Annotated in this window: 83 protein-coding genes, 1 tRNA gene, 1 other RNA gene and 1 pseudogene (2 of these 86 cut by a window edge); 56 read left to right on the top strand and 30 right to left on the bottom strand. The window is 71.9% G+C overall.

What is annotated here, in order from left to right:
* Together AB0E85_RS13120 and AB0E85_RS13115 are read right to left on the bottom strand one after the other, a co-directional pair.
* Window positions 1–686, bottom strand: the 5' portion of a protein-coding gene (locus AB0E85_RS13120; RefSeq protein WP_361925584.1) for a DUF4129 domain-containing protein. It extends 82 nt beyond the left edge of the window; 686 of the gene's 768 nt are visible here — the first part of the coding sequence; its start codon is at window positions 684–686; its stop codon lies beyond the left edge, outside the window.
* A 4-nt stretch (window positions 687–690) separates the two neighbouring features.
* A complete protein-coding gene (locus AB0E85_RS13115; protein ID WP_361925582.1) occupies window positions 691–2,049 on the bottom strand; it encodes a glycerophosphoryl diester phosphodiesterase membrane domain-containing protein in 1,359 nt (452 codons plus the stop codon).
* Window positions 2,050–2,189: 140 nt separating this feature from the next.
* On the opposite strand from AB0E85_RS13115, the gene mtnA reads away from it, so the two are divergent.
* The 7 genes from mtnA to AB0E85_RS13080 all read left to right on the top strand — a co-directional run bounded on the left by mtnA (window position 2,190) and on the right by AB0E85_RS13080 (window position 11,377).
* On the top strand, window positions 2,190–3,338 hold the full coding sequence (mtnA, locus tag AB0E85_RS13110; RefSeq protein ID WP_107455307.1) for an S-methyl-5-thioribose-1-phosphate isomerase: 1,149 nt from the start codon (window positions 2,190–2,192) through the stop codon (window positions 3,336–3,338).
* Window positions 3,339–3,516: 178 nt separating this feature from the next.
* Entirely contained in the window at window positions 3,517–4,206 is a 690-nt protein-coding gene (gene mtrA / locus AB0E85_RS13105) for a two-component system response regulator MtrA (protein WP_009188938.1), read from the top strand.
* A 1-nt stretch (window position 4,207) separates the two neighbouring features.
* Complete coding sequence (gene mtrB / locus AB0E85_RS13100; protein ID WP_361925579.1) at window positions 4,208–6,400, top strand: MtrAB system histidine kinase MtrB; 2,193 nt, start codon at window positions 4,208–4,210, stop codon at window positions 6,398–6,400.
* Complete coding sequence (locus AB0E85_RS13095) at window positions 6,390–8,219, top strand: LpqB family beta-propeller domain-containing protein (protein ID WP_361925577.1); 1,830 nt, start codon at window positions 6,390–6,392, stop codon at window positions 8,217–8,219. Before mtrB ends, AB0E85_RS13095 begins: the two co-directional genes overlap by 11 nt.
* A gap of 275 nt (window positions 8,220–8,494) precedes the next feature.
* Window positions 8,495–9,418, top strand: a complete 924-nt coding sequence (locus AB0E85_RS13090; protein WP_361925575.1) for a ComF family protein — start codon at window positions 8,495–8,497, stop codon at window positions 9,416–9,418.
* 311 nt (window positions 9,419–9,729) lie between these two features.
* Window positions 9,730–10,425 carry a ribosome-associated translation inhibitor RaiA gene (raiA, locus tag AB0E85_RS13085; protein ID WP_030837593.1) on the top strand — a complete coding sequence of 232 codons (696 nt, stop codon included), beginning with the start codon at window positions 9,730–9,732 and terminating at the stop codon, window positions 10,423–10,425.
* 205 nt (window positions 10,426–10,630) lie between these two features.
* Window positions 10,631–11,377 carry a response regulator transcription factor gene (locus AB0E85_RS13080; RefSeq protein ID WP_107455305.1) on the top strand — a complete coding sequence of 249 codons (747 nt, stop codon included), beginning with the start codon at window positions 10,631–10,633 and terminating at the stop codon, window positions 11,375–11,377.
* Between the two features lie 9 nt (window positions 11,378–11,386).
* On the opposite strand, the gene AB0E85_RS13075 is transcribed toward AB0E85_RS13080, so the two are convergent.
* Together AB0E85_RS13075 and AB0E85_RS13070 are read right to left on the bottom strand one after the other, a co-directional pair.
* On the bottom strand, window positions 11,387–12,559 hold the full coding sequence (locus AB0E85_RS13075) for a crosslink repair DNA glycosylase YcaQ family protein (protein WP_361925572.1): 1,173 nt from the start codon (window positions 12,557–12,559) through the stop codon (window positions 11,387–11,389).
* Between the two features lie 69 nt (window positions 12,560–12,628).
* Entirely contained in the window at window positions 12,629–13,195 is a 567-nt protein-coding gene (locus AB0E85_RS13070; RefSeq protein WP_361925570.1) for a GNAT family N-acetyltransferase, read from the bottom strand.
* A gap of 299 nt (window positions 13,196–13,494) precedes the next feature.
* Between AB0E85_RS13070 and secA the strand changes: the two genes are divergently transcribed.
* A complete protein-coding gene (gene secA, locus AB0E85_RS13065) occupies window positions 13,495–16,341 on the top strand; it encodes a preprotein translocase subunit SecA (protein ID WP_361925568.1) in 2,847 nt (948 codons plus the stop codon).
* A 166-nt stretch (window positions 16,342–16,507) separates the two neighbouring features.
* Here secA and AB0E85_RS13060 read toward each other — a convergent pair.
* Window positions 16,508–17,125: pseudogene (locus AB0E85_RS13060) on the bottom strand (Rv3235 family protein); the annotation flags it as partial.
* A 1,113-nt stretch (window positions 17,126–18,238) separates the two neighbouring features.
* Here AB0E85_RS13060 and AB0E85_RS13055 point away from each other — a divergent pair.
* The 3 genes from AB0E85_RS13055 to AB0E85_RS13045 all read left to right on the top strand — a co-directional run bounded on the left by AB0E85_RS13055 (window position 18,239) and on the right by AB0E85_RS13045 (window position 24,912).
* On the top strand, window positions 18,239–18,754 hold the full coding sequence (locus AB0E85_RS13055; RefSeq protein ID WP_361925566.1) for a hypothetical protein: 516 nt from the start codon (window positions 18,239–18,241) through the stop codon (window positions 18,752–18,754).
* 69 nt (window positions 18,755–18,823) lie between these two features.
* Entirely contained in the window at window positions 18,824–19,489 is a 666-nt protein-coding gene (locus tag AB0E85_RS13050) for an HAD family hydrolase (RefSeq protein ID WP_361925564.1), read from the top strand.
* A gap of 470 nt (window positions 19,490–19,959) precedes the next feature.
* The gene (locus AB0E85_RS13045) at window positions 19,960–24,912 is read left to right on the top strand and encodes an NAD-glutamate dehydrogenase (protein ID WP_361925562.1); all 4,953 of its coding nucleotides are present in this window, start codon (window positions 19,960–19,962) and stop codon (window positions 24,910–24,912) included.
* 289 nt (window positions 24,913–25,201) lie between these two features.
* Here the strand turns inward: AB0E85_RS13045 and AB0E85_RS13040 are convergent, their stop codons facing one another.
* The 4 genes from AB0E85_RS13040 to AB0E85_RS13025 all read right to left on the bottom strand — a co-directional run bounded on the left by AB0E85_RS13040 (window position 25,202) and on the right by AB0E85_RS13025 (window position 30,859).
* Window positions 25,202–26,848 (bottom strand): glycosyltransferase family 2 protein, encoded by a 1,647-nt coding sequence (locus AB0E85_RS13040; protein WP_361925560.1) that lies wholly within the window; start codon window positions 26,846–26,848, stop codon window positions 25,202–25,204.
* Window positions 26,845–29,040 carry a CDP-glycerol glycerophosphotransferase family protein gene (locus AB0E85_RS13035; RefSeq protein WP_361925602.1) on the bottom strand — a complete coding sequence of 732 codons (2,196 nt, stop codon included), beginning with the start codon at window positions 29,038–29,040 and terminating at the stop codon, window positions 26,845–26,847. Before AB0E85_RS13035 ends, AB0E85_RS13040 begins: the two co-directional genes overlap by 4 nt.
* A gap of 78 nt (window positions 29,041–29,118) precedes the next feature.
* Complete coding sequence (locus tag AB0E85_RS13030; RefSeq protein WP_361925558.1) at window positions 29,119–29,952, bottom strand: ABC transporter ATP-binding protein; 834 nt, start codon at window positions 29,950–29,952, stop codon at window positions 29,119–29,121.
* Window positions 29,945–30,859, bottom strand: coding sequence for an ABC transporter permease (locus AB0E85_RS13025; RefSeq protein WP_361925556.1), 915 nt, complete (start codon window positions 30,857–30,859; stop codon window positions 29,945–29,947). The genes AB0E85_RS13030 and AB0E85_RS13025 overlap by 8 nt, the downstream gene beginning before the upstream one ends.
* A 179-nt stretch (window positions 30,860–31,038) precedes the next feature.
* Here AB0E85_RS13025 and AB0E85_RS13020 point away from each other — a divergent pair, with 179 nt between their 5' ends.
* On the top strand, window positions 31,039–31,665 hold the full coding sequence (locus AB0E85_RS13020) for a TetR/AcrR family transcriptional regulator (protein WP_361925554.1): 627 nt from the start codon (window positions 31,039–31,041) through the stop codon (window positions 31,663–31,665).
* Between the two features lie 144 nt (window positions 31,666–31,809).
* On the opposite strand, the gene galE is transcribed toward AB0E85_RS13020, so the two are convergent.
* On the bottom strand, window positions 31,810–32,790 hold the full coding sequence (gene galE / locus AB0E85_RS13015; protein ID WP_361925552.1) for a UDP-glucose 4-epimerase GalE: 981 nt from the start codon (window positions 32,788–32,790) through the stop codon (window positions 31,810–31,812).
* A gap of 74 nt (window positions 32,791–32,864) precedes the next feature.
* Complete coding sequence (locus AB0E85_RS13010; protein WP_361925550.1) at window positions 32,865–34,952, bottom strand: glycosyltransferase; 2,088 nt, start codon at window positions 34,950–34,952, stop codon at window positions 32,865–32,867.
* Between the two features lie 157 nt (window positions 34,953–35,109).
* Between AB0E85_RS13010 and AB0E85_RS13005 the strand changes: the two genes are divergently transcribed.
* On the top strand, window positions 35,110–36,753 hold the full coding sequence (locus tag AB0E85_RS13005; protein WP_361925600.1) for a glycosyltransferase family 39 protein: 1,644 nt from the start codon (window positions 35,110–35,112) through the stop codon (window positions 36,751–36,753).
* A gap of 309 nt (window positions 36,754–37,062) precedes the next feature.
* Here AB0E85_RS13005 and AB0E85_RS13000 read toward each other — a convergent pair whose 3' ends face one another.
* Window positions 37,063–37,551 (bottom strand): MarR family transcriptional regulator, encoded by a 489-nt coding sequence (locus tag AB0E85_RS13000; protein ID WP_361925548.1) that lies wholly within the window; start codon window positions 37,549–37,551, stop codon window positions 37,063–37,065.
* Between the two features lie 122 nt (window positions 37,552–37,673).
* On the opposite strand from AB0E85_RS13000, the gene AB0E85_RS12995 reads away from it, so the two are divergent.
* Window positions 37,674–38,087 carry an organic hydroperoxide resistance protein gene (locus AB0E85_RS12995; RefSeq protein WP_184846979.1) on the top strand — a complete coding sequence of 138 codons (414 nt, stop codon included), beginning with the start codon at window positions 37,674–37,676 and terminating at the stop codon, window positions 38,085–38,087.
* Between the two features lie 9 nt (window positions 38,088–38,096).
* Here AB0E85_RS12995 and AB0E85_RS12990 read toward each other — a convergent pair whose 3' ends face one another.
* The 9 genes from AB0E85_RS12990 to AB0E85_RS12950 all read right to left on the bottom strand — a co-directional run bounded on the left by AB0E85_RS12990 (window position 38,097) and on the right by AB0E85_RS12950 (window position 56,989).
* Window positions 38,097–39,653 carry a hypothetical protein gene (locus AB0E85_RS12990; RefSeq protein WP_361925546.1) on the bottom strand — a complete coding sequence of 519 codons (1,557 nt, stop codon included), beginning with the start codon at window positions 39,651–39,653 and terminating at the stop codon, window positions 38,097–38,099.
* 71 nt (window positions 39,654–39,724) lie between these two features.
* Window positions 39,725–41,563: a hypothetical protein gene (locus AB0E85_RS12985; protein ID WP_361925544.1), complete on the bottom strand. Its 1,839-nt coding sequence runs from the start codon at window positions 41,561–41,563 to the stop codon at window positions 39,725–39,727.
* A complete protein-coding gene (locus AB0E85_RS12980; protein WP_361925542.1) occupies window positions 41,560–43,800 on the bottom strand; it encodes a CDP-glycerol glycerophosphotransferase family protein in 2,241 nt (746 codons plus the stop codon). The genes AB0E85_RS12985 and AB0E85_RS12980 overlap by 4 nt, the downstream gene beginning before the upstream one ends.
* An 8-nt stretch (window positions 43,801–43,808) precedes the next feature.
* Window positions 43,809–46,007, bottom strand: a complete 2,199-nt coding sequence (locus AB0E85_RS12975; RefSeq protein ID WP_361925540.1) for a CDP-glycerol glycerophosphotransferase family protein — start codon at window positions 46,005–46,007, stop codon at window positions 43,809–43,811.
* 175 nt (window positions 46,008–46,182) lie between these two features.
* Entirely contained in the window at window positions 46,183–48,444 is a 2,262-nt protein-coding gene (locus AB0E85_RS12970) for a bifunctional glycosyltransferase family 2 protein/CDP-glycerol:glycerophosphate glycerophosphotransferase (RefSeq protein WP_361925538.1), read from the bottom strand.
* Window positions 48,445–48,586: 142 nt separating this feature from the next.
* The gene (locus AB0E85_RS12965) at window positions 48,587–49,447 is read right to left on the bottom strand and encodes a carbohydrate ABC transporter permease (protein ID WP_361925536.1); all 861 of its coding nucleotides are present in this window, start codon (window positions 49,445–49,447) and stop codon (window positions 48,587–48,589) included.
* Window positions 49,444–50,790, bottom strand: coding sequence for a sugar ABC transporter permease (locus AB0E85_RS12960; RefSeq protein ID WP_361925534.1), 1,347 nt, complete (start codon window positions 50,788–50,790; stop codon window positions 49,444–49,446). Before AB0E85_RS12960 ends, AB0E85_RS12965 begins: the two co-directional genes overlap by 4 nt.
* A gap of 4 nt (window positions 50,791–50,794) precedes the next feature.
* Window positions 50,795–52,207 carry an ABC transporter substrate-binding protein gene (locus tag AB0E85_RS12955; RefSeq protein WP_361925532.1) on the bottom strand — a complete coding sequence of 471 codons (1,413 nt, stop codon included), beginning with the start codon at window positions 52,205–52,207 and terminating at the stop codon, window positions 50,795–50,797.
* A gap of 174 nt (window positions 52,208–52,381) precedes the next feature.
* Complete coding sequence (locus tag AB0E85_RS12950; RefSeq protein ID WP_361925530.1) at window positions 52,382–56,989, bottom strand: FHA domain-containing protein; 4,608 nt, start codon at window positions 56,987–56,989, stop codon at window positions 52,382–52,384.
* A gap of 362 nt (window positions 56,990–57,351) precedes the next feature.
* Here AB0E85_RS12950 and AB0E85_RS12945 point away from each other — a divergent pair, with 362 nt between their 5' ends.
* The 4 genes from AB0E85_RS12945 to AB0E85_RS12930 all read left to right on the top strand — a co-directional run bounded on the left by AB0E85_RS12945 (window position 57,352) and on the right by AB0E85_RS12930 (window position 62,832).
* Window positions 57,352–59,046, top strand: coding sequence for a serine/threonine-protein kinase (locus AB0E85_RS12945; protein ID WP_361925528.1), 1,695 nt, complete (start codon window positions 57,352–57,354; stop codon window positions 59,044–59,046).
* Between the two features lie 122 nt (window positions 59,047–59,168).
* The gene (locus AB0E85_RS12940) at window positions 59,169–60,410 is read left to right on the top strand and encodes a serine/threonine-protein kinase (RefSeq protein ID WP_361925526.1); all 1,242 of its coding nucleotides are present in this window, start codon (window positions 59,169–59,171) and stop codon (window positions 60,408–60,410) included.
* Window positions 60,411–60,778: 368 nt separating this feature from the next.
* Window positions 60,779–61,882 carry a peptide chain release factor 2 gene (gene prfB / locus AB0E85_RS12935; RefSeq protein ID WP_361925524.1) on the top strand — a complete coding sequence of 368 codons (1,104 nt, stop codon included), beginning with the start codon at window positions 60,779–60,781 and terminating at the stop codon, window positions 61,880–61,882.
* A 290-nt stretch (window positions 61,883–62,172) separates the two neighbouring features.
* Window positions 62,173–62,832, top strand: a complete 660-nt coding sequence (locus AB0E85_RS12930) for a hypothetical protein (RefSeq protein WP_361925522.1) — start codon at window positions 62,173–62,175, stop codon at window positions 62,830–62,832.
* Window positions 62,833–62,934: 102 nt separating this feature from the next.
* On the opposite strand, the gene AB0E85_RS12925 is transcribed toward AB0E85_RS12930, so the two are convergent.
* Window positions 62,935–63,126 (bottom strand): hypothetical protein, encoded by a 192-nt coding sequence (locus AB0E85_RS12925; RefSeq protein WP_062927170.1) that lies wholly within the window; start codon window positions 63,124–63,126, stop codon window positions 62,935–62,937.
* A 256-nt stretch (window positions 63,127–63,382) separates the two neighbouring features.
* Here AB0E85_RS12925 and ftsE point away from each other — a divergent pair, with 256 nt between their 5' ends.
* The 6 genes from ftsE to AB0E85_RS12895 all read left to right on the top strand — a co-directional run bounded on the left by ftsE (window position 63,383) and on the right by AB0E85_RS12895 (window position 67,777).
* The gene (ftsE, locus tag AB0E85_RS12920) at window positions 63,383–64,072 is read left to right on the top strand and encodes a cell division ATP-binding protein FtsE (protein WP_003990615.1); all 690 of its coding nucleotides are present in this window, start codon (window positions 63,383–63,385) and stop codon (window positions 64,070–64,072) included.
* A 40-nt stretch (window positions 64,073–64,112) separates the two neighbouring features.
* Window positions 64,113–65,030, top strand: a complete 918-nt coding sequence (gene ftsX, locus AB0E85_RS12915) for a permease-like cell division protein FtsX (RefSeq protein ID WP_361925520.1) — start codon at window positions 64,113–64,115, stop codon at window positions 65,028–65,030.
* A gap of 68 nt (window positions 65,031–65,098) precedes the next feature.
* Entirely contained in the window at window positions 65,099–66,268 is a 1,170-nt protein-coding gene (locus AB0E85_RS12910) for a S41 family peptidase (protein ID WP_361925518.1), read from the top strand.
* A 46-nt stretch (window positions 66,269–66,314) separates the two neighbouring features.
* Window positions 66,315–66,797, top strand: coding sequence for an SsrA-binding protein SmpB (smpB, locus tag AB0E85_RS12905; RefSeq protein WP_031139982.1), 483 nt, complete (start codon window positions 66,315–66,317; stop codon window positions 66,795–66,797).
* A 100-nt stretch (window positions 66,798–66,897) separates the two neighbouring features.
* Window positions 66,898–67,286: a transfer-messenger RNA gene (ssrA, locus tag AB0E85_RS12900) on the top strand.
* 71 nt (window positions 67,287–67,357) lie between these two features.
* Window positions 67,358–67,777 carry a hypothetical protein gene (locus AB0E85_RS12895; RefSeq protein WP_361925515.1) on the top strand — a complete coding sequence of 140 codons (420 nt, stop codon included), beginning with the start codon at window positions 67,358–67,360 and terminating at the stop codon, window positions 67,775–67,777.
* On the opposite strand, the gene AB0E85_RS12890 is transcribed toward AB0E85_RS12895, so the two are convergent.
* The 3 genes from AB0E85_RS12890 to AB0E85_RS12880 all read right to left on the bottom strand — a co-directional run bounded on the left by AB0E85_RS12890 (window position 67,757) and on the right by AB0E85_RS12880 (window position 72,301).
* Window positions 67,757–68,767: a LacI family DNA-binding transcriptional regulator gene (locus AB0E85_RS12890; protein ID WP_361925513.1), complete on the bottom strand. Its 1,011-nt coding sequence runs from the start codon at window positions 68,765–68,767 to the stop codon at window positions 67,757–67,759. The genes AB0E85_RS12895 and AB0E85_RS12890 overlap by 21 nt on opposite strands.
* Window positions 68,767–71,016 (bottom strand): alpha-xylosidase, encoded by a 2,250-nt coding sequence (gene yicI, locus AB0E85_RS12885; RefSeq protein ID WP_361925511.1) that lies wholly within the window; start codon window positions 71,014–71,016, stop codon window positions 68,767–68,769. Before yicI ends, AB0E85_RS12890 begins: the two co-directional genes overlap by 1 nt.
* A 76-nt stretch (window positions 71,017–71,092) precedes the next feature.
* Window positions 71,093–72,301 (bottom strand): MFS transporter, encoded by a 1,209-nt coding sequence (locus AB0E85_RS12880; protein WP_361925509.1) that lies wholly within the window; start codon window positions 72,299–72,301, stop codon window positions 71,093–71,095.
* A 272-nt stretch (window positions 72,302–72,573) separates the two neighbouring features.
* Between AB0E85_RS12880 and AB0E85_RS12875 the strand changes: the two genes are divergently transcribed.
* The 15 genes from AB0E85_RS12875 (at window position 72,574) to AB0E85_RS12805 (ending at window position 91,389) form a co-directional block, all read left to right on the top strand.
* Window positions 72,574–72,819 carry a hypothetical protein gene (locus AB0E85_RS12875; protein ID WP_361925507.1) on the top strand — a complete coding sequence of 82 codons (246 nt, stop codon included), beginning with the start codon at window positions 72,574–72,576 and terminating at the stop codon, window positions 72,817–72,819.
* Window positions 72,820–72,831: 12 nt separating this feature from the next.
* Complete coding sequence (locus AB0E85_RS12870) at window positions 72,832–73,671, top strand: hypothetical protein (RefSeq protein ID WP_361925505.1); 840 nt, start codon at window positions 72,832–72,834, stop codon at window positions 73,669–73,671.
* 50 nt (window positions 73,672–73,721) lie between these two features.
* A complete protein-coding gene (locus AB0E85_RS12865) occupies window positions 73,722–74,687 on the top strand; it encodes a LysR family transcriptional regulator (RefSeq protein WP_361925503.1) in 966 nt (321 codons plus the stop codon).
* A 166-nt stretch (window positions 74,688–74,853) separates the two neighbouring features.
* Window positions 74,854–75,882, top strand: coding sequence for a hypothetical protein (locus AB0E85_RS12860; protein ID WP_361925501.1), 1,029 nt, complete (start codon window positions 74,854–74,856; stop codon window positions 75,880–75,882).
* Window positions 75,883–76,202: 320 nt separating this feature from the next.
* The gene (locus AB0E85_RS12855; RefSeq protein ID WP_361925499.1) at window positions 76,203–78,395 is read left to right on the top strand and encodes a bifunctional polysaccharide deacetylase/glycosyltransferase family 2 protein; all 2,193 of its coding nucleotides are present in this window, start codon (window positions 76,203–76,205) and stop codon (window positions 78,393–78,395) included.
* Complete coding sequence (locus tag AB0E85_RS12850) at window positions 78,392–79,603, top strand: acyltransferase family protein (protein ID WP_361925497.1); 1,212 nt, start codon at window positions 78,392–78,394, stop codon at window positions 79,601–79,603. The genes AB0E85_RS12855 and AB0E85_RS12850 overlap by 4 nt, the downstream gene beginning before the upstream one ends.
* Before the next feature lie 70 nt (window positions 79,604–79,673).
* A complete protein-coding gene (locus AB0E85_RS12845; RefSeq protein WP_361925495.1) occupies window positions 79,674–80,672 on the top strand; it encodes a hypothetical protein in 999 nt (332 codons plus the stop codon).
* 165 nt (window positions 80,673–80,837) lie between these two features.
* Window positions 80,838–82,223, top strand: coding sequence for a nitrate/nitrite transporter (locus AB0E85_RS12840; RefSeq protein WP_361925493.1), 1,386 nt, complete (start codon window positions 80,838–80,840; stop codon window positions 82,221–82,223).
* A gap of 117 nt (window positions 82,224–82,340) precedes the next feature.
* Complete coding sequence (locus tag AB0E85_RS12835; RefSeq protein ID WP_361925491.1) at window positions 82,341–83,492, top strand: uroporphyrinogen-III synthase; 1,152 nt, start codon at window positions 82,341–82,343, stop codon at window positions 83,490–83,492.
* A gap of 797 nt (window positions 83,493–84,289) precedes the next feature.
* The gene (locus AB0E85_RS12830; protein WP_361925489.1) at window positions 84,290–84,883 is read left to right on the top strand and encodes an ABATE domain-containing protein; all 594 of its coding nucleotides are present in this window, start codon (window positions 84,290–84,292) and stop codon (window positions 84,881–84,883) included.
* 352 nt (window positions 84,884–85,235) lie between these two features.
* Window positions 85,236–85,757, top strand: coding sequence for a sigma-70 family RNA polymerase sigma factor (locus AB0E85_RS12825; RefSeq protein ID WP_010039908.1), 522 nt, complete (start codon window positions 85,236–85,238; stop codon window positions 85,755–85,757).
* On the top strand, window positions 85,757–86,587 hold the full coding sequence (locus tag AB0E85_RS12820) for a zf-HC2 domain-containing protein (RefSeq protein WP_361925487.1): 831 nt from the start codon (window positions 85,757–85,759) through the stop codon (window positions 86,585–86,587). The genes AB0E85_RS12825 and AB0E85_RS12820 overlap by 1 nt, the downstream gene beginning before the upstream one ends.
* A 128-nt stretch (window positions 86,588–86,715) precedes the next feature.
* A complete protein-coding gene (locus AB0E85_RS12815) occupies window positions 86,716–89,013 on the top strand; it encodes a UvrD-helicase domain-containing protein (RefSeq protein ID WP_361925485.1) in 2,298 nt (765 codons plus the stop codon).
* A 331-nt stretch (window positions 89,014–89,344) separates the two neighbouring features.
* Window positions 89,345–90,778 carry an NAD-dependent malic enzyme gene (locus AB0E85_RS12810; RefSeq protein ID WP_355834172.1) on the top strand — a complete coding sequence of 478 codons (1,434 nt, stop codon included), beginning with the start codon at window positions 89,345–89,347 and terminating at the stop codon, window positions 90,776–90,778.
* Between the two features lie 329 nt (window positions 90,779–91,107).
* Window positions 91,108–91,389 (top strand): HU family DNA-binding protein, encoded by a 282-nt coding sequence (locus AB0E85_RS12805; protein WP_003990598.1) that lies wholly within the window; start codon window positions 91,108–91,110, stop codon window positions 91,387–91,389.
* A 102-nt stretch (window positions 91,390–91,491) separates the two neighbouring features.
* Here AB0E85_RS12805 and murA read toward each other — a convergent pair whose 3' ends face one another.
* Entirely contained in the window at window positions 91,492–92,832 is a 1,341-nt protein-coding gene (gene murA, locus AB0E85_RS12800) for a UDP-N-acetylglucosamine 1-carboxyvinyltransferase (protein ID WP_033308195.1), read from the bottom strand.
* A gap of 252 nt (window positions 92,833–93,084) precedes the next feature.
* Between murA and AB0E85_RS12795 the strand changes: the two genes are divergently transcribed.
* From AB0E85_RS12795 to AB0E85_RS12750, 10 genes are all read left to right on the top strand, one after another.
* Window positions 93,085–93,657 (top strand): YqgE/AlgH family protein, encoded by a 573-nt coding sequence (locus AB0E85_RS12795; protein ID WP_361925598.1) that lies wholly within the window; start codon window positions 93,085–93,087, stop codon window positions 93,655–93,657.
* Between the two features lie 29 nt (window positions 93,658–93,686).
* Window positions 93,687–93,962: a DUF3039 domain-containing protein gene (locus AB0E85_RS12790; RefSeq protein WP_033308193.1), complete on the top strand. Its 276-nt coding sequence runs from the start codon at window positions 93,687–93,689 to the stop codon at window positions 93,960–93,962.
* Between the two features lie 210 nt (window positions 93,963–94,172).
* On the top strand, window positions 94,173–95,471 hold the full coding sequence (locus AB0E85_RS12785; RefSeq protein ID WP_361925481.1) for an extracellular solute-binding protein: 1,299 nt from the start codon (window positions 94,173–94,175) through the stop codon (window positions 95,469–95,471).
* A gap of 233 nt (window positions 95,472–95,704) precedes the next feature.
* Window positions 95,705–96,613: a sugar ABC transporter permease gene (locus tag AB0E85_RS12780; protein WP_361925596.1), complete on the top strand. Its 909-nt coding sequence runs from the start codon at window positions 95,705–95,707 to the stop codon at window positions 96,611–96,613.
* Window positions 96,610–97,455 (top strand): carbohydrate ABC transporter permease, encoded by an 846-nt coding sequence (locus tag AB0E85_RS12775; RefSeq protein WP_107455254.1) that lies wholly within the window; start codon window positions 96,610–96,612, stop codon window positions 97,453–97,455. The genes AB0E85_RS12780 and AB0E85_RS12775 overlap by 4 nt, the downstream gene beginning before the upstream one ends.
* Window position 97,456: 1 nt before the next feature.
* Window positions 97,457–99,079, top strand: coding sequence for a beta-N-acetylhexosaminidase (locus AB0E85_RS12770; protein WP_361925478.1), 1,623 nt, complete (start codon window positions 97,457–97,459; stop codon window positions 99,077–99,079).
* 290 nt (window positions 99,080–99,369) lie between these two features.
* A complete protein-coding gene (locus AB0E85_RS12765) occupies window positions 99,370–100,263 on the top strand; it encodes an FAD binding domain-containing protein (protein WP_361925476.1) in 894 nt (297 codons plus the stop codon).
* Window positions 100,260–102,512: a 2Fe-2S iron-sulfur cluster-binding protein gene (locus AB0E85_RS12760; RefSeq protein WP_361925474.1), complete on the top strand. Its 2,253-nt coding sequence runs from the start codon at window positions 100,260–100,262 to the stop codon at window positions 102,510–102,512. The genes AB0E85_RS12765 and AB0E85_RS12760 overlap by 4 nt, the downstream gene beginning before the upstream one ends.
* Window positions 102,509–104,827, top strand: a complete 2,319-nt coding sequence (locus AB0E85_RS12755; RefSeq protein ID WP_361925472.1) for a molybdopterin cofactor-binding domain-containing protein — start codon at window positions 102,509–102,511, stop codon at window positions 104,825–104,827. Before AB0E85_RS12760 ends, AB0E85_RS12755 begins: the two co-directional genes overlap by 4 nt.
* A gap of 316 nt (window positions 104,828–105,143) precedes the next feature.
* Window positions 105,144–106,310 carry an SUKH-4 family immunity protein gene (locus AB0E85_RS12750; RefSeq protein WP_361925470.1) on the top strand — a complete coding sequence of 389 codons (1,167 nt, stop codon included), beginning with the start codon at window positions 105,144–105,146 and terminating at the stop codon, window positions 106,308–106,310.
* A gap of 19 nt (window positions 106,311–106,329) precedes the next feature.
* Here the strand turns inward: AB0E85_RS12750 and AB0E85_RS12745 are convergent, their stop codons facing one another.
* The 3 genes from AB0E85_RS12745 to AB0E85_RS12735 all read right to left on the bottom strand — a co-directional run bounded on the left by AB0E85_RS12745 (window position 106,330) and on the right by AB0E85_RS12735 (window position 109,285).
* On the bottom strand, window positions 106,330–107,550 hold the full coding sequence (locus AB0E85_RS12745; protein ID WP_361925468.1) for an LAETG motif-containing sortase-dependent surface protein: 1,221 nt from the start codon (window positions 107,548–107,550) through the stop codon (window positions 106,330–106,332).
* 167 nt (window positions 107,551–107,717) lie between these two features.
* On the bottom strand, window positions 107,718–108,518 hold the full coding sequence (locus tag AB0E85_RS12740; RefSeq protein WP_361925466.1) for a MerR family transcriptional regulator: 801 nt from the start codon (window positions 108,516–108,518) through the stop codon (window positions 107,718–107,720).
* Window positions 108,512–109,285 carry an alpha/beta hydrolase family protein gene (locus tag AB0E85_RS12735; RefSeq protein WP_361925464.1) on the bottom strand — a complete coding sequence of 258 codons (774 nt, stop codon included), beginning with the start codon at window positions 109,283–109,285 and terminating at the stop codon, window positions 108,512–108,514. The genes AB0E85_RS12740 and AB0E85_RS12735 overlap by 7 nt, the downstream gene beginning before the upstream one ends.
* 740 nt (window positions 109,286–110,025) lie before the next feature.
* Here AB0E85_RS12735 and AB0E85_RS12730 point away from each other — a divergent pair.
* The 4 genes from AB0E85_RS12730 (at window position 110,026) to AB0E85_RS12715 (ending at window position 113,309) form a co-directional block, all read left to right on the top strand.
* Entirely contained in the window at window positions 110,026–111,360 is a 1,335-nt protein-coding gene (locus AB0E85_RS12730; protein ID WP_361925462.1) for an FAD-dependent oxidoreductase, read from the top strand.
* A gap of 8 nt (window positions 111,361–111,368) precedes the next feature.
* On the top strand, window positions 111,369–112,016 hold the full coding sequence (locus AB0E85_RS12725; protein ID WP_361925460.1) for a HEAT repeat domain-containing protein: 648 nt from the start codon (window positions 111,369–111,371) through the stop codon (window positions 112,014–112,016).
* Window positions 112,017–112,201: 185 nt separating this feature from the next.
* Window positions 112,202–112,663 carry a GntR family transcriptional regulator gene (locus AB0E85_RS12720; protein ID WP_361925458.1) on the top strand — a complete coding sequence of 154 codons (462 nt, stop codon included), beginning with the start codon at window positions 112,202–112,204 and terminating at the stop codon, window positions 112,661–112,663.
* Between the two features lies 1 nt (window position 112,664).
* Window positions 112,665–113,309: an HD domain-containing protein gene (locus AB0E85_RS12715; protein WP_361925456.1), complete on the top strand. Its 645-nt coding sequence runs from the start codon at window positions 112,665–112,667 to the stop codon at window positions 113,307–113,309.
* 24 nt (window positions 113,310–113,333) lie between these two features.
* On the opposite strand, the gene AB0E85_RS12710 is transcribed toward AB0E85_RS12715, so the two are convergent.
* Window positions 113,334–113,405 (bottom strand) — tRNA-Cys (locus AB0E85_RS12710).
* Between the two features lie 194 nt (window positions 113,406–113,599).
* On the opposite strand from AB0E85_RS12710, the gene AB0E85_RS12705 reads away from it, so the two are divergent.
* The 3 genes from AB0E85_RS12705 to AB0E85_RS12695 all read left to right on the top strand — a co-directional run.
* Window positions 113,600–113,905, top strand: a complete 306-nt coding sequence (locus AB0E85_RS12705) for a hypothetical protein (RefSeq protein WP_361925454.1) — start codon at window positions 113,600–113,602, stop codon at window positions 113,903–113,905.
* The gene (locus AB0E85_RS12700; RefSeq protein ID WP_361925452.1) at window positions 113,902–115,257 is read left to right on the top strand and encodes an MFS transporter; all 1,356 of its coding nucleotides are present in this window, start codon (window positions 113,902–113,904) and stop codon (window positions 115,255–115,257) included. Before AB0E85_RS12705 ends, AB0E85_RS12700 begins: the two co-directional genes overlap by 4 nt.
* Before the next feature lie 61 nt (window positions 115,258–115,318).
* Window positions 115,319–115,343: the start of a hypothetical protein gene (locus AB0E85_RS12695; protein ID WP_361925450.1), read on the top strand. Its footprint extends 176 nt past the window's final position; the window shows 25 of its 201 coding nt (coding positions 1–25); the start codon lies at window positions 115,319–115,321; its stop codon lies off the right edge, out of view.

Here is a 115,343-nt window from a genome sequence, read left to right as displayed (position 1 = left end):
CGGTCGAGTTCGGCGATGCGGTGGTACGACTGTTCGGTCGCCGAGCGGCCGCCGTACGTCACGTCGTCGAAGTCGCGGGCGGCGGTGCGCAGTCGGTCGGTGTGGGCGGGCAGGGCCCGGCCGGCTTCGGCTGCGGCCTCGTCGGCGGTGCGGCCGGGGCGGGTGTCGAGGAGGGCGCGTTCCTCCAGGGCGCGGACGAGGGCGCGCATGCGTTCCTGGACGGCCTGGTTCCAGTGGCCCTGGGCGGCGTGTGCCTCGGCGGTGGCGCGGTGGTCGGCGGCGCTGCGGGGGCGGTCGTCGAACAGGGTTGCCGATGAGGTGGGTTGGCGGCGCGGGGTGCCCAGGCGCCACCACAGGGCGGCCAGGACGGCGATGACGGCCAGGATGACGACGATCAGGCCGAGTGTGCCGCCGGGGGTGGCGGTCGAGGTGGCGGTGAGGAGTTTGCCGAGCCAGTCCCAGAAGGCGTCGAGGGCGCGCTGGAACAGGCTGGGGTCGTTCTCGTGGTACATGCGCTTGGACAGCTCGCGCCGGGCGGCCTCGCGCGCGGGGTCGCGCGGGATGGTGAGGGGCGGCTCGTCGGCGGAGCGGGCCGACGACAGCAGGGAGGTGTCGCCGGCGCTCAGCAGCGTCCGTATTCCGGCGCGTGGCAGCGCCGTTGTGAGAAGTTCCCCCGCCCGGCTCACCGCATCAGCTCCCCGGGGTGGCGCCGGGGGCGGTGGAGCCGTAGTCCTGGACGCCGGCGGCGCGGGCCAGTTCGAGGTCGAGGGCCTCGCGGCGGATGCGCTGGTCGATGTAGAGGAGCACGGTGACGCCGGCCGTGATCGGGAACGTGATCATGGAGCCGATCACCGAGCCGATGCCGCTGATGATGAGGAACGTCCAGCCGAGGCTGCCGACACCGGTGTCGAGCCAGCCGGTGAGGCCGTCGCCGCTGAGGGCCGCGGCGAGGAGGGTGAACGGGATGACGATGATCGAGGCGACGACGTTCGCGATGAGCGTGGCGAGCAGTTGGATGCCGAAGATCCGCCACCAGGTGCCCTGGACGAGCTTCGCGGAGCGGCTCATGGCCTTCTTGATGCCCTGCTTCTCCAGCATGAGGGCGGGAGAGGCGAGGGAGAAGCGGATGGCCAGCCACAGGGCGACGAGGCCGGCGCCGATGATGCCGAGGACGGTGAGGGCGACGCCCGGGCCGCTGCTTCCGGCGACGGTCACGAGGAGACCGGGCAGGGCTCCCACGGTGACGACGCCGACGGTGATGAGCAGCAACACGCAGATGAGGCCGAACAGTTTGAGGATCTGGGGGCGGGCGTCGCGCCAGGCCTCGCCGATGGTCACCGACTTGCCGAGTACGGCGCGGCTGGTGACGGTGGTGAGCAGGGCGGTCGCGATGACGGTGCCGACCAGGGAGATCACGAAGACGACGCTGGAGTTGAGCATGGCGTCGCCCATGGCGCGGCTCAGCTCGCTGAGGGTGGCGCTGGGGTCGTTGAGGGCTTCGGTGCTGGAGTCGTTCAGGACGAGGCCCTGGAACAGGACGACGATGAGCTCGGTGAGGACGGCGACGGTCAGGGAGATGCCGAGGACCGTGCGCCAGTAGGTGCGCATGGTGGAGACCGCGCCGTCGAGGATCTCGCCCACGCCGAGGGGGCGGAGCGGGATGATGCCGGGCTTGGCGGCGGGCGGGGGGCCGCCCCAGCCGCTTCCCCAGCCGCCGTGGGCTCCGGGCGCGCCGTATCCGCCGGATCCGCCTTGGCCGCCGTACCCGCCGTGGCCTGCGGGGGGCTGGTTGCCCCAGCCCGGGCCGGGGGGTGGCGGCGGGGGAGCCTGGCCGGGGGCGGCCGGGCCGCTGGGGGCGGACCACTGGGCCGGCGGCGGCTGCTCCTTGGACCACTGCGGTCCGGGGCCCTGCGGGGCCTGGCCGGGCTGGGTCGGCTGGTCCGAGGGCTGAGCGGGGCGGTCGGTGGGCGCGGCAGGGCCGGACCGGTCCGGCTCCTGCCCGTCGGACGGGGCGGATCCGGGCGAGGCCCAGCCCGGAGTGTCGTTCATCGTCGCTCCTTCACGGTGCCCGTCCGCGGTCGCGGCGGCAGGTTGGCAGCCATCGTGCCATGGGGTGGTCTTGGAGTGACCGGCAGCGGTATGGGCTGCGTACCTTCAATTGTCCGCTCGATAGGGGGCAGACTGACGGCATGGCTGATCAGTACGCGCACAGCGGCGATGACAAGCGGCCGACCGAGATCCCCGCGATCCGCTGGGAAGAGCCACCGGAAGGCCCGGTTCTGGTCCTGCTGGACCAGACGAGGCTGCCGGCCGAGGAGGTCGAACTGGTCTGTACGGACGCGCCCGCGCTCGTGGAGGCGATCCGCTCGCTGGCGGTGCGCGGGGCGCCGCTGCTCGGCATCGCGGGGGCGTACGGCGTCGCGCTCGCCGCTGTGCGGGGCTTCGACGTGGACGAGGCGGCGGCCGCGCTGGCGGGTGCCCGGCCGACCGCGGTGAACCTGGCTGTGGGTGTGCGGCGGGCGCAGTCGGCGCACGAGGCGGCGCTCGCCAAGGGCGGGGACGTGCGGCAGGCGGCCGCGGCGGCGCTGGCCGCGGCGCGGCAGCTGCACCGGGAGGATGCCGAGGCCAGTGGGCGGATGGCCGAGCACGGGCTGGCGCTGCTGGACGAGCTGCTGCCCGGTGGCGGGCACCGGATTCTCACCCACTGCAACACCGGTTCGCTGGTGTCGGGCGGGGAGGGGACGGCGTTCGCGGTGGCGCTCGCGGCGCACCGGACGGGGCGGCTGCGGCGGCTGTGGGTGGACGAGACGCGGCCGCTGCTGCAGGGCGCTCGCCTGACGGCGTACGAGGCGGCTCGCAGCGGGATGGCGTACACGCTGCTCACCGACAACGCGGCGGGGTCGCTGTTCGCCGCCGGGGAGGTGGACGCGGTGCTGATCGGAGCGGACCGCATCACGGCGGACGGTTCGGTGGCGAACAAGGTCGGGAGCTATCCGCTGGCGGTGCTGGCGCGGTACCACCACGTGCCGTTCATCGTGGTGGCGCCGGTGACGACGGTGGATCTGGACACCGCGGACGGGGCGTCCGTCGAGGTGGAGCAGCGGCCCGGGCACGAGGTGACCGAGGTGACGGCGCCGCAGGTGCCGGTGGTCGGTGCGGAGGCGGGCGGTGGGATTCCGGTGGCGCCGCTGGGGACGCAGGCGTACAACCCGGCGTTCGACGTCACTCCGGCCGAGCTGGTGACCGCGATCGTCACGGAGGAGGGCGCTGTTTCGCCGGTGACGGCTGAGGCACTCGCCGAGATGTGTGCGCGGTCACGCCGGGTGGCGGCGGGCTGAGCCGGGCGCTGCACGGCGGGCGTGCCCGGGGCGGCGGTGGGCTCGGGCACCCTCGCCGCTCGGTCCCGCTGGAGATCATCTGCGGGCCGGCGAGGGCAGACAGTAGCGCTTGCTGCGACTATGGTCACTGGCCGGTGACCTACCTCACCACTGCCTTCGCCACTGTTATGAGAATGGGATGATGTCGTTTATGAAGGGACGAGTCCTTGTCGTCGACGACGACACCGCACTGGCCGAGATGCTCGGCATCGTGCTGCGTGGTGAGGGTTTCGAGCCGTCGTTCGTGGCCGACGGGGACAAGGCGCTGGCCGCGTTCCGTGAGGCCAAGCCCGACCTGGTGCTGCTCGATCTGATGCTGCCCGGTCGCGACGGCATCGAGGTGTGCCGCCTGATCAGGGCGGAGTCGGGTGTACCGATCGTGATGCTGACGGCGAAGAGCGACACGGTCGATGTCGTCGTGGGCCTGGAGTCGGGCGCCGACGACTACATCGTGAAGCCGTTCAAGCCCAAGGAACTGGTGGCCCGGATCCGGGCGCGGCTGCGGAGGTCGGAGGAGCCCGCTCCGGAGCAGCTCGCCATCGGTGATCTGGTCATCGACGTGGCGGGTCACTCCGTGAAGCGGGACGGGCAGTCGATCGCGCTGACACCGCTGGAGTTCGACCTGCTGGTCGCGCTCGCGCGCAAGCCGTGGCAGGTGTTCACGCGCGAGGTACTGCTGGAGCAGGTCTGGGGTTACCGGCACGCGGCGGACACGCGGCTGGTCAACGTCCATGTGCAGCGGCTGCGCTCCAAGGTCGAGAAGGACCCGGAGAAGCCGGAGATCGTGGTGACCGTCCGAGGTGTCGGATACAAGGCAGGACCGAGCTGACATGACCGGCGACAGTGCCGCTTCGGCGCCCGGCCGGTCCGGGGCCCGCCCGGAGCGGCCTGTCGGGCGGAAGAAGCCCGGCTCCCGTTGGGGGCGGTTCCTGGAGAGCGGACTGCTGCTCCAGGGCGGAGTCCAGGGCAGCCCGGTCATCCGCCTGTTCATGCGGTGGGTGCGCCGGCCCCTGCTGCCCGTCATGCGGCTGTGGCGGCGCAACATCCAGCTCAAGGTCGTCGTCACGACGCTGCTGATGTCGCTGGGCGTGGTGCTGCTGCTGGGCTTCGTCGTCATCGGGCAGGTGCGCAACGGCCTGCTGGACGCCAAGGTGAAGGCCTCCCAGAGCCAGGCCACCGGCGGGTTCGCGGTGGCCAAACAGCGGGCCGACGACGCGGCGAGCGGCACCGGCGACGACGGCGCCACGTCGGTCGGGGGCCCCGCGCAGAACGTCACCCCGTGGATGAGCGACCTCGTCTCCTCGCTGTCCAGCGGCGGCCAGGGCGCCTTCGACGTCGTGACGCTCCCGGCCACCGACGCGGAGGGGGCGGGCGGGCGCGGGCAGCGTGCCTCCGGTGAGGTGGACTGGAACCGGAGCGTGCCCGCTGACCTGCGCGAGCGGATCGGCAAGAGTACGACGGCCGCGCAGAGCTACACCCGCATCACCTACAACAACCCGACCAAGGACTCCCAGCCGGGCCTGGTCATCGGCCAGCAGGTGGACGACCCGAACGGCGACCCGTACCAGCTGTACTACCTCTTCCCGCTCACCCAGGAGGAGAAGTCGCTGAGTCTGGTCAAGGGCACGCTGGCGACCGCCGGGCTGTTCGTCGTCGTCCTGCTGGGGGCCATCGCCTGGCTCGTCGTGCGGCAGGTCGTCACGCCGGTGCGGATGGCGGCGGGGATCGCCGAGCGGCTGTCGGCCGGGCGGCTCCAGGAGCGTATGAAGGTCACCGGCGAGGACGACATCGCGCGGCTCGGCGAGGCCTTCAACAAGATGGCGCAGAACCTCCAGCTCAAGATCAGTCAGCTGGAGGACCTGTCGCGGATGCAGCGCCGCTTCGTGTCGGACGTGTCGCACGAGCTGCGGACGCCGCTGACGACCGTACGGATGGCCGCGGACGTCATCCACGAGGCGCGGGTGGACTTCGACCCGGTCACCGCGCGGTCGGCGGAGCTGCTCGCCGACCAGCTGGACCGGTTCGAGTCGCTGCTCGCGGACCTGCTGGAGATCAGCCGCTTCGACGCGGGCGCCGCGGCGCTGGAGGCGGAGCCGATAGACCTCAGGGACGTCGTGCGGCGGGTGGTCAGCGGGGCCGAGCCGCTCGCGGAGCGCAAGGGCACGCGGATCCGCGTCCTCGGTGACCAGCAGCCCGTCGTCGCCGAGGCCGATGCCCGGCGCGTGGAGCGGGTGCTGCGCAACCTCGTGGTCAACGCCGTCGAACACGGCGAGGGCAGGGACGTCGTCGTCAAGCTCGCGGCGGCCGGCGGTGCCGTCGCCGTGGCGGTGCGGGACTACGGCGTCGGACTCAAGCCGGGCGAGGCGACCCGGGTGTTCAGCCGCTTCTGGCGGGCCGACCCGGCACGCGCGCGGACCACGGGCGGTACGGGCCTGGGCCTCTCCATCGCCCTGGAGGACGCCCGGCTGCACGGCGGCTGGCTCCAGGCGTGGGGCGAGCCGGGCGGCGGTTCGCAGTTCCGGCTGACGCTGCCCAGGACCGCCGACGAGCCGCTGCGGGGCTCCCCGATACCGCTGGAGCCCAAGGACTCCCGGCGCAACCGCGGACTCGACGACGCCGGTCTGCCGTGCGGCGGAGGGGACGGCGAGAAGCGGGCGACCGTGCCGGCGCAGCCGGTGAGCGGGCCGGTGTCCCAGGGGGCGAAGCGGGACCCGATACCTCCGCGGAGCGCCCCTACGGCCGATCCGACGGCGCTGCCCGGCCAGGGTTCACGTGTGGTGCCCAGGCCTGCCTCGGGCACGCGCCGGCAGGAAGAACCGGCGGGGGCCGAGCAGCAGGGTCCCGGCGATGACGCGGGCCGTCCGGAAGGGGCGGGGCGCGAGGGTGGCGCCGGCGGCCGGGCCGGACGGGATCCGGTCGTGAACGGGCCGCGGGACGAGGACGACCACTCCGCGGGTACGGGGAGCCGGGCGACCGGGCCAGGGGACGTGGACAGGCAAGGGGAGGCATCTCGTGGGCGTTGACCGCGAGGGGCGCGGCCGGCGCAGGCCCGCGCGCGTGATGGCGTACGCCGCCGGTGGCGTTCTGGTGCTGGCGGGGTGTGCCTCGATGCCGGACAGCGGGGATCTGCGGGGCGTGGAGTCCACACCGCGCCAGGAGAACCAGGTGCAGGTGTTCGCCGTGCCGCCGGGGGAGGACGCGTCGCCCTCGGAGATCGTGCAGGGCTTCCTGGAGGCGCTCACCAGCGACGATCCGCGCTACAAGACCGCGCGCCAGTACCTGACCGGAGACGCCGCGAAGACGTGGCGGCCCGAGGCGTCCGCCACGGTGCTGACGGACGGGCCGGGTGCCAAGCCCGAGCCCGGCGCCGGCCGGGAGGACACCGGCGAGATCTCCTACCTGCTGACCGGCACCAAGGTGGCCACCGTCGACGCCCAGCAGGCGTACGCGCCCGCGACGGGGGCGTACGGCAGGAGCGTGCACCTGACCCAGGACGACAAGCGGCAGTGGCGGATCGACGCGCTGCCGCAGGGCGTCGTCATCGGGGAGTCGGACTTCCAGCGCAACTACATGTCGGTCAGCAAGTACTACTTCGCCTCGAACACCGACGCGGCCGGATCGAAGTCACGGCCCGCGGCGGTCGCCGACCCCATCTACGTGCGCCGACGCGTGGAGCCCATGACGCAGATGGTGAGTTCCCTGCTCAGCGGGCCGACGCGGTGGCTCGGGCCCGTGGTCAGATCGAGTTTCCCCACCGGTACGGCGCTGGCGAAGGGCGCCGGTGCGCTGACACCGGACGACCGGAGCAAGCTGACGGTCCCGCTCAACGGCAAGGCCGCGGGCATCGGCGCCAACCGGTGTGAGGAGATGGCGGCCCAGATGCTCTTCACACTGCGCAACCTCAGCCCCGCGGTGGAGGAGGTCGAGCTGCGGGCCGGAGGGGCGGAGCTGTGCTCGCTCACGCAGGAGGGGGCCGATTCGGCGGCCTCCCGCAGCTCGGCGCGGCACCCCGACTACCTGTACTTCGTCGACGGCAAGCACCGGCTGGTACGGATCGCCGCGGGCAGCAGCGGCAACGAGCCGGACCCCGCGCCCGGCGCCCTCGGCGAGGGTGACACGGCACTGCGGTCGGTGGCGGTGTCGCGTGACGAGCACACCGCGGCCGGCGTGAGCCTCGACGGCCGGTCGCTGTACGTGGGCTCGCTCGTCTCGGGCGGTTCGCTGGGCGAGCCGGTGCTGCGCAGCCAGGGCCGGTCCGAGAAGGACCGGCTGACGCCCCCCAGCTGGGACGCGGACGACGGACTGTGGGTGGCCGACCGCGACCCCGACCGCCCCCGGCTGCTCCTCTTCGAGGAGGGCAAGGGCGATCCGGTGGAGGTGCGCACGCCGCACCTGGACGGACGGGTCCAGTCCGTGCGGGTCGCCGCCGACGGGGTGCGGATCGCGCTCGTCGTGGAGAAGGGCGGCAAGAAGACCCTGCTCATCGGGCTGATCGAGCGGGACGAGGAACCGGGCGGGAAGCCGGCCGTCAGGGTGGTGGAACTGCGCTCCGCGACGCCGGAGTTGGAGCAGGTCACCACCATGTCGTGGGCCGGGGACAGCCGGCTCGTGGTGGTCGGGCGCGAGCACGGGGGCGTCGAGCAGATGCGGTACGTCCAGGTCGACGGCTCCACGCCGGACGTGCCGGCGCCCGCGGCCCTGACCGGCGTCAAGGAGGTCACGGCCGCCGAGGACGACCGGTTGCCGCTGGTGGCGTACTCGGTGGACGGCATCGTCCGCCTGCCGTCGGGTGAGCAGTGGCAGAAGGTGACGGAGGGGACGGCGCCGGTCTACCCGGGGTGAGCTGTGAGCGTCCCGGTGGCAGGTGGGGCCGGGGTGTGGAGGTGCGGGCAGCCGCTCCTGCCGAGGTCTGACTCGGGAGGGGCGGCCGCGGTGTTCGGGGGTCGCGCGCGGGGTCGGTGCTGCTCGCCTCCGCCTTGTGGCCTCCGGGGCTTCTGCGGGGCGTCACTCGTGTGGGGGGCGGGCCGGTGGCGAGGGCGGCTGGTTGTCCACAGGCGGTTGCCCACGGTTGTCCACAGGGGTGGCCGGACCGGGCCCGCAGGGGCCACAGTGGGGCCATGCGGGGGTGGTGGCAGGACCTGACCGACCTGGTGCTGCCGGGCGAGTGCGGCGGCTGTGGCGTGCCTCGTACGGTGCTGTGCGCGCGGTGCCGTGCGGTGCTGGGCGGAAGTGCGGCGCGGCGGGTGCGGCCGGTGCCGGAGCCGCCCGGGCTGCCCATGGTGCACGCTGCGGCCCGGTACGCGGACGAGGTCCGGGCGGCGCTGCTGGCCCACAAGGAACGGGGCGCCCTGGCGCTCGCCGGACCGCTCGGAGTGGCGCTGGCGGAAGCCGTACGGGCGGGGCTCCGGGACGCCCCGGCTCCGGCGCGGGCCGGAGCGGCCCGGGTCCCGGGCGGCAGGGCTCCTGTGCTGCTCGTGCCGGTGCCGTCCGGGCGGCGGGCCGTGCGGGCCCGGGGGCATGATCCGGCGCGGCGGATCGCGCTGGCGGCAGCGGGTGAGTTGCGGCGGAGGGGGTTTCCGGCCCGGGTGGCCGGCGTGCTGCGGCAGCGCCGGGCCGTGGCCGACCAGTCGGGGCTCAACTCGCGGCAGCGGCTGGACAATCTCGCGGGCGCGCTGGCGGTGGCTCCCGGCGGTGCCCGGCTGCTCTCCGGGGGACCGGTCGTCCTCGTCGACGACGTGATGACCACCGGGGCCTCCCTGGCGGAGGCCGCGCGTGCCGTGCGGGCGGCCTCGGGCGGGCCGCGGACCGCTTTCGGGGTGACGGGGCCGATTCCGAACGCCTCATGGAGTTCGGCCGTGTATGCGGGAGAGACGTGGGAAAGCAGAGAGGAACAGAACGTCGGATCAAGGTGGGAGAGGACGGGCGGGCGGCCCGCCCGGCAGGTGAACGCGGGCGCGGGCGACGTCGGCGGAGTCGTCGAGGTGGTGTGCGCGGCGGTGGTCGCGGCAACACCGGACTCTTTCGAAATAAACCGGAACTGACTGAGATCTTGTGTCGTTGCAGGTAACGAGAGGGCCTATTCACCTGAACGGAGGTACGCCGCAGTAGAGGGTGACGACATCCGTCCGGGCGAGATATGTTCGGTTGAGAGGGAAAGCCGCAGGCCACACCTCTCGAATCCGAATGCCGTGCCGTGAGTTTTTCTTCATCACTCGCGCCGGTGGAGTGGAGATCTCGCTCGCGGGGGAGGAGGTGGAAGTCACCGAGTCCGAGGTTCCGGGACTCACCGGAGCCTGGTGCAAAAGGGAGACGCTCCGCACCGCAGCGGAGCGATCCGGGAACGGAGTTCTGCGTGGACATCGTCGTCAAGGGCCGCAAGACCGAGGTGCCCGAGCGGTTCCGGAAGCACGTGGCCGAGAAGCTGAAGCTGGAGAAGATCCAGAAGCTCGATGGCAAGGTGATCAGCCTCGACGTCGAGGTGTCCAAGGAGCCCAACCCCCGGCAGGCCGACCGCTGTGACCGAGTGGAGATCACGCTCCGCTCCCGCGGCCCGGTGATCCGGGCGGAGGCAGCGGCGAGCGATCCGTACGCGGCGCTCGACCTGGCGGCGGAGAAGCTGGAAGCCCGGCTGCGCAGGCAGCACGACAAGCGGTACTCGCGCCGTGGCGCGCGCCGGATCCCGGCCGCCGAGGTCGCCGACCACGTCCCCGGTGTGGCGACGCTCAACGGAAACGGCCTGGTGCCGGCTCCCGAGGAGGAGCCCGAGGCCGTACCCACGAAGAAGATCGGTTCGCTGGAGGTCCAGGGTGACGGCCCCATCGTCGTCCGAGAGAAGACCCACGTCGCAGCCCCCATGACCCTCGACCAGGCTCTCTACGAGATGGAGCTGGTCGGGCACGACTTCTACCTGTTCGTCGACTCCGAGACCAAGGAACCGAGTGTCGTCTACCGACGGCACGCCTACGACTACGGCGTGATCCACCTCAGCACGGACACGATGGTCACCCAGGCGCACTCCCCCGACGCGGGTGGTGCGCTCGGCGGCTGACCGTGCCGGGTGACAGCGGAACAGGTGCCCCTGGAGCGCGTGTGCGCCCCCAGGGGCACCCCCGTGCGACCACTTCGCGCCCCGCTCCGGCACCCCGGTGCCGTCCGGGCATGAAATCATGGTGGCCACGGCCCAACCGGTGGGTCGTTGCTCTGGGTTGGCGATGGCTCAGGACCTCAGGCCACAGCCTTCAGGGGGAGGAACGATGGCGGACAGCTTCGGACCGATGCGTGACGAGGATGCCGACGACGGCGTCGTCGGCATGGGCCCGGACTCGGGGACCCCACGCAAGGAACCGATCAGAGTCCTTGTGGTGGACGACCACGCCTTGTTCCGCCGGGGCCTGGAGATCGTGCTCGCGGCCGAGGAGGACATCCAGGTCATCGGAGAGGCGGGCGACGGCGCCGAGGCCGTGGAGAAGGCCGCCGACCTGCTGCCCGACATCGTCCTGATGGACGTGCGGATGCCCAAGCGCGGCGGGATCGAGGCGTGCACCTCCATCAAGGAGGTGGCACCCAGTGCCAAAATCATCATGCTGACGATCAGCGACGAGGAAGCCGATCTCTACGACGCCATCAAGGCGGGAGCGACCGGCTATCTCCTCAAGGAGATCTCCACGGACGAGGTGGCCACCGCCATTCGCGCGGTGGCCGACGGGCAGTCGCAGATCAGCCCGTCCATGGCGTCGAAACTCCTCACCGAGTTCAAGTCGATGATCCAGCGCACGGACGAACGCCGGCTGGTGCCCGCGCCGCGCCTGACCGACCGGGAACTGGAAGTCCTCAAGCTCGTCGCGACGGGAATGAACAACCGTGACATCGCCAAGGAGTTGTTCATCTCCGAGAACACCGTGAAGAATCACGTCCGCAACATCCTGGAGAAGCTGCAACTGCACTCCAGGATGGAAGCGGTGGTGTACGCGATGCGGGAGAAGATCCTCGAGATCCGCTAGGACGCGATCTCAGCCGAGAAGGCGGGCGAGTTCCTGGGCCAGGGGCTCGCGCAGCTCCGGCGTGTCGACCCGTTCCACGCGGGCGTCCGTGCAGTCCACCCAGGTCGCCGCCTCGGCCAGGGCCTGGGCGACGGCCGGGACGGCCTTCGGGCCGTCCAGGGTGACCTGCTTGGCCACCAGGGTGCGGCCCTCGCGGGCCGGGTCCACGCGGCCGACCAGACGACCGCCGGCCAGGACCGGCATCGCGAAGTAGCCGTGGATGCGCTTCTGTTTGGGGACGTAGGCCTCCAGGCGGTGCGTGAACCCGAAGATCCGCTCCGTGCGGGCCCGCTCCCAGATCAGGGAGTCGAAGGGCGACAGGAGCGTGGTGCGGTGGCGGCCGCGCGGGGGTGTCTCCAGAGCCGCGGGATCGGCCCACGCCGGCTTGCCCCAGCCCTCGACCGAGACCGGGACCAGGCCCGACTCGGCGATCACCGCGTCGACCTGCTCGCCCTTGAGACGGTGGTAGTCGGCGATGTCCGCCCGGGTGCCCACACCCAGGGACCGGCCCGCCAGGGCGACCAGGCGGCGCAGGCACTCGGTGTCGTCCAGCTCGTCGTGCAGCAGGTCGTCGGGCACGGCGCGCTCGGCGAGGTCGTAGACGCGCTTCCAGCCGCGGCGCTCCACGCAGACCACCTCGCCGTACATCAGGGCGCGTTCCACGGCGACCTTGGAGCCGGACCAGTCCCACCAGTCGTTCGTCTTCTTGGCGCCGCCCAACTCCGTCGCCGTGAGGGGGCCTTCGGAGCGGAGCTGCTTGATGACCTGGTCGTAAACGCCGTCGGGCAGGTCGTGGTTCCAGTGCGGGCGGTTGCGGTAGGCACGGCGGCGGAAGGCGAAGTGCGGCCACTCCTCGATGGGGAGGATGCAGGCGGCGTGGGACCAGTACTCGAAGGAGTGCGTGTCCTGCCAGTAGGCGTCCTCGACCGTTCTGCGGCCGACCGCGCCCAGCCGGGCGTACGGGACGAGTTCATGGGACCGGGCCAGGACCGAGATGGTGTCGAGCTGTATCGCGCCCAGGTGGCGGAGGACGCCGCGGACACCGGAACGGCGGTCGGGCACGCCGAGGAAGCCTTGGGCGCGGAGCGCGATTCTGCGGGCCTCGTCCGCGGAGAGGTCTGCGAGGGGGCGAGGGGTGGTCATGGTCGCAGCGTAGGGGGTGGGACCGACAACGGGGGGTGGCCTGCGCATTCGCCGGGACGGCCGGGCAGGTCAGCGTGCCGGCAGGTACGGGGCGGTCGACGGCAGGCCCATGTCCGAGGGGAGCAGCGAGCCCACCCAGGTGTCCCGTCGTACTCCCTTGTTGTTCGTCGCGGAGCGCAGCGTGCCCTCGATCGTGAAGCCCGCTCGTTCCGCCACCGCGCGGGAGGCCCGGTTGCCCACCTCGGCGCGCCATTCGACGCGGTCGAGCGCGGCGCGGGTGAAGGACCAGCGGCAGGCGGTGAGGGCGGCTTCGGTGACGTAGCCGTTGGCGCGGTGCTGCTTGGCGGCCCAGAAGCCGATCTCGCCCATGCCCAGGGCGCGCATCTCGATGCCGAGCATGCCCGCCAGTTCCCCGGAGTGCAGGAAGACGCCGAAGGTGAACATGGAGCCGTCCCTCCAGCCGTCCGGGACCATGTGTTCCGTGAAGCTCCGGGCGTGCTCGCGCAGGTAGGGCGAGGGGATCGTGGTCCAGCGCTGGATGTCGGGGTCCTGACAGGCCTCGTACACCGCGTCGGTGTCCTGGGGCCCCACCGTGCGCAGCAGGAGACGGTCCGTGGTGAGGGTGACGGGTTCCATCGGGCGATTCTGCTCGGACGCCGGCCGCGGTGTCCTGTGTTTGCCCTCGGTGAAGGGGTGATCACGGGTCGTGCAATTCGACGGAGGGGTGCGGCACTATCCGAGGGGGTCGCACGTTGTCCCCTTTGAAGCAGACGTCAATCTCGACGCAGACGTGAATCAGAATCGAAGCAGCGGACGGTCGCCCGTCACGGCAGGCCCTCCCGGCGCGGTGGGGTCCTCGCATACGATGGCCGTTGCTCAGTAAGTCAAGTGGTAACCGACCGTCCCAGGCCCGACCGGCAAGGAGACCAACCCCCGTGTCCGTCCTCTCGAAGCTCATGCGTGCAGGCGAAGGCAAGATCCTGCGCAAGCTGCACCGCATCGCGGACCAGGTCAACTCCATCGAAGAGGACTTCGTCGACCTCTCCGACGCCGAGCTGCGCGCCCTCACCGATGAGTACAAGCAGCGCTACGCCGACGGCGAGACGCTGGACGACCTGCTGCCCGAGGCGTTCGCCACCGTCCGCGAGGCCGCCAAGCGTGTCCTCGGCCAGCGTCACTACGACGTGCAGATGATGGGTGGCGCGGCCCTGCACATGGGCTACGTGGCCGAGATGAAGACAGGTGAGGGCAAGACCCTCGTCGGCACCCTGCCGGCTTATCTGAACGCCCTGTCCGGCAAGGGCGTCCACATCATCACGGTCAACGACTACCTGGCCGAGCGCGACTCCGAGATGATGGGCCGCGTCCACCGGTTCCTGGGGCTCGAGGTCGGCTGCATCCTCGCCAACATGACGCCGGCTCAGCGCCGCGAGCAGTACGCCTGCGACATCACGTACGGCACGAACAACGAGTTCGGCTTCGACTACCTGCGCGACAACATGGCGTGGTCCCAGGACGAGCTCGTCCAGCGCGGCCACAACTTCGCCATCGTCGACGAGGTCGACTCCATCCTCATCGACGAGGCCCGTACGCCGCTGATCATCTCCGGCCCGGCCGACCAGGCCACCAAGTGGTACGGGGACTTCGCCAAGCTGGTGAAGCGCCTCAAGCGCGGTGAGGCCGGCCAGCCGCTCAAGGGCATCGAGGAGACCGGCGACTACGACGTCGACGAGAAGAAGCGCACGGTCGCCATCCACGAGTCCGGTGTCGCCAAGGTCGAGGACTGGCTGGGCATCGACAACCTCTACGAGTCGGTGAACACCCCGCTGGTGGGCTACCTGAACAACGCCATCAAGGCCAAGGAGCTGTTCAAGAAGGACAAGGACTACGTCATCATCGACGACGAGGTCATGATCGTCGACGAGCACACCGGACGTATCCTCGCGGGCCGCCGCTACAACGAGGGCATGCACCAAGCGATCGAGGCCAAGGAATCGGTGCCGATCAAGGACGAGAACCAGACGCTCGCCACGATCACCCTCCAGAACTTCTTCCGCCTCTACAAGCGCCACGACCACAACGGCAAGGAACAGCCCGGTCTGTGCGGCATGACAGGTACGGCCATGACCGAGGCCGCCGAGTTCCACCAGATCTACAAGCTCGGCGTGGTGCCGATCCCGACCAACCGGCCGATGGTCCGCAAGGACCAGTCGGACCTGATCTACCGGACCGAGGTCGCCAAGTTCGAGGCGGTCGTCGACGACATCGAGGAGAAGCACCGCAAGGGGCAGCCGATCCTCGTCGGCACGACCTCCGTCGAGAAGTCCGAGTACCTCTCGCAGCAGCTCAGCAAGCGCGGCATCCAGCACGAGGTGCTGAACGCCAAGCAGCACGACCGGGAGGCGACGATCGTCGCCCAGGCCGGCCGCAAGGGCGCCGTCACGGTGGCCACGAACATGGCAGGCCGTGGTACGGACATCAAGCTCGGCGGCAACCCCGAGGACCTCGCCGAGGCGGAGCTGCGCCAGCGTGGCCTCGACCCCGAGGAGCACATCGAGGAGTGGGCGCACGCCCTGCCCGAGGCGCTCCAGCGGGCCGAGAAGGCCGTCCAGAACGAGAAGGACGAGGTCGAGAAGCTCGGCGGGCTCTACGTGCTGGGCACCGAGCGGCACGAATCGCGGCGCATCGACAACCAGCTGCGCGGTCGCTCCGGCCGTCAGGGCGACCCGGGCGAGTCCCGCTTCTACCTCTCCCTCGGCGATGACCTGATGCGCCTGTTCAAGGCCCAGATGGTCGAGCGCGTGATGTCGATGGCGAACGTCCCGGACGACGTGCCGATCGAGAACAAGATGGTCACCCGCGCGATCGCCTCCGCGCAGTCGCAGGTGGAGCAGCAGAACTTCGAGACGCGCAAGAACGTCCTGAAGTACGACGAGGTCCTCAACCGCCAGCGCGAGGTCATCTACGGCGAGCGGCGCCGCGTCCTGGAGGGCGAGGACCTGCACGAGCAGGTGCAGCACTTCATGGACGACACCATCGACGCCTACGTCCAGGCCGAGACCGCCGAGGGCTTCCCCGAGGACTGGGACCTCGACCGGCTGTGGGGCGCCTTCAAGCAGCTCTACCCGGCCAAGATCACGGTCGAGGAGCTGGAGGAGGCCGCCGGCGACCGGGCCGGGCTGACCGCCGAGTTCATCGGCGACTCCATCAAGGACGACATCCACGAGCAGTACCAGGCGCGTGAGGACCAGCTCGGCTCCGAGATCATGCGGGAGCTGGAGCGCCGGGTCGTGCTGTCGGTCCTGGACCGCAAGTGGCGCGAGCACCTCTACGAGATGGACTACCTCCAGGAGGGCATCGGCCTGCGCGCCATGGCGCAGAAGGACCCCCTGGTCGAGTACCAGCGCGAGGGCTTCGACATGTTCACCGCGATGATGGAGGGCATCAAGGAGGAGTCCGTCGGCTACCTGTTCAACCTGGAGGTCCAGGTCGAGCAGCAGGTCGAGGAGGTCCCGGTCGAGGACACCAAGCCGGTGGCCGACCTGGAGAAGAAGGACGCCGTGCCGGCGCAGGCGGGCTCCCGGCCGGAGATCCGTGCCAAGGGGCTCGACGTCCCGCAGCGGCGCAACCTCCACTTCTCCGCGCCGACGGTCGACGGCGAGGGCGGCACCATCGAGGGCGACTTCACCGAGGACGGTGAGCCGGTGCGCTCCGAGGCCGACGGCCTGACGCGCGCGGAGCGGCGCAAGCAGGCGCGGGGGCGCGGCCGCCGCAAGAAGTGACGGTCGCCGAGGCGCCGTAGCGGTTCGAAGGGCCGGACACCCGAGGGTGCCCGGCCCTTCGGCTTCGACGGCTTCAGTCCGCTTCGACTGCTTCAGCCGGCTTCGACTGCATCAGCCGGCGTCGCGGCCTCAGCCCGGCGTCGCGGCCTCGGCCGGCGTTGCGGCCTCAGTCGGCTTCCGGGCGAGGCGGGCGGGGACCGCCGAGTTCGACCGCCGTGCAGCGCCACCGGCGGTCCCGTCCGAGTTCCAGGCGGAAGGCCATGGCGCGCAGCCGGTCGCCGGCACCGATACGGGCGAAGGCCTCGATGGCGCCCGGACGGGGCTCGTAGTAGCCGATGTCCCGGACGACGGGACGGGCACCGCGCGTGCGCAGGGGGCCGCGCTCGGCCAGCCAGGCCAGCTCGTCGTAGGCGCGGCCACGGGTGTGGCGGAGCATCGAGTGGACGGGGCGGTGGCCGCTCAGGACGGCGACGAGGAGGTCGGCGAAGAGGTCGGTGGGCAGGGGCTGGGGGACCGCCACGGGGCGGAGACCCTGGGTCGGGACACGAGGGGCCGCTCCGGCCCCGGCGGGTGCGGAAACGGCGAGGTCCGAGTGGGCCGGGGTGGCGGCCGTTCCCGTGGTCCTGCGGGGTGCTGTGCGGGTCGTGGAGAGGGTCGGCGGGCGCGTGTCCGACGGGCGGGTGCGGGAGGCCCTGGCACGGGTGGAGGCCGGCGGACGGCCGCCCGCCGCCGACTGCCGGGTCCGGCCGCTCCCGGGGGAACGCGGAGGTGCTGCGCCGGCGGGGGCGGAGGATGCGGCGGGTGCGGCAGGTGCGGTTTCTCGGTGGGCGGGGAAGCGGGGTGGGGTGTTGCCGTCGGAGGTGTGCGGCGGGGCGCTCTCGGAGGTGTGCCGTCGGGTGCCCGCGGAGGTGCGCGGCGGGGCGCTCTTGGAGGTGTGTGGCGGAGTGCCCGCGGAGGTGTGCGGCGGGGCGCTCTTGGAGGTGTGTGGCGGAGTGCCCGCGGAGGTGTGCGGCGGGGCGCTCTTGGAGGTGTGCGGTGGAGTGCTGCCGAGAGTGCTGGGTGCTGTGGTCACGGGGTGACGTGATGCTGTGGCGCCGGCAGAGATGCGGGGCGCGGTTCCGCCCGAGGGGCGGGGTGGTGTGCCGACAGGTGTGCGGGGGGCGGCGCCGCCCGAAGGGCGGGAGGTGGGGGCGGTCGGCGTGTGTGGAGCAGTGTCGCCCGGGGCGCCGGGTGTGGTGCGGGCCGGTGTGCGCGGGGCGGCGTCGTTCGGGAGGCGGGATGTTGTTCCGGCGGGTGTGCGGGGGGCGGCGCCGCCCGAAGGGCGGGAGGTGGGGGCGGTCGGCGTGTGTGGAGCAGTGTCGCCCGGGGCGCCGGGTGTGGTGCCGGCCGGTGCACGCGAGGCGGTGCGGACTGATGTGCGCGGCGTGGTGCCGGCCGGTGTACGCGGGGCGGTGCCGTCTGGGGCGGGGAGCGTCGCGTTCGCCGGTGTGTGGGGTGTCGTTGTCGGGGTGGGGCGGTGGGGGCCGGGTCGATCGCGGGTGGGGCGGGGCTGGGTCCTGGTCATGACCTTGTGCATGGGGGGTCCCCGTTTCGTGGGCCCGGTGCATACCGGGGAGTAACTTCGGGTGGTGATCTTGTACGGGGCCGACGGGGGCGGCGGCAAGGAAGCGGGATACGCGTCGGGGGGCGCCGGAATGTTCACCTATCCGGGTGATATCGGAGGTGCGGAGCCCATGAGGACGGAGGTGCACCGGGTGAATTCCGGGCCCGGAGTGGACGCATCGGGCGTCACGGGGCGGGCCTCGAAAGGGGACGCCCCGCACGTATCCTGAAGGCCTTCCGAAGCCTCGCGGAGCCTTTCGGAGCCCCCGACCACGACCACGAAAGCGGCCAGCCCATGCGTGTCTACGTGCCCCTGACCCTCCCCGGTCTCGCCGAGGCGTACAGGACGGGCGAGCTGGGAGCCGGGCCGTTCGTCGCCTACGCCGTGACGCCCGGGCTGCGCGACTGGTACGTCTCCGACGACACCGAGGAACTGGAGTACGCGGCGCTCGGCCGGGCCGCGCTGGCCTCGCTGCGTCTGCTGGCGGCCGAGGCGGAGGCACCGGGGCGGCGGGTCGTGATCGCCGTCGACGTGGCCGACCGGGCCGTGAGCGCGGAGGCCGGCCGGGGGTCCGATCCGGCGGCGCCGGGCGAGGTGCGGGTCGCAGGCCCGGTGCCGTTGGGCAAGGCGGCGTCGGTGCACGTCGACGCGGCGGACGCCCAGGCCGATGTGACGGCGGCCGTCGAGGCGCTGCCCGCGGCCGACGAGGGGGACGACGACGCGCAGTCCGTCGTGGACGGAGCCGAGGACCACGAGCTGCTGTGGTTCGCCACGCAGGAGATCGCGAACCTGGTCGGGCACCGGCGCTGAACCGGCCCCCGGGGGCGCGTTGAGGCGCTGTCCTCTTGATTGTCAGTGGGGGCGGGTACGTTTTCAGGCATGGGGATGAAGACGGGCGCGCACATTGTCTGGGACTGGAACGGGACGCTGTTCCACGACATCGACGCGATCATCGGGGCGACGAACGCGGCCTTCGCCGAGCTGGGGCTGGAGCCGCTGACGCTGGAGAAGTACCGGGAGCTGTACTGCGTGCCGGTGCCGAAGTTCTACGAGCGGCTGATGGGGCGGCTGCCGACCGATGCCGAGTGGGAGGCGATGGACGACGTCTTCCACCGGTACTACACCGAGCACCGGACGGCGTGCGGGCTGACGGTGGGGGCCGTGGAGCTGCTGGCCGGCTGGCGCTCGGCGGGGCGCAGTCAGTCGATCCTGAGCATGTACGTGCACGAGGAGCTCGTGCCGCTGGTGCGCGGGTTCGGCATCGAGCCGCACTTCATACGGGTGGACGGGCGGACCGGGCCGTCGGGGGGCAGCAAGGCCGAGCACATGGTGCGGCACCTGGCGTCGCTGAGCGGGGTGGCTCCGGAGCGCACCGTGGTGATCGGGGACGCGGCGGACGACGCGGTGGCCGCGTTGCATGTCGGGGCCCGGGCCGTGCTGTACACCGGCGGGTCGCACAGCCGGGTGAGTCTGGAAGCGGCCGGTGTACCTGTCGTGGACACGCTGGAGGAAGCGGTCGAGGAGGCGGAGCGGCTCGCGGCCTGACGGGGGTCCGCACGCGTCCCTCAGACCAAGATGCGTAGCGGCACTGTGCAGAACGTCAAACTTCCAGGGCAGGTTTTGTACACATACGGCTCATGACGGAGCCCCTGTGAGGAGCGATAGCCTTGGTGGCGTGATCAGCGCGATAGTTCGCGGGGACGTCGTCGTCCCTGCCCTGCGCCCGGAGACCACGGACGACATCCGTGACCGGGCGGCAGTCGCTGGTCTTCGCGGGCGGGACGTGCCGTCGAGGGCTCCCGGGACGCCGGACATCACCAGGACCCGGGCGTCGCAGAGAGCATCGTCACACCGGTGGCGCAGCTCAAGAATGGCTCAGACACCCCCGCTCATCTCACCTTGCGGCATAGCGTCGGATCAGACCGGATACCCCGTGTCACGACGTGAGGTCGTAAGCGCAGAGGCCGTACTTCCTTCTACGTCACGCAACGGCGCGCGACAGGAGCCAGAGGACAATGCAGACCAAGCTGGACGAAGCCAAGGCCGAGTTGCTCGAGAGGGCCGCCCGGGTAGCTGAGAACAGCCCGGTCGGGGGGCACCTACCGACCGGGTCGACGGGCGAGGAGACCCCAGACGCCCAGAAGGCCCCGGACCGCGAGACCCTCCTCACGTTCCTCCAGCGTTACTACCTGCACACGGCCCCGGAGGACCTCACCGACCGCGACCCGGTCGACGTCTTCGGAGCGGCCGTGTCGCACTACCGGCTGGCCGAGAACCGTCCCCAGGGCACGGCCAACGTGCGGGTGCACACCCCCACGGTGGAAGAGAACGGGTGGACCTGCAGCCACTCCGTGGTCGAGGTCGTCACCGACGACATGCCCTTCCTCGTCGACTCCGTCACCAATGAGCTGACGCGTCAGGGGCGCGGCATCCACGTCGTCATCCACCCGCAGTTCGTCGTGCGGCGCGATGTCACCGGCAAGCTCATCGAGGTCCTGTCGGCCCCCGCCACCGGCGACCTTCCGCACGACGCGCACGTCGAGTCCTGGATCCACGTCGAGATCGACCGCGAGACCGACCGGGCCGATCTGAAGCAGATCACCGCCGACCTGCTGCGTGTGCTGTCCGACGCCCGTGAGGCCGTCGAGGACTGGGGCAAGATGCGGGAGGCGGCGATCCGGCTGGCGGAGGGGCTGCCGGACGAGCCCATCCCCGGCGACCTGCCCGGGCCCCAGGTCGAGGAGGCCCGCGAGCTGCTGCGCTGGCTGTCCGACGACCACTTCACCTTCCTCGGCTACCGCGAGTACCAGCTGCGCGACGACGACTCGCTGGCCGCCGTCCCCGGCACCGGGCTCGGCATACTGCGCGCGGACCCGCACCACGCGGCCGAGGAGAGCCACCCCGTCAGCCCCTCGTTCGAGCGGCTGCCCGCCGACGCCCGGGCCAAGGCGCGCGAGCACAAGCTGCTCGTGCTGACCAAGGCGAACAGCCGGGCGACCGTGCACCGGCCGTCGTACCTGGACTACATCGGCGTCAAGAAGTTCGACGCGGACGGCAACGTCATCGGCGAGCGGCGCTTCCTCGGGCTGTTCTCCTCCGCCGCCTACACCGAGTCCGTGCGCCGGGTGCCGGTCATCCGGCGCAAGGTCGAGGAGGTCCTGAAGCAGGCCGGGTTCTCGCCCAACAGCCACGACGGACGCGACCTGCTTCAGATCCTGGAGACGTACCCGCGCGACGAGCTGTTCCAGACCCCGGTCGACGAGCTGAGGTCGATCGTCACCTCCGTGCTCTACCTCCAGGAGCGCAGGCGCCTCAGGCTCTACCTGCGCCAGGACGAATACGGGCGCTACTACTCCGCCCTCGTCTACCTTCCGCGTGACCGCTACACCACGGGCGTCCGCCTCAGGATCATCGAGATTCTGAAGGAGGAGCTCGGCGGCATCAGCGTCGACTTCACGGCGTGGAACACCGAGTCGATCCTGTCGCGGCTGCACTTCGTGGTGCGGGTCCCGCAGGGCACCGAGCTGCCGGAGCTGTCCGACTCCGACAAGGAGCGCATCGAGGCCCGGCTGGTGGAGGCCGCCCGCTCCTGGGAGGACGCCTTCGCCGAGGCGCTCAACGCCGAGCTCGGCGAGGAGCACGCGGCGGAAGCGCTGCGCCGTTACGCGCACGCCTTCCCCGAGGGCTACAAGGCCGACCACAACCCGCGCGCCGCGGTCGCCGACCTCGTCCACCTGGAGCAGCTCAACGCCGAGGCGGACAACGACTTCGCGCTCAGCCTGTACGAGCCGGTGGGCGCAGCCCCCGAGGAGCGCCGCTTCAAGATCTACCGCACGGGCGACGCGATCTCCCTCTCGGCCGTCCTGCCGGTCCTCAACCGGCTCGGCGTCGAGGTCGTCGACGAGCGGCCGTACGAGCTGCGCTGCTCGGACCGCAGCGTGGCCTGGATCTACGACTTCGGTCTGCGCATGCCCCGCGCGAACGGCGGCACGGACTACTTCGGCGACGACGCCCGCGAGCGCTTCCAGGACGCCTTCGCCGCCACCTGGACCGGCAAGGCGGAGAACGACGGCTTCAACGCCCTCGTGCTGAGCGCCGGGCTGACCTGGCGCCAGGCCGTGGTGCTGCGCGCGTACGCCAAGTACCTGCGCCAGGCGGCGTCGACGTTCAGCCAGGACTACATGGAGGACACCCTCCGCAACAACGTCCACACCACCCGGCTGCTCGTCTCCCTGTTCGAGGCACGGATGTCGCCGGACCGGCAGCGCGCCGGCCACGAGATCGTGGACGCGCTGCTGGAGGAGGTCGACGCGGCCCTCGACCAGGTGGCCTCGCTCGACGAGGACCGGATCCTGCGATCCTTCCTCACCGTCATCAAGGCGACGCTGCGGACCAACTTCTTCCAGGAGGCGGCGGGCGGCAAGCCGCACGACTACGTCTCCATGAAGTTCGACCCGCAGGCCATCCCCGACCTGCCGGCACCGCGCCCGGCGTTCGAGATCTGGGTGTACTCGCCGCGCGTCGAGGGCGTGCACCTGCGCTTCGGCAAGGTCGCACGCGGTGGTCTGCGCTGGTCCGACCGCCGTGAGGACTTCCGCACCGAGATCCTCGGCCTGGTCAAGGCGCAGATGGTGAAGAACACCGTCATCGTGCCGGTCGGCGCCAAGGGCGGCTTCGTCGCCAAGCAGCTGCCGGACCCGTCGGTGGACCGGGACGCGTGGCTCGCCGAGGGCGTCGCCAGCTACAAGACGTTCATCTCGGCGCTGCTCGACATCACCGACAACATGGTCGCGGGCGAGGTCGTGCCCCCGGCGGACGTCGTCCGGCACGACGAGGACGACACCTACCTCGTCGTCGCCGCCGACAAGGGCACGGCGACCTTCTCCGACATCGCCAACGGGGTCGCCGAGCAGTACAACTTCTGGCTCGGGGACGCCTTCGCCTCCGGCGGCTCCGCCGGCTACGACCACAAGGGCATGGGCATCACCGCCCGCGGCGCCTGGGAGTCGGTCAAGCGGCACTTCCGCGACATGGGGGTGGACTGCCAGACCGAGGACTTCACGGTCGTCGGCATCGGCGACATGTCCGGTGACGTGTTCGGCAACGGCATGCTGCTCTCCGAGCACATCCGCCTGGTCGCGGCCTTCGACCACCGGCACATCTTCATCGACCCGAACCCGGACGCCGCCACCTCCTACGCCGAGCGCCGCCGCCTGTTCGAGCTGCCCCGCTCCAGCTGGGAGGACTACGACAAGGAGCTGCTGTCGGCCGGCGGCGGCATCTTCCCGCGCACGGCCAAGGCGATCCCGGTCAACGCGCACATCCGCGAGGCCCTCGGCATCGAGGCCAAGGTCACCAAGCTGACCCCGGCCGACCTGATGAAGGCGATCCTGCACGCGCCGGTGGACCTGCTGTGGAACGGCGGCATCGGCACGTACGTCAAGTCCTCCACCGAGTCCAACGCGGACGTCGGGGACAAGGCCAACGACGCCATCCGCGTCGACGGCCAGGACCTGCGCGTCAAGGTCGTCGGCGAGGGCGGCAACCTCGGCCTGACCCAGCTCGGCCGGATCGAGTTCGCGCTGCACGGCGGCCGGATCAACACCGACGCCATCGACAACAGCGCGGGCGTGGACACCTCCGACCACGAGGTGAACATCAAGATCCTGCTCAACGGCCTGGTCACGGACGGCGACATGACCGTCAAGCAGCGCAACAAGCTGCTCGCCGAGATGACCGACGAGGTCGGCCGCCTGGTGCTGCGCAACAACTACGCGCAGAACACGGCGATCGCCAACGCCCTCGCCCAGTCCAGCGCGATGCTCCACGCCCAGCAGCGCTTCATGAAGCACCTCGTCAGGGAGGGGCACCTGGACCGGGCGCTGGAGTTCCTGCCCACCGACCGGCAGATCCGCGAGCGGCTCGCCCAGGGCCAGGGTCTGACCGGCCCGGAGACGGCCGTCCTGCTGGCGTACACGAAGATCACGGTCGCCGAGGAGCTGCTGCACACCTCGCTGCCGGACGACCCGTACCTGAAGGGTCTGCTGCACGCGTACTTCCCGACCGAACTGCGCGAACAGTTCCCCGAGCGGCTCGACGGCCACCCACTGCGCCGTGAGATCACCACGACCGTCCTGGTCAACGACACGGTCAACACGGGCGGTACGACGTATCTGCACCGGCTGCGCGAGGAGACCGGCGCGTCGCTGGAGGAGATCGTGCGCGCGCAGACCGCGGCCCGGGCGATCTTCCGCCAGTCCCCGGTGTGGGACGGGGTCGAGGCGCTCGACAACAAGGTCGAGGCCGAGGTCCAGACCCGCATCCGGCTGCACGCCCGCCGCCTGGTGGAGCGCGGCACGCGCTGGCTGCTCAACAACCGGCCGCAGCCGCTGGAGCTCGCCGGGACGGTCGACTTCTTCGCTGAGCGGGTCGAGCAGGTCTGGGGGCAGCTGCCGAAGCTGCTGCGCGGCGCCGACCTGGAGTGGTACCAGAAGATCTACGACGAGCTGACCGGCGCCGGTGTCCCGGACGAACTCGCCACGCGGGTGGCGGGCTTCTCCTCGGCCTTCCCGACGCTCGACATCGTCTCGATCGCCGACCGCATGGGCCGGGAGCCGCTGGACGTCGCCGAGGTGTACTACGACCTCGCCGACCGGCTGCGCATCACCCAGCTCATGGACCGCATCATCGAGCTGCCCCGCGCCGACCGCTGGCAGTCCATGGCCCGCGCGGCGATCCGCGAGGACCTGTACGCGGCGCACGCGGCGCTGACCGCCGACGTCCTGGCCGTCGGCAACGGCACCTCGACGCCCGAGCAGCGCTACAAGGCCTGGGAGCAGAAGAACGCGGCGATCCTCGGCCGCGCCCGCAGCACCCTGGAGGAGATCCAGAGCTCCGACGCGTTCGACCTCGCCAACCTGTCGGTGGCGATGCGCACGATGAGGACGCTGCTGCGCACGCACTCGTAGGGCGTACGGCGTGACAGGCGCCCCGGGCCGAACCTTCCGGCCCGGGGCGCCTCTTCTTGGAGTGCCTCAAGGCGATTCGGGGGGACGGCTTACCGAGCCCGGCTAAGGCTTGGGCGTGGCTGTGAACACATCCGGGGAGCCGGTGGCCGCGCCCGCCCTCCCGTCAGGCGCGTCGTCCTCGAAGCGGTGAACTTCGCGCTGGTCGGCGGCAGCGGCGTCGCCGTGGACTTCCTGGTGTTCAACGTGCTGCTGCACGGGTACCGCGCCCGGGGTGGCGGCGGGGCGGGGCCTACTTCAGCGCGCTGGCCACCAGCCGCGCCGCTGCCTTCACCCTCGGGCGGGCCAGCCTGCGTACCGTCGGGCGGATCAGCTTCGCCGTCACTCCCACCGGTTCCCAGCGGACCTGGAGGCGGCCCGGGCCGTGGCCCTCCGGTTCCACCGTCAGGTGGTGGGACGGGACGCGTGTCGTCAGCGCCGGGAAGGCCGGCGGCGCCAGCAGCAGGCCCGTGTGGGACAGGCCCTGGTGCCGGAGGCGGAGCAGCGGGTGGCGGATCCCGGCGAAGCCCTGGAGGGGGAGCCGGGCCGCCCCGAGGTCGAGGTGGGCGTGGCCCTCGAAGACGCCGGGGCGGACGGGGGAGAGGCGGAAGTGGACGTGGAGCCGGTGGCCGCCCGGGGCGATGAGGAGCGTCGCGCGCTGGGGGCCGACGGGGAGGCGCAGCGCCGGGTCGTACGTGCGGATCGCGAGGTCGATCGAAGCGCCGGGGCCGCGGGTGATCTCCTTGATCTCGTGACGGAACTGGGCGCTCGGGAAGGGGCGCGTCTCCAGCTCCTGGTCGGAGATGTCCAGTTCGCGGCGGGACCACTCCGACTCCGGGACGCGGTCCCCCCAGTAGGTGCGCCCCTCCGCGTCGGCTGTCACGCGTCTGGGCGCCACCCCGTGCCCCAGGCCCCGGGCCGCCAGCCGGGCCTCCGGCAGGCGCCGGTCCCGGATCAGCTGGATGACGACGCGTTCGGCGCGCGGGAGCCGGGCGAACGCGCCCGGCGTGAGCGTGTCCAGATAGGGGGTGACGAGGTCGGCGAAGGACGTCAGCCAGGCGTCGTCCCGGTAGGGCAGGTCACCGGCGTACATCCGGAAGTCGTGCTTGAGGAACTTGTGGTCCTTGTCCTCGCGCAGCGACTCGTGCCCGCTCTCGGCCAGGAACGTGTCGATGAGGCGCTGGACGTGGACCCGGTCCCGGACGTTGGCGAGCTTGTGCCGCTGGTTGGATATCGAGGCGGCCTCGGAGGCCGCGAAGGGCGCCACGTACCAGCGGTAGACCGGTTCCGGGATGATCGTGAAGCTCTTGGCCAGGCAGTACGCCTGTGCCGAGAACAGCTGGTCCTCGTAGTGGATGCCCTCGGGGAAGCGCAGGTCGTGCCGGTCGAGGAAGGCGCGGGCGTACATCTTGCTGGTGGCCAGGTGCTCGAAGAGCAGGCGCGGGTCGGCCTCGATGCCGTCGAGGGCGCGGCGCTCGGCGACCAGGTGCCGCATCCACGTCGAGCGGCGGCCGTTGTCCACCCGGACCCGTTGCACCGCGCCCATCGCGAAGTCGATCTCGCGTTCGCGGTGCGCGGCGAGCAGCAGTTCGACGGCGTTGTCGGGGAGCTCGTCGTCGCTGTCGAGGAACATCAGGAACGGCGCCCGCGCGATCTCCAGGGCGCGGTTGCGCGGGACGCTGCAACCGCCGCTGTTCCGCTCCAGGCGGAGGTGGCGGATGCGGGGGTCCTCGGCAGCGAGCCGCTGGGCCACCGCCGGTGTCGCGTCGGTGGAGTGGTCGTCGCTGATGATGATCTCGAGGTTCGCGTGGGTCTGGCGGCGGACCGATGCGACCGCGCGGGGGAGGCGTTCGGCGTCGTTGTAGACGATGACCGTCACGGTGACGTCGGGGGTGCTCATGCGGTCGCCTCCTGCGGGGTCGGGGCCGGCGTACGTTCCTCGATCGGCAGCACGGGCGGCAGGTCCCGTTCGTCCTGGCCGAGGAAGACCCGGCGGACGACGCGTTCGGCGGCGCGCCCGTCGTCGTACTCGCAGAACCGGCGCCGGAAGACGTCCCTGGTCTTCGCCGCGCTCTCGTCGCGCCAGGCGTCGGTGGTGAGGATCTCCGTCAGCTCCTGCTGGGTACGGGAGACCGGACCCGGAGCCTGAGCCATCAGGTCGAAGTAGACGCCGCGGGTGGTGCGGTACGTCTCCCAGTCGTCGGCGTGGATCACGATCGGCCGGTCGAGGTTGGCGTAGTCGAACATGATCGAGGAGTAGTCCGTGACCAGGGCGTCCGCCGCCAGGCACAGCTCCTCGACCGGCTCGTAGGAGGACACGTCGATGATCCGGCCGGTGCGGCGCAGGTTGGTGAGCGGGGAGGCGGCTCCGCCGTAGAAGTAGTGGCCGCGCACGAGCAGGACCGTGTCGTCGCCCAGGCGGTCGGCGAGGGTGGCGAGGTCCAGACGCGGGGTCCAGCCGGCCTCGTAGTCGCGGTGGGTGGGCGCGTAGAGGACGGCACGGCGGCCCGGGGCGATTCCGAGGCGGTCGCGGATCGCGCGGATGTCGTCGGCGCCGGCCGTGTAGTAGACGTCGTTGCGCGGATAGCCGTGGTCCAGGGAGACGTACCGCGACGGGTACGCCCGCTCCCACATGCGGGTGGTGTGGCTGTTGGCCGAGACGCTGAAGTCCCATCTGTCGATGCGTTCCAGCAGCGCCTTGAAGTCCAGGCCCTGCGCGGCGGCCGGGAACGCCAGCTGGTCGATGCCCATACGCTTCAGGGGTGTGCCGTGATGGGTCTGGACGTGGATCGCGTCCGGGCGTTTGACCACGGCGTTCTCGAAATTGACGTTGTTGACGAGGTACTTGGCGCTCGCCAGCACCTCCCAGTAGCGGCGGCTGCCGGGCACGACGTGGTCGGTACCGGTCGGCAGCAGAGCCGCGTTCTCCTCGGTGACCACCCACACCGCGTGGATCTGCGGGGCCAGTTCGGCGAGCTTGGCGGCGATCGCGGCGGGGTTGCAGGCGACTCCGCGGTTCCAGTACGCCGCGAACACCGCGAGGTGGGGATGGACGGGACGGCCGAGCGCCCTGCGGTACTGGTGGTCGCGGAGCCTGGCGCCCACCTGGCGCTTACGGGCCCGGACGGCCGACTTGGCGGTGCGGCGGGTGCGGTTGACGGCCTGGAAGGCCCGGTACTTCGCGTAGGCGCCCTCCTCCAGCAGGGAGCGGCGGACGCCTTCGAGCCCGCCCGGGCGCCGGTGGCCCTCGGGGCGGCGGCGCAGCGCGGCCAGGGACGCCCGCCGGAAGAACTCCCGCGCGACCTCCTCCTCCATGCCGCCGCGCGCGAAGGCGCGCAGGCAGTCGCGGACCATGAGGTCGTAGAGCACGGTGTGCGCGGTGCGCCGGTCGCGGGTGAGGTCGAGGAGGGACTCGTAGCGCTCGACGAGGCCGTAGCGCTGCTCGGGGGTGACCGGGGGCAGGCTCGCGGGGCGCAGCCGGCGGTCGTCGTAGGCGATGTGCGGCAGGCAGGCGACGCGGTCGGCGAGCAGCAGGGCGGCCAGGGCGGCGTACGGCTCGTCGTCGGTGGTGAGCCGCGCCTCGTGCGCCCGCCAGAAGTCCGCGCGCAGGACACGGGTGCCGAGCAGCGGGGTCAGCCGCAGCAGGGGCGAGCAGTCGTCGAGGGGGACGTCGGCGCGGCCCGCCCGGGCGAGGAGCGGGCCGTCCGGGGAGGGCATGCCGGAGGTGTGCCAGGTGCTGCGGACGTGGTCCACGAGGAGGACGTCGACCTCGTCGGGGAGTTCGGCGACCCGTTCGGCGACCATGCGCGGGGTGCCGGCGGGCAGCCCGTCCTTGGCGTGGACGAAGTGCAGCCAGCGGCCGGAGGCCCGGACCGCGCCGGCCGCCCTGGCCGCCGCGTCCCCCGTGCCGTCCGGCAGCGGCACGACCTGGACCTCCGGGGCGTGCCGCTCGGCGGTCTCCCGGGCCCAGTCGCCCACCGCGGCCACGATCACCTCGGCGTCCGGCAGGGGGTGGGTGGCGAGCGAGTCGAGGAGTTCCGTCAGATGGTCCTGGACGTTCGGCCCGTGGACGACGACGCTGAGCTCGGCCATCACGGGAACCCCTCTCACGACTGCACGGTATGCGGTCATGCTGCCATCAATGGGGCAAAAGGGCTGACCGAGTGCGCCTCACGAGGGAACGGCGGCCTTCGGCTTGGCCTTGTGGGCCTTGTCCGCCTTGTCTCCGGTGAACGCCTCGTACTCCTTGAGCACGTCCTCCGTCGGCCCGTCCATGCGCAGCTCCCCGCGCTCCAGCCACAGCACCCGGTCGCAGGTGTCGCGGATCGACTTGTTGTTGTGGCTGACCAGGAACACCGTGCCCGCGTGCTTGCGCAGCTCGCGGATGCGCTCCTCGGAGCGCTTCTGGAAGGAGCGGTCGCCGGTGGCCAGCGCCTCGTCGATCAGCAGGACGTCGTGGTCCTTGGCGGCGGCGATGGAGAACCGCAGCCGCGCGGCCATGCCGGAGGAGTACGTCCGCATCGGCAGCGTGATGAAGTCGCCCTTCTCGTTGATGCCGGAGAAGTCGACGATCTCCTGGTAGCGGTCCTTGACCTGCTCGCGGGACATGCCCATGGCCAGGCCGCCGAGGTGCACGTTGCGCTCGCCGGTCAGGTCGTTCATCAGGGCGGCGTTGACGCCGAGCAGGGAGGGCTGGCCGTCGGTGTAGATGCGGCCGTTCTCCACGGGCAGGAGCCCGGCGACGGCCTTCAGCAGGGTCGACTTGCCGGAGCCGTTGGTGCCGATCAGGCCGATCGCCTCACCGCGGTAGGCGACGAAGGACACGTTCTTCACGGCGTGCACCCGGCGCACGCCCGAGGCCTTCTCGGCCTGCTTGCGGCGCACGATGCGGTTGAGGGCGGCGGTCGCGGAGCCGCGTCCGGCGCCCGTGCCGTTGACGCGGTAGACGATGTCGACGCCGTCGGCGACGACGGTGGGGATCTTCTCGCTCGGGTGCTCAGCCACGTCCGTACGTCTCCTCGGCCTTCCAGAAGTAGATGAAACCGCCGACGCCCGCGAGCAGGGCCCAGCCCGCGGCGATCGCCCACACGTGGGCGGGCAGCTGGCTCGCGTGGAAGCTGTCGATCAGGGCGAAGCGCATCAGGTCGATGTAGACGGCCGCCGGGTTGGTCGCCAGCGCGACCTTCACCACGTGGGGCAGGCTGTCCTTCTGCGCCAGCTTGTCGATGCTCCACATGACGCCCGAGACGTACATCCAGGTGCGCAGCACGAACGGCATCAGCTGCGCGATGTCGGGGGTCTTGGCGCCCATCCGGGCCATGACCATCGAGATGCCCGCGTTGAACGTGAACTGAAGGAACAGGGCCGGCAGCGCCAGCAGCCAGGACGCGCTGACCGGCACGCCGAAACAGAGCAGGATGACGACCAGGGCGCCCATCGAGAACATCAGCTGCTGGAGCTGCTGGAGGCAGAAGGAGATCGGCAGGGCGGCGCGCGGGAAGTGCAGGGCGCGCACCAGGCCGAGGTTGCCGGAGATGGCGCGGGTGCCCGCCATGATCGAGCTCTGTGTGAACGTCCAGATGAACACGCCCGTGACCAGGAACGGGATGTAGTCGGGCACGCCGTGCTTGGTGCCGAGCAGCACACCGAAGATGAAGTAGTAGACCGCCGCGTTCAGCAGCGGGGTCATCACCTGCCAGACCTGGCCGAGCTTCGCCTGGCTGTACTGGGCGGTCAGCTTGGCGGTGGCGAACGCGGTGATGAAGTGGCGGCGGGCCCACAGCTGCCGGACGTACTCGGGCAGGGAGGGCCGGGCGCCGCTGACCGTGAGGCCGTGGCGGGCGGCGAGGGCCGCGAGGTCGTCCTCGGCCGGGGCGGGGGTCTGGGGCGGTGTGTGGAGGACCGTACTCACATCCGCTGCTTTCGCTCGGGGGGTGTGGGACCGGGGGGTGAAGAGCGAGGAGGAGCCGGTTCTTACCGGACTCTTCACGACCTCTTACGTCGGGACGGGACCGTATCGTCGTAACGGGAGCGTACGACGGTCGAGCGTCGGAACGCAACCGTTTCGTCGTGACGCCCTATGCTGTCGGCATGACGACGAAGCCCGACGAGCCCCAGCAGCCCCCGCGCCGCCGGGCCCCCGCGGGGGCGGCCGTACTGCGGGAGGACGTGACGGAAGCGATCCGGGCGGCCGTCTTCGAGGAGCTCGCGGCCGTCGGCTACGCGCGGATGTCCATCGAGGGGATCGCGCGCCGTGCGGGGGTCGGGAAGACGGCGGTGTACCGCCGCTGGCGCTCGAAACTGCACCTGGTCCTCGACATCGTCTCGGCGCTCGCCGTGCAGGGCCTGCCCGCGCCGGACACCGGTTCCCTGGAGGGCGACCTGCGGCTCCTCTACGAGGTGACGTCCCGCGCCCTGCGCCACCCGGTCGCGTCGCAGGTCATCCCCGACCTCCAGGCCGAGGCGGCCCGCAACCCCGACATCGCCGAGGCCCTGCGGAAAGCCCTGCGCGAGGGGCAGGACGGCGTCGCCACCGGCATCGTGACGGCGGCGGCACGCCGCGGTGAACTTCGCGAGGGCATCGACCACGACCTCGCGCTCGACCTGATCTCCGGCCCGCTCTACTGGCGTTCGGTGGTCATCCGCAGCCCGAAGCTGCCGAAGGGGTACCTGGGTGCGCTGGCCCGGGCCACGTCGGAGGGGCTGAAGGCGCTGTAGGCCGGCGGCACGGCGCCGTCACGGGGTGTTGCGGCGGAGGCCGGAGCGGGGCCGTGGCGGCGGGCCGTGCGGCGGCGGGGAGCGTGCGCCCGCAGAGGTGAGCCCCGGCAGGCGCGCCGGGGCTCACTCCTGGTGTCGGGCGGATCAGCCCCGCCCCGCCTCCGGATGCAGCCGCAGCCACCCCTCCCATGCCGACGTGATCATGTCCTGCACGTCGAGCCGGGCCTTCCAGCCCAGTTCCGCGGCGGCGCGGTCGGCGCAGGCCACGACCCGGGCCGGGTCGCCAGGGCGGCGGGGGGTGACGGCGGGCGGGCGGTCGTGGCCGGTGACGGCGTTGATGCGGTCGATCATCTCGCGGACGGAGACGCCCTCGCCCCGGCCGATGTTGAGCGTGAGGTCGCGGCCGGGGGCGGTGTGCAGGGCCCGGGCCGCCGCGACATGGGCCTCGGCCAGGTCGACCACGTGGATGTAGTCGCGCACGCAGGTGCCGTCCGGGGTCGGGTAGTCGTCGCCGAAGACGCGCGGCGGGGCGTCCTCGGTGAGCTTCTCGAAGACCATCGGAACGAGGTTGAACACCCCGGTGTCCGCGAGGTCCGGGCCGGCGGCGCCCGCCACGTTGAAGTAGCGCAGGCACGCGGTCGACAGTCCGGTAGCCCGGCCGGTCGCGCGCACCAGCCACTCACCGGCCAGCTTGGTCTCGCCGTACGGCGACATGGGCAGGCACGGTGTCTCCTCCGTGACCAGGTCCACGTCCGGCATGCCGTACACCGCCGCCGACGAGGAGAAGACGAAGGACGGCACCTTCGCCGCCGCCACGGCGTCCAGCAGGACCCGCAGGCCCTCGACGTTCTCCCGGTAGTAGTGCAGCGGCCGTTCCACCGACTCGGCCACCTGCTTCTTCGCCGCGAGGTGGACGACGCCGGTGACCGTGTGGTCCGCGAGGGTGCGGGCGAGCCGCCCGGCGTCCAGGGTCGAACCCTCCACCAGCGGTACGCCGTCGGGCACGCGCTCGGCGATGCCGGTGGAAAGGTCGTCGTACACCACCGCCCGCTCGCCCGCCGCGGTCATCGCCCGTACGACGTGCGCGCCGATGTAGCCGGCGCCGCCGGTGATCAACCAGGTCATGTGCGGCCGTCCCCTCGTCAGTTGGCCCGTGGTGGTGATGGTGCGGTGCGCTGCTCCGTCGTGGTCCGGTGCTCTCAGTGAACCAGGCGGCGCAGCCGCGCGCGGGCGACCGACAGCACACCGCGTACGCCGGGGGCCACCCGCAGCGCCAGCGCGCCGGAGTGGGTGGCGTACGGCTGTACGAGTACCACGCCGTGGCGGGCGCTCGGGACGGCGCTGCGGCGCAGCAGACCGGCGCCCGTGAGCGCGTGCGCCGAGACGTCGCGGCTCACGCCGTCGCGAAAGCGGACACGAAGGCGCAGGTCCCAGGTGCCCGCGCCGAGCGCGGACAGCGCGGCGAGGTCGACGGCCACCTCGGCCGACCAGGCGCCGCCGTGGACGGAACCGGTGGTCCCGGCGGCGGGCTCGGAGCCTCGCGCGCACGGCCCGAGCGCCACGGCCCCGGCAGGCTCGGCGCCCTGTGCGAGCGCCCCGGCTGGGGGGTCGGGGGCTTCGGCAGGGTGGGGGTCGTGTGTGAGCGCCCCGGCTGGGGGGTCGGGGGCTTCGGCAGGGTGGGGGTCGTGTGTGAGCGCCCCGGCTGGGGGGTCGGGGGCTTCGGAAGGTTCGGGGCCGTGCGTGAGCGCCCCGGCTCGGGAACCGACGGCTTCGGCAGGCTCGGCGCCCTGCGTGAGCGCCCCGGTTCGGGGGCCGGCGGCTTCGGCAGGTTCGGGGCCCTGCGTCAGCGACCCGGCGCGGGAGCCGGGGGTCCCGGCAGGGTCAGGGCCCTGCCCTGGTGCTCCGGCTCGGGAGCCGGCGGTCCCGGCGGGATCGTAGCCGTTCGGGCACGGCGCGAGCGGCACGGCCATGTCCCGCACCACCACGCCCCCGTCGTCCCGGTGCAGCCACTCCACCTCCACCGACTCCGGCCCCGCCTGCGCCACCCGCCCGTACAGCTCGTGCAGCCGCAGCCGCAGCCGCAGCCGCAGCCGGGTGCCGCGTGCGCAGGGCCGCAGCTCCGCGTCGACGGCGAGGGGCAGCGCGCGCACCGGCCGGGCCCGCAGCGGCTCCAGGGAGACCGGGAGGGCGTCCGACCAGACCGGCGAGCCGTCCGCGGCACGGGCGTACGGCGGGCACAGGCGGGCCGGGCGGGCGGCGAGCTCCCGCAGCCGGGGCAGGTCGCACGGCTCCGGGGAGGCCAGCACCACCCGCCCGATCAGCCGGCCGGGAGCGGCCGGGTTGCGCGTCCAGTCGTCGGCGTCGTACTCCGCGAGGTGCGCCCGCGTGAGCTCCCACCACGCCCGCCGGTACGCGGCATCGCGCAACCCCAGTTCGCGCACGTACATCCGCAGGTCGTGGTCGAGGAACTTGGCGCGCACGGCCCGCGCGAGTTCCTTCTGCCCGGCGCCCAGCAGCACCTCGTACGCCTGCCGGCACGCCTCCGTACGAGCCCTCCAGTTCTCGACGCCGGAGCGGTCCAGGGAGATCGACAGCCGTCCGGCCGACCGGCGCACGTGCCAGAGGTACACCCGGTCCGGGACCAGGACGATCCGCGGTGCCGCGGCCAGCACGCGCGCGGTGAAGACGACGTCCTCGTACGGGAAGCGGCCCTCGGGGAAGCGGATGCCGTGCGCCCGCAGGAAGCCGGTGCGGTACAGCTTGTTGACGCAGAGCGTGTCGTGGACCAGGCGCGGCCGCCGAGCGGGGTGCGGCACCACGGCGTGCAGTGCGTAGAGGCGCGCCTGCCAGGGGACTTCGCGCCCCGACGGCAGCTCACGGCGTACGCACAGGCCGCCCGCGACCTCGGCGTGCGCGCCCTCGGCCGCTTCGAGCAACGCCCCGGCGGCACCGGGCGGCAGGACGTCGTCGCTGTCCAGGAACATCACGTACGGCGACGTCACCGCGTCGAGCCCGGTGTTGCGCGGGGTGCCGCAGCCGCCGCTGTTGGCCCGGCGGCGGATCACCCTCAGGCGGGAATCCGAGGCGGCGAGCCGGTCGAGCAGGCCGGCGCTGCCGTCCGTCGAGCAGTCGTCGACGGCCACCACCTCGCGCACGGCCGGCCCCTGCGCGAGCGCCGACCGCACGGCGTCCGTCACATGGGCGGCGTCGTCGTAACCGATCACCACGACGGCGACCCCGGCAGGCGGCCTCCCGGTCTCACTCCCGGTCTCACTCTCGGCATTCATCACGGCGGATGGTAAGCCGGGTGAATGACATGAAAGTGATAACACACCATCAAACCCCCTCGAAACCCCTGATTCAGCACAGAATCGGGCCGTGGAGAGCGGACAGTCGAGGGGGAGCGGCCGGTTCGGCGTTGGGCTGGTGCCCGTGACGGTGCCCATGGCGGTGATGCTCGCGGCCGGGCTGTGGGGCCTGGACCGCGGCGGCATGTGGGGCGACGAGAGTGTCACCTTCCAGGTCGCGCAGCGCACGGTCCCGCAGATCTGGCGGCTGCTGCACGACGTGGACGCCGTCCACGGCCTCTACTACCTGTTCATGCACGCCGTCCTCACCGTCCACCCCGGCGAGGTCGTGCTGCGCCTGCCGTCGGTGTGCGCGGCGACGGCGACCGCCGGCCTGGTCGCCGCCCTCGGCGTCCGGCTGGCCGGGCCCCGGGTCGGCCTGTGGGCCGGGGTCCTGTACGCGATCACGCCGATGACCGGCCACTACGCGCAGGAGGGCCGGTCGTACGCGCTCGTCGCCGCGGGCGTCGCGGCGGCGACCCTGCTGCTGGTGAGGGCCGTGGACGCCGGGGGCGCCCGGGCCTGGTGGCCGTACGGGACGGTCGTCGCCCTGACCTGTGTGCTGCACGAGCTGGCATTGCCGGTACTGGGCGCGCACGCGCTGACGCTGGCCCTGCTGCGGGTGCCGAGGAAGGTGTGGTCCAGCTGGGGGCGCGCGGCGGGCGTGGCGGCGCTGCTCCTGCTGCCGCTGGTGTGGGTGTCGCAGGGGCAGTCCGGGCAGGTGGCGTGGCTGGTGTCACCCGGGTGGGACCGGGTCGGGAGACTGGCCCGGAACTTCGCTCCCGGCCCGGCGGGGCCGGTGTTCTGGGGGTCGCTGCTGCTGATGGCCCTGGGACTGCGCGAGCGGCGCACGGCCGCGGTCGCGCTTCCGCTGCTGCTCGTGCCGCCGGGGATCCTGATGACCGTGTCGCAGGTCCGGCCGCTCTACCACGACCGGTACGTGCTCTACGCGCTGGCGGGCGCGTCCCTGCTGGTCGCGGCGGGGGCCGGGCGGGTCGCCGGCGCGCTGGGGCGGGTGCGGTTCGAGGGGCGGCGGATGCGGGCCGGGGGCCGCCGGGTGCGGACCGGCGTGGGCGTCGTCGGCGTCCTCGCCCTCACCGTCACCTTCTTGAACCAGCTCCCCGTGCACCGCCAGGACCGGTCCGCCGCCCACCGCCCGGACAACCTCGCCGTGGTCTCCGCGCTCGCCGTCAGCCGGATGCGCCCCGGCGACCCGGTGCTGTTCGTGCCGTCGGTCGGCAGGCTCGCCGCGCTGGCCTACCCGAGGGGGTTCCAGCGGGTGCGGGACATCGCGCTGCGGGAGTCCGCGCCCCGTTCCGGGACGTTGTGGGGACGGGAGGCGACCCCCGGGGAGCTGCGGCGGCGGCTCGCTTCGGTGGATCGCGTCTGGGTCGTCGCCGAGCGGTCCGCCCTGGACCCGCGCCGGAGCCGGCCCGACCCGGTCGAGCGCACCAAACTCGCCGTCTTGGCCGCCGAGTTCACCGTCCGTGAGGAACACGTCCACGAGGAGCGCGTCCGCGACGACGTGCTCCTGCGCCTCTACGTCCGGCGCCGGCCGGCATACACCCCGCCCCGCGAACCGGCCGGGGACCGTCCACCCGGCGTGGCGGCAGGCGCCCCGGCTCTGGCCTCACCTCGGCCGGACACGCGCCGGCCGAGTGCCGTCCTCCCGGCGCATCCGCAGGCCGCCCCGGCTGTCCTCTCACCCCACCCGTCGATGTCCGCCCCGCTAACCGGCTGACGGCCGATCACCTGCCATATCTGCCGACGCCCGGCTCTGGCCTGATCTCGGCGACGAGTCGCCTCGCGAACCAGCCGGGGACCGTCCGCCGGCCGCATCCGCCGACACCCCAGCTCCTGCCCCAGGTCTCGGGGCGCGGCCCAGCGCGGCCCAGTGCGGCCCAGTGCGGCTCCTCGCGGCCTGCGCTGGGCGCCCCGGGGTTCTTCGGCCCGCCCCTGCTCTCGGCGCACCCCGGGTTCTTCGGCGCGTCCCGGCCCGCGGCGCGGCGCGGCGTGCGGTGCCGTGACGGCCGCGCGGTGTGCCGTGCCGTTACGGCCGCTCGTCGGTGGACGAGCCGCTCCGCGGCTCCGCCAGGGCGGCCGCGTCCAGTGCGGTGGTGAGGTCGTCGAGGCGGGCGCGCAGGGTGCGGATCTCCTCGGGGCCGAAACCGGTCGAGGACGCGATCCGGCGCGGCACCTGAAGCGCCCGCCCGCGCAGCGCGACGCCCTCCTCGGTCAGCCGCACCTCCACCGACCGCTCGTCGCGGGCACTGCGTTCCCGGCGCACCAGCCCGGCCGCCTCAAGGCGCTTGAGCAGCGGCGAGAGTGTGCCGGAGTCGAGCCGCAGGTGCTCGCCGAGCTTCTTGACGGGCAGCTCGTCGTGCTCCCAGAGCACCAGCATCACCAGGTACTGCGGGTAGGTGAGCCCGAGGTCCTTGAGGATCCCGCGGTAGACCCCGTTGAAGGCGCGGGAGGCCGCGTGCAGGGAGAAACAGATCTGCTGGTCCAGGCGGAGCCAGTCGTCGTCGGGCGTGTTCATGCCTCCAGGGTAGCCTGCGCCCACCATTCAATTGCACACAACTTAATTGTGTGCTCTAATTCTGGGTGTCGGGCGGTCCGGAAGCGGGCCGCCGAACGATGACGTGAGAGGGAAGGTTTTCCATGGACGCGCTCTACACCGCTGTCGCCACCGCCACCCACGGCCGCGAGGGCCGGACCGTCAGCTCCGACGGCGTGCTGGACCTCGCCCTGGGCATGCCCCAGGCACTGGGCGGCAACGGCCAGGGCACCAACCCCGAGCAGCTCTTCGCCGCCGGTTACGCCGCCTGCTTCGGCAGCGCCCTCGGCCTCGTCGGCCGCGCGGCCAAGGTCGACGTCAGCGACGCCGCCGTGACCGCCGAGGTCTCCATAGGCAAGCAGGGCGAGGGCTTCGGCCTCGCCGTCACCCTCCGCGTGGAGTTGCCCGACAGCGTGGACGAGGCGACCGGCCGCAAGCTGGTCGAGCAGGCCCACCAGGTCTGCCCGTACTCCAACGCCACCCGCGGCAACATCGAGGTCGACCTCGTCATCGAGTAACCCCGCACGTCACCCGACCCGCGCCAGCACCTCCCCCGTCCGTCTGCTCCACGCCACCACCACGGCCTCCTCGGGCACCGGGTGCCAGCGCGTCAGCAGCAGCCAGCGCACGTGGTAGCGGCGGACGACGGCGGACCGCTCGGCGCGGGTCGAACCGGGGGCGAGATAGGCGCGGACATCGGCCGCCCGGCGCTTCCGCTCCCGCTCGTCCAGGGCGGGGTCGGGCCAGATGGGCGCCGCGAGGTTCGGTCCGTACCCGGCGATGGCGTGACTGGCGAAGTACCCGTCGGTGATCACCACCTCGCCGGGCCCGATGTGCCGCGCGGCCCAGTCGTAGGACGGCCAGCGCGTCGGCTGCGCGAACCCCACCGGGTCGACCGAGCGCGGCACGACCGCCCCGGCGTGCACGGTGACGAACCCGGCGCACACCCCGGCCACCGCCGCCCCGCCCAGCACCCGCCGGGCCCGGCGCCAGGGCCGGGGCGCCGCCAGCTCCACCGCCAGGGCGAACTGGAGCGGCACCAGCACGGCCCACAGGGCCCGGGCGTACGTGTAGTGCCCGCTCACCCAGCCGTACGCCACCATCAGGCACTCCAGCAGGAACATCCACACCAGCGGATCACGCGCCGACCTGCGGGCCCGCACCCACAGCACGGGCAGCCCCAGCAGCGCCAGCCAGGAGTTGGCGAGCATCTTCTCGTACAGCTGCCGGTGCATCGCGTCCATGCCGGTGTCGCCCACCAGCGTCAGAACGTCGTAGTACGGCCAGGTCAGGGCGACCGCCGCGCAGACCGCCCCGCACAGCGCCCAGCGTGCCGCGACCGGCCGGCGCCAGCCGCGCTGCCGGGACACCACGACCGCCACCGCCCCGGTCAGCGCCGAGGCCGCCGTGACGGGATGGGTGAGCAGGATCAGCGCGTACAGGGCGCCGATCCCGGCATACCCCCACCGGCCGCCGAGCCCGCTCGGGCCGACGAACCGCACGGCGGGGGCGTCGTCCCGCGCGCGGGTTCCCGTCCAGGCCCACGCCCAGAACGTCAGCCCGATGGCGAGCGCGGACGGATAGCCCAGGTTCGTCGTCATCGACATCAGCCCGAGGTAGCCGCTCCACAGGATCCGCGCGGTCCCCCACAGCAGCGTCATGAACAGCAGGGCCCACACCGGCGCCCACGCGCGGGAGGTGATCGTCCTGACGAAACGGCCCAGCCCCGTCAGCAGCACCAGCAGATGCACCGGCCCGGCGAGCTTCACGACCTCCCAGCCCGACAACCCGGTCAGCCGCGCCACATAGCCCTGGGCGACGGCGTACGGCCCGTAGTACGGGCTGCCCCCGCCCGGCAGGTCCGCCATGGTGTGGGCCGGATGGAGCAGGTCCGCCTTGAGGCGCTCGACCACCGCCGCGTGCTGTCCGGCGTCACAGCACAGCGGGACCCGCCAGTACGCCAGCGTCATCACCAGCCAGAACAGGGCGCCGTAGAACTGGTACGGGGTGAGCCTCCCGGCACGGCCGCCGCGCAGCGCCGTCGCACCGCGCACCGCCCGCCGGACCAGGACCGGGGCGCTCACAGGAGGGTGGAAGGGGTCTGGGGCATGCGCCGAATGTTCCCGCCCCACGCCTGCCCTGACCCCGGATCACTTCATCGGGTGAGGCCGCCGCGCCCACCTGCCGGTCGGTCGCACAGCGCCTGCTGCGCCGCCGCCGGCCAGCGCGCGAAGCGGAACTGCGTCCGCTCGACCGCTCCGGTGAGGTTGCGCCAGAACCGCTCGGCGGTGAGCGGTGCGCGCACCGACTCCCGCAGCTCGGCGAGATCGCCGCAGCCCAGCGCGGCCCGGGCCGCCTCGACCGCCTCCCGCGAGGCCCCGGCCCGCAGCAGGTCGCGCTGCGGCGGACGCTTCGCCGCCCACTCGGCGAAGACCCAGTGGTTGCGCAGGAACTTCTCGTGCCCGGGCCAGCTCCACCGCTCCAGCGCCAGGTGCGCGCCGATCGGACTGGCCAGCCCCCAGGCGTCGTTGACGTAGGCGTCCAGCGGCGCCGCCGCCCCCGTCACGCCGAGATGGCGGCCCACGATCACCACCTGGTACGGCGAGTCCGCGCGCATCGGCGTCGCGTGCAGCCGCCGCCGGGCGTCGAAGTAGAGCAGCGTCGGCACGGGCGCCCGCTCGGCCCGGGCCAGCATGGCGCGCCCCTCCGGCAGGGCGGGCCAGTTGTCCACCCAGGTGGCGGTGCGCACCGGGTTGTGGTCGCCGAGGCTCTCCACGTCGGAGCTGCGCACGTTGAACGACCCGGGCGTGCTGCGCACGTCGAACGGCGCCCGCAGCGGACTGACCGCCGCGCACAGCCACACCACCAGCAGCACGCCCGCCACGCCGGTCACCCTGGTCGCGGGCACGACCAGCACCGGCAGGATCAGCAGCAGAAGGGCGGGCAGGATCATGCGGGCGTGCATGTAGTCACCGCCGACGCGGACGACGTATCCGGCGAGCAGCGCACCCGCCGCGAGCGGCGCCAGCAGCACCGCGAGTGGCGCCCGCCCCGGGGCGCGGTCCCGCTGCTCCCGGCGGGTGCGCCGTACCAGCAGGACGGCCAGCGCCCCCAGCACCGGGACGACCGGCCACAGCCAGTACGGTCCGAGCGTCTCCTGCACGTACCCGGCGCCCCGGCTCCAGTCGCTGGCGCTCGCCTCCTTGGCGATGGCCGGCAGCGGCACCAGGACCCCGTAATAGCCCGCCCGGAACACCTCGTACGCCAGCGGCACCGCTCCCGCCGCGGCCAGCATCGCCGCCGTGCCACGGCGGGAGGGACGCAGCACCCACCACTGCGCGGCCAGGAAGCAGGCCGTGACGACCGCGAGGTCGGGCCGGACCAGCGCCCCCAGTCCGAACACGAAGGCGGCCGTGTACGTCAGCCGGGCCTCCTGCCCGCGCCGGGTCCGCGTCAGCAGCCACCACGACAGGCCGGTCCAGAACGTGCCCAGACCGCTCTCCAGACCCGATGTCATGTACGACCAGAACGGCGGCACGGCCAGCAGCACGAACACACCGGCCGGGAGCAGCAGCCCCGCGCTCCAGTGCAGCCGGCACGTGGCGAGCAGCGCGAACGCGAATCCCGCGGTGCTCAGGACCAGGCCGAGACCGACCGCGAGGAACGCCGGGTCCTCGCCGGTGACCCAGGTGGCGAGGGCGAGCAGCCACTGCCACAGGGTGCCGGTCGAACTCTCCGCCCGCTCCCCGACGTTGAACACGGGCCCGTTGCCCGCCAGGATCTGCCGGACCGGGCGCAGGTAGATGAGCCCGTCGTCGCAGATCCAGCGGCGCCGGTAGCCCAGCACGAACAGGGCCGCGGTGGGCGCGGCGACCAGGGCGGCCCGCCATGCGTGCACCGGCCGCAGCCCCTCGACGGCGGCCGGCGGCCGGGCCGAGGCGGCCCGCTGGCCGGGCAGGGAGGGGACGGCCTCGGGGGTCGCGGGGGTTCTCATCCCTCGATCAGCGCCTCGGGTCGGGTGCGGGCCCCCTCGGTCCGGCGCGCCGCGGGCAGCGACGCCCCGCCCCGCTCGCCCAGCATCAGCAGCCGGACGACCCGCTCGGCGGCCCGCCCGTCCTCGAACTCGCAGTACCTCTCCCGGAAACCGGTGCGCAGTCGCGCCGCCTCCGCGTCCTGCCAGGTGCCGGACGCGAAGAGCCAGGTCAGCTCCCGGTACGAGCGCGAGACATGGCCCGGCGCGTCGGCCGTGATGTCGAAGTAGGCGCCCCGGCTCGCCGCGAACGCCCCCCAGTCGTCGGCGTGGACGACGACCGGCCGGTCCAGCAGGGCGTAGTCGAACATCAGGGCCGAGTAGTCGGTGACCAGCGCGTCGGAGGCGAGCATCACGTCCTCGACGTGCGGCTCGTCGGTGACGTCCACCAGCACGCCCCGCCGGTGCAGATCGGCCAGGCCGAGACCCCGCGCCACACCTGCCGCGAGCGACGGGTGCAACCGGACGAGCAGGGTGTGCCCGGGGCCCAGGTCCGCGGCGAACCGGGCCAGGTCGAACCGGTCGACATGGCCACCCCGCCGGTAGTCACGGCGGGTCGGCGCGTACAGGACGACCGTGTCACCGGCCGGGACGCCGAGCCGCTCGCGCACCGCACGGCCCCGCTCGGGCCCCGCCCCGACCAGCACGTCGTTGCGCGGGCTGCCGGTCCGCAGCGAGGTGAAGTGGCACGGGTACGCCCGCTCCCACGCCCGCTCCGCGTGCCGCCCCGCGACCAGGCTGTAGTCCCAGCGGTCGGCGCGGCGCAGCATCTGCGGCACGTCGAAACCGTGCCGGGCACCCGGCTTGGTCAGCAGGTCGGCGCCCATGTACTTGAGCGGGGTGCCCTGGTGGGTGTGGAGGTGCACGCTGCCGGGCCGCTTGGCCAGGGTGCCGGGCCAGTTGACGTTGTTCACCCAGTACGTGGCCCGCGCCATGACCTCGTGGTAGCGCCGCGAGCCCGGTGTCACATGGTCGATGCCGGGCGGCAGCGCGTCCACCGCGTCCTCCCGGACCACCCACACGCCCCGGATGTGCGGGGCGATCTCGCGGGCTTTGTCGTGGATCGCGGCCGGGTCACCGGTCACGCCCCGGTGGTGGCTCGCCGAGTAGACGGCGAGATGCGGGTCCAGCGGGCGTTTCGACTGGGCCGCGTACCAGCCGCGCAGGGCGCTCGCCGAGGCCTTCCTCGCCACCCGCCGCTGCCCGCCCAGCGCTGTGGCGCGCAGGTCCCGCAGCCCACGGGCGGTCGCGTACGTCGCGTAGGGCGCCGAGGCGAGCAGCCGCATCTCGGCGCCACGCCAGCCGTCCGGCCGCGGGAAGCCGCCCTCGGGGAGGTGACGGCGGTGGAAGGAGCGGATCTCGCGGTAGAAGTCGCCCCGGTCGGCCGGCCGGACCCGGTCCTCGCGGGCCAGCACGAACAGCATGTGGTCCAGCGCCCGCTCCAGCAGCAGCGGCCGCGCCCAGTCCAGGTCGGGGCGCTGCTCCAGGAACGCGAACAGGCCCTCGTACTGCGGGAAGATCTCGAAGTGCCGGCGCCCGGGCGTCTTGGTGATCGCGCCCTGCCGGCGCTGCCGGTACTCCACGCCGATCCGGTCCAGGCAGGCGATGCGCCCGGCCAGCACCATCGACCGGTAGGTGACCGGCGCGTCCTCGTACAGCCCCGGCGCGTACTGGAGCCCGTGCTCCTGGAGGAAGGAGCGGCGGTAGGCCTTGTTCCAGGCGACCAGGAACAGGTTCAGGTACTGCGGGCTCTCCCGGATGCCGAACGTCTCCAGGCCCGCGGCGGCCAGCAGGTCCGCCGCCTCGCTGCGTCCGCCGCGGCCCCACCAGTGGGTGCGCACATGGTCGAAGACCAGGATGTCCGGGTCGCCGGTCGCGGCCAGGCGCGCGGCCACGGCGGCCAGCAGGCCCGGTGTGTAGCGGTCGTCGCTGTCCAGGAACAGGACGTAGTCGCCGGCCGCCTGCGCGAGACCGGCGTTGCGGGCCCGGCCCAGGCCCACGTTCTCGGGCAGGTGCAGCACCCGCACCCGGGCGTCGCGGGCGGCGTACTCGTCGAGGATGGCGCCGCTGCCGTCGGGCGAGCGGTCGTCCACGGCGATCACCTCGAAGTCGCCGTGGGACTGGCCGAGCACCGAGTCGAGACACTCGCGCAGGAAGCCCTGCACCTTGTAGACGGGGACGATGATGCTGAAGCGGGGCACTTCTTCGGTCAGCTCCTCACGAGGGTGGCGGCGGGGGCCGGGACGCGCTCCGCGAGCGGGACCACGGGCGGGATCGACTCGGGCGGCTCCCCCAGCAGCACCCGGCGCACCACGCGCTCGGCGGCCCGCCCGTCGTCGAACTGGCAGAAGCGCTCCCGGAAGACGGCCCGCAGGGACGTGGCGGTCTCGTCCGCCCAGGAGCCGTCGCGGAAGACGGCCGCCAGCTCCCCGGGAGTCCTGGCGACCCGGCCCGGCGGGAGCTCCATCAGGTCGAAGTAGACGCCCCGCGTCTCCCGGTAGACGTCCCAGTCGTCGGCGTACACCACGATCGGCCGGTCCAGGTTGGCGTAGTCGAACATGATCGACGAGTAGTCCGTGATCAGCCCGTCCGCGGCCAGGCACACGTCCTCCGACGAGCGGTGCCCGGTGACGTCGATGATCCGCCCGCCGCCCCTGCCGGCCCCCCGGTCGTAGAAGTAGTGGGCGCGCAGCAGCACCACGTAGTCGTCGCCGATCGCCTCGCAGAACTCCGCCAGGTCAAGACCCGTCTCGAAGCCGGTGGCGTAGTCGCGGTGCGTCGGCGCGTACAGCAGGGCCTTCTTGCCGTCGGGGACGCCCAGTTCCTTGCGGACGCGGGCGACGTCCTCGGCGGACGCCGTGCAGTAGACGTCGTTGCGCGGATAGCCGTACTCAAGCGTCTCGTGCGTGCTCGGGAACGCCCGTTCCCACATCTCGGTGGAGTGCCGGTTGGAGGTGAGGTTGTAGTCCCAGCGGTCCACCCGGGCCAGCAGCCTGGCGAAGCTGCCGGTCGCCGCGGCCACCACGGGGTACGTCGCCTGGTCGGCGCCCATCGTCTTCAGCGGGGTGCCGTGCTGGGTCTGGAGGTGGACGCTGCCGGGCCGCTTGACCACGGCGTCCGCGAAGTTGGCGTTGTTGACCAGATACTTCGCGCGGGCCAGCACCTGCCAGTAGGCCCGGCTGCCGATCACCGCGTACTCCACGTCCGGCGGCACGCTGCCCACCGCGTCCGGTTCCACCAGGAACACCGCGCGCAGGTGCGGTGCCAGTTCGCGGGCCTTGGCGTGGATCGCTGCCGGGTTGCAGGCGTAGCCGCGGCCCCAGTACGCGCAGTACACGACGAGGTTCCGGTCGAGCGGCAGGCGCAGGGCCGCCGCATAGCGCAGCCGGGTGCGCAGTCCGCGCGGGCGGGGGAGCAGCGCGGCGGCCCGCGCTGCCGTCCGGTTGGCGGCGCGCAGGGAGCGGAACGCCGCGTACGACCCCGAGGCCAGCAGCCGGTGCTGGACGCCGAGGCTGCCGCCGGGAGCCCGGTAGCCGTCGGGGCGGTGCCGCCGGTAGAGCGCGCTCGCCCGCCGGAAGAAGACCCGTCGCCCGGACGTCAGCCGGCGGGGGTGGGCGGCCGTCTTCAGTACGGCGGCGAAGAGCTGCTCGAACAGTGGCTTCAGCCGGTCCGCCGGCAGGTCCAGTTCCGCGGCCCGCGTCAGCACCAGCTCGGTCTGGTCCAGCAGTTCGGCGTGGTGCTCGCCGGGCAGGCCCAGCCGGTTGCCCTGCCGGCGCAGCCGATGCCGTACGACGACCGTGCGCAGGGCCGCCACCCGCTCCGCCCGCAGGGCGACAAGACCGCCGAAGCCGACGTCGGTGAAGTGGTCCCCGGGGAAGGCGAGGCCCTGCTCGGTGAGGAAGGCCCGGCGGTAGACCGCGCTCCACGCCGGGAGCGTCACGCCCGTGAGCCGGGGGGCGCGGTCGGGGGTGAAGACCCCGTCCGGAGTCCTGGCCAGCAGGGGGGCGGCGGGGTTGGTCGGCTCGCCCTCCCACCAGGGGGTGCGCTCGTGCTCGAAGTACAGGACGTCCACGTCGCCGGTCTCGCCCAGCCGCGCGTCCAGGGCCGCCAGCGCCCCCGAGGCCAGGACGTCGTCGCCGTCGAGGAACAGCACATGGCCGCCGACGGCCGCCCGCAGCCCGGTGTTGCGCGCCCCGGCCAGTCCGTCCGACGGCGGTGAGTGCACCGGCGTCACCCGGGAGTCCCGCTCGGCGTACCCGGTGACGACGTCCGTCGCCGGCGCGTCGGGTGCGTCGCACACCGGGATCAGCTCGAAGTCGCCGAACGACTGGGCGAGGACGGAGTCCAGCGCCTGGGACAGCCGGCCCGCGACCCCATGGGACGGGACGACGATGCTGAAGCGGGGCATTCTGCTCTTTCTGTCGGGGGCGTTCTGCCCGGGGCGGTCTTCACAAGGTGGTGGCGGGCCGTCTCACCCGGTGCGCGGGCGTCCCGGCCGCCCGGACGGGCGCCAGGAGGACGGCCGGCTGGGTGTCGGCCGGGACGGGCTGGAGGGCATGCGGACTCCCGGATGAGAACCGTGGTCAGAGGCTGTCGCTGACGGCGTGGGGACCGGTCGGCAGCGGCACGGTGGTGAGCGGTTCACGGGTCAGGGACGCCGCCGCGGACGGCACCGGGCGGCGCTCGCCGAGCGGCACCACCGGCGGCAGCTCCGACTCCCCGAGGACGACCCGGCGCACCACCCGCTCGGCGGCCCGGCCGTCGTCGTAGGTGCAGAACCGCTCGCGGAACGCCGCCCGCAGCTGGGCCGAGCGGGAGCCGCGCCAGTGGCCGGTGGCGAAGATGTCGATCAGCTCGTCCTCCCCGCGAGCGACCGCGCCCGGCGGAAAGTCGCGCAGGTCGAAGTAGGTGCCGCGGGCCGCGTCGTACGCCTCCCAGTCGTCGGCGTGGACCACGATCGGCCGGTCGAGGTTGGCGTAGTCGAACATCAGCGACGAGTAGTCCGTGACCAGGGCGTCCGACGCGAGGCAGAGCGACTCGACGCTCGGGTGGCCGGAGACGTCGACGACCCGGCCGCAGGTGCTGATCAGCGGGGCGTCGTAGGCGTGGTGGGCGCGGGCCAGGACGATGAAGCGCGGGCCCAGGCGGCGCACGATCCGCTGGAGGTCGAGGGTGTGGCGCTGGGAGCGGCGGTAGTCGCGGTGGGTCGGCGCGTACAGGATCGCCACCGAGCCCCGGGGGATGCCCAGCGAGGTGCGCAGCCGTGCCACGTCCGCCGGTGTCGCCGTCCGGAACACGTCGTTGCGGGGGTAGCCGTACTCCAGCGTGGTGTAGCGGCCGGGGTGGACCCGCTCGTTCGTCAGCGTGGTGTGGCGGTTGGCGGACAGCACGTAGTCCCAGCGGTCGACGTCCTTCAGCAACCGCGTGAAGTCCCGGCCGCGGGCCGCCGCGGGGCGCTCCTGGAGGTCGAGGCCGAGGTGGCCGAGCGGGGTGCCGTGCCCGGTCTGGATCAGGACCTGGCCCCGGCGCTTGGCCAGCCGGTCGTCGAAGCCGGTGTTGCTGACCAGGTAGCGGGAGCGGGCGAGGGCCGTCCAGTAAGCGGCCGTCCCGGGGACGAGGCGGCGCGGGCCGGGCGGGATGGTGTGGTGGTGCTCGCGGCGGGCGATCCACGCCGTGCGGATGTGCGGCGCGTGTTCGCGGAACGCGGCCTCCAGCGCACCCGGGTTGCAGCCGTGGCCGCGGCCGTCGTAGGCGGCGAAGGCGGCGCGGTCGGTGCGCAGCGGCAGACAGCGCTGCACGCGGTAGTGGGTGTGCAGGGCCGCCGACCGCAGGCCCCGCAGCAGCGTTCCGGTGGTCCTGGCGGCGGCGCGGTGCAGGGCGGAGGCCAGCTGGAGGGTGCGGTAGGTGCGGTGCAGGCCGAAGCGGATCAGGACGTGGTGGATGCGGCACCGCAGGGGGACGGGCACGCCGGGGGTGCGGTAGCGGCGGTAGTGGGCGCGGGCCCGGCGCAGGAAGTCGGCGCGCGAGCCCCGGGGCAGCCGGTCCCGCCGGGAGTACACGATCGCCAGGTGGTGCACCATGCGGCGGAACAGCACCGGCCGCCACCGGGCGAGCCCGGGGCGCTCGTCGAGGAACGCGAAGACCCGGTCGTACTGCTCGAAGACGTCGAAGTGCCGCTCGCTGGTGGTGCGCAGGATGCTGCCCTGGCGCCGCTGCCGGTAGTGCACGCAGACGCGGTCGACGGTCGCGATCGACTCGGCGGTCATCAGTACGGGGTACGTCCACGGCGTGTCCTCGTAGACGCCGGGCGGGAAGACGAAGCCCTCGCGCTCGACGAACTCCCGCCGGTAGGCCTTGTTCCAGGCGACCATCAGCAGCCGCAGCAACCCCGGCCGGTCCTCCAGCCGGAACGGCGCCGGGCCCTGCTCGGTGAGCTGAAGGGCCGCCTGGTTGCGGATCGCCTCCCCCGTCCAGTAGGTGCGCGCGTAGTCGAAGACCAGCACGTCCGGCTCGCCGGTCTCCTTCAGCCGGTCGGCGATCGACCGCAGCGCGTCGGGCGTGAGGGTGTCGTCGCTGTCGAGGAACAGCAGGTAGTCACCGCTCGCGTGCGCCACCCCGGCGTTTCTCGCGCGGCCCAGGCCCACGTTCTCCGGGAGGTGGACGGGGCGCACGCGCGTGTCGCGGGCGGCGAACTCGTCGATGATCGCGCCGCACGCGTCCGGCGAGCAGTCGTCGACGACGATCAGTTCCAGATCGGGACAGGACTGGGAGAGCACCGATTCGAGGCACTCGTGCAGGTACGCCTGAACCTGGTACGCGGGGACAATGACACTGAACCTGGGCAAGAGGCCATCCATCGGTCGGCGCGGGCGTTCGGCCCGGGAACGGCCGATGGGCCGACTTGGTTACGGTGGCTACGGCATCCGGGGGAACGCGGAAGGGGCGGACCGCCCCCGGCCCGCCCCTTCAACTGCGCTGTTCTGAGGGCTACTTGACCGCGCCCGCCATGACGCCGGACACGAACTGCCGCTGGAACGCGAAGAAGACGGCCAGCGGGACCACCATCGAGATGAACGCGCCGGGTGCCAGCACGTCGATGTTGTTGCCGAACTGCCGTACCTGCGTCTGGAGCGCGACCGTGATCGGCTGGCTCCCGGAGTCCGAGAAGATCAGCGCGACCAGCATGTCGTTCCACACCCACAGGAACTGGAAGATGCCGAGCGCGGCGATCGCCGGACCGCCGAGAGGCATGACGACACGGAAGAACAGGCGCAGTTCGCCCGCCCCGTCCAGACGCGCCGCCTCCAGCAGCTCTCTCGGGATCTCCGCGAAGAAGTTCCGCAGCAGGAACACCGCGAACGGCAGACCGAAACCGACGTGGAAGAGCACCACGCCGAGCACCGAGCCGAAGATGCCGATGCTGCCGAAGAGTTCGGCGATCGGGATCAGCGCCACCTGCACCGGCACGACCAGCAGACCGACCACGCCCAGGAACCACCAGTCCCGGCCCGGGAACTCCATCCAGGCGAAGGCGTAGCCGGCCAGCGAGCCGATGATCACGACCAGCAGGGTCGCCGGCACGGTGATCCAGACCGTGTTCAGCAGGGAGCCGGTGATGTCGTCGTTCTCCAGCAGCTTCCGGTAGCTGTCGAACGTGATCTGCGAGGGCTCGGTGAACACCTTCCACCAGCCGCTGGCCGCGATGTCCTCCGGCGCACGGAGGCTGGACAGCAGCAGACCGATCGTCGGCACCAGCCAGAACAGTCCGACGACGACGAGGAACACCCGCAGTACCCCGCCGCCGACCGCCTCGGCGAGCCGCGATCCCAGCGACTGCTTGGCCTTCATCGCCGCACCTCCCGCCGCAGCCTGCGTACGTTGAACCACATCACCGGGATCACGAGCAGCAGCAGGAACACCGAGATGGCGCTGGCGATGCCCGGCTGGTCCTCGGAGAAGCCCTTGCGGTACAGCTCCAGCGCCAGGACGTTCGCGTCGTCCTGGGAGGAGCCGGGGGCGATGATGAAGACCAGGTCGAAGATCTTCAGCACGTTGATCATCAGGGTGACGGCGACGACCGCGAGGACCGGTGCCAGCAGCGGCACCGTGACGCGTCTGAACACCTGCCACTCGCTCGCGCCGTCCACCCGGGCCGCCTCCAGCAGCTCACGGGGCACGCTCGCGAGCCCGGCCGCGATCAGCACCATCGCGAAACCCGCCCACATCCAGATGTACGAGCCGATGATGGCCGGGGTGACCAGGGACGGGCCGAGCCAGTCCAGGCCGTTGTAGGGCTCCTTGAAGTTGCTCGCCGGGAGCCGGAGTTGGGCCCCGTCGGCCGAGGCGGGCAGCGTGAAGGTGCCGTCGCCGGCGGCCGTCGCCGACGCCACCACCCTGCCGTCCTTCACGGCCTCGATCTTCATGCCGGCATAACCCAGTTCGGAGGAGTCGACGCTGTTGAGCGTGCCGACGCCCTTGCCGCGCGTGAAGTCCTGCCAGGTCGTGCCCGTGACCTTGCCCGGCTCGGGCTTCGGCGCCACGGCCGTCTTGGCGTCGTCCGGCATCAGGTCCGGCGCCACACCCACCAGGGGGAGCGAGACCGCCTCGCCCGTGCGGACGGGCGACGTGGTGATGAACGCGCCGCCGCCGGCCGGCTTCAGCGGCGATTCCCGGCCCGGGTGGGCCTTCGGGAACGCCGACGCCTGGGAGAACGTGTCGTGCACGCCCACCCACACCGCGTTCGCGACGCCCTTGTCCGGGTCCTGGTCGTACACCAGGCGGAAGATGATGCCCGCCGCCAGCATCGAGATCGCCATCGGCATGAAGACGACCAGCTTGAACGCGGTACCCCAGCGCACCCGTTCGGTCAGCACCGCGAAGATCAGGCCGAGCGCCGTCGCGACCGTCGGCGCGAACACCACCCAGATGATGTTGTTCTTCAGCGCGGTGCGGATGCCCTCGTCGGTGAAGAGGGCCTTGTAGTTGTCTATTCCGGCGAAGCCGTCACCGGACTGGTCGTAGAAACTGCGCACGACCGAGTACCCGATCGGGTACACCACGAGCGCGCCGAGCAGGACGAGCGCGGGCAACAGGAACAGCGCCGCGACGGTCCTGCGGGTGCCGGTCACACTCTTGCGCGACTTGGGAGCGGCAGGGGGCTTGGCGCCCCCTGCCGCCGGAACCGACGTCATGAGGTCAGTTCCCGTAGGCCGCTGCCGCTTCGGCCTCCAGCTTCGCCTGCGTCCCCGCGACGTCCTTCGGGTTCTTCAGGAAGTCCTGGAGGATCTTCCACTCGCCCTTGCCGGGCGTACCGCCGAAGGCCTGCGGGGCCTGGTCGGACATGTCGAAGCGGAAGTCGTCACCGGCGTCGATGAGCGCCTTGGCGATCTTCTGCTGCACCGCGTTCGGATAGTCGGAGTTCGGCACGTTCTTGTTCGGCGAGAGGTAGCCGCCCAGCTTGGCCTGGATCGACGCCGCGTCCGGGGAGGCGAGCCAGGTGGCCAGGGCCTGCGACCCCTTCGAGTCCTCCAGGATCACGGCCGCGTCGCCGCCCGAGACCACCGGTCCGTTGTCACCGACCGCCGGGAACGGGAACACCTTCGCGTCCGTGCCGATCTTCATACTGGAGGGGATGTTGACCTGCGCGAAGTCACCCGCGGCCACCATGGCGGCCTTGGGCTGGTCCCCGCCGGTGAACACCTGGGTGACGGACGCCGGGAAGTCGGTCTGCAACGCCCCGTTCGCCCCGCCCGCGATCCAGTCCGCCTTGCCCCAGACCTGCGCGAGCGTGGTCAGCGCGTCCTTCACGGACGGGTCCGTCCACTTGATCTCGTGCTTGGCCAGCTGGTCGTACTTCTCCGGGCCGGCCTGCGAGAGGTACACGTTCTCGAACCAGTCGGTCAGCGTCCAGCCCTCGGCGCCGCCGACGGAGAACGGGGTGACGCCGGAGTCGAAGACCGTCTGCGCGGTGCTGAGCAGGTCCGGCCAGGTCTCGGGCTCACTCGCCCCGGCGTTCTCGAAGACCTGGTTGTTGTACCAGATCAGGGACTTGTTGGCGGCCTTGTAGTAGACGCCGTACTGCTTGCCGCCCACCTTGCCGATGTCCTGCCAGCCCTGCGAGTAGTTCTCGCCGAGCTCCTTGGCGGCCTCGGAGCCCAGCGGCTTGGCCCAGCCCTTGTCGACGGCCTGCTTGATGGCGCCGGGCTGCGGCAGCATCGCGATGTCCGGCGGCTGCCCGCCGGCCACCTTGGAACCGATGAAGTTGATGATCGGGTCCTGCGCGGGCACGAAGGTGACCTTGGCGCCCGTGCGCTTCTCGAACTCCTGGAGGACCTTCTTGAAGTTGGCCTGTTCGGTGCCGCTCCACACGGCGGCGACCTCCAGGCTCGTCCCGTCCAGCTTCGGAAGGGTGACGTCGTTGGTGGTTTGGTCGGTGTCGCCCGTGCTTCCACCGCTGCCTTCGTCGCTGCTTCCGCAGGCGGACAGCGAGAGCGCGAGGGCTCCCGCGGCGACGGCGGCCGCCGTCCTGGCGGCTCTGCGGTGCTGGGGGGTCGCCGTGTCCCGCTTGGGCGACCAGCGTGTCCGGATGGTGCTGCTCGTCATGCGCATGACTGCCCCGTTCTTCGTTCCTCGTCGAACGTCGAGCGCGCTCCCGTGCGATCTGGTCTACGCCCGGGTGTGCGGGGGCGGCAAGATGGCGTCGGCTGTCAAGCGGGGGATCGTGACTCCCTCGTGACCAGGGCCGCGGCCCCGGACGCCGGCAGGCCCGGCGGCCGTCTCCGGCTACAGGAGCGACGGCACCTTCGCCGCCGCGACCTCCCGCGCCGCCCTTTCCAGCGCGCTGGCCAACAGTGCCAGGTCGGTCGGGCCGTTTCCGAGTTCCCGCACCGGACGCCGGGCCGGAGGGTCACCCATGCGGTGCCATTCCAGCGGTACGACCGTGGGGCGCAGCGTCGCCGTCCGGGGGATCCGGCCGGTGACCCGACCGCCCTGGAACGGGGTGACCCGCCCGTCCGCACCGGTCAGCCGGCCCCGCCCGGGCGCCGGTTCCTCGGGGCCGGAGGCCGGGGCGTCGAGCGTGACGCGCAGGGTGGCCCGGCGCGCCGGTTCCGTCTCCGCCGTACGGGGGCACGGGCCGGTGGCCGCCACCAGGTGGACGCCGAGCCGCTCGCCCTCCTTGGCCACGGCCTCCAGCGCGCGCATCACCGACCCGGCCGCGGGCCGGCCGGTGGAGCCGAGCGCCGGGGAGACCAGCGCGTCGAGGTCGTCGACGACCACGACGAGCCGGGGGAGCGGGGGCGCGGCCGCCTCCGTCTGCCGCCGGGCCGCTCCGGGCCGCAGCCGAATGGTGGAACTGGCCGGGGAGTCGAGGTCGCCGGATCCTCCCGCCGCGGCCGCCTCGGTCCGGGCGCCGCCCCGGCCCGTCGCCGTGCGCTGGGCGACCATGCGGCCCGACAGCTCGCGCCCGGTGTGCCACTCGGCGAAGTCGGACCGCCCGAGCAGCTCGGCACGCCGCTTCAGCTCGGCGCTCAGGGACTGCGCGAACTCCCGCATCCGGACCGGGTCGTGGGCCATGAGCAGCGTGGTGACGTGCGGTACGTCCGTACACAACCGCAGTCCCTCGCCGTGCCCGCCGCCCGCGCCCGGGCCGCCCCGGCCGTCGACCAGCACGATGCCGAGCCGGTCCGGCCGCTCGGCGGCGGCCAGCGACGCGACGACCGCCCGCAGCAGCTCCGTGCGGCCGCTGCCCGGCGGGCCCTCGATCAGCAGATGCGGCCCCTGGACCGCCAGGTCCGCGCAGACCGGCCCCCGCGGACCGGCACCCAGCACCGCGCGCACGCGTCCGCCCAGCGCGTCGGCGTCGTCGGCCGCGTCCGCCCAGCGCGCCATCAGCGACGCCGGGGTGGCCCGGGCCAGTCCCAGCTCGTCCAGCAGGCGGGCCGCCTGCGGCAGCGGTGCGGAGACGCGGGGCTGGCGCTCGTTCGCCGGGCCGTCCGTCCGCAGGGGCGCCAGCGCCCGCGCGAACCGCTCGGCCCAGGCCGGTGAGACGGCGTCGACGGTGGCGATGGTGCCGTGACCGACCGGCCCGGCCGGTGTGCCGTCACCGCCGGCCCGGGCCACCCGCATCAGCCGCAGGGCCGTCGCCACGTCCCCGCTGAGCAGCGCGACCGCGCCGCACTGCCGGAACGTCGGCGCCACCGAACAGGCCGCCTCGTACGTCTCCGTCACCGGCGAGGCCGGGGAGGCGGCGGCCGTCTCGGCCAGGCAGACGACGTGGATGCCGGCCCGGGGGCCTTCCAGAGCCAGCCGCGCGACCGCTTCGCGCAGGTCGGCGCCGCCCGGGTCGCCGTCGACGACCACGACCGTGTAGGGGCCGGGGAAACCGGCCGCCCCGGTGTCGTCGTCCCGGGCCCAGGAGGGGCGGCGGGGGGCCGGGACGGTCCCGGCGGGGGGCGAGGCGGCGGCGGTGGGCTGTGCGCCCCTCCCCGCAGCCGCGTCCGCCAGCTGGTCCTCCAGGCGGCGGGTGAGTTCGTCGGTGCGGGCCGCGGCCTGCTCGCGGTCGAGGGCCAGCAGCAACCGGCAGTCCTGCCCGTGCCCCGGGCGCACGTGCGGCAGCCAGCCCAGCCAGGACCACTCGGCGGTGCGCTCCTCAAGCGGGCGGGAGCGGTCCGCGGCGATCAGGACGATCTCCAGCGTGTCCGGGGAGTGCAGCGTGGTGAGCTGGGCCAGCACGGCCCGCGCCAGCCCGGCCAGCCGCGCCCGCGGTCCGGCCAGGCCCAGTGCGCCGACCTCGCGCAGCCCGGCGGTCACGGGGACGGCGGGCAGCAGGCCCGAGCCGTCCGGCGCCGCCCGGTCGGCCGTACCGAGGCGCACGGCGAGCGCCTCCGGGTGGCCCGGGCCGCGCTCCCACAGCCGCGGCCCGGGCCCCAGGGCCGTGAGCAGCAGCGTGGCCGGGTCCGGCCAGGTCTCCGGCGCGGCCGGCACGACGACCGGGTGCTGCTCCGCCACCACCGCGGCCGGGGCGTCCTCATACGCGTCCGCCTCGCGCGGCTCCGCCGCCTGCTCGCCGCGGCCTCCGGCCAGCCGCCGGGCCCATGCCCCGATCCCGCCACGCCTGCGGCCTCCCGCGGGCACGTCGGTGCCGCGCAGGGGAGTGCCTTTGCGGCCGCGCCCGGCACGCTGGTCCGCGAGGGCCGGGTCGTCGGTACCCGTGGGAGCGGCCGGTCCGTCCTGGTCCCAGGGGTGCGGACCGGCTCCGCCCGGGTGACCGGTGTCGTACGCCGCGAGCCCGGAACGGCCCGCGTGCGTGTCTCCGGTGCCGCCGCGCTGCCGTACGGCGCCGGCCGGGGCTCCCGAAGCGGCCGGCGGCGTCGAACCGTCAGCGGCGTCATGCTCCCGGGCAGGCGTTGCGGGTGTCCCGGAGGAGGACTGCGCGGCCCCGGCGGGCCCGGGCCGCGACCCTCCGCCGGCCGCCTGCCGACGGGCCTCGCCGCCGGTGCCTCCGGGCGGCACCTCACTCCAGCCGTCCCCCGCATGGGCCGCGCCCCCCGGACCCGGATACGGCACCTCGCTCCGGCGGTCAGCGGTGGGGGCTCGGCCTGGGTTGCCCCGGGTGGGTACGTCGTGTCGGCGGTTCGCGGAGGGTGTTTCGCTCCGGCTGCCCGGGGGCGGCACCTCGCTCCTGCGGGCACTGGAGGGGGCTTCGCCCTGGTTGCCCGCGGTGGGCGGGTCGTTTCGAGGGCTGCCGGAGGGGGCTTCGCCTGGGTTGCCCCGGGGGGGCACGTCGTTCCATCGGCTGCCGGAGGGTGTTTCGCTCCGGCTGCCCGGGGACGACACCTCGTCCCGGCGGTCAGCGGTGGGGGCTTCGCCTGGGTTGCCCCGGGTGGGTACGTCGTGTCGGCGGTTCGCGGAGGGTGTTTCGCTCCGGCTGCCCGGGGGCGGCACCTCGTCCCGGCGGTCAGCGGAGAGGGCTCCGCCCTGGTTGCCTGCGGTGGGCGCGTCGTTCCATCGGCTGTCGGCGGGGGCTTCGCCCTGGCTGTGAGCGGTGGGCAGGTCGCTCCGGCGGCCCCCCGCGCGGGCAGTGCCGCCCGCGCCCGGCGGGGGCAGGTCATTCCGGCGGCCGTCGGAGGGCGCAGCGCCCCGGCTGCCCGGGGACGGCACCTCGCTCCAGCGGTCTCCCGACAGGGCTTCGCCCCTGCCGTCCGCGGTGGGCCTGTCGTTCCGGTAGCTCCCGGAGGGCGCTTCGCCTCGGCTGCCGGGGGCGGGCACGTCATCCCGGCGGCTGCCGGAGAGGGCCTCGCTCTGGCTGCCCGGGGACGGCACCTCGCTCCGGCGGTCACCCGGGTGGACAGCGCCGCCCGCGCCCGGTCGGGGCACGTCACTCCGGCGGCCGTCGGAGGGCGCCTCGGCCCGGCTGCCCTGGGACGGCACCTCGCTCCGGCGGTCACCCGACAGGGCTTCGCCCCCGAGGCCGGCAGGCCGGGCACCGCTGCCCTGCTCCCACTGCCGCGGCGCGTCCGACGCCGCCCCCGTACCGCCGCTCTCGATCCGCGGCGCCCCGCCCTGCCCCGGCACCACGGCCGGATCAGCGGAGCCGGGCCTCGTGGCGCCCGGCGTGCCCCAGGCCGCCGAGCCGTGGGCGTGATGCGTGGGACCCGTGGGTCCGGCCGGTCCCGGATCCGCCACGGACGAGAGGGAGAGGGAGGGGGACACGGCCCCGTCGTCCCCGGCGGGGCCGGCCACGCGCACGTGCCCCTCACCGTCCGGAGTCGTCTCCACCCGGCCCCCCGGCCCCCCGGCCGGGGCGAGCCGCAGGGCCGACTCGCCGATCCGCAGCAGCGCACCCGGCGCGAACGGGACCACCCGGGCACCGACCCGCGCGCCGTTCACCGTCGTGCCGTTCGTGGAGTCCAGGTCGGCGACCGCCACGCGGCCGTCCGCGCTCACCGTCACCGCGCAGTGCAGCCGGGAGACGTCCGGGTCGTCCAGGGGCACGTCGGCGTCGGCGGAGCGGCCGATGCGGATCTCGCCGCCGTGCAGCAGGTGGACGCCGCCCGCGTCGGGGCCGGCCACGACCTGGAGCTGGGCCGGGGCATCCTCCAGCTCGGGGTGCGGCTCCGGCTCGCCCGGCGTGCCCACGGACAGTACGGCACCGTCGGTCAGCGGGGGCTCGCCCAGCGTGCAGCGCTGCGCGTCCAGCCGCTGCTCCCCGGCGTACAGCACGGGCGTGCCCGAGCCGTCACCGCCGGAGACCACCTGGACGAGCGCCGACGCGACCGCGGCGAGTGCCGTACCGGCGGGGGCCGTGACCAGTACGTCGCTGCGCGGGGCGCGGCCCAGCGCCGGCGCCGACGGGCCCAGCGGATCTACGACGGTCAGCCGGATCTGCATCGCCGTCAGCGGTCCCTTCTGCCCGGGCGCGGAGTCCCCCACCCCGCCCCAGCACGTCGGCCAGTACTGCCAGCATCCTCGCACCTGCCACTGACAACGCGCCCCTCGCTCCGGAAAAGGTGATCTTGATTGGTCGGCTCTGCCCGCAAAAGTGCCTGAGAGATGACCCACAGGCGACCTCTTGAGATCAGTCACGTTCGTTCCCGGCAACCACAAGACCGAGGTGAGCGTCTTTCCTTCGAACGAGTGTGAGGGGCGCTACGTAAGACCCACAGAAAGACGACACTCCGGTCCCCGGCCCCCCGGCACTACAGTGGGTCGGACAGGCCAGCAGGCAAGGCAAGCACCAGGGAGCGCATGACGTGCGGCCGGTAGGCAGCAAGTACCTGCTCGAGGAGCCGCTCGGACGCGGCGCCACGGGCACCGTCTGGCGAGCCCGCCAGCGCGAGACCGCGGGCGCCGAGGCGGCCGTGCCGGGGCAGCCCGGCGAGACCGTCGCGATCAAGGTCCTCAAGGAGGAGCTGGCCGGCGACCCGGACATCGTCATGCGGTTCCTGCGTGAGCGCTCCGTCCTGCTCCGGCTGACCCACCCGAACATCGTCCGGGTCCGTGACCTGGTGGTCGAGGGTGAGCTGCTGGCGCTGGTCATGGACCTCGTCGAGGGCCCCGACCTGCACCGCTACCTGCGCGAGAACGGGCCCTTCACCCCGGTCGCCGCGGCCCTGCTCACCGCCCAGATCGCCGACGCGCTCGCCGCCAGCCACGCCGACGGCGTCGTCCACCGCGACCTCAAGCCGGCCAACGTCCTGCTCCAGCAGTACGACGGGCAGATGCACCCGCTGCTGACGGACTTCGGCATCGCCCGCCTGGCCGACTCCCCGGGGCTGACCCGCACCCAGGAGTTCGTCGGCACGCCCGCCTATGTCGCCCCCGAGTCCGCGGAGGGCCGTCCGCAGACCTCCGCCGTCGACATCTACGGCGCCGGCATCCTGCTGTACGAGCTGGTCACCGGCCGCCCGCCGTTCTCCGGCGGCTCCGCCCTGGAAGTGCTGCACCAGCACCTGAGCGCCGAGCCGCGCCGCCCTTCCACCGTCCCCGACCCGCTGTGGACGGTCATCGAGCGCTGCCTGCGCAAGAACCCCGACGAGCGGCCCAGCGCCGAGAACCTCGCCCGCGGCCTGCGCGTCGTCGCCGAAGGCATCGGGGTGCACGCGAACTCCGCGCAGATCGCCGCCGCCGAGGGCGTCGGCATGCTCCTCGTGCCCGACCCGGCCCCCGCGCCGGTGCCGGACACGCCCGGCGCGGCCGACCCCACCCAGGTCCTCCCGCAGGGCGCCGGCTCGTACGACCCGAACGCCGCGACCAGCGTCATGCCGCACACCGGCGGCCCGGCCGGCGCCGCCGACCCCACCGCCGTCATGAACCACCGGGGCGCGGCCGACCCGACCGCCGTCATGCCGCCGGTCCCGCCGGGCTCGCCCGGCCACCCGGGCCAGCAGAACCAGCAGGGCGGCCCCGAGGACCCGCACCCCTGGCAGAACCAGCTGCGGGCGGCCCGCGACCGCAACGAGCAGACGCAGGTCCAGTACCTCGACCCCGGCCAGGACCCGCTGCGCCGCCGCCCCCAGCGCCAGGTGGCCCGGCCCCAGCAGCAGCCCCCGCGCCGCCAGGCGCCCCCGCCCGGCCCCGGCTACGGCCACCCGCAGCAGCAGCAACCCCAGCAGTACGCCCCGCAGCCCCAGCGGCCCCAGCCGCCGCAGCGCTACGCCCCGCCCGCGCCCCCGGCCCAGCCCCAGCAGCCCCAGCGGCCGCAGCGCGAGCCCCGGCAGCCGCGGCAGCGCAGCGCCAACCCGATGCGGATCCCCGGGCTGGGCTGTCTGAAGGGCTGCCTCTTCACGATCGTCATCCTGTTCGTCGCGGGCTGGCTGATCTGGGAACTGAGCCCGCTCCAGGGCTGGATCGGCACCACCAAGGGCTACTGGGCCCAGCTCACCGACTGGTTCTCCGCCGTGACCGGCTGGTTCGAGAAGCTCGGGAGCAGTTCCGGCACGAACTGACCGGAACCACCCTGCGGGGTTGGTGATTTGTCGACACCCGGCGGGTGATTTCGGCTTCCACGGTGAAGGTTGGCTCTCCGGACGCGTAGTTTTAGCGACAACACGCGTCGGTAGGAGCAGCCTTGGCACGGAAGATCGGCAGCCGGTACACCGCCCACCAGATCCTGGGGCGGGGCAGCGCCGGCACGGTGTGGCTGGGCGAGGGGCCGGAAGGCCCCGTCGCCGTCAAGCTGCTGCGCGAGGACCTGGCGTCCGACCAGGAACTCGTCGGGCGCTTCGTCCAGGAGCGCACCGCGCTGCTCGGCCTGGAGCACCCGCACGTCGTCTCGGTGCGCGACCTGGTCGTCGACGGCAACGACCTGGCACTCGTCATGGACCTCGTCCGCGGCACGGACCTGCGCACCCGCCTCGACCGGGACCGGCGGCTGGCCCCCGAGGCGGCCGTCGCGATCGCGGCCGACATCGCCGACGGACTGGCGGCCGCGCACGCCGCCGGCGTCGTGCACCGGGACGTCAAACCGGAGAACGTCCTCCTGGACATGCAGGGCCCGCTCGGACCCGGCGGCTCGCACCGCGCCCTGCTGACCGACTTCGGCGTGGCCAAGCTCATCGACACCCCGCGCCGCACCAAGGCCACGAAGATCATCGGCACTCCGGACTACCTCGCCCCGGAGATCGTCGAAGGTCTGCCCCCGCGCGCCTCGGTCGACATCTACGCGCTCGCCACCGTCCTCTACGAGCTGCTGGCGGGCTTCACTCCCTTCGGCGGCGGCCACCCCGGTGCGGTGCTGCGCCGGCACGTCACGGAGACGGTCGTCCCGCTGCCCGGCATCCCGGACGAGCTGTGGCAGCTGCTGGTGCAGTGCCTGGCCAAGGCCCCTGCCTCGCGGCTGCGGGCCTCGGAGCTCGGGGCCCGGCTGCGGGAGCTGCTGCCGATGCTGGCGGGCATGCCGCCGCTGGAGGTCGACGAGCCCGACACCGAGTCCGCGGAGGACTCCGACCGCGAGGAACAGCCCACCGGACCGGCCCCGGAGCGGGTACGGCGGCGGGGCGCGGTCCCCCTGGTGCCGGGCGCGAAACCGGCTGATTCCAACCGCGACACCCACACCTCGATGCGCGTCCCCGCCCCCGACGAGCTGGCCGGCGGCGCCCACGGCACGGCCCGGGCCCCGCGCACTGCGGGCACCCCCCGCCCCGGCTCGGCCCGCAACCGCGCCGCGGCCCGGCGCCGACGGGTGGCCCTGGGCGCGGGCGCGGTCGCCCTCGCGGCGGCGATCGGGGTCGGCGCCTGGCTGACCACGTCGGACGACGACGGCGGCGCACCTCCCCAGGACACGAGGAACTCCGCCCCGCAGACCCCCTGAGCCGCCGTCCGCCCAGCGTCCCCGGGTGATGTGCCGCCGGAGCCGCCGCGGGACACGGATGCTCCGCCCCAGGGCGGCCCGGCGCCGCGGACCGCAGCGTGCCGGCCGGTTCGGTGGCCGGCCGTCGGCTCTTCCCGCGGCGCGCAGCCGGTTCGCCGTCGGGCCCGCAGCCGGTTCGCCGTCGGGCCCGCAGCCGGTTCGCCGTCGGGCCGCAGCCGGTCTCGCGGTCGGGCCCGCAGCCTGCCGGGCAGGCCGTCGCAGGACGCCGGCGCTTTCGCCCCCGGCACGGTGACCGCCCGGGCGCCCCGGCGCTCTCGGTGCGGGCCGCCCGGGCATGGCCGCCGGGCGGAGCCGTTACGCTGGAGGGCGTGGCAGTCGTCGACGTATCCGAAGAGCTCAAGTCCCTCTCCTCGACCATGGAGTCGATCGAGGCCGTTCTGGACCTCGACAAGATGAGGGCAGACATCGCCGTGCTCGAGGAGCAGGCGGCCGCGCCGTCCCTCTGGGACAACCCCGATGAGGCGCAGAAGATCACCAGCAAGCTGTCCCACCTCCAGGCCGAGGTGCGCAAGGCCGAGGCCCTGCGCGGTCGCATCGACGACCTGGGCGTCCTCTTCGAAATGGCCGAGGAGGAGGACGACCCGGACACCCGCGCCGAGGCCGAGTCCGAGCTCACCGCCGTGAAGAAGGCGCTGGACGAGATGGAGGTCCGCACCCTCCTGTCCGGCGAGTACGACTCCCGTGAGGCGCTGGTGAACATCCGCGCCGAGGCCGGTGGCGTCGACGCCGCCGACTTCGCCGAGAAGCTCCAGCGCATGTACCTGCGCTGGGCCGAGCAGCGCGGCTACAAGACCGAGGTCTACGAGACGTCGTACGCGGAGGAGGCCGGCATCAAGTCGACCACCTTCGCCGTCCAGGCGCCCTACGCGTACGGCACGCTCTCCGTCGAGCAGGGCACGCACCGGCTCGTGCGCATCTCGCCCTTCGACAACCAGGGCCGGCGGCAGACCTCCTTCGCGGGCGTCGAGATCCTGCCCGTGGTCGAGCAGACCGACCACATCGAGATCGACGAGTCCGAACTGCGCGTGGACGTGTACCGCTCGTCCGGCCCCGGCGGCCAGGGCGTCAACACCACCGACTCCGCGGTGCGGCTCACCCACATCCCCACCGGCATCGTCGTCTCCTGCCAGAACGAGCGCTCGCAGATCCAGAACAAGGCGACGGCCATGAACGTGCTCCAGGCCAAGCTGCTGGAGCGGCAGCGCCAGGAGGAGCGGGCCAAGATGGACGCCCTCAAGGACGGCGGCAGTTCCTGGGGCAACCAGATGCGTTCGTACGTCCTGCACCCGTACCAGATGGTCAAGGACCTGCGCACCGAGTTCGAGGTCGGCAACCCCGAGGCGGTGTTCAACGGCGAGATCGACGGCTTCATCGAGGCCGGAATTCGCTGGCGCAAGCAGCAGGAGAAGTAAGTTTGTCGACATGGCAACTGCCGCCGTCAGGGCGGCAGTTGCCTTTTCTGTACCCCCATGTCTGGGTTTTACATCACACTCACAGCCTCAGACTCCCGGCATAGCCCCCGTAGTTGGACATGGCGGCTGCAAACGGCCTTGACGTGTTCTTGAAAAGTGGGAAGGGTAAAGCGCGGCATGCGTGTCTCTGGGGCGCATGTGAACCGGGGGGCCTTTCACCGCGGCTTTCCCCGTCGAGCACAGCCCCGAGCGCTGCCTAATGACGATGAGCTACTGGGGGTAGCAACCACATGACGAAGAAGACGCGGATCCGTGTCGCGCGGATAGCGGCCGGTGCCGTGATCGCCGCCGGTGCCTCGCTGACCGCCGCCGGTGCGGCATCCGCTCTCGACCTGGGCGTGAGCGTCGGCCTCGGCGACACCAGCGTCGGCGTCGGCGTGAGCGCCGGCGACGAGGACCCGACGGACCCGCCGACCGAGCTCCCGACGGACCCGCCGACGGACCTCCCGACGGACCCGCCGACGGACCTCCCGACGGACCCGCCGTCGACCGAGGAGCCCACCGACGAGCCGACCGAGCCCACTGACGAGCCCACCGAGCCCACCGAGGACCCGACCGACGTCCCGTCCGACCCGGGCAACGGGAACGGCAACGGCGGCGGCAACGGCGGCGGCAACGGCAACGGCAACGGCGGCAGCATCGGCGACGGCAACAACGCCGACCCCGACGGTGGCACCTCGCCGCAGGAGGAGGGCTCCTCCTCCCTCACCGAGATCGGCTCGGACTCCACCCCGGCCCCGCAGGCCCAGGGCAACGGCCAGGAGCTCGCCGAGACGGGTGCCGCGCAGACCACCTTCCTGGTGATCGGCGCCGCCACGATGATCGCCGGCGGTGTCGGCTTCCGCCTGCTGCCGCGCCTCGCGGGCGGCCGCGGCGGGGCCGCCGCCTGACGGTAGCCGCGACCGTACGGACCGTACGCGCAGCGACACCACCGAGGGCCCGGAGCGAAACGCTCCGGGCCCTCGGCCATGTCTGGGGGCTGCGGTACCGGCTTACGCGGTCTGGTGTGCCAGCAGGGCCACCGCGGCGATCAGCACCGTCAGCAGTGCGATCAGAGCCATCGGGTTCATGCCCGCGAGGAAGTTCTCCTGCTGCATCCGCTCACGGTTCGCGCGGCACACGGGGCAACGGCCCTCGTTCACGGGGGACGCGCAGTTCGCGCACACCAGCCGGTCGTACGTCATGCGCTTGCCCTCCTTGCGCCGGTTCCACGTGTCCAACGTCCGTGGGGGTGGGAATGTTCCCCCCTCCACTTTGCCAGGTTCCGACCGCCGTCGCGCGGCTGCGCATTTTCTGTGGTTGTACGCACAGTCTCCCGCGCCCTTCCGGGCTCGGCATAAAACGGCACATCCGTGGCGCAACCACAGTCGGTGACTGCGGTGCCCCACCCGGTTCGCGTATGGTCACGCTCATCTACCCCCGGCGACCCGTGGTGCATCCGTGATCCGATTCGACAATGTCTCCAAGGTCTACCCCAAGCAGACCCGCCCCGCCCTCAGGGATGTCTCCCTGGAGGTCGAGAAGGGCGAGTTCGTCTTCCTCGTGGGGTCCTCCGGCTCCGGAAAGTCCACCTTCCTGCGGCTGATCCTCCGCGAGGAGCGGTGCAGTCACGGACAGGTGCACGTTCTGGGCAAGGATCTCGCCCGCCTCTCCAACTGGAAGGTGCCGCAGATGCGGCGCCAGCTGGGGACGGTGTTCCAGGACTTCCGCCTGCTGCCCAACAAGACGGTCGGCGAGAACGTCGCCTTCGCGCAGGAGGTCATCGGCAAGTCGCGCGGTGAGATCCGCAAGTCCGTGCCCCAGGTGCTCGACCTCGTCGGGCTCGGCGGCAAGGAGGACCGGATGCCCGGCGAGCTGTCCGGTGGTGAACAGCAGCGCGTCGCCATCGCGCGGGCCTTCGTCAACCGGCCCAAGCTGCTCATCGCCGACGAGCCCACCGGCAACCTCGACCCGCAGACCTCCGTCGGCATCATGAAGCTGCTCGACCGCATCAACCGGACGGGCACGACCGTGGTGATGGCCACGCACGACCAGAACATCGTGGACCAGATGCGCAAGCGCGTCATCGAACTGGAGAAGGGCCGCCTCGTCCGCGACCAGGCCCGCGGTGTCTACGGCTACCAGCACTGATACCGCACCCGAGATCCACGGAAAGGCATAACCAGTCGCCATGCGCGCCCAGTTCGTCCTGTCGGAGATCGGTGTCGGTCTCCGCCGCAACCTGACGATGACCTTCGCCGTCGTCGTCTCCGTCGCCCTGTCGCTCGCCCTGTTCGGCGGGTCGCTCCTGATGAGTGACCAGGTCAGCACCATGAAGGGCTACTGGTACGACAAGGTCAACGTCTCGATCTTCCTCTGCAACAAGAGCGACGCCGAGTCCGACCCCAACTGCGCCAAGGGCGCGGTGACCGACGACCAGAAGAAGCAGATCAAGGCCGACCTCGACAAGATGGACGTCGTCCAGGCGGTCACGTACGAGACGCAGGACCAGGCGTACAAGCACTACAAGGAGCAGTTCGGCGACTCCCCGCTCGCCAGCTCCCTCACGCCGGACCAGATGCAGGAGTCGTACCGCATCAAGCTGAAGGACCCGGAGAAGTACCAGGTCATCGCCACCGCCTTCAACGGCCGGGACGGCGTGCAGTCCGTGCAGGACCAGAAGGGCATCCTGGACAACCTCTTCAAGCTGCTGAACGGCATGAACTGGGCCGCCCGCGCGGTGATGGCGCTGATGCTGGTCGTCGCGTTGATGCTGATCGTCAACACCGTGCGCGTCTCCGCGTTCAGCCGCCGGCGTGAGACCGGCATCATGCGGCTGGTCGGCGCCTCCGGCTTCTACATCCAGGCGCCGTTCATCATGGAGGCCGCGGTCGCCGGACTCATCGGCGGCACCCTCGCGTGCGGCTTCCTGCTGCTCGCCCGGTACTTCCTCATCGACCACGGACTCGCCCTGGCCGACCAGCTGACACTGATCAACTTCATCGGCTGGGACGCCGTCCTCACCAAGCTCCCGCTCATCCTCGCCACGAGCCTCCTGATGCCCGCGTTGGCCGCGTTCTTCGCGCTGCGCAAGTACTTGAAGGTGTGACGCATACCAAGAGGGGCCGTGCGGTCAACCGACCGTACGGCCCTTCCGCTTGTCCTAGACTCACCGGCATGTCAGGTCGTGACCCGTTCTGTCAGCCCCGTCGCATCCGTCGCGGGGCCGCCCTGACGTTGGTGTTCGCGAGCGTGCTCGTCGCCGGAGCGGCCACGGGGGCGTTGCCGCAGAGCCAGGGGAAGTCCGCCCCGGACGAGGCTCGTTCGGCCGGTACGGCCGGGCGCCACGCGGACGTCACCCGGGCCGCCGAGGAGGCCATGGCCGACGGCACGTCCCCGGTCCAGGCCGCCAAGCGCGCCGTCAGCCGCAGCGGGGACCGCTGGGCCGCCGTCTACTCCCGGGGTGAGTACGAGGAGTTCGAGGAGTCCCTCGACGGCCAGTACACCGGCGTCGGCCTGTGGGCCCGCAGCGAACGGGACGGCCGTATCGAGGTGACGAAGGTGCGGGCCGGTTCGCCCGCCGCCACCGCCGGGATCCGCCCCGGAGACCTGTTGCGCAGCGTCGACGGCGAGAAGACCGACGGCCGTCCCGTCACGGAGGTCGTCTCCTTACTGCGCGGGGACGCCACCGACGCCCCCGCCGGTACGACCGTCCGCCTCGGCCTGGAACGCGGCGGCCGCGCGTGGACCGAAACCCTGCGCCGGGCCAGGCTCTCCACGGACGCGGTGACCGTCCGGGAACTCGACGGCCGGGTGACCGTGATCAAGGTCGCCACCTTCACCAAGGACTCCGGCCACCAGGTCCGCGAGGCCGTACGGCAGTCCCCGCCCGGCGCCGGCATCGTCCTCGACCTGCGCGGCAACCCCGGTGGCCTGGTCGGCGAGGCGGTGACCGCCGCCTCCGCCTTCCTCGACGGCGGCCTGGTCGCCACCTACGACGTCGACGGCGAGCAGCGCGCCCTGCACGCCGAGCCCGGCGGGGACACCACGAGACCCCTGGTCGCGCTCGTCGACGGCGGGACGATGAGCGCGGCCGAGCTCCTCACCGGCGCCGTACAGGACCGCGGGCGGGCGCTCGTGGTGGGCTCCCGCACCTTCGGCAAGGGCTCGGTCCAGATGCCGAGCGAGCTGCCCGACGGCTCCGTCGCGGAGCTGACCGTCGGGCACTACCGCACCCCCTCCGGCCGCGGGGTCGACGGCCGGGGCATCACGCCCGACCTGGAGACGGGCGAGGACGCCCTCCCCCGGGCCCAGGCCGTACTGCGCGGCCTCGCGAGCCCCTCGTAATCGACTTTCCGCAGAGCCCCTCCGTAGTGCGAAAATGGTCGGCACTATGGCTAAGGAAAAAGGGCGCAAGCTGATCGCGCAGAACAAGAAGGCGCGGCACGACTACCTCATCATCGACACCTACGAGGCCGGCCTGGTCCTCACCGGGACCGAGGTGAAGTCCCTGCGCCAGGGACGGGCGTCGCTGGTCGACGGCTTCGTGCAGCTCGACGGGAACGAGGCGTGGCTGCACAACGTGCACGTGCCGGAGTACAGCCAGGGCACGTGGACCAACCACAGCGCCCGGCGCAAGCGGAAGCTGCTGCTGCACCGCGCCGAGATCGACAAGCTGGAGTCGAAGTCGGGGGAGACGGGCCACACCATCGTGCCGCTCGCGCTGTACTTCAAGGACGGCCGGGCCAAGGTCGAGATCGCGCTGGCGAAGGGCAAGAAGGAGTACGACAAGCGTCAGGCGCTGCGGGAGAAGCAGGACCGCCGCGAGACCGACCGCGCGATCGCGGCGGTGAAGCGGAGGCAGCGCGGGGCGTAGGGAATACGCTGGCACCGACCTGCGTTGGTCACGTACGATGGTGCCTGCACCCCACAGCGGGTGCGCGCCCCCTCTCCGGAGGGGATTGTCAACACAACATGGGGATGATCGGTTTCGACAGCGGCTGTCGAAGCAGGGGAAGCGTGTCGAGGAAGCGGCAATGATCTCGTAAACCATATGTCGCAAAAAATAATCGCCAATACCAAGCGCGATTCCCAGTCCTTCGCCCTCGCTGCCTGATAAGCAGTGACTGAAGGACCCTAAATGGGTGTCAGCCCGGGAGTGTTCCCGACCCGGATCCTGGCATAAGCTAGGGAACTAAACCATCGAGCCCGGTCACGGGGTTCGATGGGAAATCAAACAGTGACTGGGCCCGTCGGCGACTTGTTCGCGTGATCGCCGGGGCCGAGAAAATCGCAGCGAACTGCACACGGAGAAGCCCTGGTTCTGCACCGTTGGACGCGGGTTCGATTCCCGCCATCTCCACTCATCCCATGTGGGCAAAGGCCCCGCCGCTCTTGAGCGGCGGGGCCTTTGTCATGGGTCGTCGAGGAGGTCTCATGGGCTACAGCCCGTCGCTCTACAAGTTCGCCGAGGGCGCCGACGTCCCCGTAGCGCTGGATCTGGAGCTGGTCCGGACCGTCCTGGAACCCCACGACGTCGGGGACCCCAGGCTCCGTATCGACCAGGACGGGGCCCTCCGGTTCTGGATCAGGGCCGATGACGGCGGTGAGGCCGAGATCTTCGCCGACGACACCGGCATCCTGGTGGAACGCCCGCATTCCGGCGCGGTCTTCGTCATTCTCGCCGAGCTGGCGTCCCGGCTGGGTGCGGTCGCTCTCGATCCGAGCGCAGGCAGGGTCGTGTGCCGTCCGGACGAGTACGTTCATCTGCCCGAGAGCATGCGGAAGGACGCCGTGGTCATCGAGATGACGGGGGAGCGGCTGGAGGCCGCCCTGCTAGGCCGTCACCCGGCGTGACGTGCTCGCCCGTTCCGTCAGGCGGGGTGGCAGCAGCGTCGTTTCCGGGGCGGGGGTGCCGTGCAGCTTCTGTATCAGGAGGTCCACGGCGCGGGCGCCCAGCTCCTCGGACGGCAGGGTCACCGAGGTGACCGGGACGCGGGGCGTCGTCGCCAGGTCGTCGGGGCAGACCGCGGTGACGGAGAGGTCGGCGGGGACCCGCAGGCCGAGGTGTTCGAAGGCGGTGATCAGGGGGGCCAGGAGAGGTTCGTTGTGGATGACCACGGCGGTGAGGGCGGGATGGTCGCGGACCAGCCGTTCGGCGAGCCGGGGGGCCGTGGCGGGGTCGGGGTCGCCCGGGTGGACGGACGTGGTGAGGCCGTGCCGGGCGGCTGCCGTGGTGAAGCCCTGCATCAGGTGGTGGGCGTAGGCCGTCCTGCGGAGGTAGACCTCCGGGGGTGAACCGATCAGGGCGACCGTGCGGTGGCCCAGCCCCGCCAGGTGGTTCACACAGGCTTCGCCCGCCGCCTTGAAGTCGAGGTCCACGCAGGTCAGACCGCGCGGGTTCGCCGGGACGCCGATCAGGACCGACGGGCTGTCCGGGAAGCGGAGCCGGGGGAGGCGGGGGTCGTGGAGTTCGACGTCCGCCAGCAGCAGCCCGCCCACCGACGCCGCGTCCAGGGCGCGGGCCAGGCCCTCCTCCGCCTCCTCCTGGGTGAGGAGCAGGACGTCGTGGTCGTGCGCGCGGGCCGTCGTCACCACCGACACCGCCAGCCGCATCACCACCGGGATGTGCACGCCGGGGCGGAGCGGCGCCGCCAGGGCCAGGACGTTCCGTCGGCCGCCGGCCGGGCCGCGGGCGCCCGCGCGGGGGCGGTAGCCCAGGTCGCGGACGGCCGCCTCGACGCGCCGCCGGGTCTCCTCAGAGATCGGGCGCTTGCCGCTCAGCGCGTAGGAGACGGTGCTGGGGGAGACCCCGGCCCGTCGTGCCACGTCCGTGATCCCGACCATCAGCCGAGCTCCAGTGTGAGGCGCCCCGTCCCGGGCGGGGCCTGGACCTCGCGGTCGCCGGCCGCCAGGCTCCAGGCGGCTACCGGGGCGCCGCACGTCGCCCGCAGGGTGTTCCCCTCGCGGACGACCGTGAAGGTCACGTCCCCGACCGGCACCGTCACCTCGTCGCCGGGCCGCAGGCCGTACGCCCGCAGCGTCACCCCGTCGGCGTGGTCGTAGTCCGGGCGGTCGTCCCGCGCGCCGACCGGGATCACCGCACCGGGCCGCACCAGCAGCGGCGCGCTCAGGAAGCCGTGGCGCTCGCGCACCCAGCGCGGGCCGGTCACCGTCCCACCGGTCAGGAAGTGGGTCCAGGTGCCCTCGGGCACGTAGTACGTGACGTCGCCCTCGTCGCTGAACACCGGGGCGACCAGCAGGTCCGAACCGAGCATGTACTGCCGTTCCAGGTGCGCGCACCCCGGGTCGTCCGGGAACTCCAGCACCATGGCCCGCATCATGGGCAGGCCCTCGGTGTGGGCCGCGCGGGCCGTCTCGTACAGGTAGGGCATGAGGCGGAGCTTCAGCCGGGTGAAGTGGCGGGCCACGTCCACCGACTCCTCGTCGAACTGCCAGGGGACCCGGTAGGAGCTGCTGCCGTGCAGGCGGCTGTGCGAGGAGAGCAGTCCGAAGGCCAGCCAGCGCTTGAACAGGGCCGGAGTGGGGGTGCCCTCGAAGCCGCCGATGTCATGGCTCCAGAAGCCGAATCCCGACAGGCCGAGGGACAGGCCGCCGCGCAGCGACTCAGCCATCGACTCGTATGTCGCCTCGCAGTCCCCGCCCCAGTGCACGGGGAACTGCTGGCTCCCCGCCGTCGCCGACCGTGCGAAGACAACGGCTTCCTGCTCGCCCCGGTGCTTGCGCAGCACCTCGAAGACCGTGCGGTTGTACAGGTACGTGTAGTAGTTGTGCATCCGCTCCGGGTCCGAGCCGTCGGACCAGACCACGTCGAGCGGCACCCGTTCGCCGAAGTCGGTCTTGAAGCAGTCGACGCCCTGCGCGAGCAGCGCCTCCAGCTTGGCGGCGTACCAGTCGCGCGCGGCCGGGGAGGTGAAGTCGACCAGGGCCATGCCGGGCTGCCACATGTCCCACTGCCAGACGCTGCCGTCCGGCCGCCTCAGCAGGTGCCCGAGCGCCCTGCCCTCGGCGAACAGCGGGGAGCGCTGGGCGATGTACGGATTGATCCAGACGGAGACGTGCAGGTCGCGGGCCTTCAGCCGGGCCAGCATGCCCTCCGGATCGGGAAAGACGCGGGGATCCCACCGGAAGTCGCACCAGTTGTACTCGCGCATCCAGAAGCAGTCGAAGTGGAAGACGGACAGCGGCAGTTCACGCTCCCGCATGCCGTCGATGAAGGACGTCACCGTCTCCTCGTCGTAGGAGGTGGTGAAGGACGTCGACAGCCACAGGCCGAACGACCAGGCGGGCGGCAGGGCCGGGCGGCCGGTCAGGGCCGTGTACCTGCGCAGGATCTCCTTCGGCGTGGGGCCGTGGACGACGTAGTAGGTCAGCTCCTGCGTCTCCGCGCTGAACTGCACCCGGGAGACCACCTCCGAGGCGACCTCGAACGACACCTCGCCCGGGTGGTCGACGAAGACGCCGTAGCCCGCGTCCGTGAGGTAGAACGGCACGTTCTTGTAGGCCTGTTCGCTGCACGTGCCGCCGTCGGCCTGCCAGATGTCGACGACCTGGCCGTTCTTCACCAGCGGGCCGAAGCGCTCACCGAGGCCGTAGACGGACGTGCCGACGTTGAGGACCAGTTGCTCGCGCAGGTGGTGGGCGCCCGAGGCGTCCCGCATGATGCCCGCGTTCCTGTGGCCGCTGCTGGTGAGCGTACGGCCGTGCGCGAGGAACTCGACGTGCCACGGCCCGCCGAGGGCCAGCCGGACCGACAGGTCACCGGAGGTCAGGGTCGCGTGCTCGTCGTCGCAGGAGATCTCCGCGGTGGTGTCCGACGCCGTGAGCTCGAACTCGGGGCCGCGCGGCTCGCCGCCGGTGAAGTGCGTCAGGGTCAGGCCGATGACGCCGGGCATGGGGGTGTGCACCCTGACCGTGAGGACCGGGCCGGTCATCAGGTCGCCGCGGGAGCGGATGGGCCGGGTCGGCGCGTGGATCTCCAGGGCGCCGTCCGCCTCGGTGACGTCGAGGGCCTGGGCCGGGTGGGCCGCGGTGACGCCCTCGCGCAGGAGCCAGTAGCCGTCGGTGAACTTCATGTGGGGTCCCTACTCTCCCGGCGCATGACGTCGAAGCGCTTCGACGATCCGAACGTAAGCGGGGGATCTGAGGGCGTCAATGGGGCGTGGGTACAACAGTGAAGCGATTCGAAGCGGGTACCAGGGACAGCACCAGGGCCACGGATGCCGCCGTCACCGGGACCACGTAACCCGCCGTCGGGGAGACGTGTTCCACGGTCCAGCCACCGATCGCGCTGCCGCAGGCGATGCCGCCGAGCAGTCCCGTCACCGCGAGGGTCATGCCCTCGTTCAGCCGGCCCTCCGGGGTGCGCTCCTGCACCAGCGTCATCGTGGTGACCATCGTCGGGGCCGTCGCCATCCCGGCGACCAGCAGCGCCGCCGCCAGGGCGAGGAGCGAACCGGTGAGGGCCGTGGCCAGCAGCGGCAGGGCCAGCAGCGCGGCCATCGCCGCCACGCACCAGGGCAGCCGCGCAGCGGCCGGACCGGCGGGCCGCGCGGCGCCGTACAGCAGGCCCGCCGCGCAGGAGCCCGCGGCCTGGAGGGCGAGCACGACGCCGGCCGCCGACTGCCGCCCCTGCGCGTCGGCGAACGCCAGCGTGACGACCTCCGTCGCTCCGAAGACGGCGCCCATCGCCAGGCAGACCGCGAGCAGCGGGGGGATGCCGGGTGCGCGCAGGGGCGCCCTGCCGGGTATGTGTGTGCGCACCGGGGGCTCCGTCGCGCGCCGGGTCGTGAACAGGACCATCCCGGTCAGCAGCAGCACCGCGCCCACGAGCGTGCCCGCCTCGGGGAAGAACGCCCCGCACAGGAAGGCCGCGAGCACCGGGCCCAGCATGAAGCACAGTTCGTCCGCCGCCTGCTCGAAGGAGTTGGCGGTGTGCAGCGCCTTCGGGTCGCCGGCCAGCAGATGCGCCCAGCGGGCCCGGGACATGCCGCCGGTGTTGGGGGTGGTGGCGGTGGCGGCGTAGGAGGCGAACAGGGTCCAGTCGGGGGCGTCGTGGCGCACACACAGCAGCAGGCAGAGCGAGCCGAGGACGGCGATCACCGTGGCGGGCAGGGCCACCCGGGCCTGGCCGTGCCGGTCGATGAGCCGGGCGATCCACGGAGCGACCAGGGCGGTCGCCGCGAGCCCCGTCGCCGTGACGGCACCGGCGAGGGCGTACGAGCCCCGGCTCCCGGCGATCATTACGACCGCGCTGACGCTGAACATGCCCATCGGCAGCCGGGCGATGAGGTTCCCGGCGGTGAACGCGCGGGTGCCCGGCAGACGGAACAGGCGGCGATACGGGGAGAGTTGCGGCATGCGTCCACCCTCGCCCGGGGACGATCAAGCGGTCCAACACCTGTTCCGTGCTCGGTCACGCACTTGGGTTGTGGATCCCCACGCACGCGGGTTGTGGATCCGCGACGGGACGGCCGGAAGGGCATGGCGGGAAACGTTCGCTCCTTGTTCTTCATACAGGGATATGGAGATTCCTAATGCTCCTCATGGCGCATGGAAAAGATGTTCATTCGGGAAATTCCTTCACTCGTTTGCCGCGCATCCGCCGAAGTGGGGCGACGGTTAGTCGGTACATGACCGAGGCGACCAGGAAAGACGGCTGGGCGGTAACGCTCGGCCCGTACACCTACATTCCCGCTCCAGCGCACTCGTCGGCGACCGTCAACGGGACGCTCACCAGAGGGGGTTGCCCGGTCGCGTTGCAGGTGACCGAGCCGGTCCTGCGCGATTTCATCGACCGCATGAGCGCGCTGGAAAAGGATCTCGCCCGCCGGTGGATCAGTGCCACGGATTGGCCCGCTTTCGCGCTTGCGGAATAGTCGGGCCCCGCCATGTACGACAAAGTAGAGGGCACCGGCCGGCACCGGGCTCCGGCCCGCGATTTCATCACTCCCCTCACCCCGCCCGACCCGACCTGGGACCCCGCCGAGGAACTGGCGTTCATCCTGGAGGAGGCCCTCGGGGAGCAGGCGACGAGGATTCCCGCCCCCCGGGACGAGGACCCGGCCCCCGTCGCGGATCCGGCACCGGCCGCCGCCCCGGGCACCCATATGCGGCGGCTCCAGGACATCACCGAGGAACTGCCGCCCGTACGGGAAGTACCCCGGCGGCACCGCAGGGTCCGGGCGCGCAAAGGCCACGGCCTGCTCCGCACCACCAGCTTCCTGGTCGCCGCCCTCGCGGCCGTCATCGCCTCCGCGGTGAGCCTCCTGAGCGGCATCGTCGCCTACGACCCCCTGCGGCTGGTCGCCGTGTCCCCCGCGGCGAGGGGCCTGCGCACCTGGTGGCCGCTGCTGGTGTACGGGCCCTGGCTGGTGGGTTCGCTGTCCGTCCTGCGTGCCGCGCTGCACCAGCGCCGTGCCGTGCACTCCTGGTGCGTGGTCCTGGTCTTCTCCTCCATCGCCGTGCTGCTGTGCGTGGTCCAGGCGCCCCGGACCGTCCTCGGCACCGCGGCGGCCGCCCTGCCCGGCCTCGCCGCCCTGGCGTGCTTCCAGCAGGTCGTCCGCCAGATCACCCTGACCAGGCCGCCGATGCGGTCGGTACCCCGTCACCGGGTGGGGCAGGCTCCGCCGGACACGGGTGCGGCAGGCCGGAAGAACGCGGAGGGCCCGAAGGACCCGGGCCCTCGGACGGGCGAGGCCGGGCCCTCCCTGAAGGGCACCCGCCCCTGAGTTCGACAGGGCCGCGCACGCCCGCGCCCCGGCCGCTGTAGGTTCGCGGCATGTCCGGGCACCTCGATCACCGTCTGCTGTGCGGCTTCGTCGCCGTCGCCGAGGAACTGCACTTCACGCGTGCCGCGGTGCGGCTGCACGTGGCTCAGCAGGCACTCAGCCGGGACGTGCGGCGACTGGAGCGGGAACTCGGCGCCGAGCTGTTCGTGCGGACCACCCGGCAGGTGACGCTCACCGCCGACGGGGAGCGGCTGCTGCCGTACGCCCGCCGGGTGCTCCAGGCGCAGGACGAACTGCTCGCCGCCTTCGACCAGGCCCGGCCGCTGCTGGTCGACCTCAACTCGCCGGGCCTGGTCACACCGCGCCGGGTGCTGCACGCGGCGCGCGAACTCGCCCCCCGCCACGAACTCATGGCCCGCTACGAGAGCGGCCTGACCGGCGCCGCCGGAGAACTGCTCGCCGGCCGGCTGGACGCGTCGTTCGGACGGTTCGCCGGGCTGGACCCGGCGCTGCGGTCCGGGCTCGACCACCAGCCCGTGCGGCTGGAGCCGATGGCGGTCGTGCTGCCGGACGACCACCGGCTGGCCTCGTGGGAGGCCGTGCCGCTCGCCGAGCTGGCCGGCGAGAGCGTCTACGCGGGTGCCGGCAACCCGCGCACACCGGAGTGGACCGGACTCGCGCGGCTGCTGTTCGAGGGGCGGGGCATCGAAATCGCGCCACCCGCGCCGCTGGCCGTCGGGGATGAGGAGTTCCAGCGGGTCATGGCCAGAACGCGCCATCCGGTCCTGACCGTCGTGGACGTCCCGGCCCTGCCGTCGATGGTGGTGCGGCCCCTGGTGGACCCGGTTCCGCTGTCCCCCGTCTCCCTGGTGTGGCGCAAGGGCCTGACCCATCCCGCGTTCGACGCGCTGCGCCGGGCGGTGGCCCGGCTGGCTGCGGAAACGGGCTGGTTGCGCAGGCCCGAGGGTGCCTGGTTGCCGGCCGGAGACGATGTCCTCATGGCGTCTCACGGCTGACACGATTCGACACGGCGCCCACACAGAACCTGCGCGTGCGCTACATTCGACCCCTGAGCACGGTGTGGTAAGAGGGGGCGCTCGGACGGGTGGGGGCCCGATCCGACGGCGGGTGCTCAGGTCGGCAAGCGCACCTGAACCATCCCGTGGGGGGAAGTGCGTGCGCGTGACAAAGTGGCGAGAAGACGCCCAACCCGAGTGGCCCGAGGCCGCCGTGGCTACCGGGGAACTCCCGTCGGACAGCGGAGCCCGGGACGGGAGAGCCACCCAGGTCTTCCCCGACCGCGATGTCCGGACGACCGGCCACCGGCTGCCCGCCGGGACGGAGATACTGCGCGGCATTCCCCGCCAGAGCGAGGGCGAGGCCGACTCGCTCGCCCCGCAGCCGGGCACCGGGACGTCGGTCCCGCAGCCGGGGACCGGGACGTCGGTCCGCGACCCCTGGCAGGAGCAGGAGGAAGCCGGGGCCGAACCGCCGGAGGACACCCCCGACGCCGACGGGCAGACCCACGATCCGCACGAGGTCACCGTCCAGCTCGACGCCGTGCAGCTCGGGGACGGCTTCCTGCGGCACGTCAAGGAGGGCGGCCCGGGCGCCGAGGCCGCCGCCGACCGGCCCGTCTTCGTCGACGAGTCCGGCCGCCGCAGCCGCCGCTACCGCCGGATCGGCATGGCCGTCGCCCTGGCCTGCGGCGCCTACGCCGTGGTCATCGTCGCCACGCTGCTGTCGGGCAACTCCAACGCCCCCTGGCTGCCCGTGCCGACCAAGGACGACAACCCGCCGGCCGGGCAGGTCGACACCCCGTCGCTGCCCGCCGAGTCGGCACCCGCCACCGGCACCGGCACCGGCGCCACCGCCCCGGGCAGCACGCCGGCGACCGGCCAGCCCACGGCACCCGGGCCCGGCCTCAGTGCCGCCGTACCCGATACCACCGCCGGCACCGGCCGCTCCGGCACTTCCGCCGAGCCCACGCCGAGCGCGACCCGGACCGCCCCGGCAACGGGCGGCAAGGCCACCGCCCCGGCACCCACCAAACCGGCGGACCCGCCGAGCACACCGGCCACCGACCCGACCCCGACGGTCGAGCCCACGGCCACGCCCACCGAGACGACGGGCACCGGCGGCGACGGCGGCACCGTCGCCGAGGGCCCGGCCGAGCCGCAGCCCGTCGCGGAGACACCGGCCGCCGCGTAGTCCTCCGCGTCCGCGAAAGCGGCGCCCGCCGCCCGGGCGCCGCTCCACCACTCTTCCGGCCGGGCGCCGCACCGGCACCGGTCCGGGCCGGCGGGCGAACCCCGAACGCTCCGGAGCGGAGCCGCGCAGCTCGCGATCACCCGCTCCACCCGCTCCACCCACCCGTCCCGCTCCCGCAGTGGGACCTCAGGACGTCACGGAGTGCGCCCCACCCCGCGCAACCGAGACGTCCCCGACCGGCCGGGCCCGACCCACGACACCGTCCGCCCGCCTCCGTCCCCGTACCACCCCATCCCGCACCACCCGGAGTACCACCACCCATGGCATCCCGTACTCGCCGTTCCGGGCCCGCGTCGCGAGCCCGTGGCGGCTTCAGGCGCCGGCGCCTGCCCATGCGTCTGCTGCTGCCCCTGTTCGTGCTCGTCGCCCTCGGCGCGATGCTCATGCTGCGCGGCTACGTGCACAGCGAGATCCTCGCCGACCACCGCGTCGGCCCGCCCGCGGCGAACGACCGCGTCCCGAAGGACATCCTGAAGGGCGGGCCCGTCATCGACACCCGCAACGGGAAGCCCACCGCTCTGGAACTCCCGGACGGCGAACTGGTCCTGACCTTCGACGACGGCCCGGACCCGAGGTGGACGCCCCAGGTCCTCGACGTCCTGAAGAAGCACGACGCCCGGGCCGTCTTCTTCATCACCGGCACCATGGCCTCCCGTCACCCGGACCTCGTCCAGCGCATGGTCGACGAGGGCCACGAGATCGGCCTGCACACCTTCAACCACCCGGACCTGTCGCTCCAGACCAAGAGCCGCGTCGACTGGGAGCTGTCCCAGAACCAGCTCGCGCTGGCCGGGGCCGCCGGCATCCGCACCTCGCTGTTCCGCCCGCCCTACTCGTCGTTCGCCCACAACATGGACAACAACACGTGGCCGGTCACCGAGTACATCGGCAGCAAGGGCTACATCACCATCGTCAACAACACCGACAGCGAGGACTGGCGCCGGCCCGGCGTCCAGAAGATCATCAGCAACGCCACGCCGAAGGACGGCAAGGGCGCCATCGTGCTGATGCACGACTCCGGCGGTGACCGCTCCCAGACCGTGGCCGCGCTCGACACGTACATCTCCGGGCTGCAGGACAAGGGCTACCGCTTCCACACCCTCACCGGCGCCCTGGACGCGCCGAGCGCACACACCCGCGTCGCCGGGCTGGAGTCGCTGAAGGGCGAGGCGTGGGTCTTCCTGGTGCAGGCCTCCGAGAACGTGACCGGGGTCCTCGTCGCGGGCCTCGCCGTCGTCGGTGTGCTGGTCTTCGGGCGTCTCGGGCTGATGCTGATCCTCTCCGTGGCGCACGCCCGCCGGGTCCGGCGCCGCGGGTTCAGCTGGGGTGAACCCGTCACGGAACCGGTGTCCGTCCTCGTGCCCGCCTACAACGAGGCCAAGTGCATCGAGCAGACGGTCCGTTCGCTCGTCGCCAGCGACCACCCCATCGAGGTGCTGGTCATCGACGACGGCTCCAGCGACGGCACCGCCCGGATCGTCGAGAACCTGAACCTGCCCGGTGTGCGCGTCGTCCGCCAGCTCAACGCCGGCAAGCCCGCCGCCCTCAACCGGGGCATCGCCAACGCCAAGTACGACCTGATCGTGATGATGGACGGCGACACCGTCTTCGAGCCGACCACCGTCCGCGAACTCGTCCAGCCCTTCGGCGACCCGCGCGTGGGCGCCGTCGCGGGCAACGCCAAGGTCGGCAACCGGGACTCGCTCATCGGCGCGTGGCAGCACATCGAGTACGTGATGGGCTTCAACCTCGACCGCCGCATGTACGACGTGCTGCGCTGCATGCCCACCATCCCCGGCGCGGTCGGGGCGTTCCGGCGCAGCGCACTGGAACGCGTCGGCGGCATGAGCGACGACACGCTCGCCGAGGACACCGACATCACCATGGCCATGCACCGCGACGGCTGGCACGTGGTGTACGCCGAGAAGGCCGTGGCCTGGACCGAGGCCCCGGAGTCCGTCCAGCAGTTGTGGTCCCAGCGCTACCGCTGGTCCTACGGCACCATGCAGGCCATCTGGAAGCACCGCCGGTCCGTCTTCGAACGGGGACCCTCGGGCCGCTTCGGCCGGGTCGGCATGCCGCTCGTGTCCATGTTCATGGTCGTGGCACCGCTGCTGGCCCCCCTGATCGACGTGTTCCTGCTGTACGGGCTGGTGTTCGGACCCACCGAGAAGACCATCGGAGCCTGGCTCGGCGTCCTCGCGGTGCAGGGTGTGTGCGCGGCCTACGCGTTCCACCTGGACAAGGAACGCATGACCCACCTGATCTCCCTCCCGCTCCAGCAACTCCTCTACCGCCAGCTGATGTACGTCGTCCTGCTCCAGTCCTGGATCACCGCCCTCACCGGCGGCCGGCTGCGCTGGCAGAAGCTGCGGCGCACGGGCGCGGTGGGCCTGCCCGGCCCCGGATCCGGCACGCCCCAGCAGATGACGGAGAAGAGGCCGGTCGGATGACCACGCAGGTGACCACCGCGGCCGAGGCCGCGCCTCAGGAGCGGGCCTCCTCGAAGAAACCCGGCCGCGACCGGTACTTCGACCTGCTGCGCGCCCTCGCGCTGTTCCGCGTCGTGCTGTACCACCTGACGGGCTGGGCCTGGCTGCCGCTGCTGTTCCCGTCCATGGGCGTGATGTTCGCACTGGCCGGGAGCCTCATGGCCCGCTCGCTGAAGCGCCCGGCCGTGCAGGTGATCCGCGGCCGGATGCGCCGGCTGCTGCCCCCGCTGTGGCTGCTGGGCGTCGTCGGCGTCACCGGCATGGTCCTCCAGGGCTGGGGCCCGGACGCGGACGGACACCCCGGCTGGTGGCTGCTCCACCTCACCTTCTGGATCGTCCCGCTCAGCGACCCGCCCTACGCGGAGGGCCTGCCCGGCATCCACGGGTTCATCGGCGAGAACTGGGCCGCGGACCTCGCGGGCCCGCTGTGGTACATCCGCGCCTACCTCTGGTACGTCCTGCTGTCCCCGCTGCTGCTGAAGGCCCTGCGGGCCCTGCCGGTCGTCACGATCCTCGCGCCCCTCGCCCTGGCCGTCGCCTTCGAGCAGGAATGGCTCACGCTGCCCGGTGAGCGGGTCCCCTCGGCGCTCACGGACTTCTCCACCTTCGGCGCCTGCTGGATCCTCGGCATGGCCCACCAGGAGGGCATCCTGCGACGGCTGCCGCGCTACATCGTGCCGTCCGTCGCCCCGGTCATCGCGCTGGCCGGTCTCTGGTACGCCCTGCACCACGACTTCGGCACCGGGAACGACCTGGACAGCATGCCGCTGGCCCAGGCCCTGTGGTCCTTCGGCACGGTGTTCCTGCTGCTGCACCTCAGCCCTTCCTGGACGGAGTGGCCGCGCCGGCTGCGCCCCTTCGCGGGGACGATCACCCTGCTCAACTCCCGGGCCGTGACCATCTACCTGTGGCACAACACCTGCATCCTGATCGCCGCGACCCTGTGGGACCGCCTGTGGGGCTTCCCCCTGCTGGAACAGAACGTGCCCGGCCTGCTGGAGAGCGTCTGGCCGGTGCTGCTCCTGGTCTGGGCCCTGATCGGCTGCTGCGTCCTGGCCTTCGGCTGGGCGGAGGACCTGGCGGCGAAGCAGAAGCCACGGTTGTGGCCGGTGAAGGAGCCCGGGGCGAGGCGCCGTGGGGGGCGGAGACGCTCGGTACCCGGCAGCTGAGCAAGGCCCGCCGGTGTGGAAAACTGCCCGGGTTGCGCTTGTGAACAAGTGGTCGGCGGGAGCGGTGGGGATGAGTAAGCGGCAGATGCAGAAGATGCTGCGGCTGATGGCGAGCGGGGAACCCGTCGAGCTCACCAGCCCGATGGCGTCCGTGAAGAAGCTCGCCCGGCTGGCCTTCGTCGCCCAGCAGTTCGGGTACGAGTACGCCGACGTCCGCCAGAGCAGCGGGCGCAACGGCGCGCTCACCATGCTGCTGCTGCCCGACCCCAGCCCGCAGGCACGGGCCCGGGCCGGGCAGAACTGGGCGCAGTACCCCGACGCGGCCGACGGCGTCTCCGTGCCGCCCGTCGTGCCGGGCGCCTTCGAACTCCTCAAGGCCCGCATCAACTTCGACCTCACCGGCAAGCACGCCGAGAAGCGCATGGGGTACGGGGCCCTGGGCGTCTCCCTCGGCTGCGTGATCCTCGGTTTCCGTTTCGGGGGCGAGGCCGTCGACTTCGTCGTGGCCGGTGTGTTGTGGCTGCTGTTCATGGCGGTGTTCGGCATCGGCCTCGTGGTGACCCGCAAGCGCAACGTCAAGTTCGCGGCCCGGTTGCAGGCGGCGGGCTTCCTGCCGGTGACGGACGAGAACGGCCGGACGCGGTACCTGCCGCCGGGGGCGCAGCTGCCCGGGCAGGGCAATCCGTTCGCGGGCGGGCCGTACGGGCAGCAGGCGCCCGGGCCGTACGAGCAGCAAGCACCGGCACCGGGCCCGTACGCGCAGCAGGCCCCGGGCCTGTACGCGCAGCAGGCACCGGCACCGGGCCCATACGAGCAGCAGGCACCGGCACCGGCACCGGCACCGGCACCGTATGGCGGGCAGGGCGCGTATCCGGCTCAGCCCGCCCCGGGCCCCTACGGCGGTCCGCCCGCCGCTGGTCCCTACCCCGGCCAGGCCGCCCCGGGCCCGTACCAGGGCCAGCCCGCCCCCGGCCCGTACGGAGCGCAGCCCCCGGGCCCGTACGGACAGCCCTACCACCAGCCCCACCCCCAGCAGCAGAACCCGCACTGGCAGCCCCCGCAGCACTAGGGGGCCTCCGAAACCCGCCGGAACCTCTCATCCCGCCCGAGCCGGGGGTGAGAGCAAAGTTCCCTCGCGGACACCCGCGGTGCCACAGGCAGGAAACGCGTCCTCCCTACCTTCGGGTTCAGTCATTCGAAGCACGACCGAGCCCCGGAGCACAGTGGAGGCGTCATGACAGGCCCTGGCACGGCACCCGCACCCCCGAGCAAGGGCGGACGCTGGATCCGGCACTGGGATCCGGAGAACGAGACGTTCTGGAAGGAGACCGGGGAGAAGATCGCCCGGCGGAACCTCTTCTTCTCCGTGCTGTCCGAGCACATCGGCTTCTCGATCTGGACCCTGTGGTCCGTGCTGGTGCTGTTCATGGGCCCGGAGTACGGGCTCACCCCGGCCGACAAGTTCATGCTGACCTCGATGGTCACGCTGGTCGGCGCCGTCGTCCGCGTCCCCTACACCTTCGCTGTGGCGATCTTCGGCGGACGGAACTGGACGATCATCTCCGCGGCCCTGCTGCTGATCCCGACCGTGGCCGCGTTCGCCGTGATGGAGCCGGGGACCTCCTTCTCCACGTTCCTGCTGGTCGGCCTGCTCGCCGGTGTCGGCGGCGGCAACTTCGCCTCGTCCATGACCAACATCAACGCCTTCTTCCCGCTGCGGAAGAAGGGCTGGGCCCTCGGCCTGAACGCGGGCGGCGGCAACATCGGCGTGCCGGTGGCGCAGCTCGCCGCGCTGGCGATCATCGGGGCGGGCGGCGGACCGCGCGTGCTGCTCGGGATCTACATCCCGCTGATCGTCGTGGCCGCCGTGATGGCCGCGCTGTTCATGGACAACCTGGAGAACGTCAAGAACGACACCGGTGCCGCGAAGGACGCCGCGCGGGACGGCCACACCTGGATCATGTCCTTCCTCTACGTCGGCACCTTCGGCTCCTTCATCGGATACAGCTTCGCCTTCGGCCAGGTGCTGACGAACCAGTTCGGCCGGACCCCGCTGGAGGCCGCCTACGTCACCTTCCTCGGTCCGCTGCTCGGCTCCCTGATCCGGCCCGTCGGCGGCCGGCTCGCCGACCGGTTCGGCGGCGCGCGGATCAGCCTGTGGAACTACGTCGCCATGGGCGTCGCGACGGCGGTCCTGATCGGCGCCTCCATGGAGAAGTCGCTGGCGCTGTTCACCGGGGCGTTCGTGGTGCTGTTCGTGCTCAGCGGGCTCGGCAACGGCTCGACGTTCAAGATGATCCCGGGCATCTTCCAGAACAAGGCCCTGGCCAAGGGGCTGGAGGGTGAGGAGGCGGCCGCGTACGGGCGGCGGCTCTCCGGGGCCTCCATGGGGCTGATCGGAGCGGTGGGCGCGCTCGGCGGCGTCGGCATCAACCTCGCCTTCCGCCAGTCCTTCCTCTCCTACGGCTCGGGCACCGGGGCGTTCGTCGCCTTCCTGGCCTTCTACGCGGTCTGCTTCGTGGTCACCTGGGCCGTATACCTTCGCCGTACGGCTCCCCGGGTACCCGTCACCACGGCGACCTCGGAGGCGAAGCCGCAGCTCAGCTACGCCGAGGTGTGACGTAACACCAGCGACATCAAGCCGATCCGGGCCTGTCACGAGCCGTTGACAGGCTCGATCGGCATGTAGGTACGCCGTACCCACGCAGTACGACGACTCGAGTGCGGGACGACAGCCATGTACGAGGAAGAACAGCGACCGGACCACGGGCCCCTGGCGGGTTTCACCGTGGGTGTGACGGCCGCGCGCCGGGCCGACGAGCTCGGGGCGCTGCTACAGCGACGCGGTGCCGCCGTCCTGCACGCACCTGCCCTCAGGATCGTGCCGCTCGCCGACGACAGTGAACTGCTGGCGGCGACGAAGGAGATCATCGAGCAGGTTCCGGACATCGTCGTGGCCACGACCGCGATCGGCTTCCGGGGCTGGGTCGAGGCCGCCGACGGCTGGGGGCTGGGGGAGGAGCTGCTGGCGCGGCTGGGCGGCGTACGGATCATGGCGCGCGGTCCGAAGGTCAAGGGCGCGGTCCGGGCCGCCGGGCTGACCGAGGAGTGGTCGCCGTCCTCGGAGTCCATGGCGGAGGTGCTGGACCGGCTGCTGGAGGAGGGCGTCGACGGTCTGCGGATCGCCATCCAGCTGCACGGTGAGCCGCTGCCCGGGTTCGTGGAGGCGCTGCGGGAGGGCGGGGCCGAGGTGGTCGGGGTGCCCGTCTACCGCTGGATGCCGCCGGAGGACATCACCCCGGTCGACCGACTGCTGGACGCGACGGTCGGCCGGGCCCTGGACGCGGTCACCTTCACCAGCGCCCCGGCAGCGGCCTCCCTGCTCTCCCGTGCGGAGGAACGCGGACTGCTCGACGAGGTCCTGGCGGCGCTCGGCCATGACGTCCTGCCGGCCTGCGTGGGCCCGGTCACCGCCCTGCCCCTGCAATCCCGCGGCATCGACACGATCCAGCCGGAGCGCTTCCGGCTCGGGCCCCTGGTGCAGCTCCTCTGCCAGGAACTTCCCGCGCGGGCCCGCTCCCTCCCCGTCGCCGGGCACCGTGTGGAGATCCGGGGGCACGCTGTCCTGGTCGACGGTCACCTCAAGCCGGTGCCGCCCGCCGGCATGTCGCTCCTGCGCGCCCTCTCCCGGCGCCCCGGCTGGGTCGTGGCCCGCGCGGACCTCCTGCGTGCCCTCCCCGGCTCCGGCCGCGACGAACACGCGGTCGAAACGGCCATGGCCCGCCTCCGCACGGCCCTCGGCACGCCGAAGCTGATCCAGACGGTGGTCAAGCGGGGCTACCGCCTGGCCCTGGACCCGAGCGCGGAGACGAAGTACGCGGACGCGTGATCCCGCCCGGGGGTTGAGCCGGAATCCGCCGACCCCGGGCCGCCCGTCCCGAGCGGGGCGCCTTGAGGCCGGCAGCCCGGCCCGGGTGGGGCGTCTTGAGGCCGGCAGCCCGGCCCGGGTGGGGCGTCTTGAGGCCGGCAGCCCGGCCTGAGTGGGCGTCTTGAGGCCGGCAGCTCGTCCCGAGTGGGGCGTCTTGAGGCCGGCAGCTCGTCCCGGGCGGGGCGTCTTGAGGCCGGCAGCTCGTCCCGGGCGGGGCGTCTTGAGGCCGGCCGCTCGTCCCGGGCGGGGCGTCTTGAGGCCGGCCGCTCGTGGTGCGTGAGGTGCCGTGGCCGGTCGTACGGGCTGGGCCGGTGGTTTTGTGTCCGGTGGCCCGTCGGAGTGTGGGGCGTCGGCTCCGGCCGACCGGCCCGAGCGGGACGCCATGAGTCCGGCCGCCCGTCCCGGGCGGGGCGTCTTGAGGCCGGCCGCTCGTCGAGCGTGAGGCGCCGTGCCCGGTCGTACGGGCTGAGCCGGTGGCTTCGGGCCCGGTGGCCCGTCGGAGTGTGAGGCGCCGGCCCCGGTCGCCCGGACCGAGCGGGACGCCTTGGCGGCCGGTGTGCCGTCGGCGCACGGCCTTCGGACCCGGCTCGGCCTGAACGCGCGTCCCTTCCGGGCGGTCGTCGCGACGAGGCGTGTGCGGGGGGTTTCCGGCGTCGTAGCGGGCAGGCACTGTAAGGGGGAGCGGTTTACCGGCCCTCTCACTGGCGTCTCACCCAGGCCCTCGCGACCGGGGTGAACCCCTAGGCGGTGACAGGCACATGGCACTGGGTACGGCCACGGCCCCCTACGAACTGCGCTTCGACGCCGGGCGGGCCTGCCTGGACCTGCTCTCCACCACGCACCCGGAGGAGCGGCTCGACTCCGTCGACGTGCTGCGCGCCTGGATCACCGGCTCCGGACTCGTCCCGGCGGACACCGTCCTGACCCACGCGGACACCGGCTGGCTGCTCGCCTTCCGTGAACTGCGCGCCCAGATCGACCGGTTGGTCCGCTGCCGGCCGAGACCCGGCGTCGCGACGTACGACCTCGCCCTCGCCCGCGTCAACGACCTGGCCCGCACCGCGCCCCCGGCCCCGCGTGCGGTCCGCGGCGAAGACGGCCAGCTCCTGCGGCGGTTGGACGGACCGCCCGGTTGCGCCGCCCTGCTCGCGGTCGTCGCCCGGGACGCCGTGGACCTGCTGACCGATCCCGTCGCCCGCGCGGCCCTGCGCCAGTGCGAAGGCGACAACTGCCCCATTGTGTACCTCGACACCTCCCGGGGACGCAGGAGGCGCTGGTGCTCCAGTGAGGTCTGCGGGAACCGCGAGAGAGTCGCCCGGCACCGTCGCCGCGCGGCACTCTCCCGCGCCTGAAACGGAATTGAGTGGTCCGTGCACTCAATTTACCTGTCCTAAATGCGACTTCTGCGACCGTGCTGTCGAAGTGATTTCGATTACATGCCGTTTACCTACGCCACCGTAGGGAAGGGCTGGCTTGAACTTTCCGATGTGGCGGAAATGTAAAGAACGCGGGGTGGGAATGTGACCCCATGTCCAGCTCGTCACGTCATCCGGAAGAAATCTGTCACGTCTCTTTGAACACCCAACGGCTCGCATCCGTACGGCTTGTGGAGCGACCGACTGGGGGAACCCCCGGACACCGGAGGTGGGCGTGCGCAAGGATTCCGTCGTGGCCAATGAACGTGCACCGAGGGCCCGACATCGCATGTCCCAGCCCTCGGAACCCGATGAGGAGCTGATGCGTGCGCTCTATCGCGAACACGCCGGACCCCTGCTGGCATACGTCCTGCGCCTGGTCGCCGGCGACCGGCAGCGCGCCGAGGACGTCGTCCAGGAGACGCTCATCCGTGCCTGGAAGAACGCCGGTCAGCTCAACAGAGCGACCGGATCGGTACGCCCCTGGCTGGTGACGGTCGCCCGGCGCATCGTCATCGACGGCCACCGCAGCCGGCAGGCCCGGCCGCAGGAGGTCGACCCGTCGCCGCTGGAGGTCATCCCCGCGGAGGACGAGATCGACAAGGCGCTGTGGCTGATGACTCTCTCGGACGCACTCGACGACCTGACGCCCGCCCACCGGGAGGTGCTCGTCGAGACGTATTTCAAGGGGCGTACCGTCAATGAGGCGGCCGAGACCCTGGGCATACCCAGCGGCACCGTCCGCTCCAGGGTCTTCTACGCCCTGCGTTCGATGAAGCTCGCACTGGAGGAGCGGGGGGTGACGGCGTGATGAGTGTTTACGGGGGTAACCAAGGGTTCGGTACGGGAGGCATGGGTATGTCTGGCCCCATGCAGGAATCTCCGGTGCCGAACGAGCACGAGACCGTCGGCGCCTACGCCCTCGGCATCCTCGACGACGCCGAAGCGACCGCCTTCGAAGCCCACCTCGCCACCTGCGAATGGTGCGCCCAGCAGCTCGACGAACTGGCCGGCATGGAGCCGATGCTCGCCGCCCTCGCCGACCTCCCCGGTTCCGGCAGCACACCCGCGATCGGCGATTCCCTGTCCGCGAAGCCCCGGCCGCGCCTGGTGGAGAAGCTGGTCGACGAGGTCGCCGACCGCCGCGCCCAGAAGCGCCGCCGCAGCTTCTACATGGTGGCCGCGGCCGGCGCGCTGATCATCGGCGGCCCGTTCGTCGCGGTCGCGACCAACGGCGGCGACGGCGGTGGCGGCGCGGAGAACCGCCCGCTGGCGGCCAGCCCCGCCAAGGCCGCCTTCGACGGCATCTCGGACAAGATCAGCGCCACCGACCCGAACACCAAGGTCTCCGCCACCGTCGCCGTCCAGAAGAAGGACTGGGGCACGGGCATGGTCCTGGAGCTGAAGAACGTCAAGGGCCCGCTGAAGTGCGCCCTCGTCGCGGTCGGCAAGAACGGCGAGCGCGAGACCCTCTCCTCCTGGTCCGTCCCGGAGTGGGGCTACGGCCTGCCGGACGCCAAGTCCGACAAGGCCAAGGAGCCCCTGTACGTCCAGGGCGGCGCCGCCTTCGAGCCGAACGAGATCGACCACTTCGAGGTCGTCACCTTCGACGGCAAGCGGCTCGTCGAGGTCGACGCCTAGCCAGGGTCTTCCGGTCGCCGGCAGGAGCCATTGGGGGCAACAGACCCGTGCCTGCCGCCGGCCCGTAGCTTCCAGGGGTCCCCTTCGCGTACGGTTGACGGCTGCCCAGCACGTCAGAAGGGGGCCCGGTGGCCGCTCAGGCTCACAGACAAGGCGCGGTCGGTTCGGTGCACGATTCGGTTCGTGACCGGGAGATCGGCGTCGAACAGGAACACCTCGACCGGGTGTACCGGCGCCTCGAGGAGAAGATCCACGAGGCGGAGTTCCTGATGCAGGACGCGGCCCGCCGCGGGCAGGTCGGCACCCCCGGCGCACTCGCCGAGCGGGACGCGCAGGTCTTCCGCGCGGGCATCCACCTCAGCCGGCTCAACAACGAGTTCGAGGACTTCCTCTTCGGCCGGATCGACCTGCTGACCGGCAAGGACGGCAAGAAGGGCCCCGACGGGGCGTACACCGCCATCGAGCCGGCGGAGGGCGCCGTACGCCCCGACAACACCGCCGACATCGCCGAGACCCTGCACATCGGCCGCATCGGCGTCCTCGACCAGGACTACGCGCCGCTGGTCATCGACTGGCGGGCCCCGGCCGCCGCCCCCTTCTACCGCTCCACCCCGGTCGACCCCGGCCGGGTCGTCCGCCGCCGCGTCATCCGCTCCAAGGGCCGCCGGGTGCTGGGCGTCGAGGACGACCTGATGCGCCCCGAGCTGACGGCGTACCTCGACGGCGGCGAACTGCCCGTCATCGGCGACGGCGCCCTGATGGCCGCGCTCGGCCAGGCCCGCAGCCACACCATGCGCGACATCGTCGCCTCCATCCAGGCCGAGCAGGACCTGGTGATCCGCGCCCCCGCCGCCTCCGTGACGTACGTCGAGGGCGGCCCGGGCACCGGCAAGACCGCCGTGGCCCTGCACCGCGCCGCCTACCTTCTCTACCAGGACCGGCGCCGGTACGCGGGCGGCATCCTGATCGTCTCGCCGACCCCGCTGCTCGTCGCCTACACCGAGGGCGTGCTGCCCTCCCTCGGCGAGGAGGGCCAGGTCGCCATCCGCGCCATCGGCTCCCTGGTCGAGGGCAGCGAGGCCACGCTTTACGACTCCCCGTCCGTGGCCCGTGCCAAGGGCTCCTCCCGCATGCTCAAGGTGCTGCGCAAGGCCGCGCGCGGCGCCCTGGAGCTGAACGATCCGCCGGAGCGGCTGCGCGTGGTCGCCTTCGGCCGCCGCCTGGAGCTGGAGGCCCGGGAGCTGGACGGCATCCGGCGCTCCGCCCTCGGCGGCACCGCCCCCGTGAACCTGCTGCGCCCCCGGGCCCGCAAGCTCCTCCTGGACGCCCTGTGGGAGCGGTCCGGCGCGGCCGGCCGGCACAGCGACCCGGAGCTCGCGGCCGAACTGCGCTCCTCCTTCGACGAGGACATCATCTCCGAGGACGCCTTCGTCGCCTTCCTCGACGCCTGGTGGCCGGAGCTGACCCCGGCGGCCGTCCTGGACGCCATGGCCGACGAACGGCGCCTCGGCCGCTGGGCCCGCCGGACCCTCAACCCCGGCGAGGTCCGCAAGGTCGCCCGCTCGCTCAGGCGTGAGGGCCGCTCGGTGCACGACATCGCCCTGCTCGACGAGCTCCAGGCCGTCCTCGGCGCCCCGGCCCGCCCCCGCCGGAAGCGCGAACTCGACCCGCTCGACCAGCTCACCGGCCTGGAGGAGCTGATGCCGGTGCGCGAGGAGTCGCAGCGCGAGCGCGCCGAACGCCTCGCGCAGGAGCGCGTCGAGTACGCCCACGTCATCGTCGACGAGGCTCAGGACCTCACCCCGATGCAGTGGCGCATGGTCGGGCGCCGCGGCCGGCACGCCACCTGGACGGTCGTCGGCGACCCGGCCCAGTCCTCCTGGTCCGACCCGGACGAGGCGGCCCAGGCCCGCGACGAGGCGCTCGGCACCCGGCCCCGCCGCCGCTTCGAACTGACGGTGAACTACCGCAACCCGGCCGAGATCGCCGACCTGGCCGCGAAGGTCCTCGCCCTCGCCATGCCCGGCTCCGTGTCCCCGAAGGCGGTCCGCTCCACCGGCGTGGAACCTCGCTTCACGGTCGTGGAGGACACGCTGGGCGCGACCGTCCGCGACGAGGCGGCCCGGCTGCTGGAGCGCGTCGACGGCACGGTCGGTGTGGTCGTCGCCATGCAGCGCCGCGAGGAGGCCCGCCGCTGGCTCGCCGGTCTCGGAGACCGGGTCGTGGCGCTCGGCAGCCTGGAGGCGAAGGGCCTGGAGTACGACGCGACGGTCGTGGTCTCCCCGGCGGAGATCGCCGACGAGTCCCCGGCCGGCCTGCGCGTCCTCTACGTCGCGCTGACCCGGGCCACCCAGCAGCTCACGGTCGTCTCGGCCGACCGGGACGAGCCCGACGCGGCGGGAATCCCGGACCTGCTCAGGGACTGAGCCGGGTTACCCACTTGCCGGCGAAATGAACTCCCGGTACGGGAATGGCCTTACGGGATCTGTTTGTTAGCCTGGATGTGGCACCGGCCCGATCCAAGCCCCCGGGCCCAACCTTCGTCGCTACGAGCGACCACTTGCCGCGAGGCGAGCATGGCGGGTCGGTGCCACTTGACCGAGAAGAGACCCACGTCCACGTGACGTGGGTCTCTTTTTGCTGCCCCATTCCGCGAACAAAAAGTTCGCAATCGAGGGCGGCTACCTGCTACTCAGCGGTAGGTGCGACGATCGGACGGCACAACTCAGCGTCAGGTGAAAGCAGAGGAAGTCGGCCATGGCAACGGCGCCCAGCGTCTCCTACTCGATGACGGTCCGGCTGGAGGTGCCCGCGAGCGGAACCGCCGTCTCGCAGCTCACCACCGCCGTGGAGTCCTCCGGAGGCTCGGTGACCGGCCTCGACGTCACCGCGTCCGGTCACGAGAAGCTCCGTATCGACGTCACCATCGCGGCCACGTCGACCGCGCACGCGGACGAGATCGTCGAGGAACTCCGCGGCATCGAGGGCGTCACCCTGGGCAAGGTCTCGGACCGGACCTTCCTCATGCACCTCGGCGGCAAGATCGAGATGGCGTCCAAGCACCCCATCCGCAACCGTGACGACCTGTCCATGGTCTACACGCCGGGCGTCGCCCGCGTCTGCATGGCGATCGCCGAGAACCCCGAGGACGCCCGCCGCCTCACCATCAAGCGCAACTCCGTTGCGGTCGTGACGGACGGCTCCGCCGTGCTGGGCCTGGGCAACATCGGCCCGAAGGCCGCGCTGCCCGTCATGGAGGGCAAGGCCGCCCTGTTCAAGCGGTTTGCCGGCATCGACGCCTGGCCGATCTGCCTCGACACCCAGGACACCGACGCGATCGTCGAGATCGTCAAGGCCATCGCCCCCGGCTTCGCGGGCATCAACCTGGAGGACATCTCGGCGCCCCGCTGCTTCGAGATCGAGGCCCGGCTGCGCGAGGCGCTCGACATCCCCGTCTTCCACGACGACCAGCACGGCACCGCGATCGTCGTCCTCGCCGCGCTCACCAACGCACTCCGTGTCGCCGGCAAGGCCATGGAGAACATCCGGGTCGTCATGTCCGGCGCCGGCGCGGCCGGTACGGCCATCCTCAAGCTGCTGCTCGCCGCGGGCGTGAAGAACGCCGTCGTCGCCGACATCCACGGCGTCGTGCACGCGGGCCGCGAGGACCTCGTGGACGCCGCCCCGGACTCGGCGCTGCGCTGGATCGCCGACAACACCAACCCCGAGGGCCTCACGGGCACGCTCAAGGAGGCCGTGCGCGGCGCCGACGTCTTCATCGGCGTCTCCGCCCCGAACGTCCTCGACGGCGACGACGTGGCCGCCATGGCCGAGGGCGCCATCGTGTTCGCGCTTGCGAACCCGGACCCCGAGGTCGACCCGGCAATCGCCCGCCAGACCGCGGCCGTTGTCGCCACCGGCCGCTCGGACTTCCCGAACCAGATCAACAACGTGCTGGTCTTCCCGGGTGTCTTCCGCGGCCTGCTGGACGCGCAGTCCCGTACGGTCAACACCGAGATGATGCTGGCCGCCGCGACGGCTCTGGCGGACGTGGTGACCGAGGACGAGCTGAACCCGAACTACATCATCCCGAGCGTCTTCAACGACAAGGTCGCGGGAGCGGTCGCCGGTGCCGTGCGGGAGGCCGCCAAGGCCGTCGGCGCGACGGCGGGCAGCCCGTCCGGAGTCTGAGGCCCAGGCCGAACCGGGCCCCGGCGGGGCCCGGCCCCGGACTGTGAGTAACCCCACGGCGGCCCGGAACCCGGCGCGTCGCAAGAACCCTGTCAGCAGCGCAGCTATCGTGGCGCCAGGCTCAGGCCCTCTTTTCGTGTGACTCCCCAAGGGTGTTCTCACGACTCCTGCGGGTGCCGGATTGGCTTTCCCGCCGCAGGTAGGGGCAGGATGCGTCCCTGGGCGCGAGGGTCTGACGACGGACCCGGGTCCGGGGACTCATCGAGGACCCTGGCAGCATCGGCTTCGATCTGACGCCTCAACGGCAAGATGAACACGGGAGTAACAACATGAACCGCAGTGAGCTGGTGGCCGCGCTGGCCGACCGCGCCGAGGTGACCCGCAAGGACGCCGACGCCGTGCTGGCCGCGTTCGCCGACGTCGTCGGCGACATCGTCTCCAAGGGCGACGAGAAGGTCACCATCCCCGGCTTCCTGACCTTCGAGCGCACTCACCGTGCCGCTCGCACCGCCCGCAACCCGCAGACCGGCGAGCCCATCCAGATCCCCGCCGGTTACAGCGTGAAGGTCTCCGCGGGCTCGAAGCTCAAGGAAGCGGCCAAGGGCAAGTAACCCTGCCGTTCGCACGCCGACGGTGTGCGAACCACATTGAGTGACATCGAAGGGGCGGCCACCCGAACCGGGTGGCCGCCCCTTTGGGCGTCTTCGTCCGGGCTACCCGAGCGCCTTGCCCGGCAGCTCCACCTTCGCGCCCAGCTCCATGAGCTTCTCCATGAAGTTCTCGTAGCCGCGGTTGATCAGGCCGATGCCGTGGACCCGGGACGTGCCCTGGGCCGCCAGCGCCGCGATGAGGTACGAGAAGCCGCCACGGAGGTCGGGGATGACCAGGTCCGCGCCCTGGAGCCGGGTCGGGCCCGAGACGACCGCCGAGTGGAGGAAGTTGCGCTGGCCGAAGCGGCAGTCGGAGCCGCCCAGGCACTCGCGGTAGAGCTGGATGTGCGCGCCCATCTGGTTCAGCGCGGACGTGAAGCCGAGCCGGGACTCGTAGACCGTCTCGTGGACGATGGACAGGCCCGTGGCCTGGGTCAGGGCCACCACCAGCGGCTGCTGCCAGTCGGTCTGGAAGCCCGGGTGGACGTCCGTCTCCAGCGCGATGGACTTCAGCTGGCCGCCGGGGTGCCAGAAGCGGATGCCCTCGTCGTCGATCTCGAAGGCCCCGCCCACCTTCCGGTAGGTGTTGAGGAACGTCATCATCGAGCGCTGCTGCGCGCCGCGGACGTAGATGTTGCCCTCGGTCGCCAGCGCCGCCGACGCCCAGGAGGCGGCCTCCAGCCGGTCCGACAGGGCGTGGTGGGTGTAGCCGCCGAGCTTGTCGACACCGGTGATCCGGATCGTCCGGTCGGTGTCCATCGCGATGATCGCGCCCATCTTCTGCAGCACGCAGATGAGGTCCTCGATCTCCGGCTCGACGGCCGCGTTGGACAGCTCGGTGACGCCCTCCGCGAGGACGGCCGTCAGCAGCACCTGCTCGGTCGCGCCGACGGACGGGTACGGCAGCCGGATCTTCGTGCCGCGCAGCCGCTGCGGCGCCTCCAGGTACTGGCCGTCGTCCCGCTTCTCGATGCGGGCGCCGAACTGGCGCAGCACGTCGAAGTGGAAGTCGATGGGCCGGCCGCCGATGTCGCAGCCGCCGAGACCGGGGATGAAGGCGTGGCCGAGGCGGTGCAGCAGCGGGCCGCAGAACAGGATCGGGATACGGCTCGAACCGGCGTGGGCATCGATGTCAGCGACGTTGGCGCTCTCCACGCGCGTCGGGTCCATCACCAGTTCGCCGGGCTCGTCACCCGGACGGACCGTCACACCGTGCAGCTGAAGCAGACCCCGTACGACCCGGACGTCGCGGATGTCCGGAACATTGCGCAGCCGGCTCGGAGCGCTGCCGAGCAGCGCCGCCACCATGGCCTTCGGTACGAGGTTCTTCGCACCGCGGACACGGATCTCGCCCTCCAGCGGGGTTCCGCCGTGGACAAGCAGGACATCGTCGTTGACGGTCATGAATCTCGCGTTCCGTGGAGTCGGGCAGGGGCCAGGAGGGAAAGGGTAATCGCCCACCACCCCCCTTCTGTAAGCCTGAGTGAGACCCAGCCACGTCATAGCTCTGTCACAACACGAACCGTTCCGTGCCGGGCACATGGGGTCACGGCCGGATTCGTGCGCGTGTGACGCATCAGTGCGCCCTGAGCTGCGTTCCCTCCCTGTGCCGCATTGCCTCCCCACGCGAAGGGAGAATGCGGGATCATGTCTGCCATGACCGAGGTGTCCTCGCTCACAGGGCGGTTGCTCGTGGCCACCCCCGCCCTGGCGGACCCCAACTTCGACCGCGCGGTGGTGCTGCTCCTCGACCACGACGAGGAGGGCTCCCTCGGTGTCGTCCTGAACCGCCCCACTCCGGTGGACGTCGGCGACATCCTGGAGGGCTGGGGGGATCTCGCCGTGGAACCGGGTGTCGTGTTCCAGGGCGGCCCGGTGTCGCTGGACTCGGCCCTCGGGGTCGCGGTCGTTCCCGGCGGCGCGTCCGGTGAGACCACCCCGCTGGGCTGGCGCCGGGTGCACGGCGCGATCGGCCTGGTCGACCTGGAGGCCCCGCCGGAGCTGCTCGCCTCCGCCCTCGGCTCCCTGCGCATCTTCGCCGGGTACGCCGGCTGGGGCCCGGGCCAGCTGGAGGACGAGCTGGTGGACGGGGCGTGGTACGTCGTCGAGTCGGAGCCCGGCGATGTCTCGTCCCCTGCTCCCGAGCGGCTCTGGCGCGAGGTGCTGCGCCGCCAGCGCAGCGAGCTGGCGATGGTCGCGACGTACCCGGACGACCCTTCGCTCAACTGATGCCTGTGAGCTTCAGTACCCTTGGCCCTATGAGCACTCTCGAGCCCGAGCGCGGGACTGGTACGGGGACCCTCGTTGAGCCGACGCCGCAGACCTCCCACGGTGACGGTGACCACGAGCGCTTCGCCCATTACGTCCAGAAGGACAAGATCATGGCGAGCGCCCTCGACGGCACCCCCGTCGTGGCGCTGTGCGGCAAGGTCTGGGTGCCGGGCCGCGACCCGAAGAAGTACCCCGTGTGTCCCATGTGCAAGGAGATCTACGAGTCCATGAGCTCCGGGGACGACGACAAGGGCGACAAGTAGGCCCTACCCACGGGCGTGAAGCCCCCAGGGTGCGTTTTGCGCGCCCTGGGGGCTTTTGTGCTGTCCGGGCGTTGCACGGGGTGCGTCTGCCGGTCACAGAGTGGTTGAGACCTCTTGTGGGCGTGTTCATGCAGTCCCTAGCCTCCGATGTGTTGTGCACAGCGAAACCTTCATTGCGCATGTTGCAACACTCCCTCGGAGGAACACTCCATGAACCTGTCCGTCCGTTTTGCCGGGCTCACCGCGCTCGCCGCTCTCGTGGCCACCGGCTGCGCGCCCCAGACCTCCTCGAACTTCTCCTCCGACAAGGACGAGAAGACCGGCACGCTGCGCGTGTGGCTCTTCCAGGAGGTCGGCAACGCCCCCAAGGAGAAGGTCGTCGACTCCGTCGTCGCCGGCTTCGAGAAGGCCCACAAGGGCACGAACGTCGACGTCGAGTACATCCCGGTCGACACCCGCGCCCAGCGCGTCAAGGCCGCCTTCAACGACCCCGCCTCCGCGCCCGACGTGATGGAGTACGGCAACACCGACACGGCCGGCTACGTGAAGGACGGCGGACTCCTCGACGTCACGAAGGAGTTCGGCGACTGGAGCGAGGCGAAGGACACCGACCCGACGGCCAGACAGTCGGTGACGGTGGACGGCAAGCTCTACGGCGCCCCCCTCTACGTCGGCGTCCGAGCGCTCTACTACCGCACGGACGTTTTCAAGGAACTCGGCCTGGCCGTCCCGAAGACGATGGACGAACTCGCCTCCACCGCCCGCGAGATACGCGCCGCGAAGCCCGAGCTGTACGGGCTGGTGGTCGGCGGCGCCTACACCTACGGCGCGATGCCGTTCGTGTGGGCCCACGGCGGTGAGATCGCGAGCGGCAAGGGGGGCTCGTACGCGGCCGGCATCGACAGCCCCGAGGCGCGCAAGGGCATCAAGGCGTACACGTCCCTCTTCGGCGACGACAACTGCCCGGCCGCCAAGTGCGCGGGCATGGGCGGCAACGACACGGTCTCCGCGTTCGCCGCGGGCAAGGCGGGCATGGCCATCGGCGGCGACTTCAGCCACACCGCCGTCGAGGCCGGGAAGGTCAAGGGCAAGTACGCCGTCGTCCCGCTGCCCGGGGTGAAGTCCGGCTCGATCGCGCCGGCCTTCGCGGGCGGCAACAACATCGGCGTCCTGAAGAGCACCTCGCACCGCACGCTCGCCGTCGAGTTGATGGAGCGGCTCGCCTCCAAGAAGACCCAGAGTGAACTGTTCGAGGCGATGGGCTTCCTGCCGACCTTCACGGACGTCCGCCAGCAGGTCGCGCGGCAGGAGCCGTTCGTGAAGCCCTTCGTGCGGACCCTCGCCGCCGGCACCGAGTTCGTCCCCGCGTCACCCGCCTGGGCCCAGATCGACTCCTCCCTCATCCTGCCGACGATGTTCCAGGAAGTCATCAGCGGCAAGAAGGACGTCACGCAGGCCTCCGACGACGCCGCGAAGAAGATGAACGCCGCGTTCGGCTCCGCGGGGTGAGCCGGGTGAACGACCACACGGAGACGACGGGCACCGACGGTGCCGGAGTCGGGGCGGCTGCGGCGGGAGCCGCCCGGGAGCGTTCCCTTGAGGGGTGCGCCGGTGCATCCGGGGCGGTCCCGGCGGGGACGGCGAGGGAGAGTTCCGTCGCCGTCCGCGCCGGGCAGGGCCGGGGATCGGCCGGCCGGGCTCCGTCCAAGGAGGCCCGGGGGAGGCGGAGCGGCCGGGCGGGGGTGCGCCGGGGCGCTTCCGGTGCGTCCCCGCTCGTCTCCGGCGGCTGGACGCCCTGGCTGTACCTCGCGCCCGCGCTCGTCGTGCTCGGGGGGCTGCTCCTCTACCCGATCTACCAGCTCGGGCTGATCTCCTTCTTCGAGTACACGCAGGCACAGGTCAGCGGCGGGGAGCCGGCCACCTTCGAGGGGTTCGGAAACTACGCCCAGCTGTTCGGGGACCCGCAGTTCTGGCAGGTGCTGCTCGCCACCGTGCTGTTCGCGGCGGCCTGTGTCGTCTCCACACTCGCGGTCGGGTGCGCCCTGGCCGTGCTCCTCACGCGGGTCAGGGCCGTACCGCGCCTCGCCCTGATGCTGGCCGCGCTGGGCGCCTGGGCGACCCCGGCGGTGACCGGCTCGACCGTCTGGCTGTTCCTCTTCGACCCGGACTTCGGCCCCGTCAACCGGATGCTGGGCCTCGGCGACCACTCCTGGACGTACGGCCGTCTCAGCGCCTTCTTCCTCGTCCTGCTCGAAGTGGTCTGGTGCTCCTTCCCGTTCGTCATGGTGACCGTGTACGCGGGGATCCGCGCCGTACCCGGCGAGGTGCTGGAGGCCGCCGCCCTCGACGGCGCCTCGCAGTGGCGCATCTGGCGCTCCGTGCTCGCCCCGATGCTCCGGCCGATCCTGGTCGTCGTCACCATCCAGTCGGTCATCTGGGACTTCAAGGTCTTCACGCAGATCTACGTCATGACCAACGGCGGCGGCATCGCCGGCCAGAACCTGGTCCTGAACGTCTACGCCTACCAGCAGGCCTTCGCGTCCTCGCAGTACGGCCTCGGCTCCGCGATCGGCGTCGTGATGCTGCTGATCCTGCTCGCCGTCACGCTGGTGTACCTGCGGCTGCTGCGCCGACAGGGGGAGCAACTGTGAACCCGCTCCGCGCCCGTGTACGCCGCCCGGGGCGCTTGGCCGCCGAGGCCTCCGCCCTGCTGATCGCGGTCGTCGTCGCCTTCCCCCTCTACTGGATGGTGCTCAGCGCCTTCAAACCGGCCGGGGAGATCGAGTCGAGCGAGCCCAGGCCGTGGACGCTCGCGCCCTCCCTGGATTCCTTCCGACGGGTCTTCGGGCAGCAGGAATTCGGCCGCTACTTCCTCAACAGCCTTCTCGTCGCGGGCTGTGTCGTGATCGCCTCCGCGCTCATCGCGTTTCTCGCCGCGACCGCCGTCACACGATTCCGCTTCCGCCTCCGGACCACCCTCCTGATCATGTTTCTGGTGGCCCAGACGGTGCCCGTGGAAGCCCTGACGATCCCCTTGTTCTTCCTCATGCGGGACGCCGGACAGCTGAACACCCTGGGCTCGTTGATCCTGCCCCACATCGCCTTCTCGCTGCCCTTCGCGATCTGGATGCTGCGGGGGTTCGTGAAAGCCGTTCCGGAGGCCCTGGAGGAGGCCGCGTACATCGACGGGGCGAGCCGGGCGCGATTCCTCTGGCAGATCCTTTTCCCGCTCGTCCTGCCCGGCCTCGTGGCCACCAGCGTGTTTTCGTTCATCTCCGCCTGGAACGACTTCCTCTTCGCCAAGTCGTTCATCATCAGCGACACCTCGCAGTCCACGCTGCCGATGGCCCTGCTCGTCTTCTACAAGCCCGACGACCCGGACTGGGGCGGGGTCATGGCCGCCTCCACGGTGATGACGATCCCGGTCCTGGTCTTCTTCGTACTCGTACAGCGCCGTCTGGTCTCCGGGCTGGGCGGAGCGGTGAAGGACTGACGTGACCGAACTGATTCCGGCGCCCCGCGGTGCCGTCGCCGGTTCCGGCGAGGTGCGGCTGACGCGCCGCTCCCGGATCCACGCCGGCACCGGGACGGAAGGCGTCGGACACTGGCTGAGCGCCGCCCTCCGGCAGGCCACCGGCCTGCCGCTGCGCGAGGGGCGGGAGCCCGACGGCACCGGGGGCGGCATCGGGCTGCGTCTCGGCCCCGGGCTCGGCCCCGAGGAGTACCGCCTCGTCAGCGACGAGGACGGCGTCCTCATCGAGGGCGGCGACGCGGCCGGCGTCTTCTGGGGCGCCCAGACGCTGCGCCAACTCCTCGGCCCCGACGCGTACCGCAGGGCCCCGCTCGACCGCGACCGCGCCTGGACCGTGCCGTACCTGACGATCGAGGACGGCCCCCGGTTCCGCTGGCGCGGACTGATGCTCGACGTCGCCCGGCACTTCATGCCCAAGGAAGGCGTCCTGCGTTACCTCGATCTGATGGCGGCGCACAAACTCAACGTCTTCCACTTCCACCTGACGGACGACCAGGGCTGGCGCATCGAGATCGAGCGGCATCCGCGGCTGACGGAGACCGGGGCCTGGCGCGCCCGCACCAAAACCGGCCACCGGGCCTCGCCGTTGTGGGAGGACAAGCCGCACGGCGGCTACTACACCCAGGACGACATCCGGGAGATCGTCGCCTACGCCGCCGCGCGGCATATCACCGTCGTCCCCGAAATCGACGTACCCGGCCACTCGCAGGCCGCCATCGCCGCGTACCCGGAACTCGGCAACACCGACGTCATCGACACGACCTCCCTCTCCGTCTGGGACACCTGGGGAATCAACCCGAACGTACTCGCCCCCACTGACAACACCCTGCGTTTCTACGAGGGCGTCTTCGAGGAAGTACTCGCGCTGTTCCCCTCGGAGTTCGTCCATGTCGGCGGCGACGAATGTCCCAAGGACCAGTGGCGGCGGTCGGAGACGGCGCAGGCGCGCATCAGGGAACTCGGCCTCGCGGACGAGGACGAGCTCCAGTCCTGGTTCATCGGGCACTTCGACACCTGGCTCGCCGGGCGCGGACGCCGGCTGATCGGCTGGGACGAGATCCTGGAGGGCGGTCTGGCGAAGGGCGCGGCCGTGTCGTCCTGGCGCGGTTACGCCGGAGGCATCGCCGCCGCCCGGGCCGGCCACGACGTCGTCATGTGCCCCGAGCAGCAGGTGTACCTGGACCACCGTCAGGACCCGGGCCCCGGGGAGCCGGTACCGATCGGGTGGGTGCGCACCCTGGAGGACGTCTACCGGTTCGAGCCCGTTCCACCGGAGTTGACGCCCGAGGAGGCGCGGCACGTGCTGGGCACGCAGGCCAACCTGTGGACCGAGGTGATGGAGGACCACGCGCGCGTGGACTACCAGGCCTTCCCCCGCCTCGCGGCCTTCGCGGAGGTCGCCTGGAGCGCCCTGCCGGCCCCGGAGGAACGGGACTTCGACGACTTCGAACGCCGGATGTCCGCCCACTACCGACGGCTGGACGCCCTGGGCGTGGCCTACCGGCCCCCCACGGGTCCGCTGCCCTGGCAACAGCGCCCCGGGGTACTGGGGCGCCCGATCGACGGCCCGCCGCCCAGCCGGTAGGGCCGGCTGTCGCGGCGTCCGGCGACCCGCCCTGCCGTCCGTTGCGACCGAACAGCTCGAACAGGTCACGGAAAAGCGCACAAGGGTCACCGAAAGTGCCAATCGGCATCCACTGGTGAACCTGTGTGAAAACGGACCATCTCGCGGATGAGGTGGGCGAATGCCTCCTAGCGGACCCGTGTCTTCGGCTCTCGCCAAGATGTGCCAGAGTTGCCACGTCCGCCCTGTCAGCACGTACCGTACGGCAGCACAGGTGGGACCAGGTGGGGCAGCGGGAAGGGGCAGCCGGTTTGACCACGCACGCACCGCAGGCGGGGCAGGCCGTCACGCTGCCCACGACACTGGACGAGGCCGTCGCGGCGCTCACCGCCATGCCCGCAGCCGTGCCCGTCGCGGGCGGCACCGACCTGATGGCCGCCGTCAACTCCGGGCAGCTCAGGCCCGCCGCGCTGGTCGGGCTCGGCCGGATCAGCGAGATCCGCGGCTGGCAGTACCTGGACGGTCACGCCCTGCTCGGCGCGGGCCTCACGCACGCGCGCATGGGCCGCCCCGACTTCGCGGCCCTGATCCCGGCGCTCGCCGCCGCCGCGCGCGCCGCGGGCCCGCCGCACATCCGCAACGCGGGCACCCTGGGCGGCAACATCGCCTCGGCCGCCCCCACCGGGGACGCGCTGCCGGTGCTGGCGGCCCTGGAGGCGACCCTGATCATCGCGGGCCCGGGCGGAGCCCGCCGGGAGATCCCGGTCTCGCACCTGCTGGCCGGGATGGACATGCTGCGCGCCGGCGAACTCATCGGCTACGTGCGCGTGCCGCTGCTGCACGCCCCGCAGGTCTTCCTGAAGGCGACCGGCCGGACCGGCCCGGGACGCGCGGTGGCGTCCGTGGCCCTGGTCCTGGACCCGGCACGCCGGGGCGTGCGCTGCGCGGTGGGCGCCATAGCACCGATGGCGCTGCGGCCCCTGGAGGCCGAGCAGTGGGTCGCCGGCCTCATCGACTGGGACAACAACCGGGCGCTCGTCCCGGAGGCGCTGAACGCCTTCGGGGAGTACGTCGCCGCGGCCTGCATCCCCGACGCGGCGCCCGCCGAGGACGGCTCGGTCGCGCAGCTTCCGCCCGCCGTACTGCACCTGCGGCGCACCGTCGCCGCGCTGGCCCGACGAGCACTGGGGAGGGCACTGTCGTGACCGACGACCAGCACGGAGAGGGCACGCCCCGGGGCGGCAGCCGCTGGGACCCGCTGCCCCAGGGCGAGTACGACGACGGCGCCACGGCCTTCGTCGAACTCCCCGAGGGAGGCGTCGACGCCCTGCTGGCCGCCGACAGCCCGCTGGCCGCGCCCGGCCACGGCTACGTACCGCCGCAGATAACGGTCAACCCCGCCTCGACGGCCGGCACCGACCCGGCCGCCACCGGCGCGTGGCCCGTGCCGGGCGCGCCGGTCGACGGGAGGCAGTGGCACGACCCGAACGCCGGGCACCCGCAGCACGGACACGAGCACGGCGCGCACCAGCAGCAGGGCCACGACGTGCCCGGGCAGCCGTACGGCGGCCCCGACGCGCCGTACGACGCCGGGGCACCCTACGGCTCCGACGCGACGGCGCCGCAGCACGGCGGCGACGACCGGTTCACGTACAACCCCGGGGCGACCGGGCAGTGGAACTTCGAGGAGACCGCGGCGGCCGGCGCCGCGCCCGGCCATGACGTGACCGGGCAGTGGTCCATCCCCGTCGCCGGGGGTGACCTTCCGGATGAATCGGGCGAGTTCACCACGTCCTCGCTGGTCGAGCAGTGGGGCGGCACCCCGCCCGCCACGCTGCCCGGCGGTGCGCCCGCCCCCTGGGCGACCCAGGCCGCGGGCCGGCCGTGGGGGCAGGACCCGCAGGACCCGGCCGGGCAGGAGGAGGCCCACCCGGGCTACCCCCACGAGCACGGCCACGAGCAGGATCACGGGCAGCAGGGCGACGCCGGACCGGCCTCCGGATACGCGACGGAGCAGGGCACCGGACCGCTGCCGCGGGAGGCGGGGCGGGGCGAGGCCGGACCCGGACACCCGCAGGACGCGCACGCGCCGGGGGACCACGAGGACACCGGCCCCGCGCACCGGCCCGACGAGTTCGGCCGCGCGCCGGAGCCGTCCGCGACCGCCGGCCACGCGCCGGAGGAGCCCGGCCCGGATCACGCGCCTCAGCCGTCGGAGTACGCGCCGGAGGAGCCCGGGACGGCGGCAGGTCACCCGGCGGAGCCGTCCCGTTTCGCCGACCACGGGACCGACCTCGGACCCGACCACGGGACGGACCACGGGGCCGGCCTCGGACCCGACCACGGGTTCGAGTCCTCCGGCTACCCCGAGCACGGACCGGAGTCGCCCGCCCCCGACGGCCACGCGACCGGACAGCCGTACCCCGAGACCCCCGGCGAGTTCCCCGGGGAGCCCACGCGCGAGGCACACCCGGAAGCCGCCGCGCCCCCGCAGGACGCCCAGGAAGCCTCACAGCCCGCTCCCGGCCCCGGTGAGCCCTCGGAGGACACCGAGGACGCCTCCGGGGCCCCAGAGGCCGCCGACGGCCCCTCCGGGCCGGCTGCCGGGCCCCTCCCGGCCTTCGCGGACGCCGATTCCGACACCGGCCCGGAGACCGCCGACGGCGAGAGCCAGGACGGTCCGGCCCCCGACGAGAACCGGGCTGCCGAGGCCCAGACTGCCGAGACCAGCGCTGCCGGGACACCGGCCGAGCCGGCCGGCGCCGCCCCGCACGACGTACCCCCCGCCGCGCCCCAGGAGGAACACCCCCTCGCCTCCTACGTCCTGAGCGTCAACGGCACCGAACGCCCCGTCGCCGACGCGTGGATCGGCGAGTCCCTGCTGTACGTGCTGCGCGAGCGGCTCGGACTCGCGGGCGCCAAGGACGGCTGCTCGCAGGGCGAGTGCGGCGCGTGCAACGTCCAGGTCGACGGGCGGCTCGTGGCGTCCTGCCTGGTCCCGGCCGTGACCGCGGCCGGCAGCGAGGTCCGCACCGTCGAGGGCCTGGCCGAGGACGGGCAGCCGTCGGACGTGCAGCGGGCGCTCGCGCGCTGCGGCGCGGTGCAGTGCGGCTTCTGCATCCCCGGCATGGCGATGACCGTGCACGACCTGCTGGAGGGCAACCCCGCGCCCACCGAGCTGGAGACCCGCCAGGCGCTGTGCGGCAACCTGTGCCGCTGCTCCGGCTACCGGGGCGTGGTGGACGCCGTCAAGGAGGTCGTCGCCGAGCGCGAGACCCACTCCGCGCCCGCCGACGGCGACACCGACGAGGCCCGCATCCCGCGCCAGGCCGGCCCGGGCGCCGGTGGCGTGAACGCGTCGGCCTTCGGAGCGCCCCCGGAACCGCACACCCCCGAACCGCACTCCCCAGAACCGCATGACCAGCCCTACGGCCAGGACGGAGGCCCCGCGTGAGCAACGAAGCAGCCACCGCCCAGGCCGCACAGGCCGCGGAGGCCGCCCCCGCCCCCGAACCGCTTCCGCACGGCATCGGCGCCTCGCTCCCGCCCGCCGACGCCCGCGCCAAGACGGAGGGCACCTTCCCGTACGCCGCCGACCTGTGGGCCGAGGGCCTGCTGTGGGCGGCCGTGCTGCGCTCCCCGCACCCGCACGCGCGCATCCTGTCGATCGACACCACCCACGCGCGCGAGATGCCCGGCGTCCGCGCCGTCGTCACCCACGAGGACATTCCCGGCAGACCGCTGCACGGCCGCGGCAAGGCCGACCGCCCGGTCTTCGCCTCCGAGGTCGTCCGCCACCACGGCGAGCCCATCGCCGCCGTCGCCGCCGACCACCCGGACACCGCGCGCATGGCCGCCGCCGCCGTCATCGTCGAGTACGAGGTGCTCGACCCGGTCACCGACCCGGAGCAGGCCTTCGAAGCGGAGCCGCTGCACCCCGACGGCAACCTGATCCGGCACATCCCGCTGCACCACGGCGACCCGGAGGCGGCCGGCGAGATCGTCGTCGAGGGCCTGTACCGCATCGGCCGCCAGGACCCCGCGCCCATCGGCGCCGAGGCCGGCCTGGCGGTACCGCGCCCGGACGGCGGCGTGGAGCTGTACCTCGCCTCCACCGACCCGCACGCCGACCGCGACGCGGCCGCCGCCGCGTTCGGCCTGGAACCCGAGCGCGTCAAGGTCGTCGTGACCGGAGTCCCCGGCGCCACCGCCGACCGCGAGGACCAGGGCTTCCAGCTTCCGCTCGGCCTGCTCGCGCTGCGCACCGGCTGCCCGGTGAAACTCACCGCCACGCGCGAGGAGTCCTTCCTCGGCCACGTCCACCGGCACCCGACCCTGCTGCGCTACCGCCACCACGCCGACGCCGACGGCAGACTCGTCAAGGTCGAGGCGCAGATCCTCCTCGACGCGGGGGCCTACGCCGACACCTCCTCCGAGGCCCTGGCCGCCGCCGTCGCGTTCGCCTGCGGACCCTACGTCGTCCCGAACGCCTTCATCGAGGGCTGGGCCGTCCGCACCAACAACCCCCCGTCCGGCCACGTACGCGGTGAAGGCGCCATGCAGGTCTGCGCCGCCTACGAGGCGCAGATGGACAAGATCGCCAAGAAGCTCGGCCTCGACCCGGCGGAAGTGCGGCTGCGCAACGCCCTGGCCACCGGCGACGTGCTGCCGACCGGCCAGACCGTGACCTGCCCCGCCCCGGTCGCCGAACTCCTCCAGGCCGTACGGGACTTCCCGCTGCCGCCGCTGCCCAAGGACACCCCCGAGGACGAGTGGCTGCTGCCCGGCGGCCCCGAGGGCGCGGGCGAACCGGGCGCGGTGCGCCGGGGCGTCGGCTACGGCGTGGGCATGGTGCACATGCTCGGCGCGGAGGGCGCGGACGAGGTCTCCACGGCGACCGTGAAGGTCCACGACGGCGTCGCCACGGTCCTGTGCGCGGCCGTCGAGACCGGCCAGGGCTTCACGACCCTGGCCCGGCAGATCGTCCAGGAGACGCTCGGCGTCGACGAGGTGCACGTGGCGCCGGTCGACACCGACCAGCCCCCGGCGGGCGCGGGCTGCCGCGGCCGGCACACCTGGGTGTCGGGCGGGGCGGTGGAGCGCGCGGCCAAGATGGTCCGCACCCAGCTCCTCCAGCCGCTCGCCCACAAGTTCGGCATGTCGACGGAGCTGCTCCAGATCACCGACGGCAAGATCACGTCGTACGACGGAGTCCTCTCGACGACGGTCACCGAGGCGCTGGACGGCAAGGAACTGTGGGCCACCGCCCAGTGCCGCCCGCACCCGACCGAGCCGCTGAACGAGGCCGGGCAGGGCGACGCCTTCGTGGGCATGGCCTTCTGCGCGATCCGCGCGGTGGTGGACGTCGACATCGAGCTCGGCTCCGTACGGGTCGTCGAACTGGCCGTCGCCCAGGACGTCGGCCGGGTCCTCAACCCCGCCCAGCTGGCGGCCAGGATCGAGGCGGGCGTCACGCAGGGCGTGGGCATCGCGCTCACGGAGAACCTCCGCACGCCGCGCGGCATCGTCCGCCACCCCGACCTGACCGGTTACGCCCTCCCGACCGCCCTCGACGCGCCCGACATCCGCATCGTCCGGCTGGTGGAGGAACGGGACGTCGTCGCCCCCTTCGGGGCCAAGGCGGTCAGCGCGGTGCCGGTGGTGACGTCCCCGGCGGCCGTCGCGTCCGCCGTGCGGGCCGCGACGGGCCGCCCCGTGAACCGGCTCCCGATCCGCCCCCAGGCCGCGGTGGTCACGGAACGCGCCTGAGCCCGCCCGCGCCGCCGGCCGGGGTGGCCGTGCTCCGCGCACCGGACCCTCCCGGTCACCGGGCTTCGGCCGGGGCACCTCGAACCGGCGGCGCGCCAGGGACCGGAAGCGATTTCTGCGGGGAGGGAACGCGCGAGGGTTCTCTGAGCGTCTTGTGAGGTGGACGCGTGGGTCACCGGGCGCGCGTCGCTGTTCCGGGGCGTTGTCAGTGGTGGGGCGTACTGTTCTGGGCAGTGGGGAACGGCTGCCGGGCTGGGCCCGGGCGGTCTGCCGTGCTCCGCCAGGGGACGGTGAGCAAGCACATGCGGGGGAGCCCATGAGTACGACCGACGCCGGTTCCGCGGTGATCACCCTGACAGAGTCCGAGCTGGACCCGTGGGTGACGCACGCGTCCACGCGGCACTGGCTGACCGGCCCCGGACTGCCCGCCGACAGCGGCGTACTGAGCTTCGCGGAGCTGAGCCGCGAGGGCCTGCGCACGGTCGCCGATTCCACGGGCGACGCGGACGACCGCCTCTCGGCGGAGCTGCGCGAGCAACTGGTGATAGGCGGACTGCTGGGCCCCGCCGGCCTGGAGACGGAGTCCGTCCTGCTCGACGGCGCGACGGGCGAGATCTCGACGACGTACGTCCTGCACGACCGCCCCGACCTGATGGACCGCCGCCCCCTGGCCCCTTCCCTGCGGACGCTGGTCCGCTTCGCGGAGGCCACGGACGAACTGGCGGGCCTGCGCGGCCAGTTCGCCTCCTACGCGGGCCGCTTCGGCCCCAAGGCGGTGGCGGAGGCGTCGCAGCACCTGCTGGCGGTGTTCCGCGACGGCGCTGACGGCGAACCGGCCCCCTTCTGGAAGATGGCGGCGCTGATCCGCCCCCTGTCCCTGGTGGCGGGCCGAGGCGGCGTGTCCGGCCTCTCCCTGGACCTCCCGCACCGCCTCCTCGACCAGGAGTTCGGCCCCGGCAAGGTGGCGCGCTTCGAGGACGTCGACTTCCCCGCGACCCTCACGCATGAACCGACCCGTCGCTTCCTGCGCGAGACGGGCCTGCCGGAGGACGCCCACGTCTTCTCCCTGGACACGGACGTCCCCCTGGCGACGCTCGCCGAGTACTACGCCGACACCGGCGCGCCGGCCGAACTCCCCGCCGCAGCCCACCGCCTGATCCGCCTCGGCCACCTCGTCGAGGACACCAGCCTGGTCGTCGACGGCGCGACGGGCGCGGTCCTGAACTGGAGCGAACCCGAGGCGACGCTGTACCCGCTCAACACGGACGTGTCGACCCTCGCGTTCACGCTCTGGCTGCTGCACCGCGAGCGCGCGATAGACGCCCAGTCGTCCCACGAGCTGACCACCGACACCTACGACCAGCTGGCCATGACGATGCTCCAGGTCCTGTCGACGGTGGACCCGACGGGCGCGACCGCTGACGGAACGGTCCGTCACTACTGGACGGACGCGTTCCAGGACGAGGCGGGCGGGGTGCTCTGACGGCCTGACGGCCCCGCCGTCAGGCGGACTTGGCGGCGCTGCGGCGGCGTACGGCGAACACCAGGCCGCCACCGATCACCGCGGCGGCGGCAGCGGCACCGGCGAGGAGCGGGGTGCCGTCGGAGCCGGTGGCGGCGAGATTGCCGCCGGTGGTGCTGCCGGTCGTGGTGCCCGTGGAGCCACCGGCCGTGGTGCCGGTCGAGGCCGATGCCGAGGGGGAAGCCGTGGCCCCGGTGCCGCCGGCGGCCTGTCCCTCGGGGGCGTTGCCGTTCCCGCCGTCGCCGGCACCACCGTCCGCGCCGTCCGAGGGGCTCGGCTCCGGCTCGTAGTCGCTCGGCAGGTCGATGCCGATCACGGCGGTGTTGTTGGCCCGGTTCGTGTCGTACTCCGGCGCGATGCCGTAGACGGACGACGCCTTGACCTCGCCCTTGGTGTCCTGCGCGGACTCCTTGATCTTCAGCGTGAAGGTGTAGGCGAGGGACTGGCCCACGTCGAGGGTCCCGTCCTGCGGCCAGCACACGTACTTGGGCTTGCCCGTGGTCCCCTGCGGCCCGCTCGGCCCGTCGATGCCGAACGGCGCGCAGTCCTTCGGCACACCGACGGCCACGGTGCCCGGCGGGATCTGCACCAGCAGCGCCGGAAGGTCGTCGCTCTCCTGGTTCTGCACCCAGCCGGGGCCGTCGTTGCGCAGGGTCGCCGTGATCGACTGCTCCTCGCCGGCCAGCGCCTCCATCTCCTCACCGACGGCGACGAGATCGGCGGTGTTGTCCGCGGTCAGGGTGAGCCGCCGGTAGCTGTCGTCGTACCCCTCGCCCGGCGTCCCACCGTTCGCGCTCGTGCCGTACTCGACGGCCTCCATCAGGGCGTTGTCCAACGCCTTGAACCGGACGGGCGTGGTGACGGAGGCGCCGGGCTCGACGACCGTGTCGAGCTCACAAATCGCCTGCCGGATCTGCTCCTTGACGGTCGTGTAGGTGCAGCCCTTCACCTGCTCGGGGAAGTCCAGCCCGCGCGTCAGACGCACCCGGAAGGTGACCCCGTCCACGGCGGCCGTGCCCTTGTTGGTGAGGGTGACGGACTTGTCGTACACCTCGCCCGGCTGGGGAGCCGCGGACGGCAGGGCCGACACGACCAGCTCGGGCGTGCCGTCCTCGGCATGCGCCAGGGGCGCGGCGACAGCGGGACCGGCGACGGCGATCACGGCAGCGGCCAGGACGGCTGCCGGGGGGCGGAGGTGCACGGCGGTTCTCCTCGTCGAAACAGCGGGCGAACGACCGGAGCGACGGCTACCGGTCATGTTCTGGACACCTGAGGGGTGCTCGGGGTTGTGCACGAATTCGCCGGGGGCGGGGGGCGGACAACGGCCGGACAAGGCAGGCCAGATGGAAGCACGGGAACGCAGGCATTTCAGGACGAGGAGGGCGAGGCCTGCGGGGAGCCGGGCGCGCGGCGGAGAGCGGTCCAACCGTCCCAGCCACGCTGCTTCAGCAACTCGATGAGCCGACGGGCGGACGGCACGGTGTCGAAGGCGAGCCTGTCCATCAGCTCGACGAACGTCGGCTCGAAAATGGCCGGGTCGCCGAGGTACTCCTCGCCCCGCTCGTCGGCCAGCTTGGTGAGGTAGGCGGCCACCCGGTCGGCCAGCTCGGCCAGCGACCGGTCGTCGTCGCCCCGTTCCAGAGCCTCACTCAAGATCAGGTAGAAGTCGGTGAACTCCGGGTCTCCGATCTGCTCCTGCTTGCGCGCGATCCACTCCGCCACCCGCCCGGGTGAGCGCGCCGCCAGCGGGATCCAGCCGTCCCGCTCGGCCCGGACGATCCTTTCGTCCACGCCGAGCGCCCGCAGCCGGTCGAGGTACGCGACCACCTCGGGCGGGAGCACCAGACCGTCGCCCGAAGAGAGCCGGGCGATTCGCTCACGGTGTCGCTGCCGCTCCCGGATCTCGGTCTCCAACCTCCTGTCGATGTCCGCGACAGCCGCGACGAACTCCTCCTCACCGGCCTGGAGCAGCTCCCGCACACGGGCGAGGGGGACCCCGGCCTCGGCGAGGGTACGGATCCGCAGCAGCTCCACCACGGCGCCGGCGTCGTACCGCCGATATCCGGAATGATCCCGCTCGGGCTCGGGCAGCAGCCCCTTGGCGTGATAGTGCCGCACGGCGCGGACGGTGACTCCGGCGTAGGCCGCCAGCTCGCCGATGGTCAGCATGGGGCCAGTCTGCTCCGGATGATCTCGGCGACGTCAGGGGCGTGCGTGAAGACCAACCCGTGGTCGGCGTCGATCCAGTCGGCGGAGATGTGCGGCTGCTCGCGTATGAGCCGTTCAGCGCCGGCACGCCACAGCCGGTTGTGCCGTGGGGCGCGCCCTTCGGGGCTGTCGCCGGCGATCGCAGAGGACATGATGACGTGCACGGGCAGGTCGATCTGCCGGTACCGGTCGAGGATCTCGCCCCGGACCGCATCCATCTCGATGCCGAGGCCGAAGATGTCCTCGGCGGTGAGCGACACGTGACGCGCCGCCTCGGCCTCCGCCATGGCCCGGAACTGCGCGAGGTCGGTGTCGGTGAGGAATGGCTCCGGCAGCGGATTCGCCCCGTCGATGAGCACGAGCCCGGCGATGGTCCCGGGGCAGCCGGCCGCGTAGTGCACGGCCAGGTCCGCACCCAGGGAGTAGCCCACGAGCACCGGAGCCGCGGGCAGGTCGAGTTGTGCCATCACGGCGACGAGGTCACCCAGAAAGGCATCGAAGGAGTACCGCTCGGCGGCGGAGGCGAGACCGTGCCCCCGCAGATCGAAGGTCACGACATCGTGATCACGCCGCAGCAGTGAGACCAGGTCGTACAAGTCGGCTTGCGTGCAGTTCAGCCCCGGGCACAACACCAGGGGGCGCCCCCGTCCGCCACGTGACACCGGGAGGGTGACACCGTCGTGCCGAACGGTGAAGCAGTGAATGCCGCTCTCGCTTCTCGCAGTCATGCGGATCACGCTGGGGGGTTGCCCCTGCGTCAGGGTCAACCCGTCGTGCGGATAGTCGATGGAAGCCGCGGCGGGATTCGAACCCGCGTAACTCGCTTTGCAGGTTTGTCTATGCTGGTCAGAGCATGATCCGGACGTGTTCAGCGGCGTTCATTCCCGTACGGTCACTGCCCTGGCCGGGGCTGGATGAACGGCCCCGGACACTCGCGTACAGCTATGAACGAGACGGAAACTGAGACGGCCCGACCGGACCGGAGGTGCGGAAACCGCCTCAACCGTCCTGCTCGGGGGTTCCTTCTCTGCCGACTCGATGGACGGTTCGGCGGGCTTCCGCTCCTGGATCTCGTGGCGACCGTGCCCAAGATGTGAGCCCTCGTCGTGGTGCCCGGTGATCTCACTTCGGAGCCTCCGCAGCGCCCGTACAGCAATGACGGCGCGGTCCGTCAGAGACGGAATCCGATCGAGAACGTACTCGATCACACAGAAGAGACTCCGAGGAAGATCAACACTGCTGCGGCCCATCCAAGGCGCCGAGTGGGAGGCGTGGTGTCCCCCTTCAGTTGAAAAGCAAATTAGAAGCCTCCGGTGGACAACCCGGTCGCAGCGGGCGAGGATAGTGATATATGCCGGATGGGGGTTTATGGGAATAGCGCTCTCATTGGGGGGTGCAAGTTATTCCTCACTTGTGTAGGCCCCTCGCTGAGGCTTACCGGGCGACGAGACCTGTTTCGGTCCTGAGGATGATGGACATGATCGGCGTAGACATTCTAATCATCGGTGGTGGCGCCCAAGGGCTCTGGCTGCTAAACGATCTGACCAAACGGAATTACCGTGCTGTCCTTCTCGAACGGCGAGAGCTGGGTGGCGGTCAAACGTGCCATTCTCATGGGCTGATACACCGAGGGCATTACTACGACGACATTGACATGATGATTATTTTGAATGCCGCCGCCCAGTTCTGGAAAGCATTCGTGGTCGAGAAAGGCCTTGGTAGGGCGGACACGTCTCGTGCGCTGGCAGGTTTTGGGGCAGGGGCGGCAGTGCAACGGCATAAATACTTTTGGAATGCAGCCGGCCTCAACTTTTCTCCGTGTGCTCGTGATGATTTTCCAGCTATGCTGCAGGGTGGGAAGGTGTGCCACCTTTTCCAGACTGACGAATTTTCAGTGGACACAAGTGAGGTCGTCGCAGAGCTGGCGCATGACGTGGACCATGCGATCTACAAGCTTGACGAATGCAAGGGCAGTCTTGAGTTTGAGATGGATGGTGCCTCAGTAGTGCGAGTTACCGCGCTTCTGTCGGGCTGTGAGGTCACCTTCAAACCCAGTTTCGTGGTCTTTTCCGCTGGAGTCGGCAACTACAGCCTGCTGGCAAAGCTGGGGGCAGACAACAACGTCGTGCCCGCCGGAACGCCGGTGCAAGCACAGCGGAAGAATCACATGATGGTGCTCCGCGGGCCGACACTACCCTTGATCACAGCCGTGTTTCCTATTCGTGGCGGTCTGGATGGGGTCTTCCTGTGCTCACGTCGGGACCCTGATTCGCGTGAACCAGTCTGGCTCATCTCCGACCACAACAGCACACCATTCCCCATGAGCAACGAGGAGGAGTCCAGCATCGGCCCTGAGCCCTCTGAGGAGTGGGTGCAGCGAATGATGGTTTCGCTGCGTGCCACCGCTCCACAGTTGCTGACCGACAGATCAGCGCAGGACGTGCAAGTGGCGGTATATACCGGTCTGACCTCCGAACGGAACTTTGGGATCGGCTCCCATATGACGGATCTTTTTATCGATCCACTGGGTTTCGAGAACCTTCTTACTGTGTGGCCCACCAAACTTACGATGACCCCCTTCGCCAGCAATGTGGTTCTCAGATTTATCCGGCCTAAAGTTCCTGAACCTTCAGGGAAATGGCCGATCGTTGATCGGGATGTAAAACTGCCTGGTCCGAAGATAGCTCGCGAAATGTGGCGTCGTGCAAAAGTCGATGGCCCACACGAGTGCAAGACGGATTGGTCTCCATACCTGGAATTCATTGACCGCTGGCACGTTAGTCCCCGTTGGGATCCGCCATGACCCGAAAAATGAACGACCTCACGTCTGGGCTGTCCCTAGATAACGAGCCATCAAGGCGTCGCGAAAGCTCGACAGAGCTCCGTAACCTTGGTTTTGCCAGGCGTTGGAGCCTGGAGAAGCGCGGGACACTAATGCAGGCAGCGTCGCGTGAACTGTCGGAGCGAGGTCTCGAAAATCTTCATGCTGCACTGCACGACGAGGATGAAATGGTGCGCCTCAATGCCATAATCGGAGCCGGAGATCTGGGGGATGAGGGTACAATTCCCCACCTTGAGACGGCCTGCAAGACGATGGATGCCAAAACTAGAATGGCTGCCATAATTTCCATAGGGGACATTGGTGGAATGCGTGGTGTCGCCTTTCTTGCTGACCTTGCGAAGGATCCTGATGAATCCGAACAGATTCGGTTTGCCGCCCTGACGGAGATTGAGGAACTTGCCGCTAAAAGGATCACCTCAGGCCCCGACCGGTGGTTCGACCCGGTCCCGCAGCATTCCGGTGAGATTCCAATGCGCGAAGAACCCGAGACGGTTGCTCGCACGCGGTTTCAGTTGATCGAAGACATGCAGTCCATCGAGTTGGATGAATCGGCCGACGATCTTCTACGGCTAAAGGCAGCGGACATACGCGGCTACCTCGAAGTGGGCGTTGAATAGCACCCGATGCGCTGCATGGGGTGACCGCCAACTTGTAGACGAAGCCCAGTGATTGGTCTCAGTGGCGCCCGTGCGATCGCGGGACAGTGAGCCGGTGTGCGGACTCATTCACACGCGCCCATGCGCAGCCGTTGCCCCACGTGCGACGCTTGGGGCGACGATGGGTGAGCGCAGAGGGAGAGCGAGTGTCGCAGCAGGCCAGTCCTCGGGAGACCTTCCTGAAGATCGCTGATGCCGTGAAGGCACGAGTCGAGGCGGACCCGGAAATGATGGAGCTTCCGTCTGCGGCTGATCTCATGAGCGAATACAAGATCTCGCGTGGGGTCGCTCTCCGTGCGTTCGCGGCTCTGCACAGGGACGGCGTCGCCGAACCGGTGCCGGGTGGCCGTTGGCGTGTCGTGCGAACAGGCGAGCAGACCGACCGCCGTCCGCTGGAAGAACGCATCGCGGACGTCGTCGCGGATGAGCGGCTGGAAGTCGGGGCAGCGTTCCCTAGTGCGTCCGTTCTGGCCGAGCGGTTCGGAGTCTCACGTCCCACCGTGACCAAGGCTCTCGACAAGTTGGAGGCCGCCGGCGTGCTCGCAAGTGGAGGGCAGGGCAAGGTGCGGACGGTCCGCGCCGTGCCGATTCGAGAGGAGCGTTCCTAGCTTGTCGGAGCTGACTGAGTGGGCCTATCCCCTGGCTGAGTCCCTGCTTGCAGAGCCGCTGCCGCGCCGCTGGAAGCACTCGCTGGGGGTCGCCGAGCGGGCGCGAACCATCGCGCCGATCCTGGGCGCGGACGCGGAGCTGCTGGCGGCGGCTGCGGTCCTGCACGACATCGGATACGCCCCGGACCTCGCCGAGACGGGTTTCCACCCTCTTGATGGGGCCCGCTACCTCCGGGATGTTGCTGACGCCGACAAGCGGGTTGTGAACCTCGTGGCTCACCATTCCTGTTCCTGGATGGAGGCAGAGGCCCGGGGGTTGCGTGAGGAACTGGAGGCCGAGTTCCCGCGGGAAGGTGCAGAGCTCAATGACGCGCTCTGCTACTGCGACATGAATACGACTCCGGACGGGACGCCCACCAATCCCGTAGACCGGGTCAACGAGATTGCTGGCCGCTACGGGCCGGACAGCCTCATCGGCACGTTCATTCGTCGTGCTGAACCGGAGATCCTTGCGAGCACGTCGCGCGTGCTCGAACGGGTCGCCGCCGCCGACCGGGCCGAGGTGGCGTATAAGGACGCGCCAACTGAGACAGGAACTGAGACGGATAAGTATCAGGGCAGCCTCCAGGCGTGGGGCCTGCCCTGATGTCCTGCCTGGTCAAGACATTCGAGGCCGTGGCGGGATTCGAACCCGCGTAACTCGCTTTGCAGGCGAGCCCCTGAACCACTCGGGCACACGGCCGTGCTGTGAACTCGGTGTAGTGACCGTAGGACGGGGTGGGGGTGGGCTCAAGGGGGGCGCGGGGGCTGCAATGTGACTGCCATACGCCGTTCATGAAGGGGGTGGCCGACAAGCGGGGTGTACGACCAAGGTCTCAGGGCGGGACCGTCTCGGGACAGGGGTCATCGTGGGGTGTGGACCTTACGCTGGCGGGCATGACCGTCCCGAAGCCGCGTGATGCCGATGTCGAGGAAGCCGCTGGTCCGCCCTTCGTGGCCGGGCGAGAAGAAGGCGTGCTGGGGGCGGCGTACCGGGCGTTGAGTGTCGGGATCGTCTCCGTCGTGCTGCTCATCGCCTTCGAGGCGACCGCCGTGGGGACGGCGATGCCGGTCGCGGCCCGGGAGCTGGACGGGGTGTCGCTGTACGCGTTCGCGTTCTCCGGGTACTTCACGACCAGCCTGTTCGGGATGGTGCTCTCGGGCCAGTGGTCCGACCGGCGTGGGGGATCCTCGGGCCGTTGACCGCAGGCATCTCCTCCTTCGGGGCCGGGCTGTTGCTGTCGGGGACCGCCGGGGCGATGTGGGTGTTCATCCTGGGGCGGGCCGTGCAGGGACTCGGCGGCGGGCTGGTGATCGTCGCCTTGTATGTCGTCGTCGGGAGGGCCTACCCGGAGCGGCTGCGGCCGGCCATCATGGCCGCGTTCGCCGCGAGCTGGGTCCTGCCGTCGATCGTCGGTCCGCTCGCCGCCGGCACGGTGACCGAACAGCTGGGGTGGCGATGGGTGTTCGTCGGGATACCCCTGCTCGTCGTCTTCCCGCTCGCGCTCGCGCTGCCGCAGATACGGCGTCGGGCGTCCGGACCGGCGGGGCACACCGCCGCCGGGCACACCGCCGCCGGGTCCACCGGGGCGGAGAGCCCGGACGTGCCCGTCCCGACGGAGAGCCCGAACGTGCCCGTCCCGGCCGAGCGGACCGCCCTCGCCGACCGGCCTGTCACTCCGGATCCGGCGCGGACGACCGATCGGCCCGTCACGCCAAAATCGGCGCGGACGACCGGTCGGCCCGCCCCGCCGGACGACCCGTCCGCCTCCTTCGACCCTCGGCGCATCCGGCTCGCCCTGGCCATCTCCCTGGGGGCCGGGCTGCTCCAGTACGCCGCCCAGGACCTGCGCCCCTTCTCACTCCTGCCCAGTGCCGTGGGCGTGGCCCTGCTCGTCCCGGCCGTGCTCGGACTGCTCCCGCGCGGTACGTACCGGGCCGTGCGCGGCCTGCCGTCGGTCGTGCTGTTGCGCGGCGTCGCCGCCGGGTCCTTCATCGCCGCAGAGTCGTTCGTACCGCTGATGCTGGTCACGCAGCGCGGGCTCAGTCCGACGCTGGCCGGGTTCTCGCTCGCCGCGGGCGGGGGGACGTGGGCGCTGGGCTCGTGGGTGCAGTCGCGGTCGCGGGTGGAGCCGTACCGGGAGCGGCTGACCACCGTCGGGATGCTGCTGGTTGCGGCGGCCATCGCCACGGCACCGAGCGTGCTGATCGACTCCGTGCCCGTCTGGACCGTCGCCGTCGCCTGGGCCTTCGGCTGCTTCGGGATGGGGCTCGTGATCTCCTCCACGAGCGTCCTCCTGCTCAAGCTGTCCGCCCCCGAGGAGGCCGGCACCAACTCCGCCGCCCTCCAGATCTCCGACGGCCTCTCCAACGTCGTCCTGCTGTCCGCCGGTGGCGCCGCCTTCGCCGCGCTCGGCGGCGGTGCGGTGTCCCACACGGCCACGCACTCCTCCGGCTCCCACCCGGCCGCCTTCACCGCGGTGTTCCTGCCGATGGCGGGGGTGGCACTGGCCGGGGCCTGGGTGTCGACGCGGCTGCGGGAACGACGGCCGTAGAGGGCCGCAGAGGGCCGTAAAGCGGTCGTCCTCTCCCACGCCCCGGCCGTAGCCTCTGCGCATGTCCCGCATCCATCTGTCCCTCG

The organism is Streptomyces sp. NPDC029044, assembly GCF_040637495.1.
Classification (GTDB): Bacteria; Actinomycetota; Actinomycetes; order Streptomycetales; family Streptomycetaceae; genus Streptomyces.
This window is presented reverse-complemented; position numbering and strand designations above follow the sequence as displayed.

Excerpts from the sequence above, each read along its gene's own strand:
- AB0E85_RS12855 (WP_361925499.1), top strand. The coding sequence starts at position 76,203 with ATGGCATCCCGTACTCGCCGTTCCGGGCCCGCGTCGCGAGCCCGTGGC.
- AB0E85_RS12810 (WP_355834172.1), top strand. The coding sequence starts at position 89,345 with ATGGCAACGGCGCCCAGCGTCTCCTACTCGATGACGGTCCGGCTGGAG.
- AB0E85_RS13000 (WP_361925548.1), bottom strand. The coding sequence starts at position 37,551 with ATGAACACGCCCGACGACGACTGGCTCCGCCTGGACCAGCAGATCTGT.
- AB0E85_RS12830 (WP_361925489.1), top strand. The coding sequence starts at position 84,290 with ATGGCACTGGGTACGGCCACGGCCCCCTACGAACTGCGCTTCGACGCC.
- yicI (WP_361925511.1), bottom strand. The coding sequence starts at position 71,016 with ATGAAGTTCACCGACGGCTACTGGCTCCTGCGCGAGGGCGTCACCGCG.
- murA (WP_033308195.1), bottom strand. The coding sequence starts at position 92,832 with ATGACCGTCAACGACGATGTCCTGCTTGTCCACGGCGGAACCCCGCTG.
- AB0E85_RS12865 (WP_361925503.1), top strand. The coding sequence starts at position 73,722 with ATGTCCGGGCACCTCGATCACCGTCTGCTGTGCGGCTTCGTCGCCGTC.
- AB0E85_RS12840 (WP_361925493.1), top strand. The coding sequence starts at position 80,838 with ATGACAGGCCCTGGCACGGCACCCGCACCCCCGAGCAAGGGCGGACGC.
- AB0E85_RS12835 (WP_361925491.1), top strand. The coding sequence starts at position 82,341 with ATGTACGAGGAAGAACAGCGACCGGACCACGGGCCCCTGGCGGGTTTC.
- smpB (WP_031139982.1), top strand. The coding sequence starts at position 66,315 with ATGGCTAAGGAAAAAGGGCGCAAGCTGATCGCGCAGAACAAGAAGGCG.
- AB0E85_RS12795 (WP_361925598.1), top strand. The coding sequence starts at position 93,085 with ATGACCGAGGTGTCCTCGCTCACAGGGCGGTTGCTCGTGGCCACCCCC.
- galE (WP_361925552.1), bottom strand. The coding sequence starts at position 32,790 with ATGACCTGGTTGATCACCGGCGGCGCCGGCTACATCGGCGCGCACGTC.
- AB0E85_RS12740 (WP_361925466.1), bottom strand. The coding sequence starts at position 108,518 with ATGCTGACCATCGGCGAGCTGGCGGCCTACGCCGGAGTCACCGTCCGC.
- AB0E85_RS13080 (WP_107455305.1), top strand. The coding sequence starts at position 10,631 with ATGGCGGACAGCTTCGGACCGATGCGTGACGAGGATGCCGACGACGGC.
- AB0E85_RS12950 (WP_361925530.1), bottom strand. The coding sequence starts at position 56,989 with ATGCAGATCCGGCTGACCGTCGTAGATCCGCTGGGCCCGTCGGCGCCG.
- AB0E85_RS12985 (WP_361925544.1), bottom strand. The coding sequence starts at position 41,563 with ATGAGAACCCCCGCGACCCCCGAGGCCGTCCCCTCCCTGCCCGGCCAG.
- AB0E85_RS12825 (WP_010039908.1), top strand. The coding sequence starts at position 85,236 with ATGTCCCAGCCCTCGGAACCCGATGAGGAGCTGATGCGTGCGCTCTAT.
- AB0E85_RS13010 (WP_361925550.1), bottom strand. The coding sequence starts at position 34,952 with ATGAATGCCGAGAGTGAGACCGGGAGTGAGACCGGGAGGCCGCCTGCC.
- AB0E85_RS12995 (WP_184846979.1), top strand. The coding sequence starts at position 37,674 with ATGGACGCGCTCTACACCGCTGTCGCCACCGCCACCCACGGCCGCGAG.
- AB0E85_RS13075 (WP_361925572.1), bottom strand. The coding sequence starts at position 12,559 with ATGACCACCCCTCGCCCCCTCGCAGACCTCTCCGCGGACGAGGCCCGC.
- mtrA (WP_009188938.1), top strand. The coding sequence starts at position 3,517 with ATGATGTCGTTTATGAAGGGACGAGTCCTTGTCGTCGACGACGACACC.
- AB0E85_RS12895 (WP_361925515.1), top strand. The coding sequence starts at position 67,358 with ATGGGCTACAGCCCGTCGCTCTACAAGTTCGCCGAGGGCGCCGACGTC.
- AB0E85_RS12750 (WP_361925470.1), top strand. The coding sequence starts at position 105,144 with ATGAGTACGACCGACGCCGGTTCCGCGGTGATCACCCTGACAGAGTCC.
- AB0E85_RS12725 (WP_361925460.1), top strand. The coding sequence starts at position 111,369 with ATGAACGACCTCACGTCTGGGCTGTCCCTAGATAACGAGCCATCAAGG.
- AB0E85_RS12850 (WP_361925497.1), top strand. The coding sequence starts at position 78,392 with ATGACCACGCAGGTGACCACCGCGGCCGAGGCCGCGCCTCAGGAGCGG.
- mtnA (WP_107455307.1), top strand. The coding sequence starts at position 2,190 with ATGGCTGATCAGTACGCGCACAGCGGCGATGACAAGCGGCCGACCGAG.
- AB0E85_RS12930 (WP_361925522.1), top strand. The coding sequence starts at position 62,173 with ATGACGAAGAAGACGCGGATCCGTGTCGCGCGGATAGCGGCCGGTGCC.
- AB0E85_RS12925 (WP_062927170.1), bottom strand. The coding sequence starts at position 63,126 with ATGACGTACGACCGGCTGGTGTGCGCGAACTGCGCGTCCCCCGTGAAC.
- AB0E85_RS13115 (WP_361925582.1), bottom strand. The coding sequence starts at position 2,049 with ATGAACGACACTCCGGGCTGGGCCTCGCCCGGATCCGCCCCGTCCGAC.
- AB0E85_RS12890 (WP_361925513.1), bottom strand. The coding sequence starts at position 68,767 with ATGGTCGGGATCACGGACGTGGCACGACGGGCCGGGGTCTCCCCCAGC.
- AB0E85_RS12805 (WP_003990598.1), top strand. The coding sequence starts at position 91,108 with ATGAACCGCAGTGAGCTGGTGGCCGCGCTGGCCGACCGCGCCGAGGTG.
- AB0E85_RS12785 (WP_361925481.1), top strand. The coding sequence starts at position 94,173 with ATGAACCTGTCCGTCCGTTTTGCCGGGCTCACCGCGCTCGCCGCTCTC.
- AB0E85_RS12870 (WP_361925505.1), top strand. The coding sequence starts at position 72,832 with ATGTACGACAAAGTAGAGGGCACCGGCCGGCACCGGGCTCCGGCCCGC.
- AB0E85_RS13090 (WP_361925575.1), top strand. The coding sequence starts at position 8,495 with ATGCGGGGGTGGTGGCAGGACCTGACCGACCTGGTGCTGCCGGGCGAG.
- AB0E85_RS13005 (WP_361925600.1), top strand. The coding sequence starts at position 35,110 with ATGGCGGTGATGCTCGCGGCCGGGCTGTGGGGCCTGGACCGCGGCGGC.
- AB0E85_RS13040 (WP_361925560.1), bottom strand. The coding sequence starts at position 26,848 with ATGAGCACCCCCGACGTCACCGTGACGGTCATCGTCTACAACGACGCC.
- AB0E85_RS12955 (WP_361925532.1), bottom strand. The coding sequence starts at position 52,207 with ATGCGCATGACGAGCAGCACCATCCGGACACGCTGGTCGCCCAAGCGG.
- ftsX (WP_361925520.1), top strand. The coding sequence starts at position 64,113 with ATGCGCGCCCAGTTCGTCCTGTCGGAGATCGGTGTCGGTCTCCGCCGC.
- AB0E85_RS12735 (WP_361925464.1), bottom strand. The coding sequence starts at position 109,285 with ATGACTGCGAGAAGCGAGAGCGGCATTCACTGCTTCACCGTTCGGCAC.
- AB0E85_RS12875 (WP_361925507.1), top strand. The coding sequence starts at position 72,574 with ATGACCGAGGCGACCAGGAAAGACGGCTGGGCGGTAACGCTCGGCCCG.
- AB0E85_RS13020 (WP_361925554.1), top strand. The coding sequence starts at position 31,039 with ATGACGACGAAGCCCGACGAGCCCCAGCAGCCCCCGCGCCGCCGGGCC.
- AB0E85_RS13035 (WP_361925602.1), bottom strand. The coding sequence starts at position 29,040 with ATGGCCGAGCTCAGCGTCGTCGTCCACGGGCCGAACGTCCAGGACCAT.
- AB0E85_RS12790 (WP_033308193.1), top strand. The coding sequence starts at position 93,687 with ATGAGCACTCTCGAGCCCGAGCGCGGGACTGGTACGGGGACCCTCGTT.
- AB0E85_RS13045 (WP_361925562.1), top strand. The coding sequence starts at position 19,960 with ATGCAGACCAAGCTGGACGAAGCCAAGGCCGAGTTGCTCGAGAGGGCC.
- AB0E85_RS12705 (WP_361925454.1), top strand. The coding sequence starts at position 113,600 with ATGACCGTCCCGAAGCCGCGTGATGCCGATGTCGAGGAAGCCGCTGGT.
- AB0E85_RS12965 (WP_361925536.1), bottom strand. The coding sequence starts at position 49,447 with ATGAAGGCCAAGCAGTCGCTGGGATCGCGGCTCGCCGAGGCGGTCGGC.
- mtrB (WP_361925579.1), top strand. The coding sequence starts at position 4,208 with ATGACCGGCGACAGTGCCGCTTCGGCGCCCGGCCGGTCCGGGGCCCGC.
- AB0E85_RS12880 (WP_361925509.1), bottom strand. The coding sequence starts at position 72,301 with ATGCCGCAACTCTCCCCGTATCGCCGCCTGTTCCGTCTGCCGGGCACC.
- AB0E85_RS13055 (WP_361925566.1), top strand. The coding sequence starts at position 18,239 with ATGCGTGTCTACGTGCCCCTGACCCTCCCCGGTCTCGCCGAGGCGTAC.
- AB0E85_RS13050 (WP_361925564.1), top strand. The coding sequence starts at position 18,824 with ATGGGGATGAAGACGGGCGCGCACATTGTCTGGGACTGGAACGGGACG.
- AB0E85_RS12960 (WP_361925534.1), bottom strand. The coding sequence starts at position 50,790 with ATGACGTCGGTTCCGGCGGCAGGGGGCGCCAAGCCCCCTGCCGCTCCC.
- AB0E85_RS13070 (WP_361925570.1), bottom strand. The coding sequence starts at position 13,195 with ATGGAACCCGTCACCCTCACCACGGACCGTCTCCTGCTGCGCACGGTG.
- AB0E85_RS12730 (WP_361925462.1), top strand. The coding sequence starts at position 110,026 with ATGATGGACATGATCGGCGTAGACATTCTAATCATCGGTGGTGGCGCC.
- AB0E85_RS12820 (WP_361925487.1), top strand. The coding sequence starts at position 85,757 with ATGAGTGTTTACGGGGGTAACCAAGGGTTCGGTACGGGAGGCATGGGT.
- AB0E85_RS12845 (WP_361925495.1), top strand. The coding sequence starts at position 79,674 with ATGAGTAAGCGGCAGATGCAGAAGATGCTGCGGCTGATGGCGAGCGGG.
- AB0E85_RS12975 (WP_361925540.1), bottom strand. The coding sequence starts at position 46,007 with ATGCCCCGCTTCAGCATCGTCGTCCCGTCCCATGGGGTCGCGGGCCGG.
- AB0E85_RS12910 (WP_361925518.1), top strand. The coding sequence starts at position 65,099 with ATGTCAGGTCGTGACCCGTTCTGTCAGCCCCGTCGCATCCGTCGCGGG.